This is a genomic window from Burkholderia sp. IDO3 (assembly GCF_003366075.1).
GTDB lineage: Bacteria > Pseudomonadota > Gammaproteobacteria > Burkholderiales > Burkholderiaceae > Burkholderia > Burkholderia anthina.
Map to the genome: position 1 here is coordinate 3,298,493 of NZ_CP028963.1, position 113,690 is coordinate 3,412,182.

Genomic DNA, 113,690 nt, shown 5'->3' on the forward strand with positions numbered 1-113,690 from the left:
TAGACGAGGTCGCGCGCTTCGCGCCACACGCGGGCGCGCACGTCGAAGTCGTTCGCCATCGCCTCGACGAGTGCGAGATCGCCGCCCGCCGAAAAGCCCTTGCCCTCGCCGCGGATCACCGCGACGCGCGTGTCGGGATCGCGATCGACGTCGCGCCAGATGTCGGCGAGCTCGCGATGCATGCGCGCGTTCGCGGTCGCGAGGCCGCTGCGGTTCGCGCCCTCCCCGCTCATCACGATGTCGAGCACGCCATGATCGCGGCGCGTCACTTTCAGTGCTTCGTAACCGCCGTATGCGGCGAGATCGGCCATGCGCAGCTCCCGGGTTCCTGAAATGCGTCGAACGTTTGAAACGCCTGAATCGAGTGTAGCCAAGCCCGCGCGGGCAAACATCGGGCGAAACCCGGCGCGCGGGCCGAAGCCGGGCTTCGCATGGGCATCAGGCCGCGCCGTCGGGCGGCGCGACCGACTGCTCGATCGCGCCGAAGATCGACTTGCCGGCCGCATCGAACATCTCGATGCGCACGGTGTCGCCATAGCGCATGAATTCGGTCTGCGGCGCGCCGTGCTCGATCGTCTCGAGGCAGCGCTTCTCGGCGATGCAGCAGTAGCCGCGCTTCGCATCCTTGTTCGACACCGTGCCCGAGCCGACGATCGAGCCGGCACGCAGGTTGCGCGTCTTCGCCGCGTGCGCGATCAGCTGGCCGAAGTGGAACACCATGTCGGTGCCCGCGTCGGGCTGGCCGACCTTCCTGCCGTTCCAGTGGACGATCATCGGCCGGTGCACGCGGCCGTCCTCCCATGCGTCGCCGAGCTCGTCCGGCGTCACGGCGACCGGCGCGAACGCGGTGGCGGGCTTGCTCTGGAAGAAACCGAATCCCTTCGCGAGTTCGGCCGGAATCAGGTTGCGCAACGACACGTCGTTCACGAGCGTGACGAGCCGCACGGCCTTCAGTGCGTCGTCGGGCGACGCGCTCATCCGCACGTCGCCGGTGATCACCGCGACCTCGGCCTCGAAATCGATGCCCCATTCCTCGGACGGGCACACGACGTCGTCGCGCGCGCCGAGGAAGTCGTCGCTGCCGCCCTGGTACATCAGCGGATCGGTCCAGAATTCCGGCGGCATCTCGGCGCCGCGCGCGCGCCGCACGAGCTCGACGTGGTTCACGTACGCGGAGCCGTCGGCCCACTGGAACGCGCGCGGCAACGGCGCCATGCAGTTCGCCGCGTCGAACGCGAACGCATTGCGCGCGCGGCCGTGGTTCAGCGCGTCGTACAGGTCGCGCAGTTGCGGCGCGTAGAACGCCCAGTCGTCGAGGACGCGCTGCAGCGTCGGCGCGATCGCATCGGCGATCGCCGCGGTGTGCAGGTCGCGCGACACGACGATCAGCTGGCCGTCGCGCGTGCCGTCCTTCAGCGATGCAAGTTTCATGGGGTATCTGCCGTTGTAGTGACGATGGAGGGAATCTATTTTACGATGGTGAATCCGTGCGGCGCGCCACGATCGCGCATGCCGTTTTCGCCCCGACCCTTGCCGCATTTTCGCGCCCCGTTGCCCATGCCCGCCAGCCCGCTTCCCGACGACGATCTCGCCGACTCCGATACCGACGATGCCGGCTCCGGCGACGGCGGCGAAGGCGGCGAAAAGGTTCGCTCCGGCATTCAGTCGATCGAGGTCGGCTTTCGCCTGCTCGACGTGCTGACGAGCGAGCCGCGCGCGATGATGCTGCGCGACCTCGCGCAGCGTGCAGGCATGAGCCCTGCGAAGGCGCACCGCTATCTGGTGAGCTTCTCGCGGCTCGGCGTCGTGTCGCAGGATCCCGTCTCGGGCCGCTACGAGCTCGGCGGCTTCGCGCTGCAGATGGGGCTTGCGCGGCTCGCGCGCGTCGACGGCGTGAAGCTCGCGCGGATCGCGCTGACCGAGTTGCGTGACCGCGTCGACCAGACGGTCGGCATCGCGGTGTGGGGCAACCAGGGGCCGACGATCGTGCACTGGATGGAATCGAGCCACCCTGCGAAGGCGTCGCTCAAGCTCGGCGACGTGATGCCGCTGCTCGGCTCCGCGACGGGCCTGCTGTTCGCCGCGTACCTGCCGCGCAGCAAGACCGCCGCGATGCTCGAGCGCGAACTCGCCGATACGCGCCGCTCGCCGCATCACGGCGGCCCGCGCACGCTCGACGAAGTCGATGCGGTGCTCGCCGACGTGCGCGCGCATCAGGCCGCGCGCGTCGAAGGGATGCTGCTGCCGACCGTCCATGCGTTCTGCATGCCCGTGTTCGACGCGGTCGGCGAACTCGCGCTCGCCGTCGTCGCGCTCGGCCAGGAAGGCTCGTTCGACATCGCCTGGGGCGGCGAGATGGATACGGCGCTGCGCGCATGCGCGCAAAAACTGTCGTACGAACTCGGCTATAGTCCGGACGCGCGCGACGCCTGACCCGCGACGCGCGCGACACCCGAGCGAAATCCGCGTGATGCGCCGCGAACGCGCGGGGCATCACGCGGTCCGATTCGTGTGCCGCGCAGCGCGCGGTGCGCCGCGACCGCCCCAACCCTGTTCCGATTCGCCGATGCCGCCTGCCGACACCCGTTCCCGTCACGCCCTGCCCCGCCACTGGCTGCGCGCGGGCGTCGCGCTCGTCGTCGTGCTGGTGCTGCACGCGCTCGCGGCGTTGTGGCTGACGCGCAATCGCGAATCGTTCACGCCGCCCGCGCCCGCCGAGGTGCCGGTGCAGATCGAACTGCTGAAGCCGCAGCCGATCGAGCGCCAGCCCGCGCCGAAGCCGGCAGCGCACCCGGCCGAACCTGCGCCGGCGAAACGCCCGCCCGCCGCGCCGAAGCCCGCACCGGCGCGGGAACCCGTCCTCACGTCGACCCAAACGGCCGAGCACGGCGAACCGCCGCCGGCCGCCGCCTCCGCCGCGAGCGGCACGGCAGGCGCGTCGGACGCGCAGGCGGCGTCGGCCGGCGCGGCGAGCGGCGCCGCGACGCCGGGGCCCGCCACGCACGGCGTGAAGTTCTCCGCGCCGCCATCGGGCGACCTGCAGTACGACACGTTCTACAACGGGATGCAGAACATGATCGGCACGATCCACTGGCGCACCGACGGACGAACCTACGACCTGTCGGTATCGATGCCGGTGCCGTTCGTCGGCCCGTTCACGTATCGCAGCGAAGGCCGGATCGACGCATTCGGCGTCGCGCCCGACCGTTACGTCGAAAAGCGCGGCCGGCGCCCCGAGGACATCGCGATCTTCAACCGGGAAATCCATCAGGTCGTCTTCACGCGCACGCCGAACAACGCGCCGCTGCCCGACGGCGTGCAGGATCGCTTCAGCATGCTGATGCAGCTGTCGGGGCTCTTGCGCGGCAATCCGTCCGCGTACAAGCCGGGCGTCACGCAGCAGTTCTTCGTGATCGACAACAACAGCGGCGAAACCTGGCCGATCACCGTGATCGGCGACGAGGACGTGCAGACCCAGACCGGTATCGTCAGGGCCCGACACTTCATGCGCCTGCCGCGCCGCGACGGCGACACGCGCCGCATCGACATGTGGCTCGCGCCGTCGCTCGGCTGGCTGCCCGCGCGGCTCGTGCAGACGGAGCCGAACGGCGCGCAAATCGAGCTGCTGTGGCACGGCACGCTGGCACCGCCGGGTGTACCCTCTGGAGGTGGAGTCGACAGCGATGCAACGAGCGGGTCCGCGAGTACGCTGGCACCGGCCACGCCGGCCGCACAACCGGCGCAACCCGGGGCACAACCCGCGCCGCCGGCCGCCGGGCAACCGCCCGCGCCACCGGCTGCAACGCCTGCGTCGTCGCCGGCCGGGCCGTGAATGCGACAAATCGGCAATTTCGACCGATTAAAGCGCTGACGAAAATGGCCGATGACACTCTTTAACAACTATTTCAGTACACCGGACGACAATAAGAAACGTTTGATAGACATCGGCTTCTAACCGATACACCCCACGCAAACGGGAGACCGGGGTGTGCAGCGCAAGCCCCTTGAAACCGGCAAGGCCTGCCCCATCTACGGGACAACAAGGCCAGATGCCACTGCGAAGAGGAGTGCCGCCATGCAAATGATCTACAACAGCCCCAACTACTGCGTCGTCGAATTTGCGCCGCAGGCCGGTCACCATCTGATGAATGCCGGCGGATACGAAATCGTCGACAAGAACGCGCAGCGCGAGATCTTCATCGACGGCGAACTTGCCGAGCGATTCCGCGCACACGTGAAACAGCTGATCGAAGACGAACCGTCGCTCGACGAAGTGGACGAATTCCTCGGACAGTTCGACAGCCTGATGATGATGCCGGTCGTCCTGCACTGAACCCTGAGCGGCCCGGCACGGCGCCGGGCCATTCGCCGCGCCGCTGGCGCGGTGCCGCGAGCACTCCGATCCAAGCCCCCGCCCGGTTCGCCGGCGGGGGTTTTCGTTTGGTGCGGCCGGCACGCGGCAAAGCCGCGGCCTCGTGGCAAGGACAACGCCCGTGCGTGCGTGCGCGCCGCGCCGCCGCAGCCGCGCAACCCGCGCGCCACGCCACGCCGCGCGAGGCCGGGCGGCGCCCCGGCGCACCGGCTACAATGACGGTTTTCCCGTCTTCGCCGGTTTCCCTCCATGTCTGCGACCCCTCTCGCCGCTTCCGCCCCGCTCGACGCGCCCTACACGCGCGGCGCCGAACTGCCTGCGCTGCTGAAATCGCGCATCCTGATCCTCGACGGCGCGATGGGCACGATGATCCAGCGCTACAAGCTCGACGAGGCCGCGTATCGCGGCGAGCGCTTCAAGGACTTCCCGCGCGACATCAAGGGCAACAACGAGCTGCTGTCGCTCACGCAGCCGCAGATCATCCGCGAGATCCACGACCAGTACTTCGCGGCCGGCGCCGACATCGTCGAAACCAACACGTTCGGCGCGACGACGGTGGCACAGGCCGACTACGAGATGGAAGACCTCGTCGTCGAGATGAACATCGAATCGGCGAAGCTCGCGCGCGAATCGGCCGCGAAATACACGACGCCGGACAAGCCGCGCTTCGTCGCGGGCGCGATCGGGCCGACGCCGAAGACGGCGAGCATCTCGCCGGACGTCAACGACCCGGGCGCGCGCAACGTCACGTTCGACGAGTTGCGCACGTCGTACTACCAGCAGGCGAAGGCGCTGCTCGACGGCGGCGTCGACCTGTTCCTGGTCGAGACGATCTTCGACACGCTGAACGCGAAGGCCGCGCTGTTCGCGCTCGACGAACTGTTCGAGGACACCGGCGAACGCCTGCCGATCATGATCTCGGGCACCGTCACCGACGCCTCGGGCCGCATCCTGTCGGGCCAGACGGTCGAGGCGTTCTGGAATTCGCTGCGCCACGCGAAGCCGCTCACGTTCGGCCTGAACTGCGCACTCGGCGCGGCGCTGATGCGCCCGTACATCGCCGAGCTCGCGAAGCTGTGCGACACCTACGTGTCGTGCTACCCGAACGCGGGCCTGCCGAACCCGATGGCCGAAACCGGCTTCGACGAAACGCCGGACATCACGTCGGGCCTGCTGAAGGAATTCGCGCAAGCCGGGCTCGTGAACCTCGCGGGCGGCTGCTGCGGCACGACGCCCGAGCACATCGCCGAGATCGCGAAGGCGCTCGCCGACGTGAAACCGCGCCGCTGGCCGAGCCAGTACAGCGACGCCGCCTGACCGACCGCCTCAACGCCCGCCCTACCTCATACGAATTCGCACCGCCATGACCGATCACATGATGCGCCTTGCCGGCCTCGAGCCGTTCAACGTCACATCCGGGACGCTTTTCATCAACGTCGGCGAACGCACCAACGTCACCGGCTCGAAGGCGTTCGCGCGGATGATCCTCAACGGCCAGTTCGACGAGGCGCTCGCCGTCGCGCGCCAGCAGGTCGAGAACGGCGCGCAGGTGATCGACATCAACATGGACGAGGCGATGCTCGATTCGAAGGCGGCGATGGTGCGCTTCCTGAATCTGATCGCGTCGGAGCCGGACATCGCGCGCGTGCCGATCATGATCGACTCGTCGAAGTGGGACGTGATCGAGGCCGGCCTCAAATGCGTGCAGGGCAAGGCGATCGTGAACTCGATCTCGCTGAAGGAAGGCGAGGAAGCGTTCCGCCACCACGCGAACCTGATCCGCCGCTACGGTGCGGCGGCGGTCGTGATGGCGTTCGACGAAACGGGCCAGGCCGATACCTACGAACGCAAGACCGAGATCTGCAAGCGCTCGTACGACTTCCTCGTGAACGAAGTCGGCTTCCCGCCGGAAGACATCATCTTCGACCCGAACATCTTCGCGGTCGCGACCGGCATCGAGGAGCACAACAACTACGCGGTCGACTTCATCGAGGCGACCCGCTGGATCAAGCAGCACCTGCCGTACGCGAAGGTGAGCGGCGGCGTGTCGAACGTGTCGTTCTCGTTCCGCGGCAACGACCCGGTGCGCGAGGCGATCCACACCGTGTTCCTGTACCACGCGATCCAGGCGGGGATGGACATGGGCATCGTCAACGCGGGCCAGCTCGGCGTGTACGCCGATCTCGACGCGGAGCTGCGCGAGCGCGTCGAGGACGTGATCCTGAACCGCCGCGACGACTCCACCGACCGGCTCCTCGAAATCGCCGACAAGTTCAAGGCGGGCGGCGCGAAGAAGGAAGAGAACCTCGAGTGGCGCAACCAGCCGGTCGAGAAGCGGCTCTCGCACGCGCTCGTGCACGGCATCACGACCTTCATCGTCGAGGATACCGAAGAGGTGCGCGCGAAGATCGCCGCGGCGGGCGGCCGCCCGATCAACGTGATCGAAGGCCCGCTGATGGACGGGATGAACATCGTCGGCGACCTGTTCGGCCAGGGCAAGATGTTCCTGCCGCAGGTCGTGAAGTCGGCGCGCGTGATGAAGCAGGCCGTCGCGCACCTGATCCCGTTCATCGAGGAAGAAAAGCGCCTGCTCGCGGAAGCGGGCGGCGACGTGCGCGCGAAGGGCAAGATCGTCATCGCGACCGTGAAGGGCGACGTGCACGACATCGGCAAGAACATCGTGTCGGTCGTGCTCCAGTGCAACAACTTCGAAGTGGTCAACATGGGCGTGATGGTCCCGTGCAACGAGATCCTCGCGAAGGCGAAGGTCGAAGGCGCGGACATCATCGGGCTGTCGGGCCTCATCACGCCGAGCCTCGAGGAAATGGCGTACGTCGCATCCGAAATGCAGCGCGACGACTACTTCCGCGTGAAGAAGATTCCGCTGCTGATCGGCGGCGCGACGACCTCGCGCGTGCACACGGCCGTGAAGATCGCGCCGCACTACGAAGGCCCGGTCGTCTACGTGCCCGATGCATCGCGCTCGGTATCGGTCGCATCGAACCTGCTGTCGGACGAAGGCGCGACGAAGTATCTCGACGAGCTGAAGTCCGACTACGCGCGCATCCGCGACCAGCACGCGAACCGCAAGCAGCAGCCGATGGTCACGCTCGCCGACGCGCGCGCGAACAAGACCAAGGTGGACTGGGCCGGCTACACGCCGGTCAAGCCGAAGTTCATCGGCCGCCGCGTGTTCAAGAACTACGACCTGAACGAGCTCGCGAACTACATCGACTGGGGCCCGTTCTTCCAGACCTGGGATCTCGCCGGCCCGTACCCGGCGATCCTGAACGACGAGATCGTCGGCGAATCGGCGCGGCGCGTGTTCTCCGACGCGAAGTCGATGCTCGCGCGCCTGATCCAGGGCCGCTGGCTGACCGCGAACGGCGTGATCTCGCTGCTGCCGGCCAACACGGTCAACGACGACGACATCGAGATCTATACCGACGAGACGCGCTCGGAAGTGCTGCTCACATGGCGCAACCTGCGCCAGCAGAGCGTGCGGCCGGTGGTCGACGGCGTGATGCGCCCGAACCGCTCGCTCGCCGACTTCATCGCGCCGAAGGCGTCGGGTGTGGCCGACTACATCGGGATGTTCGCGGTGACGGCCGGCCTCGGCGTCGACGTGAAGGAAAAGCAGTTCGAAGCCGATCACGACGACTACAGCGCGATCATGCTGAAAGCGCTCGCGGACCGCTTCGCGGAAGCGTTCGCCGAAGCGCTGCATGCGCGCGTGCGCCGCGAGCTGTGGGGCTACGCGAGCGGCGAGACGCTCGACAACGACGCGCTGATCGCGGAAAAGTACGCGGGCATCCGCCCGGCGCCGGGCTACCCGGCCTGCCCCGACCACCTCGTGAAGCGCGACATGTTCGCCGCGCTGCATGCGGAGGAGATCGGGATGAGCGTGACCGATTCGCTGGCGATGCTGCCGGCCGCGAGCGTGTCGGGCTTCTATCTGGCGCACCCGGACAGCCGGTATTTCTCGGTCGGGAAAATCGGGCAGGATCAGCTCGACGACTACGCGCAGCGCATGGCGCTGTCGCTGGACGACGCGCGCCGCGCACTCGCGCCGCAGCTCTGATCGCTCCCCGGGCAGCCGCCCGTTTGGTCAGACGAAAAGAAAAAGCCCGCTCGAAAGCGGGCTTTTTCTGCGGTGCGAACCTGCGTCCCGCGGGCAGCGGGGCTCAGAAGCCCCAGTGCACGTCGGCCTGGCCGGCCTTCGCTTCGCGCAGCATCATCAGGAACGGCGCGACCCGCTGCGCCAGGTTCGGCGGCAGTTCGTGGTGCGCGTGGTCGTCGTCGTCCTCGTGGAAATGGCCGGCGTGCTCGGCGCGTTCCTGCTTGGCCTGGGCAACCGCCCCTTCCAGCTTCGCGATCGCACCGTCCAGTTCGTCGTGCGTAATGACGCCGCGTTCGCCCAGCTGCTTGCCGACGAGGCTCAGCACGTACACGGCGAAATCCTTCAGCACATCGAGATCCTGTGCCGCCTTGCTCTTGAACGTAATCATGACAATTCCCTTTTCATCTTGTTGTGCCCGCGCGGCGCGGTTGGGGAACGCCGGCAGGCCGGCGTCCGGCCTTCGCGGACGCGGGGCGCCTGATCGGCATATTAGCACCTGTTAAAATTCTGCGATCCCTGAAACGCGCGCCCGAAAAGCGCGCCGGCAGGCCGGCGTTTCCGGCCGCCACCAACGAAGCCTTCTACCAGCATGCTGCCAGCACACAAACAGACCCTCGAAGCCCTGCTCGCGGATAGCGTCACGCAGGTCGCACACGCGCTGAAAGGCGCCGACACCGCCTTCGCGGCCCCCGTCATCACGCTGGAGCGCCCGAAGGCCGCCGCGCACGGCGACGTCGCGTGCAACGTCGCGATGCAGCTCGCCAAGCCGCTCGGCACGAACCCGCGCCAGCTCGCCGAACGGATCGTCGCCGCGCTCACGGCCCAGCCGGCCGCGCAAGGGCTCGTCGAGGCCGCCGAAATCGCCGGCCCCGGCTTCATCAACCTGCGCCTGACGGCCGCCTCGAAGCAGGCGGTGATCGCCGCCGTGTTCGACCAGGGCCGCGCGTTCGGCACGTCGGACCGCGAAAAAGGCAAACAAGTGTTGCTCGAATTCGTGTCGGCCAACCCGACCGGCCCGCTGCACGTCGGCCACGGCCGCCAGGCGGCGCTCGGCGACGTGCTCGCGAACGTGATCGCGAGCCAGGGCTACGCGGTGCACCGCGAGTTCTACTACAACGACGCGGGCGTGCAGATCGGCAACCTCGCGATCTCGACGCAGGCGCGCGCACGCGGCCTGAAACCGGGCGACGCGGGCTGGCCGGAAGCCGCGTACAACGGCGAATACATCGCCGACATCGCGCGCGACTACCTGAACCGCGAGACGGTCGCCGCGAAGGACGGCGAGCCGGTCACCGGCGCGGGCGACATCGAGGATCTCGACGCGATCCGCAAGTTCGCGGTCGCGTACCTGCGTCACGAGCAGGACATGGACCTGCAGGCATTCGGCGTGAAGTTCGACCAGTACTATCTCGAGTCGTCGCTGTACAGCGAAGGCCGCGTCGAGAAGACGGTCGACGCGCTGATCAAGGCCGGCATGACCTACGAGCAGGACGGCGCGCTGTGGCTGCGCACGACCGACGAAGGCGACGACAAGGATCGCGTGATGCGCAAGTCGGACGGCACGTACACGTACTTCGTGCCGGACGTCGCGTACCACGTGACGAAATGGGAGCGCGGCTTCACGAAGGTGATCAACATCCAGGGTTCGGACCACCACGGCACGATCGCGCGCGTGCGCGCCGGCCTGCAGGGGCTGCACGTCGGCATCCCGAAGGGCTATCCCGACTACGTGCTGCACAAGATGGTCACCGTGATGCGCGACGGCCAGGAAGTGAAGCTGTCGAAGCGGGCGGGCAGCTACGTGACGGTGCGCGACCTGATCGAATGGTCGGGCGGCGCGGCGCCGGGCCAGGAAACGGCGCCGGACCTGATCGACGAGGCGACCATCACGCGCGGCCGCGACGCAGTGCGCTTCTTCCTGATTTCGCGCAAGGCCGATACCGAGTTCGTCTTCGACATCGACCTCGCGCTGAAACAGAACGACGAAAACCCGGTCTATTACGTCCAGTACGCGCATGCGCGGATCTGCTCGGTGCTCAACGAACTGAAGTCGCGCTACAACGTCGACGCCTCGCAGCTGCCGGGCGCCGACCTGTCGCAGCTCACGAGCCCGCAGGCCGTGTCGCTGATGCAGAAGCTCGCCGAATATCCGGACATGCTCACGCACGCGGCAAACGAACTGGCACCGCACGCCGTCGCGTTCTATCTGCGCGATCTCGCTGGCGAATTCCACTCGTTCTACAATGCGGAGCGCGTGCTGGTCGACGACGAAGCGCCGCGCAATGCGCGCGCAGCGCTCCTCGCCGCGACCCGGCAGGTGCTCGAGAATGGTCTGGCGGTGCTCGGCGTGTCCGCGCCCGCCAAGATGTAAAGCCCGAAACGGGCAGCGAATGGCCGCAGCAGCGCCGCTGCGGCCTTTTCACGATTCTTTTTGCAGGTGACTCAAGCAATGGCACAACCACGCCGCACTTCGAAGCAATCGAAACAAGCCGGAGGGACATTTCTTGGAATCGTGCTGGGCCTGATCGTCGGCCTCGCAATCGCAGTGGTCGTGGCGCTCTATATCACGCGTTCGCCGTCGCCGTTCGTGTCGAAGGTCGCGCCGCCGCCGGCCGACAACGGCGCGAGCCAGCCGCAGCAGTTCGACCCGAACCGCGCACTGCAGGGCAAGACGCCCGGCCAGCCGGTGCCGCAGGCCGCGCAGCCCGCGCCGCCGAACACCGCGCCCGGCCAGGCCGCGAACCAGACCCAGGGCGGCCTGCTGCCCGAACCGCAAATCGTCGAAGTGCCGCCGTCGGGCAACACGAACGGCTCCAGCGGCTCGAACAGCACGAGCGGCACGAGCGCGTCGAACAATGCATCGTCGGGTAACGGCGTCGCCGTTGCGCCGAAGCCGGCCGACAACACGCCGCCGCCGAAGAAGACGCAGCAGGCGCAGCAGCAACAGCAGCAAGGCGGCGAGGACGATCTCGCACGCTTCGCGGCACAGAAGCAGGCGCAACAGGCCGCCGCGCAGAAACAGCAGCAAGCCGCCAACACGGCGAAGCCGACGTCGTCCACGACGGCCGCCGCCGCAGCGAAGCCGCCGACCGCGGCCGACGCGAACACCGGCTACTTCCTGCAGGTCGGCGCGTATAAAACGGAAGGCGACGCCGAGCAGCAACGCGCGCGCCTGGGCTTCCAGGGTTTCGAGTCGAAGGTGTCGAAGCGCGATGTCAGCGGCGTGACGTATTTCCGCGTGCGCGTCGGCCCGTTCTCGAAATTCGAGGATATGAACTCGGCCCGTCAGCGCCTGTCCGATGCAGGTGTCGACACGGCGGTGATCCGCTTCACGAAGCAGTAAGCCACCGGCCGCGCCCGCGCAGAACCCGTTACGTTCCGTAACCCGAGCAACTGATTCGACGTTCACAACATGAAAAAACTGCTTAGCACGCTTCTTCTGTCCCTGGGCCTGGCTGCCGCCGGCTTCGCCCAGGCTTCGCCCGCCGCCCCCGCCGCCGGCAAGGACTTCGAGGTGATGAAGTCGCCGCAGCCGGTGTCCGCGCCGGCCGGCAAGGTCGAGGTGATCGAGTTCTTCTGGTACGGCTGCCCGCACTGCTACGAATTCGAGCCGACGATCGAGGCCTGGGTGAAGAAGCAGGGCAACAACATCGACTTCAAGCGCGTGCCGGTGGCATTCCGCGACGATTTCATCCCGCACTCGAAGCTGTACTACGCGGTGTCGGCGCTCGGCATCTCGGAGAAGGTCACGCCGGCGATCTTCAACGCGATCCACAAGCAGAAGAACTACCTGCTGACGCCGCAGGCGCAGGCCGACTTCCTGGCGACGCAAGGCGTCGACAAGAAGCAGTTCATGGATGCCTACAACTCGTTCAGCGTGCAGGGCGAGGTGAAGCAATCGGCCGAGTTGCTGAAGAACTACGCGATCGACGGCGTGCCGACGGTTATCGTCCAGGGCAAGTACAAGACGGGCCCGGCTTACACGAACAGCATCCCGGGCACCGCACAAGTGCTCGACTATCTCGTGAAGCAGGTTCAGGACAAGAAGCTCTGATCCCCGCCCGCGCGCCGGCATGACTACTCCGCTGAAGGTCTTCATCACCGGCGCGTCGAGCGGCCTCGGCCTCGCGATGGCCGAGGAGTACGCCCGCCAGGGCGCCACACTCGCCCTCGTCGCGCGCCGCACCGATGCACTCGATGCATTCGCGCGGCGCTTCCCGAAGCTGTCCATCTCCGTCTATTGCGCCGACGTGCGCGACGCCGATGCGCTCGCCACGGCCGCCGCGTCGTTCAGCGCCGCGCACGGCTGCCCCGACGTCGTGATCGCGAACGCGGGCATCAGCCAGGGCGCCGTCACGGGCCAGGGCGATCTCGCCGCGTTCCGCGACGTGATGGACATCAACTACTACGGCATGGTCGCGACGTTCGAGCCGTTCGTCGGCCCGATGACGGCCGCGCGGCACGGCACGCTGGTCGGCGTCGCGAGCGTCGCCGGCGTGCGCGGCCTGCCCGGCTCCGGCGCGTACAGCGCGTCGAAATCGGCCGCGATCAAGTATCTCGAGGCGCTGCGCGTCGAGCTGCGCCCGGCCGGCGTCGGCGTCGTGACGATCGCGCCCGGCTACATCCGCACGCCGATGACTGCGCACAACCCGTACCGGATGCCGTTCCTGATGGACGCCGACCGCTTCGCCGCGCGCGCCGCGCGTGCGATCGCACGGCAGCACGCGTTTCGCGTGATTCCGTGGCAGATGGGCGTCGTCGCGAAGGTGCTGCACGTGCTGCCGCGCTGGCTCTACGACCGCCTGTTCGAGAAGGCACCGCGCAAGCCGAAGGCCGGCGCACACTGAGCGCAACGGGCGCGCCGAACACCCGGTGCGCCATTGTCGGCACCAGGCCGGATTCGTCCGCGCCGTCGTGCCGTGCCGAAGCGGCGCGCTGCCGCCTTCCAGCCGCACGCAATCGTCGCTCGATGATGTGGCGACCGTGGCGATTTCTCCGCTCCGCATCGATCCTGCTCGTCGCCACTGACGCCCGCCGCACTGGCCGATCCGCCGTCGCTCGGTGATGCGGCGACCCCGGCGATTTCACCGCCCCGCATCGCTCCCGCTCGTCGCCACTGACGCCCGCCGCACTGGCCGATCCGCCGTCGCTCGGTGATGCGGCGATCCCGACGATTTCGCCGCCCCCGCATTGATCCCGCTCGTCGCCGCTAACACCCACCGCGTTGGCCGATCAGCCGGCGCTCACCGCTCCGCCGCACCCGCATCCGCCTTCATCCCGCCGCCCCAGCACGCATTCCGCCGCGAACGCAGCCGTTTCTCGGTCAATTCGCCGCGTTCAGGCGCCTTTTTCCACGCGTCGCGCGCTTTGACGGTATGCTATTCGCCAGCCGCGCCGGCCCCGCCCGCTTCCTGGCCGCGCCCGCATCCCGTCACCCAGCAAAAAACACAAGCCACGTGGGAGATCCTATGCACGTCAAGCTGTTCGCCGCGGCCGCGGTCGCCGCCGCCCTCGCCACTCCCGGCCTCGCCGCCGCGAAGCCGCTCACCGTCTGCACGGAATCGAGCCCGGACGGCTTCGACGTCGTGCAGTACAACTCGCTCGTCACGACCAACGCATCGGCCGACGTGATCTTCAACACGCTCGTGTCGTACGACGAAGCCGCGAAGAAGGTCGTGCCCGCGCTCGCCGACAAATGGGACGCCAGCGCCGACGGCCTGACGTACACGTTCCACCTGCGCCCGAACGTCGCCTTCCAGACCACCGACTACTTCAAGCCGGGCCGCCCGCTGAACGCGGACGACGTCGTGTTCACGTTCACGCGGATGCTCGACGATTCGAACCCGTGGCACAAGGTCGCCGGCGCGAGCGGCTTCCCGCACGCGCAGTCGATGGGCCTCGTGAAGCTCGTGAAGTCGGTCACGAAGGTCGACGACAACACGGTGAAGTTCGTGCTGAACGAGCCGAACGCGACGTTCGTGCCGATCCTGACGATGGGCTTCGCGTCGATCTACTCGTCCGAATACGCGGACCAGTTGCTGAAGGCCGGCAAGCAGGCCGACCTGAACGCGAAACCGATCGGCACGGGCCCGTTCGTGCTGAAGAGCTACACGAAGGACGCGCTGATCCGTTACGACGTGAACCCGACCTACTGGGGCACGAAGCCGAAGGTCGACCGGCTGATCTACGCGATCACGCCCGACGCGTCGGTGCGCATGCAGAAGGTGAAGGCCGGCGAATGCCAGATCGCGCTGTCGCCGAAGCCGCAGGACGTGCTCGCCGCGAAGGGCGAAAGCGCGCTGAAGGTCGTGCAGACGCCCGCGTTCATGACCGCGTTCGTCGCGCTGAACACGCAGAAGAAGCCGCTCGACAACGAGAAGGTGCGCGAAGCGCTGAACCTCGCATTCGATCGCTCGACCTACCTGAAGGTCGTGTTCGACAACACGGCGACGCCCGCGAACAACCCGTATCCGCCGAACACGTGGAGCTACGCGAAGGACATCGCGCCGTATTCGTACGATCCCGCGAAGGCAAAGCAGCTGCTCGCGCAGGCCGGCTTCCCGAACGGCTTCTCGACGACGATCTGGACGCGCCCGACCGGCAGCGTGCTGAACCCGAACCCGAAGGCCGGCGCGGAACTGCTGCAGGCCGACCTCGCGAAGATCGGCGTGAAGGCCGAAGTAAAGGTGATCGAATGGGGCGAACTGATCAAGCAGGCGAAGCTCGGCCAGCATGACATGCTGTTCATGGGCTGGGCCGGCGACAACGGCGATCCGGACAACTATCTGTCGCCGCTGTTCAGCTGCAATGCGGTGAAATCGGGCATCAACTTCGCGCGCTTCTGCGACGCGCAGCTCGACAAGCTGATCACCGACGGCAAGTCGACCGCCGATCAGGCGAAGCGCGCGAAGCTGTACGAAACGGCGCAGAAGATCATCCACGACCAGGCCCTGTGGATTCCGCTCGGCTACCCGACCGCGGCGGCGCTCACGCGCCCGAACGTGAGCGGCTATCACGTCAGCCCGTTCGGCCGTCAGAACTTCACGACGGTCTCCGTGCAGTAACCGCGCGTGGCGCGCAAGCGACGGCGCGTTCGCCCGTCGCTTGCAGCCCGTGCGCCGCGTTGCATCACGTTTCGCAATGGCAGCGCGACGGGTGGCATGACGAACCCGTCGCGTGATTGGCGCTTACGATCGCGCCTCCGTTCACGCGCCGCCCGAATCGACGAATTGCCGCCTGAAGAGCCGCTCCGATTCCCGCAAGCCTTCATCCGTCAGGATGACGGATTTCGTCTTGTTGACCGGGTCGCCGATCAGACCGCGCTCGTGCAACCGATTCAGCGCATCCCAATCAAAGCTTTTCCACGCGCGATTGCCGTCATGTAGCGTCAGATGCAAGAGCGCGAGCACGGCGTCGTCGACTGCCTGCAGATCGACATTCATTTCCATGCCGTCCTCTCCTTGTCAGCCGGATCACGCGTCGAGCTTCTCGAGCAGCTTGATGAAATTGCGCTTCGCACGATAGGTCTTGCGAATGGCGTCGAGCTCCACGTCGAATGCCGCCTGCTGACGATGCGCAGCCCGCAGCGAGCGGATTTCACGCACGACGCCGAACGCCTCGTCGTATCGCGCACTGCGCGCGCCATGGTCGAGCGCGAACGGCAGATACCGGTGATACAGCGCGATCGCCTCCTCGGGATGCGTCCTCGCCCGCGCAGCGGCCACCGTCGGCCACACGAGGGTGTCGACCGGGCCGCCCTGAAACGCGTCCCACGCGGCGGCGGCGTCCTGCTCCGCGAGCAAGAGCTTCACCAGCTCGGTGCGCGGCGGCGGCTCCCAGCGCCGCGCACCGGTGCCGGGCCGCCCCGCCGCTTCGCGCTCGCGGGCAAGAGACTGCAGATGGGAGATCGCGCGCGCCTTCACGGTAGCGTCTCGCCCCGTCCGCTTCGCGACCTTCCTCAATACACGGAATGCGTCGGCCGTTGGATGGCCCGCGAAGCGCTCCCACGCGAGCGCGTCCGCCCGATCGAACGCGCGCCGCCGCAAATGCTCGTTGATGCAGAAGCCCATCAGCCGATCGTCGTGCCGGTCCTTCATCTCGCGCATTCCGCGTTCGGCCCATGCCAGCCCTTCGTCGAAACGCTTGTGCTCAGCGCACAGCTCCGCGATCTGCGCATACCGGTACGACGCCGACAGGTCCGTCGACCAGATGCGTATCAGCGCGTCGACGTCGCCGTCGTGTTTCGCGAGCGTCTCCATCGCATGCTCGAGATTGTGGCGCACCACGTCATGCGCGTACTCGTCGCGCTTGTTCAGCGGCCGCGCGGGCAGCACGGCCCAATTTTCCTCGACGCGTTCCCGATAGCGGCCCAATCCCGCGTCGCCCAGCACCTCCGTGTAGGCCGGCAGTACATCACGGAACGTATCCCACTGGCCGGCGGCCTGCAGGCGAAACAGTCGGTCCGCCAGCTTCATCGGATCCGGCCGTGTCTGAATGCATGCATCGAGGTGCAGAGCCGCCAGTTCGCCGATTCCGGGTGCAACGCTACCGTCCGAGTCGTCGATCTGTTCGAGGCTCGCTTCCGCATCGGCAATCGCGAGTTCGGCCAGTTCGACGACCTGCATCGCATGAGGACCGGCCAACTGTCGCCGCAGCATGTCTGCAAGCTCGAACAGCCGCTCTCCAAACACGTGCGCCTCGTCCCAGGCGAGCGGCCGCGACACGCGGGCCATTTGCCGGACGGCGGCGCGCAGGCTCGCGACGTCGCCGGCCTGCGCCGCACGTGCGTCGAACAGCAGCCTGTCGCGCAACGATCGGTCGCGCTCGGCCGCGTCGAGCAGCCAGCGGCGCAGCGCCTGCTCGTCGAGCGTCTCCAGATGGTCTCGAATCAATTCCGCGTGCGTCTTGCGCTTGCGCCGCGGCCGCACCGGCTCGCGTTCATCGTCGTGGAAAACCTCGTCGCCTCTGTTCTCCAGCCATGACAGCGCGACCGCCACCGCATGCTTGCAGAACGCGCCGTCGTCGCCGACCGGGCAATTGCAAGCGTAGTGCAGCGTATCGTCGTTGCCGACCGCGAATTCGACGCAATAGCGATACGTACCACGCACGGTCGCCGACAGCTCGCCATCGCGCTCGATCAATCGCGAAACCGCGCCGTCGCGATGGTAGGTTCGGCCGCGCTCGAAGGATTTCGCGTCGGCCAGTGTCCGGATCGCCGGGAGCGTGATGAGGTCGGAGAGACTGACATTGCGTGGCATGGATCGTATGGCAATCGGGGAGGAAACAACGGCGACCGGGGAAGTCAGGCCCGCGCGTAGCGAATCACGCCGTCTTCGCCGTGCTCGCGCACGAGTTCGCCCGCGAGCCACAGCAGGTTCAGGTGGGCGAGCGCCTCGCCGAGCGCGAACGTCATCTGGTGGATGTCGAGCTCGCGGCGGCGGAACATGATCGGCACGATGTCGGCCGCGCTCGCCGGCTTCTCCGCGCACGCGACACGCACTTCGTCGAGCCGCGCGTCGTGGTGGGCGCGCAGTTGCGCGATGCGCGTGCGCACGCCGCGGAACGGCTTGCCGTGCGACGGCAGCACGAGCGTGTCGGGCGCCATCGTCTCGTAGCGGCCGAGCGATTCCAGATACAGCGCGAGCGGGTTCGCTTCCGGTTCGAGATCGAACACGGACACGTTCGTCGAAATACGCGGCAGCACCATGTCGCCGGAGATCAGCACGCCGTCCGCTTCGCTGTGGAGCGCGCAGTGCTCAGGCGAATGGCCGTAGCCGGTGACGACGCGCCACGTGCGTGCGCCGATCTTCACCGTATCGCCTTCGCGCAGGCGCCGGTAGCGCGGCGGCACGGCCGGCACGAGATCCGCGTAGTAGCTGCGGCGGCTGCGCAGCTTGTCGAGCGCGACGGGATCGGTCAGCCCGTGACGCGCGAAGTGATCGGCCGCGGCCGCGCCGCCCGCGTTCGAGCCGTTGCCGGCCGCCATCAGGCAGCCGAACATGTATTCGCCGAGCGTCATCCACAGCCGCACGTTCCAGCGGCCCTTGTCGCCGCCCTCGCACAGCCAGTTCGCGAGACCGAAGTGATCGGGGTGGCAGTGCGTGACCAGCACGCGCAGCACCGGCAGCCCGTCGAGATGCCGGTCGAAGATCTGTTCCCAGTGCGTGCGGATCGCGTCCGACGAGATCCCGCAGTCGACGACCGTCCAGCCGGCCTGCCCGTCGATCTCGTCGCGCAGCAGCCAGAGATTGATGTGGTCGAGCGAGAACGGCAGCGGCATGCGCAGCCAGCGCACGCCGGGCGCGACCTCGAACGTGTCGCCCGCGGCGGGCAGCGTGTCGGCGAAGGGATAGTCGAGTTGGTGTTCCAGTGCGTTCATCGGTGGGGCGTCTCGTCGTTATCGTTGCGGTACGGTTGCCGATGCGGATGCGAAAGCGCCGCCGCGGGCATCGCGTCGATTCTATCGCCGTCGTGCGAAACGCGTGCCCGGCACGCGCTCGCCGGTCGAAAAAAGTTCGTGCCAGAATCGGTTCCGTACCCGTATCTTTACGCGAAGATGCACCGAACGGCACTCAACGGCGAATAACCTGCACATTGACGACGCTCGGTGCCGCACCGCGAAAGTCATTGAATCGCCGACTTGGGCGCTAAAATGGCGACTGCTTACAGCCCCTCTTGAACGAGCCTGCACGCAATGAATCACTTCCCCAAGCTGCTGTCGTCGCAGATCGGTTTCGACGTCGCCCAGACGATGCTCGAATACTTCGACCGCCACTACCGGATCTTCCGGGAGGCTGCCGTCGAAGCGAAGACGCTATACGAGCGCACCGACTGGCACGGGCTGCAGCGGCTGGCGCGCGAGCGGATCACGTCGTACGACGATCGCGTGAAGGAATGCGTCGAGGTGCTGCAGGATGAATACGACGCGGAAGACATCGACGACGAGGTCTGGCAGCAGATCAAGCTGCACTACATCGGCCTGCTCACGTCGCACCGGCAGCCCGAATGCGCGGAAACGTTCTTCAATTCGGTGTGCTGCAAGATCCTGCACCGCTCGTATTTCAGCAACGATTTCATCTTCGTTCGGCCCGCGATCTCGACCGAATATCTCGAGAACGACGAGCCGGCCGCGAAGCCGACCTACCGCGCGTACTACCCGGCCACCGACGGGCTCGCGGCCACGCTCGAGCGCATCGTCACGAACTTCCAGCTGGAGCCGCCGTTCGAGGATCTCGCGCGCGACATCGGCTGCGTGATGCAGGCGATCACCGACGAATTCGGCCAGTTCGAAGCAGCGCCGAATTTCCAGATCCACGTGCTGTCGTCGCTGTTCTTCCGCAACAAGAGCGCGTACATCGTCGGCCGCATCATCAACGCCGATCGCGTGCTGCCGTTCGCGGTGCCGATCCGGCACGTGCGGCCGGGCGTGCTCGCGCTCGACTCCGTGCTGCTGCGCCGCGACCAGCTGCAAATCGTCTTCAGCTTCTCGCACTCGTATTTCCTCGTCGACATGGGCGTGCCGTCCGCGTACGTGGATTTCCTCTGCACGATCATGCCGGGCAAGCCGAAGGCCGAGATCTACACGTCGGTCGGGCTGCAGAAGCAGGGCAAGAACCTGTTCTACCGCGACCTGCTGCACCATCTGTCGCACTCGAGCGACCGCTTCATCATCGCGCCCGGGATCAAGGGCCTCGTGATGCTCGTGTTCACGCTGCCGTCGTTCCCGTACGTGTTCAAGATCATCAAGGATCACTTCCCGCCGCCGAAGGAAACGACGCGCGCGCAGATCATGGAGAAGTACCAGCTCGTGAAGCGCCACGACCGCCTCGGACGGATGGCCGACACGCTCGAATATTCGAGCGTCGCGCTGCCGATCGCGCGGCTCGACCATGCGCTCGTGCGCGAACTGGAGAAGGAAGTGCCGTCGCTGCTCGAATACGAGGACGGCAACCTCGTGATCAGGCACCTGTACATCGAGCGCCGGATGACGCCGCTGAACCTGTTCCTGCAGAACGGCACCGACGAGGACATCGAGCACGGCGTGAAGGAGTACGGCAACGCGGTGAAGGAATTGATGAAGGCCAACATCTTCCCCGGCGACATGCTGTACAAGAATTTCGGCGTCACGCGCCACGGCCGCGTCGTGTTCTACGACTACGACGAAATCGAATACCTGACCGACTGCAACGTGCGGCGCGTGCCGCCGCCGCGCAACGAAGAAGACGAACTGTCCGGCGAACCGTGGTATACCGTCGGCCCGCACGACATCTTTCCGGAAACCTACGGACCGTTCCTGCTCGGCGACCCGCGCGTGCGCTCGGTGTTCATGAAGCATCACGCGGACTTTTTCGAACCCGCGCTGTGGCAGGCGAGCAAGGACAAGCTGCTGCAGGGCGAGTTGCCCGATTTTTACCCGTACGACGTATCGATACGCTTTCGTGTGCGCTATCCCGCGCGCTTCGACGCGACGGACGCCCGTGACGGCGAAGGCGACGCGCAGCGCGCCGCCTGACGCCCGAGCACCTCGAACCCGTTATCGCCCCGATTTCCGCCAACGGAATCCACACCGATGAATATCCAAGACAATCCGCTTTCTCACCTGTTCGACAACAACGACGCCTGGGTCAAGCGCCAGCTCGCCGACGATCCGGATTTCTTCGCGCGTCTGGCCGACCAGCAAGCGCCGGAATATCTGTGGATCGGCTGCTCGGATTCGCGCGTGCCCGCGAACCAGATCATCGGCCTGCCGCCGGGCGAAGTGTTCGTTCACCGTAACATCGCGAACGTCGTCGTGCACAGCGACCTGAACTGCCTGTCGGTGATCCAGTTCGCGGTCGACATCCTGCGCGTGAAGCACATCATGGTCGTCGGCCACTACGGCTGCTCGGGCGTGAACGCAGCGCTGCACAACCGGCGCGTCGGCCTCGCCGACAACTGGCTGCACCACGTGCAGGACGTGCGCGAGCGTCACGCGGCGCTGCTCGACGAATGGCCGGTCGGCGAAGCGCGCTATCGCCGCCTGATCGAACTGAATTCGATCGAGCAGGTGGTCAACGTGTGCCGCACGACGATCGTCAACGACGCGTGGGCGCGCGGCCAGTCGCTCACCGTGCACGGGCTCGTGTACGGCGTACACGACGGGCGCATGCGCAACCTCGGGATGGCCGTGTCGCGCTTCGACGCGCTCGACGCGACCTACCGGCGCTGCGTCGCGGCGCTCACCGCGCGCGGCCAGCATGCGCCCGACAACGACATGGTCGCCGCGGACGCGGCACGGCTCGACGGCGTCGCGCAGGCGGTCGCCGATACGCTGAAGCCGTGCGACGACGCGAAGTAACCGGCGCGGACGCCGGTGCGGCGCGATGCGCCGCCCGCTTCCGGCAGTCGACGCCGCATGCCCCGGCGTGGCGATCCCCGCGGGCACGAACTGATCTGACACCGGCACCGCCGCCTCGGCGGTGCAACGAAAAGGAGCGGCGAACATGAAAACCGTACTGATCGTCGGCGCGTCGCGCGGCCTGGGGCGCGAATTCGTCCGGCAATACCGGCGCGACGGCTGGAACGTGATCGCCACCGCGCGCGACGACGCGTCGCTCGCCGCGCTGCGCGAGCTCGGCGCGCACGCGCATGCGCTCGACATCGCGCAGCCCGAGCAGATCGCGGCGCTCGGCTGGAAGCTCGACGGCGAACGGCTCGACGCGGCGGTGGTCGTGTCCGGCGTCTACGGGCCGCGCACCGAAGGCGTCGAAACGATCGTCGCCGAGGATTTCGACGCGGTCATGCATACGAACGTGCGCGGGCCGATGCAGTTGCTGCCGATCCTGCTGCCGCTCGTCGAGGACGCGCGCGGCGTGCTGGCCGTCATGTCGAGCCGGATGGGCAGCATCGCCGAGGCGACCGGCACGACCGGCTGGCTGTATCGCGCGAGCAAGGCCGCGCTGAACGACGTGCTCCGCATCGCGTCGCTGCAGACGCGCCACGCCGCGTGCATCTCGCTGCATCCGGGCTGGGTGCGCACCGACATGGGCGGCTCGCAGGCCGCGATCGATCCGGAAACGAGCGTGACCGGCATGCGCCGCGTGATCGCCGAAGCCGGCGCGGACATCTCGCAGGCCAACGGCCGATTCTTCCAGTACGACGGCGTCGAGCTGAGCTGGTAAGCCGGATTCACAACCCGGCGTCGTTAATTCACGATTCGCATGACTTCGAACCGACCTGACGCGTGCCCGTGCGGCGGCGCGTCCCCCGCGCCCGCCGGCAAAGCGCCGGCCCCGCGCTATGCGGCCTGCTGCGGCCGCTTCATCGACGGCGGCGAAGCCGCACCCACCGCGCTCGAATTGATGCGCTCGCGGTACAGCGCGTACGTGCTCGGCGCGACCGGCTACCTGCGCGCGACCTGGGCCGCGCGCACCTGCCCGGCCGATCTCGATGCCGACCCCGATGCGCCCGACGCACCGCGCTGGCTCGGCCTCGCCGTCAAGCGTCATGCGCCGCTCGACGAACGGCACGCGGAGGTCGAATTCGTGGCCCGCTACAAGGTCGGCGGACGCGCATACCGGCTTCATGAAACCAGCCGTTTCGAGCGCGACGAGCAGGGTTTCTGGCGCTATGTCGACGGCGAAGTAAGTGAACGCTGACAAATAGTTGCTGTGTCAGACGCCGGGTAATTCCCGCATTGCACAACCCGAATTTGTCGGGCTACGATGGCCGTCAGATTGGTCATGTTGCATGGCAGGGCTTACGAATGGCGTTCAGCAAAGTATTGGTGGGATGGATGGCGGCCTGTGCGCTGTCGGCCGCTCAGGCCGGTACGCTGCCGAACGCAAATGCCGACGCATCCGCGGCAAACGGATCGCTCGCCCATGCCGAGCGTTTCGACTACGGCGATTCGGGTCTCCCGCAGGTCGCCGCGAACCTCAACGAACAGATCATCAGCATTCCGGCCGATGCGTCGGGCTCCGTCATGCTCGAGGCCACGCTGTTCAAGCCGAACGGCCCCGGCCCGTTCCCGCTCGTCGTCTTCAACCACGGCAAGAACACCGGCGATCTGCATCTGCAGCCGCGCAGCCGTCCGGTCGCGTTCGCGCGCGAATTCGTGCGCCGCGGCTACGCGGTCATCGCGCCGAACCGCCAGGGCTTCGCCGGTTCGGGCGGCACGTATCAGCAGGAAGGCTGCAACGTCGAGAAGAACGGCCTCGCCCAGGCCGCCGACGTCGCCACGACGATCCGCTACATGTCTCGCCAGTCGTACATCGACCCGTCGCGCATCGTCGTCGCGGGCACGTCGCACGGCGGCCTCGTGTCGGTCGCGTACGGCACCGAGGCGGCGCCCGGCGTGCGCGGCATCATCAATTTCTCCGGCGGGCTGCGCCAGGATCTCTGCGACGGCTGGCAGCGCAATCTGGTCGACGCGTTCGACCAGTACGGCGCGCATACGGCCGTGCGTTCGCTGTGGCTGTACGGCGACAACGATTCGGTGTGGACGCCGGCGCTCGTCGCGCAGATGCACGACGCGTACGTGTCGCACGGCACGCAGGCGCAATTCATCGATTACGGCCGCTACAAGGACGATGCGCACCGGCTGATCGTCGATCGCGACGGCGTGCCCGTGTGGTGGCCGGCCGTGCATGCGTTCCTTGCCGAACTGAACCTGCCGACGTCGGTGCGCTACGCGGTCGCCAACCCGCACGAACCGAATGCGACCGGCTACGCGTCGATCGATGCCGTCGACGCGGTGCCGTTCCTCGACGAAGCCGGCCGCGAAGGCTATCGCCACTTCCTGAGCCAGCATCCGAGCCGCGCGTTCGCGGTGTCGGCAGAAGGCGCCTGGTCGTGGGCCGAAGGCGGCGACGACCCGATGGCGCTCGCGCTCGACAACTGCACGAAACAGGGTGCGGGTGCATGCCGGCTGTATGCGGTCAACGAGCGTGTCGTGTGGAACGCGAACGCGACGCAGACGGCCGACAACGGCGACGGCAATCCGCAGCACGACGCCGATACGCGCGCGCTGGCTTCGCGCTGATACGGATACGGGACGCGCGACGGCCTCCAGGCGCGCGCCTTTTCCGCATCCCCCCTTCTCCGTTTCGCGAACGCCCGTTTTCAACTCGCGACGACGTTCGCGCGCGCCCGGTGTCAGGTGAACCGCCCGCGAGCCTCCTGCGGCGACTTGCACGGGCCAGCCTCAGCGCCTTTCCCGAACGGCTGCGGCGCCTGATTCAGCACGCCGCGCGTCCATCGCAACACGCAACCACCCTGCTTCGCTCCCCCTTTTCCCTTCCCGCCCCGATTTTTCACCGTCGGCCGCCCGCCTGCTCCACGATTTTTTTCTGTCGGGAGGTGTCACTCGAACGTCGTCATCTGCGGTCATTTCGGGACATCTGGCGCGTACCGTTCCGAGCGCCCCCGATCTGCGCCTAACTCCCGCCCGGCAAGGCTTTGCGGCGTTTGTAACCGGTAGTGCAACGGGCGGCGGAACACGCTAATCTCAGCGCGTTTTCGTCCGTCGCCGCGCGGTATCGCGTTCGATACCCGCCGCCGTTTTACCCCCCGGAGTAGCCTTGAGTACGCCAGCCACCGACGACTGGGTCGCGCGCAGCCTGCGCGCGGTCTGGCATCCCTGTACCCAGATGAAGCACCACGAGCGCCTGCCGCTCATTCCCGTCGCGCGCGGCGCGGGCGTATGGCTATACGACCGCGACGGGCGCCGCTACTTCGACGCGATCAGCTCGTGGTGGGTGAACCTGTTCGGCCATGCGAACCCGGACATCAACGCGGCGCTGAAGGACCAGCTCGACACGCTCGAGCACGCGATGCTCGCGGGCTGCACGCACGAGCCGGCGATCGAGCTCGCCGAGCGGCTGCACGCGCTCACCGCGCGCACGCTCGGGCATGCGTTCTTCGCGTCGGACGGCGCGTCGGCCGTCGAGATCGCGCTGAAGATGAGCTTCCACGCGTGGCGCAACCGCGGCCGCGCGGACAAGCGCGAATTCGTGTGCGTCGCGAACAGCTATCACGGCGAGACCATCGGCGCGCTCGGCGTGACCGACGTCGCGCTGTTCAAGGATGCGTACGACCCGCTGATCCGCCATGCGCACGTGGTCGCGTCGCCCGACGCGCGCGGCGCGCTGCCGGGCGAGACGGCCGCCGACGTCGCGGGCCGCGCGCTCGACGACGTGCGGCGCCTGTTCGCCGAACGCGCCGACCGGATCGCCGCGCTGATCGTCGAGCCGCTCGTGCAGTGCGCGGCCGGCATGGCGATGCACGATCCGTCGTACGTGCGCGGGCTGCGCGCGCTGTGCGACGAATTCGGCGTGCACCTGATCGCCGACGAGATCGCGGTCGGCTGCGGCCGCTCCGGCACCTTCTTCGCGTGCGAGCAGGCCGGCGTCTGGCCCGATTTCCTGTGCCTGTCGAAAGGCATCAGCGGCGGTTATCTGCCGCTGTCGCTCGTGCTCACGCGCGACGACGTGTTCGCGGCGTTCTACGACGACGACACCACGCGCGGCTTCCTGCACTCGCATTCGTACACCGGCAACCCGCTCGCGTGCCGCGCGGCGGTCGCAACGCTCAACCTGTTCGCCCGCGACGACGTGCTCGCGGCCAACACGCGCAAATCGGCGGCGCTGCGCGCCGCACTCGCGCCGCTCGACGCGCACCCGCAGGTGCGCCACCTGCGCGAACGCGGCACGCTGTTCGCGTTCGACGTCGCGCTCGACGGCGATGCGGCACGCGGCTTCTCGCGGCGCTTCTTCGAACGGGCGCTCGAACGCGAACTGCTGCTGCGCCCGATCGGCACGACCGTGTACCTGATGCCGCCGTACGTGATGAGCGACGACGACATCGCGTGGCTCGCGCAACGCACGCGCGATACGCTCGACGCGACGCTCGCGGAGGCGGGGCGATGAAACGATCGGCGCCTGAAACGACCACGCCGCTGCTCGACACGCTGCAGCGCGGCCTCGCCGAGCTCGACGCGCAAGGGCTGCGCCGCGTGCGCCGCACCGCCGACACCGCGTGCGACGCGCACATGCGCGTCGACGGCCGCGACATCGTCGGCTTCGCGAGCAACGACTACCTTGGCCTCGCCGCGCATCCGGCGCTCGTCGCCGCGTTCGCCGAAGGCGCGCAGCGCTACGGCTCCGGCAGCGGCGGCTCGCATCTGCTCGGCGGCCATTCGCGCGCGCACGCGACGCTCGAGGACGAGCTCGCCGGCTTCGCGGGCGGCTTCTCCGATGCGCCGCGCGCGCTGTACTTCAGCACCGGCTACATGGCGAACCTCGCCGCGATGACCGCGCTGACGGCCAAGCACGCGACGATCTTCTCCGACGCGCTGAACCACGCGTCGCTGATCGACGGGATCCGGCTGTCGCGTGCGAACGTGCAGGTCTACCCGCATGCGGACACGGCCGCGCTCGCCGCGCTGCTCGAAGCGTCCGATGCGGAAACGAAACTGATCGTCAGCGATACCGTGTTCAGCATGGACGGCGACATCGCGCCGCTCGCCGAACTCGTCGCGCTGGCGGAGCGCCACGGCGCATGGCTCGTCGTCGACGACGCGCACGGCTTCGGCGTGCTCGGCCCGCAGGGGCGCGGCGCGCTCGCAGCCGCCGCGCTGCGCTCGCCGAACCTCGTGTACGTCGGCACGCTCGGCAAAGCCGCCGGCGTCGCGGGCGCGTTCGTCATCGCGCACGAAACCGTGATCGAATGGATGATCCAGCGCGCGCGCAGCTATATCTTCACGACGGCCGCGCCGCCGGCCGTCGCGCATGCGGTATCGGCGAGCCTGAAGGTGATCGGCGGCGACGAAGGCGACGCACGGCGCACGCATCTGGCCGCGCTGATCGAGCGCACGCGCGCGCTGCTGCGCACGACGCGCTGGCAGCCGGTCGATTCGCACACCGCCGTGCAGCCGCTCGTGATCGGCAGCAACGACGCGACGCTCGCCGCGATGCGCTCGCTCGACGCGCACGGCCTGTGGGTGCCCGCGATCCGGCCGCCGACGGTGCCGGCCGGCACGTCGCGGCTGCGCATCTCGCTGTCGGCCGCGCATTCGTTCGACGATCTCGCGCGGCTCGCAACCGCGCTCACCGAAGCCAGCGGGCAGGCAGCATGAACGCCCCCCTGTCCCTGTTCGTCACCGGCACCGACACCGAGATCGGCAAGACCTTCGTATCGGCCGCGATGCTGCACGGCTTCGCGCGCCACGGGCTGCGCGCGGCCGCGCTGAAGCCCGTCGCGGCCGGCGCGTATGAACGCGACGGCGTGTGGCGCAACGAGGACGCGGACCAGCTCGATGCGGCCGCGAACGTCGTGCTGCCGCCCGAGCTGCGCACGCCGTTCCTGCTGAAGGCGCCCGCGGCCCCGCACATCGTCGCCGCGCAGGAAGGCGTGACGCTCGACATCGACACGATCGTCGCGAGCCACCGCGAAGCGCTGACGCGCGCGGACGTCGTCGTCGTCGAAGGCGTCGGCGGCTTCCGCGTGCCGCTCAACGATACGCAGGACACGGCCGATCTCGCGGTCGCGCTCGGCCTGCCCGTCGTGCTCGTCGTCGGCGTGCGGCTCGGCTGCATCAGCCACGCGCTGCTGACCGCCGACGCGATTCGCCAGCGCGGCCTCACGCTCGCGGGCTGGGTCGCGAACCACGTCGATCCGGCCATGTCGTACGCCGACGAGAACGTCGCGACGATCCGCGACTGGCTCGCGCGCGAGCACCGCGCGCCGCTGCTGGGCCGCATCGCGCACATGCGCCCGGCCGCCCCCGAATCCGCCGCGGCGATGCTCGACATCGCCGCGCTCGTCGATACGCTGCGCACCGCGCGGCATTGACGCCCCCCATCCCCGAATCCACGACAGGAAAACCACCATGACTCAAGCCCAGACCGCCGCCGTGCAACCCGACGCGATCCCCGTGGCCGCACCGGCGCCACAGCGCTGGCGCGTCGCCGACGTCGTCGCGCTGTTCGCGCTGCCGTTCAACGACCTGATGTTCCGCGCGCAGCAGGTGCACCGCGAGCACTTCGACGCGAACGCGGTGCAGCTGTCGACGCTGCTGTCGATCAAGACGGGCGGCTGCGAGGAAGACTGCGGCTACTGCTCGCAGTCGTCGCATCACGACACGGGCCTGAAGGCCGAGAAGCTGATGGACGTCGATACGGTGCTCGACGCCGCGCGTGCGGCCAAGGCGAACGGCGCGAGCCGCTTCTGCATGGGTGCGGCATGGCGTAACCCGAAGGAGCGTCACATGCCGGCGCTGACCGAGATGGTGCGCGGCGTGAAGGAGCTCGGGCTCGAGACCTGCATGACGCTCGGCATGCTCGAGGACGAGCAGGCGCAGCAGCTCGCGAACGCCGGCCTCGACTACTACAACCACAACCTCGACACGTCGCCGGAGTTCTACGGCCAGGTGATCTCGACGCGTACGTACCAGGATCGCCTCGACACGCTCGACCGCGTGCGTGACGCGGGCATCAACGTGTGCTGCGGCGGCATCATCGGCATGGGCGAATCGCGTCGCGAACGCGCGGGCCTGATCTCGCAGCTCGCAAACCTGAACCCGTACCCGGAATCGGTGCCGATCAACAACCTCGTCGCGATCGAAGGCACGCCGCTCGAAGGCACCGCGCCGCTCGACCCGTTCGAGTTCGTGCGCACGATCGCGGTTGCGCGCATCACGATGCCGAAGGCCGTCGTGCGCCTGTCGGCCGGCCGCGAGCAGCTCGACGACGCGATGCAGGCGATGTGCTTCCTCGCGGGCGCGAACTCGATGTTCTACGGCGACCAGCTGCTGACCACGAGCAACCCGCAGACGCAGCGCGACCGCGCGCTGTTCGAACGCCTCGGCATCCGCGCGAGCCAGGCGGACGCGCTGGCGGAGAACGCGTAAGCGCTTGTATTGCGTATTGTGTTTGGCGTGCAGACGAAAAAGCCGGGGCATGCCCCGGCTTTTTTTCGTCCGGCCGTCTGGACCGGGTTGCGCTGCGCGTCACACGTGCGCCGCCGCGCCGTCGAGTGCCGCCCGCACGCGCCCGACCAGCTGTTCGTCCACGGGCGCCAGCACCTCGCCGCGCGGCCGCACGCCCGAGCCGAAATGCACCGCGCGTACGCCGGTGGCCAGCACGAAATCGCCGACCGCGTCGACCGTGAGCCCCGAGCCGGCCAGTACCGTGCACGTCGAGCCGGCGGCCTGCCGTACCAGGCGCGTGATCGTCGCGGCCGCGTCGAGCACCGACGGATGGCCGCCGGAGGTCAGCACCGACGTGACGGCCGGCACGCGCAGCAGCGCGTCGAACGCGGCATTCAGATCTCGCGACACGTCGAACGCGCGATGGAACGTCAGGTCGCGCCCGTTCGCGGCGGCCGCGATGCGCGCAAGCGCGTCGAGATCGACGTCGCCGCGCGCATCGAGCGCACCGAACACGACACCGTTCGCGCCGGCCGCAACGGCCGCGCGCACGTCGCGCTCGATCACGCGCAGATCGTCGGCGTCGTAGACGAACGAGCGGCTGTGCGGGCGCACGATCACGTTGACGGGAATCGGCACGGCGGCCACGACGGCCTCGATCAGGCCGATGCTCGGCGTGAGCCCGCCTTCGCTGATCGCGGTGACGAGCTCGAGCCGGTCGGCGCCCGCGCGGGCGGCGGCCTTCGCATCGCCGACGGTCGTGGCGATCACTTCGAGGAGCACGGAGGAAGCGGCGGTTCGGTTCATGGTCGGCTCGCGAATCGTCAGGACAATTCGCGCATCCTAGCCGAGCGGCGTGAACGGCGCCAGCACGACGCCCGCGCTATGCGCCGTCGGCCTCCTCGTCGCCCCAGTCGATATCGCCGCACAGCACGTGCTGCGCATCGCCGATGCGCAAGGCCGCCGACAGCGTCACGCACGGCTGCGCCTCGTTGATCGACAGGTACGGGCGCGTCACCTGCACGCGCCCCGGCTCGGCGATCGCCGTGCGGAAATACGGCCGGCGCAGCCAGTTCGCACCCTGCGCATCCGCAAGCGGCGAGAAGCGCGCCTCGGCAAGCGCACGATCCGCGCGCAGCACGACGTTGCGGCCCGACTGGCGGCCCCGCGCGTCGAGCAGGAAGCAGCGGGCGGCATCGTCGAGCGCGAGGAAGTTCCAGCACACTTCGTCGAGCGGCTCGCCGGCCGCCAGCCGCTCGGCCGCGCGCTCGAATGCGCGCAGGTACGGTGCGAGCCGCTGCGCGTCGCGCCGCTCGCGCGCTTCGGTCTGCAGACGGAAGCGCTCGGTCAGCTCGCCGATGCAGCCGGTCGCTGCCGCGCTGTCGGGCAGCCCGGGCGCCGGGCGGCCGAAATAGTAGCCCTGCACGAAATCGGCCTCGCACGACAGCGCGATCTGCGCGTCGTGCTCGGTCTCGATCCCTTCGACGAGCACGAGCTTGCCGGCCTCGTGCAGCAGCGTGACGAGCCCGTGCAGGATCGCGGTGAGCCCGGTGCGGTGCGCCGCGTGGGACAGCATGATCCGGTCGAGCTTCACGATGTCCGGATTCAGTTGCCAGATCCGCTCGAGGTTCGAGTGACCGGCGCCGAAATCGTCGAGCGCGATCAGGAAGCCCTGCGCGCGGAATTCGCGCACGGCGTCGGCAAGCCGCTCGACGTCGTCCGCGCGCTGTTCGAGCACTTCGAGCACCACGCGGCGCGGCGGCATGCCGAGGCGCTTCAGGTTCGCGAGCAGCGCGGCGGCCTGGAACGGATCGGTCAGCACCTCCGGATGCACGTTGAGGAACAGCCACTCGCGCTCGGCGCCGAGCAGCCCGAAGTTCTCGAGATGCAGCGCCTGCGCGAGCCGGTCGAGCTGCAGCAGCTCGCCCCGGCGCGCGGCCTCGCCGAACACGTCGAGCGGCGACACCGCGCGGTCGAGCCCGTCATGGGCGCGCAACAGCGCCTCGTAGCCCACCGCGCGCTGGTGCGACAGGCTGAAGATCGGCTGGAACACGGTCGTGAGCGTCAGGTCGCGATACTGCGTCGCCAGACGCTCGAAGCCGGAGCTCATCTCCCGCTCGAAACGGTACGGCGACGCGGCGGCCGGACGCTCCTGTTGCTCGATCGTCATACCTTCCTCCTCGTGATGCAGTCGAATGCGGCAAGCGTTCGAAACGGCGCGCGCAATGTCATGGTGTAACCCTCGGTTGCCCGGCCCGTGCCGGACGGCAGACAAGCATCAAGCAAGCTCCGTGCAAGCCGTGAACGCGTGCGCCGCGCTCGCGCGCAGCCCCGTCGCACCATCGTGGCGTACGCGCGATGCACCATTTCCGTGCGTACGCACCGGCGCACTCGAGCGCATCCGTCACGCTGTCACGCTACACTCCGTACGATCGTTTCATTCTCCACACTTGCCGTATCGATGGAAATCGTCTTCACCGTCCTGATTTTGTTGCTCACCGTCGCGCTGTCCGGTGCAATCACGCGCCTGCTGCCGTTGCGGCTGCCGCTGCCGCTGATGCAGATCGCGTTCGGCGCGATGCTCGCGTGGCCGAAGCTCAACCTGCACGTCACGTTCGACCCCGAAATCTTCATGCTGCTGTTCATCCCGCCGCTGCTGTTCGCGGACGGCTGGCGGATTCCGAAGCGCGAGCTGTACCTGCAGCGCCGCGCGATCCTGATGCTCGCGTTCGGGCTCGTGTTCATGACGGTACTCGCAGTGGGGTACTTCGCGCACTGGCTGATACCCGAGTTGCCGCTGCCGATCGCGTTCGCGCTCGCGGCCGTGCTGTCGCCGACCGATGCGGTCGCGCTGTCGGGCATCGCCGGCAAGGGCCGCATCCCGCCGCAGCTGATGCACATCCTCGAAGGCGAGGCGCTGATGAACGACGCGTCCGGCCTCGTCGCGCTGAAGTTCGCGATCGCGGCCGCGCTCACCGGCATGTTCTCGCTGCGCGAAGCGTCGGTCACGTTCGTGATCGTCGCGGCCGGCGGGCTCGCGACGGGGGCGGTCGTGTCGTGGGTGTTCAGCGCGCTGTCGACGCGCTTCCTGAACGCCGAGCAGGAAGGCGATCCGGCCCCGGGCATCGTGATGACGCTGCTCGTGCCGTTCGCCGCCTATCTGTTCGCCGAGCACCTCGACCTGTCGGGCGTGCTCGCGGCCGTGTCGGCCGGGATGATGATGAACTACACGAGCTTCTCGCGTAAAAGCACGGTCGCGTCGCGCGTGCGTGCCGAAAGTACGTGGGCGATGATCGAGTTCGTGTTCAACGGCATGGTGTTCATCATGCTGGGGCTGCAGTTGCCGCACATCATCGGCCGCGCGCTGGTCGATGCGCACCACACGAGCGACGCGCTCGTCGGCCGGATGATCTTCAACGTGTGCGCGATGATGCTCGCGCTGTATGCGATCCGCTTCACGTGGGTGTGGCTGCTGCGCTGGATCGCGAGCCGCCGCGCGGCACGCCAGGGCCTCGCCGGCACGATGGCCGGCATCCGCACGATCGCGGTGATGACGGTCGGCGGCGTGCGCGGCGCGGTCACGCTCGCGGGCGTGCTGTCGATACCCGTCGCGCTGTCCGACGGCGCGCCGCTGCCCGGGCGCGACACCGCGATCTTCGTCGCGTCGGCCGTGATCCTCGGTTCGCTGATCGTCGCGGTGATCGGCCTGCCGCTGCTGCTGCGCGGCGTGCGCTCGACGCGCAACCCGCTCGCCGACGAAGAACGCACCGCCCGCGCGGCGTCCGCGCAGGCCGCGATCCGCGCGATCGATGCGTCGCACGACGCGATCTCGGCCGATCTCGACGAATCGGGTGCCGCCCGCTGCGCCGACATCTCCGCACGCGTGATGGACCAGTACCGCCGCCGCCTCGCCGCACTCGCCGAGGACGGCCCCACGCCGCGCGCGGAAGCGAAGCAGGCCGAAACGATGGAACTCCAGATGCGGATCGCGGCCGTGCGCGCGGAACGTTCGGTGCTGTACCGGCTGCGCAGCGAAAGCAAGATTTCGGACGAGACGCTGACGAAGCTGATCCGCGAGATCGACCTGTCGGAGACGGCGCTGTCGACGCGCAAGAAAGGCATCGTCTGAGCACGGCGCACGCGGGGCCGCTGCCCGGCCGGCCGTAAAAAAACGGCGACGCGCGAGCGTCGCCGTTTTCACATCCGCCGCGCGTTCGCGTTACTTCGCGACGACGACCGGAATCCCCTTCAGCATCCCCGCGCCCTTCATCTCGTCGACGGCGTGCTGCACGGCCGCGCTGGTCGCCGCGTCGATGCCGAGCTGCAGCGCGAGTTCGCGCTCCGCACGCTTCACGCCGGCGAGATTGCGCACCTTCACGTGACCGAAGCCGCGCACGCGGGCGTGCAGGTCGGCCAGTTGCGCGACCTGCGACGCATTGCCGGCATTCGTCACGGCGAGCGCGCGCGCGAGCGTCGTCTCGTAGTCGTCCGCGAGCGCACGCTCCATCCTGCGCTCGACCGTGCGGCCGAACGGATCGAGCCACGTGCCGCGCAGGCTGCGCACGCGCGCGAGCGTGCCGAGCACCGGCCACATCCACTGGCCGAACACGCGTTTCTTCGGCACGCTGCCGTCGCTGCCCGCCTTCGCGACGGTCGGCGGTGCGAGGTTGAACTTCACGCGATAGTCCTGCCCCGGCACGCCTTCGAACTGCGCTTCGAGCGCCATGCGGAACGCGTCGTCCGTGTACAGCCGCGCGACTTCATATTCGTCCTTCACCGCGAGCAGCCGGTAGAACGTCGTCGCGACCGCACGCGTCAGCGCATCGTCGCCTTTCACGCGCGCCGCGTTCACGAGCGCACGGTAGCGTTCGACGTAACGCGCGCCGCCGTAGGCATCGAGCCGCGCCTCGCGATCGGCGATCAGCTCGGCAAGCGTCTGCGGTGCGGCCTGCGCGGCCACCGCGTGACGCGCATTCCACAAGGCGTCGAGGCCTGCCGCGTCGCCGGCCGCCATCCGGCCGATCGAGAACGCGAGCTTGTTCATCGGCACCGCGACGTTGTTCAGCTCGATCGCGCGCATCATCGCGGCGAGCGACACCGGCACGAGGCCGAGCTGCCATGCGTAGCCGAGCATCAGGATGTTCGCGCCGATCGGGTCGCCGAGGAATTTCGCGGCGAGCGCCTGCGCATCGCAGCTCGACAGGTAGCCGTCGCCGGCCGCGTGATGCATCTTTTCGAGCAGGGCGTCCGCATGCAGGTTCGCGTCGGGGTTCTGCACGAACGATGCGTTCGGAATCCGGTGCGTATTGACGACGATCCGCGAACGCTGGTGGCGCACCGTCTGCAGCGCCTCGGCGCTCGCGCCGACGACCATGTCGCACGCGAGCAGCACGTCGGCCTGCTGCGTGTCGATTCGCACCTGGTTCAGCCACCGGTCGCTCGACGCGATCCGCACGAACGACAGCACCGAGCCGCCCTTCTGCGCGAAGCCCATGAAGTCGAGCACCGACGCGCTCTTGCCTTCGAGGTGCGCGGCCATGCTGATCAGCGCGCCGACCGTCACGACCCCCGTGCCGCCCACGCCCGTCACGAGCATGTCGTACGGCGCCGCGTCGAGATGCGTCGCAGGCACCGGCAGCGCGTCGACGCGCACGGCGAGCGCCGCCTCGTCGAATGCCGCGCCCGCGGCCTTCTTCAGCGCCGCGCCTTCGACCGTCACGAAGCTCGGGCAGAAGCCGTTCACGCACGAGTAGTCCTTGTTGCACGACGACTGGTCGATGCGGCGCTTGCGGCCGAGCGGCGTCTCGAGCGGCTCGACCGACAGGCAGTTCGACTGCACGCCGCAGTCGCCGCAGCCTTCGCACACGGCGTCGTTGATGAACAGGCGCTTGTCCGGGTCGGGGAATTCGCCTTTCTTGCGGCGGCGCCGCTTCTCGGCCGCACAAGTCTGGTCGTAGATCAGCACGGTGACGCCCGGCGTTTCGCGCAGCGCGCGCTGCACCGTGTCGAGCTCGCCGCGGTAATGGAACGTCGTGCCGGCGGGGAACAGCCCGTGATGGCCGTCGTACTTCTGCGGTTCGTCGGACACCACGACGAAGCGCGACACGCCTTCCGCCTCGACCTGCCGCGCGATCTGCGGCACCGAGATGCTGCCGTCGACCGGCTGGCCGCCCGTCATCGCGACCGCGTCGTTGTAGAGGATCTTGTACGTGATGTTCGCTTTCGCGGCGACCGCCTGGCGGATCGCGAGAATGCCCGAGTGGAAGTAGGTGCCGTCGCCGAGGTTCTGGAACACGTGCTTCGTGTGGGTGAACATCGCGTGCGCGGCCCAGTCGACGCCCTCGCCGCCCATCTGGATCAGGCCGGTCGTGTCGCGCTCCATCCACGACGCCATGAAGTGGCAGCCGATGCCGGCCTGCGCGATCGAGCCTTCCGGCACCTTCGTCGACGTGTTGTGCGGGCAGCCCGAGCAGAAGTACGGCGTGCGCTTCACCGCGTCGGCTTCGTTCGACAGGATCTGCGGCGCGACGAGATCGACCACGCGCTCGCGGCGATCGAGCGCCGGCTTGTGGCGCGCGAGCCAGTCGGCGAACACCGGCAGGATCCGCGACGGGCGCAGTTCGCCGAGTTCGGACAGCAGGCACGCGCCGGCCGCGTCGTGCTTGCCGAGCACGCGCGGGCGCGCGCCGTCCGCACGGTTGTACAGGTAGTCCTTGATCTGCTGCTCGATGACGGGGCCCTTCTCCTCGATCACCAGCACCTCGGCGAGCCCGTCGACGAAGGTCTCGATGCGCGTCATCTCGAGCGGATACGACAGGCCGACCTTGTAGATCCGCACGCCGGCCGCGTCGAGATCGGCGACCGTCAGATCCAGGCGGCGCAGCGCCTCCATCAGGTCGAGGTGCGCCTTGCCGCAGGTGACGATGCCGACGTTCGCCTGCGCGCCCGGCGCGATCCACTTGTCGATGCTGTGGGTGCGCGCGAAATGGCGCACCGCGTCGAGCTTCGCGGCGAGGCGCGCCTCGATCGTGAGGCTCGGCAGGTCCGGCCAGCGGTTGTGCAGGCCGCCCGGCGGCGGCGTGAAGCCCGCGGGTGCCGGCCAGTGCGTCTGCAGCGCGTCGAGATCGACGGTCGAGCCCGACTCGACGGTCTCCGAGATCGCCTTGAAGCCGACCCATGCGCCCGAGTAGCGCGACAGCGCCCAGCCGTACAGGCCGAATTCGAGCATGTCGGCGATGTTCGCCGGGTTCACGACCGGCATGTGCCACGCCATCATCGCGAAGTCGCTCTGGTGCGGCATCGACGACGACACGCAGCCGTGGTCGTCGCCCGCCACCACCAGCACGCCGCCGTGCGGCGACGAACCGTATGCGTTGCCGTGCTTGAGCGCATCGCCCGCGCGGTCGACGCCGGGGCCCTTGCCGTACCACATCGCATATACGCCATCGACGGTGCGCTCCGGATCGGCCTCGACACGCTGCGTGCCGAGTACGGCGGTGCCGCCGAGTTCCTCGTTGATCGCGGGCAGGAAGCGCACGCCGCTGCCGTCGAGCAGTTTCTTCGCCTTCCACAGCTGCTGGTCGACCATCCCGAGCGGCGAGCCGCGATAGCCGCTGACGAAGCCGGCCGTGTTCAGCCCTTGTGCGGTGTCGGACGCGCGCTGCATCAGCAGCAGGCGAACCAGCGCCTGCGTGCCGGTCAGGAAGATCCGGCCGCGCGTGGCGGTCAGGTTGTCGGTCAGACGGTAGTCGGATAGTGCGGGCGTGCCGTCGACGGGCAGGCGAGCGGTCATGGGGATGTCTCCGGATTGTGCTGTTCTGGGCTGCGCGGGGGCGTCGGGCGACGCCGGCCGGAGGCAGCTGGATGGCTCTATTTTTTCGCGGAGAGGCGAGAAAGTTTTTTCTCATCTTGCTCGGGTGTGGAGATAGCGAGAAAAACTGCGCAGGTTTCAGGCCGGATTTGAGAAAGTTTTCGCGCGGGGTATTGGCGGGCGGTTGATGACGTGCCGGGGCGCGCGGATGAATGGCCTTGAAACGGCGAGGATGCGCAGCGGGCGGGCGGCGCGCCGGGCGACTGGGTGGCCGGCGCTGGCGCCCCGTGCGGCAAGGGTTTGAGCGACGGACGGCAAGCGCGCTCACCGATGAAATGCACAGCGTTCCGACTGGCCGGAGATGCGGGATGTCCACATCCGCGGACTACCCGGGCAATCGGATGCGCACCCTCACCTTTCGGTTGCACAGGGTTTCGACTGGCGTCGGGCCGGGATTTCCACACCGCAATCGGTACCCGCGCTCGCTCGGGGGCCGAGGCTCACCACTGAAATTCACAGCGCGACGACTGAATGCCGGCGAGAGATATCCACACGGATTCATCCCCGTTTCGTCGATACGACGGTCGTTCTCGCCGTTCGGACTCGTACCGGCAGTGCTCCTTGTCCACCATGCGTATGCCGCCCGGACTCGACATCGCCTACCCGCTAACGTCGGGAATTTAGTGATGAGTTATCGGCACGCGCTTGCAGGATGGCATCGATCCGGTTGTGGATAGCTCGATCCCGAGCCACTCAAAACACTGTGAATTTCGATGGTGAGCGTCGGCGCACAATCTCGGGAGAATGCCGATCGAGTTGTGGATAGCCCGATCCACGACAACGCCAAATGCTGTGCATTTGAATGGTGAGCGTTGGCATTGGGTCGCACGCGCGCGCCAGTCAAGGGGGACGAATCGACCGACCCGCGGCAACTCGAAATGCTGTGCATCCCAATGGTGAGCATCAAGCATTCGATCGGACAAGGGCGCCGATTCGAGCGTGGCAGGCCCGAGCGACGAGCAACCCGGCACGTCGCGAATCTTGCCGTCAGCCGCGCCGGGACTGGCTCCCGGCCGAACGCGCGCTCACACTCACCCATGAAATGCACAGCGTGCCGAGTTGCCTGGGAAGCCGGGGATCCCCATCGGAACGGAACACGCATGCGCGAGTGCGGTTAGAATGCGCGGCGCTTCGGGTGGTGCCAACGGACAGGAAGCGGACGCGTGGTTCGATCAGGCACTTGTGCTCACCGCTGAAATACACAGCGCGTCGAGTCGCTTCCGGGACCGGATATCCGCACCGCGACCTCCACCCGAACCTATCGCGAATCCGCACGAGCCGTTAGAATGCGCGGCGCTCCGGATTCTCGCGGAGGGCGCGGAAATCCGCGCCGGACAAGCCCTGCGGGCCATCGGGCTTCGACACTCACCATTCGGAAGCACAGCATTTTTCGTCGTTGTGCACCCCGGTTGTCCACACCCCTTGCCTCGTATCCGGCTGCATTCGGTCACCCTCACCTGTCGAACGCACAGCGTGTCGAGTGGTTTCGATGCCGGGTTATCCACAACGGAAATTGCGTGAAGATTCGCCGCCGGTGAACCGGCCAAGTCGATTTCCGCGTCTGCCCGCGATACTCACCCAATGCCGGAAAGCCACGCCGATTCGGCCTCCGGTCGAGTGCTCACCGTTCGGCTGCACAGCATTTCGAGTGGGCGGAAAGGCCGGTTGTCCACATCCGTCCTGCAACGGCGATCGTTCGCGCCGGCCGCCGCGAACGATCTCACTCCGCAATCGACCGGATGATCTGCGCCGGGTTTCCGCCGACGAGCGTATCCGGCGGAACGTCGCGGGTCACGACAGAGCCTGCGGCGACCACCGAATTCTCGCCGACCGTCACGCCGCCGATGATCGTCGCGCCCGCGCCGACCCACACGTTTCTTCCGATCACGATCGGCCGGGCCACGACGCAGTCGCGCCGGCGCGAAGGTTCGACCGGATGTCCGGACGTAATGAGACTGACGTTCGGCCCGATCATCACGTCGTCGCCGATGTCGAGGCCGCCGAGATCGTAGAACGTGCAGTTCTGGTTGATGAAGACGTTGCGGCCGATCCGGGTATCGGCGCCGCCTGTCGCGTAGAACGGCGGGATCAAGAGAAACCCGTCGTCCATTGGCTTGCCGATCAGTTTACCGAACAATCGACGGACTTCGTCCGCATCGTCGAAGGTCAGGCGGTTGAGCCGCGCGGTGATGGTCATCGTCCGCTTGAGGTCGGCACGCATCGCCGCCGACTCCGGCGTTCTTCGGGGAATGATTCGCGTGCGATCGTCGTTCGCCATTCCTGGCCCTTCTCCGTATGCAATCGATCCGTATTCTGCGTATGATCGCGGCGCCTGATTCACCCGGCGCGAGCGCGTCGCTTCGAGTTCGCCTTCAATGATCGTGCAGCCGGGTATGCGGCGGTCCGGCCGCCTCGTTTTGCCGCATGTCGACGGGCGGCGTCGATTGCGCGTGCGACCGGTTGCGACACCACGGCAACGTCGGCGGGACAGTGTAGAGGTATCCCGTTTCGAGCAAACCCTGAGCGGCCAACTCATGACTAGTTAATTTATAACTAGTTACTTCATGACCTACCGCGCACACGGGCTTTGCGCGAGATTCATCGTCGATCCGCATGCCCCGCCGCGCGTCACTCTGCCGCCGGCCCCTGTCCGAACCGCTCCCGCTCGGGTACGCTTGAACATCCACCGAACCGACACGCACACCCGACGCGGAGGCGCGATGAAGCTCTACTACTGGCCGAAAACCCGGGCATTCCGGGCGCTGTGGATGCTGGAGGAAATCGGCGCCGTCTACGAGCTCGTGCCGATCGACCTGCGGTCGCACGAACAGGGCAGCGACGCGTTCGTCCAGGTCAATCCGATGGCCAAGCTGCCCGCGCTCGACGACGGCGGCGAACCGTTCGCCGAATCCGGCGCCGTGCTGCTCTATCTCGCCGATTGCTGTCCCGGCGCCCGGCTCGGCATCGCGCCCGACGACCCGCTGCGCGGCCGCTTCCTGCAGTGGATGTTCTTCACGCCCACCTGCCTCGAGCCCGCGATGGCCGAGAAATTCACCGGCGCGTCGGGCAACCCGGTCGCGTTCGGCTGGGGCAACATCACGCGCGTGCAGCGTGCGCTCTCGCAAGCGCTTGCCCATAGCCGCTGGCTCGTCGGCGACCGCTTCACCGCGGCCGACCTGCTGCTCGCCAGCACGCTGAAGATCGCATTCGACGCGCACCTGCTGCCGCATGAAGGCGTGCTCGGCGACTATGTCGCGCGCGCCGAGGACCGCGACGGCTATCGCCGCGCGGTCGCCGTCGAACAGCGCGAAGCGGCGCGCCTGCTGCATGCGTGACGCGTGAACGGCGCGGCATGCGGTGACGGCGGCCGCGCCCGGCTGCCAATGCCGGGGCGCGCCGACCGGCAGCGTCATGCAGCCCCCGGGCGCCTGCGCCGCCGCGCCGGCGTCGACCACCGCCCCCGGCGAGCCGCGTTCGTCGGTATCGGCCTCGACCGGCACGACTTCGTGAAAATGCGTGTAGTCGATGTGCGTGATGCCGCCTTCGTCGTGCATCAGGTCGACATAGCGGTGACGCCAGCGGATGTCCGCATGCGCCCATGCGTAGCGCGCCTGCATGACCTGCGCGGTCGTCTCGTCGGAGCCCTCGATCGTGATCAGCAGCGACGCGTCGCGCGTGGCGAGCGATTCGGGCGTCTCGCCGAACAGCGGGCTCGCTTCGTCGATCACGTGCATCAGGTTCCAGCCGAGCAGGAAGATCGGATGCTCGCTGCGCACGAGCGGCAGGTCGTGGATCTTGCGCAGCGTATAGCCCTCGTGCGTGCCTTCGACGCGCATCAGCCGCAGCTTCGCCTGCGCTTCGGCGATCACGTTCTGGCGCGCATTCGCGGCGCGCACCATCAGCGTCATGCGCCCGTTCAGCGGCCGCACGATCGCGTAGCGCGCGAACAGGATCTTCGCCTGCGGCCGCGAAAACCGCGCGAACACGAGGCCGGTCGCCAGCGCGATGCCCGACATCCCGACGAAGATCTCGAACGTCGCGACGAGGTGCGCATAGACGGTCTGCGGATGCATGTCGCCATAGCCGACGGTGGCGAGCGTTTCGACGCTGAAGAAGAACGCGCCGCCGAATCCGGCCGGCGACTGGTTCGCGATCGGCGCATGGCCGAGCAAGTAGAGCGTCGCGAAGCCGCCGTTGAGCAGCAGGAACAGCATCGCGAGCGACAGGAAGAACACGGGCCAGCTCACCGTCAGCGCCCGGTGATAGAGGTCGCGCCAGCCGAGCGGCGGCATCCCGTATGCGATCACGGGGCGCGTGCCCGACCAGATCTTGCGGCCACGGCCGCGGGAAGCCGGGGAGGACGGATCGACGTTCATCGCGCGATGCCTGAAGCAGGGAGGCGATGAGCGTAGCACGCGCGGCGGCGGCCGGGAATGCGCGCCGATGCGTAGCCGCCGTCCGCGCGCAACCCCGAAAAAAACCGGCTGCACGAGCGGCCGGTTTCGCAGTCTTCCTGCCGGCATGCGCGCGGCGCGCGCCGCGCCGGCTTACTTCCGGTCGACGATCACGCGGTCGAACGTGCCGCCGTCGGCGAAGTGGGTCTTCTGCGCGTTCGCCCAGCTTCCGAAAACCTGCTCGACGCTGAACGTCTTCAGCGGCTTGAACTCGGCCGCATGCTTCTTCAGGACGTTCGCGTCACGCGGGCGCAGATGGTGCTGCGCGATGATCTCCTGCGCCTGCGGCGTGTACAGGTAGTCGAGATACGCCTGCGCGACCTTGCGCGTGCCCTTCTTGTCGACGACCTTGTCGACCACGGCCACCGGCGGCTCCGCGAGGATGCTCGCCGACGGATACACGGCATCGAATTCCGCGCCCGACGCCCCCGTATCCATCAGCGCGACTTCGTTCTCGAACGTGACGAGCACGTCGCCGATGCCGCGCTGCGTGAACGTCGTCGTCGCGCCGCGGCCGCCGGAGTCGAGCACCGGCACGTTGCGGAAGACCGCCTTCTCGAAGTCGAGCGCCTGCTGGTCGGTCGCGCCCTTCTGCTTCTGGTAGCCCCACGCGGCGAGATACGCGTAGCGGCCGTTACCCGACGTCTTCGGGTTCGCGATGATCACCTGCACGCCCGGCTTCGCCAGATCGCTCCAGTCCTTGATCGCCTTCGGGTTGCCCTTGCGCACGAGGAACACCATCGTCGTCGAGTACGGCGAGCTGGCGTCGGGGAAGCGCGCGCGCCAGTCCTTCGGCAGCAGCTGGCCGCGCTCGGCGAGCAGGTCGATGTCGTTCGGCTGGTTCATCGTCACGACGTCGGCCTGCAACCCCTGCAGCACCGACAGCGCCTGCGCGCTCGACGCGCCGTGCGACTGCTTGATCGTCACCGTTTCGCCGGTCTGCTGCTTGTAGGCGGCGGCGAAGCTCGTGTTGATGTCCTTGTACAGCTCGCGCGTCACGTCGTACGACACATTCAGGATCGACGTGTCCGCGTGCGCGGCCGTCGCCGCCACGACCAGCGCCGCCGCCGTGCCCGTGTGCAGCCAGCGGCCGATCCCCTTGATGCTTGCCATCGTGATATGCCCCGTTCAGTGGTGGTGAATGTGCGTGACGGCACGCGTACGCGCTGTCATCGAAACGTAAGCGGGCATTCTAGCGGCCGGGCGCGGCACGCTTTCCAATCTGTCATGCAAAGCAAATCTCGAATCCTGCTAAACGGCGCGCACCGCTCGCGTATGCGCCGGATCCAGTGTTAAGATCGCCGCTCAGCCCTTTTCCCGGTTCATCCATGTCCGCTGCCCTGCGCTCGCCCTCGATCCTCGCCGCCGTCGCGGCAGGTGCGCGCGCGGCCGGGCTGAAACTCAAAAAACGACGCCTCGACTGACGGGGACGTCGCGTCCCGTCAGGCGAATGCCGGACGGGATGCCCGCAGGTCGTTTCTTTCTCCTTGCTCGCACGCCTCGCTCCGGCACTCCGCCGGCGGAACGGTTCCTTCCCACTCCGTTTCCACCATGAGGTTTTGCATGCACACACGTTTCGAAGGTATCTGGCTGCCGATCATCACGCCGTTCCACCACGGCGAAGTCGATCACGGCGCGCTCGCGCGACTCGCCCGTCACTATGCGGCCGCGGGCATCGCGGGCTTCGTCGCGGGCGCGACGACCGGTGAAGGCGTGCTGCTCGACGCACGCGAACAGGACGCCGTGTTCGCGACGCTGCGCGACGCGGCGCCCGGGCGCCCGATCGTCGTCGGGCTCACCGCGAGCGCAACGCACTTCGCGGCCGCCCGCGCGCGCGAACTCGCCGCGCTGCGGCCCGACGGGCTGCTCGTCACGCCGCCCGTCTACGTGCGGCCGACGCAGGACGGCATCCGCCGCCACGTCGAGGCGATCGTCGACGCGGCCGATCTGCCCGTGCTCGTCTACAACATCCCGTACCGCACGGGCGTGAACGTCGAACTCGAGACGCTGCAGGCGCTCGCGCGCGATCCGCGCGTCGCGGGCATCAAGGAGTGCGGCGGCACGCTCGACCGGATGAGCCGGCTCGTGCACGACACGCCGCTCGCGATTTTCTCCGGCGACGACAACCAGAACTTCGCGGCACTGTGTGCCGGTGCGCACGGCGCGATCGCGAGCAGCGCGCACGTGCTGCCCGAATGGCATGTGCGCATCCATGCGCTGCTGCGCGACGGCCGGCTCGCCGACGCGCGGCGGCTGTCGGTCGCACTGCAGCCGCTCGTCGCGGCGCTGTTCGCGGAGCCGAATCCGGCGCCGGTGAAGGCGGTGCTGGCGGCGCAGGGGTGGTGCGAGGATGGGTTGCGGCTGCCGTTCGTGCCGGCGAGCGACGCGTTGCGGGAAAGGCTGGCTGCCATTCTTGCCCCGCTCGGCGAAATCGCACCGGACGTCGCTGCAGCATAGGCAGCGACGTAACGCGCAGCTCGGGCAACAGACGAATCCTTGCCGCCAGATTGTTTCAAACAGTCAGAACGACAGACAGGCCGTAGCGCGCAAGCTGGGCATCGGCCGTCACGAGTTGCAGCGGTTCATGCCGGGCCTGCGCGACCAGCAAGCGATCGAACGGGTCGCGATGGTGGTGCGGCAAATCACGGACTGCCGCCCCATGCACGGCGCTGACCGGCAGTTCGCGAATCCCGCTCGGCCCCATCGAGCGGACCAACCTGCCCACGTCGATGTCGAGCTTCCCCAGGCCGGCCTTGATGGCAGCCTCCCAGATACTCGCGCTGCTGACGAAGCGCTCGTCGGCGCCCGAGATCAGCTTGCGCGCCCGCGCGCTGAGCTTCCGGTCGTTGGTTACGATCCACAAAAAGATGTGCGTATCGAGCAACAGTCGCATCAGCGCCCTTCGAAAGCGTCCAGCAGACAGTCCGGCAGCGGGGCGTCGAAGTCGTCTGCGATGCGGGCCTGCCCTTGCAGGACTCCGAACCGAACGGGTGACTTCGCAGGCCCGAGCCGATCGGGGAGCGCGCCGTCGGCGGAAATCGAGGCGTCGCCGCGATGCGATGGATCGATCGCGGCACCGTCAAACAGCTTGGCGTTTTGCATGATGACCTCCGTTTCAGTTCAGGTGACCATCACTGTAGTCGGGTTCGCGTGATCGCTCCATTCGGCCAATCGGGAGAGGGATGCCGGCGCAACCGGCTGCTACACCCGGCTGTCCCGTCACGCCGCGAGCGCCACCGCCTCCCCCGTCGCATCCCGCACCGCCTGCGTGACGATCCGCGCGAGCCGCTCGACGCTCGGCGTGACCGACGACGCGCGCCGCAGCAGCATCAACGGCAGGCTCGGCAGCGCCGGCAGCCCGAACGACGCCGCGTCGAGCACCCGCACCGACGCCGGCAATCCGTAGTGCGAGCGCACCGTCAGCCCGAGGCCGGCCGCCGCCGCGGCCCACAGCCCGGCCAGGCTCGGCGTCGTGAACGCGACGCGCCACGGCACGCCCGCGCGGTCGAGCGCGTCGGTGGCTGCACCGAAGAAGCGGCACGGCCGGTCGAACACGACGAGCGGCAGCGGCTCGCCCGACGCGCGCACGGCACGAATGCCCGTGTCGCGGTCGTCCGCCGCATCCGCGTGGTGGCCGCCGTCCGGCATGCCGAAGCCGCCCGCGCCCGCCGCCGCGATCCACTGCATCGGCACCTGCGCGATCACGTCGCTGTCGATGCCGGCCCGCGTCAACAGTGCCGCCGACGCCGGGTCGCCCCACACGAGCGCGAGGTCGAGCTGGTTCGCGTCGAGCCGGTCGAGCAGATCGGCATTGCGCGCGACGCGCGCCTCGATCCTCACCTTCGGATGCGCGCGCGCGAAACGCCCGAGCACGTCGGGCAGGATCGCCTCGCCGAAATCCTCCTGCAGGCCGACCCGCACCCAGCCGTCGAGATTCACGCCGCGCACGGCCGCGGCCGCCTCGTCGTTCAGCGCGATCATCCGCCGCGCATAGCGCAGCATCGCGTCGCCGGCGTCGGTCAGCGCGAGCCCGCGCCCGGCCTTCACGAACAGCGGCGTGCCGGCCTGTTCCTCGAGCTTGCGGATCTGCGCGCTCACCGCCGACGACGAGCGCGCAACGCGATCGGCCGCCTTCGCGAAGCTGCCGAGATCCACGCCCGCAACGAGGCTGCGCAGCGCCGCCACGTCGAAGTTCGGCCGGGCCAGTGCGGCGTCGGCCGCCGCGCCGCGGTCATTGTCATGTCCGGACATCTCGATCATCCTGTTTTGTCGAACGATTCATCAAAAACTTTCCGATTTTCAGGATGAATGTAGGTCGCCACACTGGCGATGTCAATTTCCACCGGACTCCGTCGCCATGGATACCTCCTGCCTCGCCTCTCCGTCTCCGGCCACGCATGACGCGCGCGGGCCGGCCCATCGCTGGCGCGTGCTCGCAGCCGGCGTCGCCGCGAACATGAGCTTTTCCGCCGCCGCGGCCGGCATCCCGACCACCGCCGTCTGGATGCGCTCGGCCTATCACCTCGACAACGGTGCGCTCGGCCTCGTGCTGGGCGCGCTCGGCTTCGGCGTCGCGCTGTCCGAGCTGCCGTGGGGCATGGCCGCCGACCGCTTCGGCGACCGCCGCGTGCTGCTCGCCGGCCTCGTCGCCACCGCCGCGATGCTGGCGCTGATGGTCGCCACGATCGTCCCGACCGCGCACGCGGTGCCGCCGCTCATGCGCGTCGTCGTCGCGATGTGCTGCGTCGGCCTGCTCGGCGGCAGCGTGAACGGTTCGAGCGGACGCGCGGTGATGCGCTGGTTCGGCGAGCGCGAACGCGGGCTCGCGATGAGCATCCGCCAGACGGCCGTGCCGCTCGGCGGCGGCGTCGGCGCGGCGCTGTTGCCGTCGCTCGCGTCGCACGCAGGCTTCGCCGCGGTATATGGCGCGCTGATGCTGCTGTGCGCCGGATCGGCCGTGCTGACGTGGCGCTGGCTGCACGAGCCGCCTGACGCGCCGGCCGCAGCGCAACCCGTGCGCGTCGCAACGAACCGCCCTGCCGCACCGCAACCGCCGGCACGGCACGCGCGCAATCCGCTGGCAAGCGGCGCCGTCTGGCGCATCGTGCTCGGCATCGGTGCGCTCTGCGCGCCGCAATTCGCGGTGCTCACGTTCGCGACCGTGTTCCTGCACGATTTCGGCCGGCTCGGCCTCGCGGGCATCAGCACGGCGATGGTCACGCTGCAACTCGGCGCGATGGCGATGCGCGTATGGAGCGGCCGCCATACCGACCGGCACGGCAACCGGCGCGCGTACCTGCGCGGGTCGGTATGCGTGGCGGCCGGCTCGTTCGCGCTGCTTGCGGCCGCCACGGCCGGCAGCCCGCACGTGCCGCTCGCCGCGATCGTCGCGATTCTCGTGTTCGCCGGCATCTGCGTGTCGGCATGGCACGGCGTCGCGTACACCGAACTCGCGACGCTCGCCGGCGCGAACCACGCGGGCACCGCGCTCGGGATGGCGAACACGATCGTGTATCTCGGACTGTTCGCGACGCCGCTCGCGATTCCGCCGCTGCTCGCCGTGAGTTCGTGGAGCGTGGTCTGGCTCGCGGCGGCGTTGATCGCGGGCGCGACCTATCCGATGTTCGCGCGATAGCGGCGCAGGCAGCCGCCGTGCGCGGCCCTGGTTCAGAACTTGTACACGGCCGACAGCATCGCCGACCGGCCGTCGCCGAGCTCGACGGCCGACGAGCGCGATTCGCTTCCCGACACCTGCCGCACGCGCTCGACATACGCACGATCGAACAGGTTGTCGACGTTCAGCTGGAAGCGCAGCCGGCGGCTCACGTCGTAGCCGGCCATCAGGTTGTGCACCCAGTACGCGCCGAGCTTGCCGTCGCCCTGCGACGTCACGTTGCGCCGGCCGACGAAGTGCGAACCGTAGCCCACCGTCCAGCCCGCCGGCAACCGGTAGGTCGTCCACAGGTTAAACGCGTGGCGCGGCGTGTTGCCGAGCGCCTGCCCGTCGCGGCGAGGCGTGGACGGCGAACTGAGCGTGACGCTCGCCAGGTACGTGTAGTTCGCGAACACGTCCCACCGCGGCGTGACCTTGCCGGCGGCACCGAGCTCGATGCCGCGCACGCGCTGCCGGCCCGCGAGCGCATAGCTGCCGTCGGCCATGCGTTCGCGCGCATTCTTCTTTTCGGTCTGGAACAGTGCGCCGTTCAGCGCGACGCCCGCCAGCCCCTCCCATTTGGCGCCGAGCTCGAAGCTCTCGTTCTTCTCGGGCGCGAGCGCGCCGGTCGCCGCGCTCACGCCCGAGCCGGTAGTGACGAGAAATTCGGCGGACGGATTGAACGACGTGCCGTACGCGAAATACGCGCGGCCGTTATCGGTCGGCTTGAACACGAGCGCCGCGCGCGTGCTCAGGTGACGGTCGGCGCTGTCCGCGCGCTCGACGGGCTGCCCGACCGACGCACCTTCCGCCCGGCCGTCGATCCAGTCGTGCCGCAGCCCGACGTCGACGTCCCAGTAGCGGCCGAACGAGATCGTGTCGAACGCGTACAGCGCCTTCACGACGAGCGCGGTGTCGTTGCGTGCGCTGTCCTGGCGCTGCGTCGGGCCTCGCCATATGCCGGGCGGCGCGGCGAGCGGGAAACCGTCGGCCGGGTAGAACCGGTTGATTCCATACGAATAGGTCGTGCGGCCGTACGTTTCGCGCGAGATCTCGAAGCCCGTGACGAGCGAGTGTCCGACGCCGAACGTATCGAACGCGCTCGTGACGTTCGTCTGGTTCGCCCACATCGCCGTCGACACATCGCGGCCGTAGCCCTGCGGGCCTGCCGGCTTGTAGCGCCCCGGCGGCAGCCCCTGCCGGTTCACGTGCGATGCGGAAATCACGGTGTCGCGATTCAGATGCGCATAGCGGCTCAGGTTCTGCACCTTCAGGCCGGGCGACACCTCGTGTTCGACCTTCACGGTGAAGGCGTCCGACGTGATGCGTTCGCGATCGAGATTGCGCCAGCCGAAATAGCTGTCGCGCGACACGCCTGCCAGCACCTGGCCGTCGCGCGCCGGCAGCCCGTAGTCGGGCAGGTTGTTGTCGTACTGGTGAAAATAGCCGAGCGTGACGCGCGTCGGCGTGCCGAGCCCGAACGCGAGCGACGGCGCGACACCCCAGCGCCGCCGGCGAATGTCGTCGCGGCCCGGCACGTCGTTGACGTGCGCCATCGCGTTCAGGCGGAACGCCGCGCGGCCGTCGGTGCCGGGCAGCGGCCGGTTCGCGTCGAGCGTCACGCGCCGGTAGTCGGACGTGCCGAGCGTCGTGCCGGCCTCCGTGAACGCGCCAGCCTTCGGCGTCTTGCTGACCAGGTTCACCGAGCCGCCCGTCGTACCGGCGCCGCCGAACACCGAGTTCGGGCCCTTCATCACCTCGACCGCCTCGACGTTGAACAGGTCGCTGCGATTGTTCTGCGCGCTGTCGCGCAGCCCGTCGAGCTGCAGGTTCGCGTTCGCGCCGAAGCCGCGGATATTGAACATGTCGCCCGATCCGCCGCCGCCCTCCCCCGCGTTGAACGTGATGCCCGCGACGTTCGACAATGCTTCGCGCAGGCTCAGCGCCTGCTGTTCGTCGAGCACCGCGCGCGGCACGACGGTGATCGTCTGCGGCACGTCGAGCAGCGGCGTCGCATATTTGGCGGAGCCCGACCGGTCGACGCGCGAACCGGCGTCGCGGTTTTCGTGAACGACGATCGGGCTCAGGTGCGGCGCGCGCCGCGGCTCGCCCTCTTCCGCGGACGCCGGTGCGGCGGCACAGGTCATCATCGCGAATGCGACGGACGCAGTCGCGCGACGCGGCGGCGTCACGCTCGACAGGATGCAACGGTTCATGTGATTCACTCCACTCCATTGATGAGAATGGTTCTCATTCAATAGAATTGAGTGCGACATGACAATTGGACATGTCCGAACTTCGTTATCCGAACGAACCGTTGAACGAAACGGGCCTGCCGCCGCACGGCCGCGGTTCGCGTCGTCAGCCTTGCTCCCGCGCCAGCGCCCGCCGCGCGGCCGGCCGTTCGGCCTCGCGCCGCGCATGCGCGCTCCACGCGGGATGCTTCGTCATGTCGAGCCCGATCGCGACGCCCCAGCGATACAGCACGAGCAGGAACGGATCGACGATCGAATGGCCGCCCGGCTCGGCCCATGTGCGGCCGTCGGCGAGCGCGGCTTCGATCGACGCGTTCGCCGCATCGATCAGCCCGCGCCCGTGTTCGCTGATCGCGCCGTGCAGCGCCGGATCGCCGATGAAGCGCCCCGGCCGCCACAGCGTGCCGTAGCCGACGCCGTGCACCCAGCCGACCAGCCATGCGAGCCATTCGTGGCAGCGCGCCTCGCGCAGCGGATCGTCGAGCGGCAGCAGCCGCGCGTCCGGATGACGACGCGCGAGATACGTGAGGATCGCGGGCGTTTCGGTCAGCACGCGCGGCTCGCCGGGAATCGCGAGCACGGGCACGCGCGCCTTCGGGTTGATCGCGAGATAGCGTGCGTCGAGATTCTGCTGCTCGCGCACGGACACGATCTCGACGTCGAACGGCGCGCCGGTTTCCTCGAGCGCGATGTGGGCGGCGAGCGAACATGCGCCCGGCGAAAGATAGAGACGATATGCGTTCATGATGGCGTTGCCCGGCGGACCTGTTGAAAGACGGAACCGAGTGTAGGAACGCAGGGCCCGCCGCCGCAAACGATGAATTGTCGTGCTCGGGCATGAGTGATACTAATGCGTGATGCGACGTATCCATCTCCCCCCGCTACAGACGCTGCGTGCGTTCGAAGCCGCCGTGCGGCTGCAGAGCTTCACGCGTGCCGCCGACGAACTCGCGCTCACGCAAGGCGCGATCAGCCAGCACATCCGCACGCTCGAAGCGCGGCTCGGCTATCCGCTCTTCACGCGCGAGCGCAACGGCGCGACGCCAACGCATGCCGCGCATGCGCTCGTGCTGCAGGTGCGCCAGGGCCTGAGCGTGCTCGAGCGCGCATTCGAGCCGGCGCTCGCCGGGCGCAATCGTCCGCGCACCTGCGACGTCACGCTGAACGTGAGCGTGCTGCCCAGCGTCGCCGAGCGCTGGCTCGCGCCGCGCCTGCCGCGTTTCACGGCCGTGCATCCGCACATCGCGATCGCGCTGCATCCGGACGCGGCACTCGCGCCGCTGCGCAAGCGCGACCGCATCGACGTCGCGCTGCGCTACGGGCCCGGCACGTGGCCGGGCGTCGTCGCCGAGAAGCTGATGAACGAGACGGTCTTTCCGGTCGCGAGCCCCGCATACCGCAATCGCGACGGCATCGCGCCACGCGTGCCGGCCGATCTGGTTCGCGCGACGCTGCTGCGCCATCCCGCGCAACCGTGGGAGCCGTGGCTCCAGGCCGCGCGGCTCGACCTCACCGAATCCTCGCGCGCGCCGCGCTTCACCGATGCGAACGCGCTGATCGATGCGACGCTGAAAGGACGCGGCGTCGCGCTCGCGCGCCGCTCGCTGATCGAGCCCGAACTCGCGGCCGGCACGCTCGTGCGCGTATCGACGGTGCGCGTGACCGACGTGTATGCGCACTACGTCGTGTGGCGCCCGGATCATCCGCACGAAGCGGCGATCCGCACGTGGCTCGACTGGCTGCGCAGCGAAGTGCGGCGCAGGACGCCGCGACGCTGACGCGCGCTCAGGCGCGCGCGCATCGCGACCTTGTCGAGCGTGATCGGCAGATCGCGCACGCCCCGTCGCCCGGTTTCGTCGCCGCCTGCGCTTCGATCGGCCGGCCGCGCGCGCGTGCACGATCGCCGCGGCGGCCGGATCGCGCCGCGACGGCTCGCTGCGCTGCACGCCCCAGCCGCGCTCGATGTCGATGCGTGCGGCATCCGCATTCGCCGGCAAATTCCGCTCGTGATGCACGCGGCCCGTACGAAAGCATTTGGTCAGGCTTGCGAAAGCATTTTGCGATCACACCGGGGTCGCAAACGATTCACCGAAACGTCGCACGGCATCGGCATACTCGAAAACGTTTCCCGTCAGCCCGCCTGGAGAGAAGTCATGCATCGCGTTGCCCTCGTCGTCGCCCTGTGTGCCGCTGTCGTCACCGCCGCCTGCAGCGATGACGCGTCGCACGACGCGCAGGCGGCCGACACCCCGCAACAGGCACATGCATCGTCCGGCTCCGCGAGCGCGTTCAACAACGACGCAGGCGCGAACGCCGCCGCGTCCGATGCCGCACCGCTCGCACCGCCCGTCATCCATTACCCGCCCGATGACGACGACGACGCGAAGTCCGCGACGACCGCGGCCGCGCCCGACGTCGCATCGTCGCCGCACTGATCCGTGTTTCCGTCCCCCCGATCGCAGAACCGAGGTGAAATAACATGACGTCATCCAGCCGCCGCCGTTTCCTGCACACCGTCGCACAGTCGGCGGGCGCCGCCGTCGCGCTCAACGCCTTCCCCGAATCGATCCGCCGCGCGCTCGCGATTCCCGCCGCGCGCGGCACCGGCACGATCCGCGATGTCCAGCACATCGTCGTGTTCATGCAGGAAAACCGCTCGTTCGATCATTACTTCGGACACCTGCGCGGCGTGCGCGGCTACAACGACCGCTTCCCGATTCCGCTGCCGAGCGGCCAGCCGGTGTGGTATCAGCCGTCGAAAGCGGATCCGGCCAAGCCGGTGCTGCCGTTCCGCCTGAACACGCTGACGACGAGCGCGCAGTGCGTGGGCGATCTCGATCACTCCTGGTACAAGACGCACGCGGCGATCGACGCCGGCCGCTACGATCAGTGGCCCGCGAACAAGACCGACATGACGATGGGCTATCACGTGCGCGAGGACATTCCGTTCCACTACGCGCTCGCCGATGCGTTCACCGTGTGCGACAACTACTTCTGCTCGCTGCCGGGGCCGACGCACCCGAACCGTTCGTACCTGATGACCGGCACGGTCGACCCGACCGGCAAGTTCGGCGGCCCGCTGCTCGACAACAGCGACTACGTCGACGGCGACGTGCCGCCCGCGTACCAGCTGCTGTCGTGGACGACCTTCCCGGAGCGCCTCGAGGCGCACGGCGTGTCGTGGCAGATCTACCAGCAGGGCACGACCGGCGACGATCCGTACAACGGCAACTACGGCACGAACATCCTGCAGAACTTCACGAACTTCATCAACGCGAAGCCGGGCTCGTCGCTGTACCAGCGCGCGCAGACGGTGCGCACGCTCGACAACCTGAAGGACGACGTGATCAACGACCGGCTGCCGCAGGTGTCGTGGCTGTGCCCGCCCGCCGCGTTCTCCGAGCATCCGAAATACACGCCCGCGTACGGCGCGAACTACACGTCGCAGATCCTCGACGCGCTCACGTCGAATCCGGACGTGTGGGCGAAGACGGTGCTGTTCATCATGTACGACGAAAACGACGGCTTCTTCGATCACGTCGTGCCGCCGCAGCCGCCGACGTCGGCCGCGCAGGGCGTGTCGACCGTGACGACCGACGGCGAGCTGCACACGGTCGTGAACCCCGGGCGCGGCGGCAGCTACACGGCCGACGGGCTGCCGTACGGCCTCGGGCCGCGCGTGCCGATGACGGTCGTGTCGCCGTGGTCGAAGGGCGGCTTCGTGTGCTCGCAGGTGTTCGACCACACGTCGGTGATCCGCTTCATCGGCGAGCGCTTCGGCATCGACGAGCCGAACATCACGCCGTGGCGCCGCACCGTCTGCGGCGACCTCACCGCCGCGTTCGACTTCCGCTCGTCCGACGCGACGTTCCCGACGCTGCCCGACACGAGCCAGTACCGCTCGATCGCGGACCAGCAGTGCACGTCGCAGCCCGCGCCGACCGTGCCCGCGACGCCGTCGCCGGTCGAGCCGCAGGAGCCCGGCGTGCGGCCCGCGCGTGCGCTGCCGTACGAACTGCACGTGAACGCGAGCCTCTCCGGCGGCAACACGCTGCGCATCGAGTTCGCGAACCGCGGCAACCAGGGCGCGCACTTCCACGTGTATTCGACGAACCGCACCGACGGCCCGTGGCGCTACACGGTCGGCGCGCGCCGCGTGCTGCATGCGGATTTCGACCTGACGGCAACAAACGGCGTGTATGCGTTCTCGGTGTATGGCCCGAACGGCTTCGTGCGGATGTTCGCGGGCAACGTGTCGGCCGCGACCGCGCGCCGCCGCAACCAGGCGCAGCCCGAAGCGAAGGCCGGCTACGACATCGCGAACGGCAACCTGTACCTGAAGGTGCGCAACCATGGCGCGGGCCACGTCACGCTGACGCTGACCGACAACGCGTACGGCGCACCGGCCCGCCAGGTGACGCTGCACGGCGGCAACGAGCACGTCGAGCAGTGGACGCTCACGTCGAGCCACCACTGGTATGACGTCACGGTGAGCGACGGTGCGAACGGCACGTTCTCGCGCCGCTTCGCGGGCCACATCGAGAACGGCCGGCCGAGCTACTCGGATCCGGCCGCGGTGCGGCCCGTGTCCGCGTCGTAAGCACGGCGGCGCGACGTTGCGCGGTGCGAGCCGCGCCGCGCGCGCCGATCGGCGTCAGATCGCGTACGCGAGTGCGCGATCGACGCGCGCGGCGTCGACGTTCTCGTCCGCTTCGCGAAAGCGCAGCGGCGCCGCGCAATGCACCAGCGTGTCGACGAAGTATTTCGCGCGCGGCCATGGCCCGAAGCCGGCCGCGGTATTGATGTGTCCCGCGTCGCCGAGGTTCACGAACGCGCTGCCGAGCCGCTGCGCGAGCGTGCGCGCATCGGCCAGCGGCATCCACGGATCGGTTTCGCTGCCGATCACGATCGACGGCACCGCGAGCCGGCGGGCGTCGAACGGCCCGGCAAACGTGAATTTCTTCGGGCTGGCAGGCGCGACGAGCAGCACGCCCGCGACGTCGGCCACGTGCGGCCATTGCGCGAGCGCATGCGCGGCCGCGAGGCAGCCGAAGCTGTGCGCGGCGAGCACGAACGGGCCGCGCTCGCGCTCGAGCAGTGCACGGACCGACTGCGCCCAGCCCGCGAGGTCGGGCGCATCCCAGTCGGCCTGCTCGACCCGCAGCGAGCGCGGGAACTGCCGCTCCAGCCAGGTCTGCCAGTGAGCGCCTTCGCTGCCGTGCAGGCCCGGAACGGTCACGAGCCGCGGCGGCCACGCCGATTTGCTGCATGCGCGCATGATTGCCCTCGCTTGCTTTGCTTGGAGACGGGCTTCGATTGTGGCGCGGCGGGCACGGCGGCCGAACCAATATTTTGTGCTTTGCTTTTGCACCGCCCGCCGCGCGCGCGGCCCATGCCGCACGGGCCGACGGCGTCATGACGGCGCAACGCGCCGCGAGACCGTAGAATGTGGGCTTCCCGCTTGCCATGCATCGGATCGGGCCGGGCGCTGCCGCGCCGGTTCCGGTCGACAGGAGACGCCCGATGTCCGCTACGCCCGCCGGCGCGCTGCGCCCGTTCCATCTCGCCTTTCCCGTGTCGAGCCTCGTCGACGCGCGCGCATTCTACGGCGGCCTGCTCGGATGCCCCGAAGGCCGCAGCTCGGAACACTGGGTCGACTTCGATTTCTTCGGCCACCAGCTCGTCGCGCACCTCGCGCCGGACGAAACCGGCGCCAGCGCGGTCAATCCGGTCGACGGCGACGACGTGCCCGTGCGCCATTTCGGCGTCGTGCTGTCGATGGACGAGTGGCATGCGCTCGCCGAAAAACTGCAGGCCGCGCACACGCGCTTCGTGATCGAGCCGCACATCCGCTTCAAGGGCGAGGTCGGCGAGCAGGCGACGATGTTCTTTCTCGACCCGTGCGGCAACGCGCTGGAGTTCAAGGCGTTCGCCGACATCGGCCAGTTGTTCGCGAAGTAAGCGCATGAAGATCCTGTTCCATTCGCCGCACCAGGAAGCCGCCGCGTGGCGCGACGCGATCGCGCACGCATTGCCCGAGGCCGAGTTGCGCGCGTGGCAGCCGGGCGACACGGCCCCCGCCGATTACGCGCTCGTGTGGCGGGCGCCGCGCGCGTTCTTCACGCCGCGCGACGGCTTGCGCGCGATCTTCAACCTCGGCGCGGGCGTCGACGCGCTGCTCGCGCTCGAGCGCGAACAGCCCGGCACGCTGCCGCGCGACGTGCCGCTGGTGCGCCTCGAGGATTCCGGCATGGCGCGGCAGATGATCGAATACGTGGCGCATGCCGTGCTGCGCTACCTGCGCCGCTTCGACGAATACGAAACGCTGCAGCGCGAGCGCCGCTGGCAGGTGCTCGCGCCGCATCCGCGCGCGGGCTTCACCGTCGCCGTGCTCGGCCTCGGCGTGCTCGGCGCGCAGGTCGCGCAGGCGCTCGCGGCGCTCGGCCTGCCGGTGCGCGGCTACAGCCGCAGCCCGAAGCAGCTCGACGGGATCGAAACCTTCGCGGGCGACGGCGCGCTCGACGCGTGCCTCGACGGCGCAAAGGTGCTCGTGAACCTGCTGCCGAGCACGCACGACACCGACGGAATCCTGTCGGCGCGCACCTTCTCGCGGCTCGCACCGGGCGCGTATGTGGTGAACGTCGCGCGCGGCGCGCACCTCGTCGAAGCCGACCTGCTCGACGCGCTCGCGAGCGGCCGGATCGCCGCCGCGACGCTCGACGTGTTCCAGCACGAGCCGCTGCCGGCCGATCATCCGTTCTGGCACGCGCCGCGCATCACGATCACCCCGCACAGCTCGGCCGAGACGCTGCGCGACGAAGCCGTCGACCAGATCGCCGGCAAGATCCGCGCACTGGCGCGCGGCGAGCGCATCGGCGGTGTCGTCGACTACGCGCGCGGCTACTGAATTCGTCCTACATGAAACCGGAGACAACCATGACGTTCCCCACCGCCGTCAAGATCGTCGAAGTCGGCCCGCGCGACGGGCTGCAGAACGAAAAGACCTTCGTGCCGACCGACGTGAAGATCGCGCTCGTCGACCGCCTGTCGCACGCCGGCTTCCGCAATATCGAGGCCGCGTCGTTCGTGTCGCCGAAATGGGTGCCGCAGATGGCCGACGGCGCCGACGTGATGGCCGGCATCGAGCGCCGCGCGGGCACCGTGTATTCGGTGCTCACGCCGAACCTGAAGGGCGTCGAGAATGCGCTCGCCGCACGCGCCGACGAAGTGGTGATCTTCGGTGCGGCAAGCGAGGCGTTCTCGCAACGGAACATCAACTGCAGCATCGCCGAGAGCATCGCGCGCTTCGAGCCCGTCGCGAAGGCCGCGAAGGATGCCGACGTGCGGCTGCGCGGCAGCGTGTCGTGCACGCTCGGCTGCCCGTACCAGGGCGAGGTGCCGGTCGCGTCGGTGGTCGACGTCGTCGAACGGTTCGCCGCGCTCGGCTGCGACGAGATCGACATCGCCGACACGATCGGCGTCGGCACGCCGAAGCGCACGCGCGAAGTGCTGTCCGCCGTCACGCGCGTGTTCCCGCGCGAACGCCTGTCGGGCCACTTCCACGATACCTACGGCCAGGCGCTCGCGAACATCTATGCGGCGCTGTTCGAAGGGATCGAAATCTTCCACGCATCGGTGGCCGGCCTCGGCGGCTGCCCGTATGCGAAGGGCGCGACCGGCAACGTCGCGACCGAGGACGTGCTGTACCTGATGCAGGGCCTCGGCATCGATACCGGCATCGATCTCGCGCAAGTCGTCGCCGCCGGCGACTTCATCTCGAACGCGATCGGCCGCGCGAACGTGTCGCGCGCCGGCCGCGCGCTGCTCGCCAAGGCCCGGAGCGCGGCCGACGCCGCGAGCTGCGTCTGACTTCGACTTTCACGGACTGCCCCATGACGACACCCGCTTCATTCGACTCCCTCCCCGATTCCGCGCGACGCGTCGCGCTGCTGCTGCGCGAGCGCGGCCACGCGAAAGGCATCGTGATGCTCGCCGAAACCGGCAAGACCTCGGCCGAGGCCGCGGCCGGGCTCGGCTGCTCGGTCGCGCAGATCGCGAAATCGATCCTGTTTCGCCGTGAGTCGGACGGCGCGCCGGTGCTCGTCGTCGCGAGCGGCGTGAACCGTGTCGACGAGAAGAAAGTCGCCGCCCAGGTCGGCGCGGTCGGCCGCGCGGATGCGAAGTTCGTGCGCGACAACACCGGCTATGCGATCGGCGGCGTGTGCCCGATCGGTCATCTGGTCGAACCGGTCGTGCTGATCGATGCCGACCTGCTCGAACTCGACAGCCTGTGGGCGGCCGCCGGCCATCCGCATGCGGTGTTCAACCTGTCGCCGGCCGAACTCGTGTCGCTGACGGGCGCGCCGGTCGCGGACGTCGCGCTGCGCAACGACGCATGAGCGACGCACCGGTAACGGCCGGCACGGTCGCATCGCCGTGCACGGACGTATGCAGGATCGACCCGCGTACCGACTGGTGCGCGGGCTGCCTGCGCACGCGCGACGAAATCAAGGGCTGGCGGGCGTCGGACGACGATGCGAGGCGCACGCTGCTCGCGCGTCTCGATGCGCGGCGGCGCCTGCTCGCGGGAAGCGGCGCATAAAAAAAAGCCGTTCAGCCTCACGGGCGAACGGCATCGAGATCGGAATCCTGTGAACGTGATCAACGTCACAGCCCGCATCATACGAGCGACGCTGCAGCGTCGCATCGGGTGTTTCCCTACAACTTCTTACGGCATTTTTCACGCATGCGCGCAGGCCCCCCACGCGCAATCGCCCTGCCCGGCCGCCGCCCCGACACACCGTGCCGGCGAGCCTTGGCGGCGACCCGTAGCGGCAAACCGAACCGCACGCGCGTTTCAGTTGCGGACCGCCGCGCGACGCGCGGGCACGATGCGCCAGCCGAGGTTCACGCCGGCCGCCGCGAGCAGGATCAGGAGCGCGCCGAACACCTGCGTCCACGCGAGCGTCTGCCCGAACGCGACGTGATCGACGATGATCGCGACGACCGGATAGACGAACGACAGTGCGCCCGTCATCGCGACCGGCAGCTTCTGGATCGCGCCGTACAGCAGCACGTACATCAGCCCCGTGTTCACGACGCCGAGCACGACGAGATCGAGCCACTGCGCGGGCGTCGCGGGCAACGTGCCGAAGTGCGCGAACGGCGCGAGCAGCACGATGCCGAGGCCGGCCTGCAGCAGCGCGAGCAGATGCGGCGGCGTGCCCTTCAGATGCTTCGTGACGATCGACGACACCGCGTACAGGAATGCGGCCCCGAGCGACAGCGCGACGCCTTCGAGATATTCGCCCGGCACCGCGAGCACGGCCGGCTCGACGCGCACCACGCACACGAGACCGACGAAGGCGAGCGCGAGCCACGCGATCGTCGACGCGCCGATCCGTTCGCGGAACACGATCGCGCCGAGCGCGACGAGCATGAATGGCTGCGTGTTGTAGACGGCGGTCGCCATCGAGATCGACGCGCGCGAATACGCGGCGAACAGCAGCAGCCAGTTCGCGACGATCGCGACGCTGCCGAGCGTCGCGAGCGCGAGCATGCGCGGCGAGAACAGCGAGCGGCGCAGGAAGCCGAGCGCCGCGCAGACGATCGCGAGCGTCGCCGCCCCGAACAGGCAGCGGAAGAACACGACATTGGTGAGCGGCTGCTGCGACGACATCACGAGCCAGCCGATCGTGCCGGACATCATCATCGCGACGACCATCTCGGCGGCGCCGCGGCGGGTTTCGTTCGAGGCCATCATGGACTCCGTTTGACGAGAGAGAATGACTTCGATTCTAGAAACTTGCCTTCCGCGCTTCCACGGCTAAACTAAAGTGAAATAGCCGATTCACCTTCGAAAGCAAAGCGATCATGCCAAAACGCCTTCCCCCGCCTGCCGTCGCGTCGCTCGACGCAACCGACCGCGCGATCCTCGCCGCACTCGCCGAGGACGCGCGCATCGCGACCAGCGAACTCGCGCGGCAGATCGGGCTGTCGGCGCCCGCCACCGCCGAGCGCGTACGGCGGCTCGAGGCGCAAGGCGTGATCGCCGGCTTCACCGTCGAGCTCGATCCGCGCGCGCTCGGCTACACGCTGCAGGCGATCGTCCGCGTGAAACCGCTGCCGGGGCAGCTGCATCTGGTCGAGGAAGTGTTGCGCCGGATTCCGGAATTCGTCGAATGCGACAAGGTGACCGGCGACGACTGTTTCATCTGCCGGCTCTACCTGCGCACGATCGAACACCTCGACGACATCCTCGCGAAGGTGACCGAGCGGGCGGAAACGAGCACGGCGATCGTGAAATCGACGCCCGTGCCGCGCCGCCTGCCGCCCCTCGCCGACGACGCCGCCGCGCACCGCTGAACGCTGCACGCACGGAACACGCCGCGCCGCCGGTGCGCCGCCGGTGCCGCTTACGCGGCCGCGTCGCGCGCCTCGAAGAACGCGAGCAGTTCGTCGATCAGCGCGACGGGCGCCTCTTCCGGAATGTAGTGCCCGCACTCGAGCGCGCGGCCGCTCACATCGCGCGCGACCCGCCGCCATTCGTCGAGCGGATCGAAGCACCGCCCGACGATCCCGTTCGCGCCCCACAGCACGCGCAGCGGACACGCGACCTTGTTGCCGCGCTCGAGATCCGCGCGGTCGTGTTCGAGATCGATCGTCGCCGACGCGCGGTAGTCCTCGCACATCGCATGCACGGCGCCCGGCTGCGCGAGCGCGGCGCGATAGGCGGCGAGCGCTTCCGGCGCGAACGGCGCGAGCCCGGCCGAACGGTTGCCCATCACGCGCTCGATGTACGTGTCGGTACGGCCTTCGATCAGCGATTCGGGCAGCGGCTCCGGCTGGATCAGGAAGAACCAGTGGAAATACGCGGTCGCGAACGCGCGGTCGGTTTGCTCGTACATCGCGAGCGTCGGCGCGATGTCGAGCAGCATCATCCGCTCGACGGCCGCCGGGTGATCGAGCGCGAGCCGGTGCGCCACGCGCGCGCCGCGATCGTGCGCGCACACGTGGAATTGCCCGAAGCCGAAATGCCGCATCACGGCGACCTGGTCGGCCGCCATCGCGCGTTTCGAATAAGGCGCATGCCGCGCGTCGCTCGGCGGCTTGCCCGACGCGCCGTAGCCGCGCAAGTCGGTCGCGATCACCGTGAAATGGTTGGCCAGCGTCGCGGCGACGCGATGCCAGATCATGTGGGTCTGCGGATGGCCGTGCAGCAGCAGAAGCGGCGGCCCCGCGCCTCCTTTGACACCGAAGATGTCGGTGTCCTGCACCGTCACGCGAAACGGTGCAAACGCCTCAAACGACATGGTTTGTTTCTCGTTGGTTTGTTATGGCGATTATTGTAGGAGCGCCCGACCCCGTTCAGCGCGCGGTAGATAGCCGAAAACCTAGAAAGAGAACACTCCCTCGATTGTCGCCACGCCGCGCATTTTGTTAAGCTCGCGTAGAATCGCACGACCGTTCGTATTAATATGGACGTACCGTCGCGCAGCTACACTCGATATACCGTTCGATCGCCAAGCATGAAGCCGGCGTCGGCGCGACCGCGCCGCTTCCGGCCGCCCCTCGAGACTGGAGACATCACATGGCATTGCCCGCCGTCCTGCAGAACCTGACGCTGCCCGTCATCGCGTCGCCGATGTTCATCGTCAGCTACCCCGAACTCGTGCTCGCGCAATGCAAGGCGGGCATCGTCGGTTCGTTCCCCGCGCTCAACGCCCGTCCGGCCGAACTGCTGGACGAGTGGCTCACGCAGATCCAGTCCGAGCTCGCCGGCCACAAGGCGAAGCACCCGGACGCGGTGATCGGCCCGATCGCGGTCAACCAGATCGTCCACCAGTCCAACGCACGACTCGAGCATGACGTGCGGGTGTGCGTCGAGCACAAGGTGCCGATCTTCATCACGAGCCTGCGCGCACCGGCGCGCGAGATCGTCGACGCGGTGCACAGCTACGGCGGCATCGTGCTGCACGACGTGATCAACCTGCGCCATGCGCAGAAGGCGCTCGAGGCCGGCGTCGACGGGCTGATCCTGGTGGCCGCCGGTGCCGGCGGCCACGCGGGCACGACCTCGCCGTTCGCGCTCGTCGGCGAAGTGCGCAAGATGTTCGACGGCCCGATCGTGCTGTCCGGCTCGATCGCGAACGGCGGCTCGATCCTCGCCGCGCAGGCGATGGGCGCCGACCTCGCGTACATGGGCACGCGCTTCATCGCAACGCAGGAAGCGCACGCGGTCGAGGACTACAAGCACGCGATCGTCAACGCGAAATCGTCCGACATCATCTATACGAACCTCTTCACCGGCGTGCACGGCAACTACATCCGCGAGAGCATCGAGAAAGCCGGTCTCGATCCGGACGCCCTGCCGGAATCCGACAAGTCGAAGATGAATTTCGGCGGCGACAAGACGAAGGCGTGGAAGGACATCTGGGGTGCCGGCCAGGGCGTCGGCCTGATGGACGACCTACCGAGCGTCGGCGCGCTCGTCGAGCGGCTGAAGCGCGAATACGACGACGCGAAGGCGCGGCTCGGAATCCCGCGCTGACGCAGAGATGGCGGCGGGTTGTTCCGCCGCCGCCGCGCATGCGGCCCGACAAAACAAAAAAGCGCGAACCGCAACGGCTCGCGCTTTTTTCATGCCCGCTCGCGGCGCGGCAGCCGTCGGTCAGCCCGCGCGCTTGATCCGCGTGATCGGCAGCACGCGCAGGCGCGATTCGATCGACGGGCACAGCGACTGCCCTTCGAAACGCGCGGCGAGGAAGTCGACGAACGAACGCACCTTCGCCGACACGTGACGGCGGCTCGCGTACACCGCGTAGATCGGCGCTTCGTGCGGCGGCACCGAATCGAGCAGCACCGGCACGAGCCGGCCCGACTCGATGTCGTCGCCGACCACCTCGGTGCCGAGCAGCGCGATGCCCGCGCCCGCGAGCACGGCCGCGCGCAGCCCTTCGAGATGGTTCACGATCAGGTTGCCGTTCAGGTTCACGCGCGACGCGGCGGCCGCATCGATCACGAGCGAATCGAGCATCGTCGAATTCGAATCGCGACGCAGGTAATTGTGGTGCGCGAGATCGGCGATCGTCTGGGGCGTGCCGTGCTTCTCGAGATACTCGGGCGACGCGACCAGCAGGATGTGCGCGGTCGCGATCTGCCGCGCGACCAGCGACGACGACTTCAAGCCGTTCGGCGCCGCGCGCACCGCGACGTCGTAGCCTTCCTCGATGAGGTCGACCACGCGATCGGACAGCGTCATGTCGACGGTCACGTCGGGGAAGCGGCCCGCGTAATCGGTGACCGCCTGCATCACGTGCCGCAAGCCGAACGCGGACAGCGACGTCACGCGCAATCGGCCCTGCGGCACGACGCTCGCGGCGCCGACCGCCTGCCCGGCTTCGTCGAGCTCCGACAGCGCCTGCACGAGGCGCTCATAGTATTCGCGTCCCGCCTCGGTCGGCGCGACACGTCGTGTCGTGCGATGCAGCAGCCGCGCGCCGAGCTGCTGCTCGAGATGCATCACGTGCTTGCTCGCCATCGCGGCCGACATCTGCATGCGCTCGGCCGCGCCGACGAAGCTGCCCACTTCGACGACGTAGCGAAACACATTCATGCTGACGAGGGTATCCATCGAACTAGCTCGCAATTCCTGGGAATCATGCAATTACGAGATAGGGTAACAAAGGCGAGGAAATAAAAAGGTCAACAAAGGCAAAACGGCGCCGCAGATGGCGGCGCCGTCTTGGAGGCGGAAAACCGTCAGGCCGGACGCGCGAAGCGCGCGTGCGGCGAACGAATCGTCAGAACTTCGCGCGGATGCCTGCGCCGAACGTGTTGCCGCTCGACAGGCCGCTGATGTGGTCGTTCATGTAGGCGGCGTAGACGTCCGTGCGCTTGGACAGCGGATAGTCGTAGCCGACGGCCCAGGTCTGGCGCGTCTGGTCGAGGCCGCCCGCGTCGCGCGAGTACGCGTACGACGCCATCGCGTTGCCGACGCCGAGCGGCACCGACACGCCGCCCTGCGCGGTGTTCACGTGCCAGCTGCCCGCCACCTGGTCGTTCTTCGTGTACATGTACTGGCCGAACAGCTTCACGACCTTCAGGTCGTAGGTCGCGCCGACCAGCGCGATGCCCTGGCTCTTCATGCCGGCCACCAGCGCGCTCAGATCCTGCGGGCCGTTGTTGAAGTTCACGTACTGGTAGACGGCCGTTGCCGCGAACGGACCGTTTGCGTAGTTGAACTGCGCGCTCCACTTCTTCGAACGGTTGTCGCCCGCCTGGTTGCCGAGCGCGTACATCGCGCCGAAATTCAGGCCGCCGAACGAAGGCGACGTGTACGACAGCGCGTTGTTCCAGCCCGAATCGCCGACCGCACCCTGGTCGCTCGGATAGGTCGGGTACGTCCCGAGGCCGAGGAACACGTGGTACACCATCGGCGAGAAGGTGTACGAATCGTAGAACGGGTTGAACAGGATCGTCGACAGGAACAGGTGCGTCGTCAGACGGCCTGCCGTCACCGTGCCGTACGGCGAGCTGATGCCGACATACGCGTTGCGCGCGAAGAACGTGTCGCCCTGGAAACGGCCGTACTGGCCGTTCTGTGCGCGGAAGAAGCTCTCCAGCGTGAAGATCGCCTTGTAGCCGCCGCCCAGATCCTCGGCGCCGTGCATGCCCCAGTACGACGTCGACATCCCGCCGCCGCCCACGTTCCATGCGCGATCGCCGCCCGGGAACTTGGTGGCGCCGACCCATTCGTCGACCTGACCGTAGAGCGACACGCTCGACTGCGCATGGACGGGTGCGGTGGCCGCCACGCAGGCGGCTGCGGCGATCAGCTTGACGGACGTGCGGGACGCACGGCGAGCGAATGCTTTCATGGGATCTCCAGGTTTTGTCGAATTGTCGATAAGTGGCGCGAGCGTTGTTTTTTGGAGCCGAGTGCTAGCGTCGTATGGGGCGCAGCCATCTTTACGGATCATTTGTCCGGTCAAAATTGCGCACACTTATTGCGGGTATAGCGGCAGCATTAACTTCGCGGAATTCCTGCATGGCCCGACGCGGCGCGGCGGCCCCGCGCGGTGCGGGCACGCGGCGGGATGGCCGCCTGGCGTGCGCGGGCCGGGCGCGAAAGATAGCGCAATGCGGCGGGAAAATCAGCGGAAATCTATGCGCGACTGTGGCGAATTCGCATCAGCCGGCGGGGGGACGAGCGCGCGGGGCGCTCAGTTTCGGTAGAACGGGGAGAAAAACGGCGAGTGCGCAGGCTCTTCCTGCGAGCGGGGCGGCGGCATCGGACGGCCGCCGCGCTCCTCGTTGTAGCGCGCGACGTCGGCGCGGATCGAGCCGGCGCGCAGCGGCACGTTGCCGCCGCCCGGCGGGCGCGGCATCTGGCGCGAATCGGCGCTGATCGGGCGATACGGGCTTTGTGCGGCGTAGTGGCCGTAGGACGGCGTCGGGCGCAGGCCCCAGCGCGAACCGTAGCCGCTCACGCCGCCGGCACGGGCGCCGCCCGGCGGCACCGCGCGGCGCCAGACCTGCGCGCCGCCGGCCGGCTGGCCGTACGCGTGCATGTCGCCGCCGCCGAAACCGTGGCCGCCGAACGCACGGCCGCCGCCATGCGGCGGCTGGGCGAGCGCGAGCGGCATCAGCAGCGCGCACAGCGCGCCTGCCACCCATCGTCCGACCTTCAGTTTCACCCGTTCCGTCATCACATTCAGTGCCTGTTGCGGTGCGCTGCCGACTGTTCCCGGCCAACGCAAGCCTTTCAGCAGTAATTTATGAGCGGCCCGAAACGGTGTCGAGCCAAAAAGTGTTATGTCGCGGGCACCGGTGTAACACCATGTTACTGCTAGGTTTTTTCACTTCCGGGGGCGATCGTGACAGAACATTCTTCTGCCGTTGCGCGCACCGGCGGCCTGTGCGAACAGGCGCCCCGATATGCATCTGATTCATCAATCGATTCACACAATGAATTTGTGTATTGAATGATCCGCCGGGACAATAGCGGCATTCGCGCGCGCGGTGCGCGCGCACCTGTTTCCGAATCGAGTTCCAGATGGCCCGTCCCCGTTTCCTTCCCGACAATTTCACGCTCGCGCTCGTCGGCACCGTCGTGCTCGCGAGCCTGCTGCCGTGCCGCGGCCCGGCCGCCCACGCGTTCAACTGGGCGACCAACATCGCCGTCGGCCTGCTGTTCTTCCTGCACGGCGCGAAGCTGTCGCGCGAAGCCGTCGTCGCGGGCGCGACGCACTGGCGGCTGCATGCGGTCGTGCTGCTCAGCACGTTCGCGCTGTTCCCGGTGCTCGGCCTCGTGCTGAAACCCGTGCTGCAGCCGCTCGTCACGCCGACGCTGTACGCGGGCGTGCTGTTCCTGTGCACGCTGCCGTCGACGGTCCAGTCGTCGATCGCGTTCACGTCGATCGCGAAGGGCAACGTGCCGGCCGCCGTGTGCGCCGCGTCCGCGTCGAGCCTGCTCGGCATCTTCGTGACGCCGGCGCTCGTCGGGCTGATGATCACGTCGCAGTCGGGCGCGGCCGCCTCGCCGTGGAGCACCGTCGGCAGCATCGTGATGCAGCTGCTCGTGCCGTTCATCGCCGGCCAGTTGCTGCGGCCCGTGATCGGCGGCTGGATCGAGCGCAATCGCGGCGTGCTGCGCTTCGTCGACCAGGGCTCGATCCTGCTCGTCGTCTATGTCGCGTTCAGCGAAGCCGTGAACCAGGGGTTGTGGCACCAGATTCCGGCGCGCGCGCTCGGCGGCCTGCTGGTCGTCAACGTCGTGCTGCTCGTGATCGCGCTGGTGCTGACCACGTTCGTCAGCAAGCGGCTCGGCTTCAACCGCGCCGACCAGATCACGATCATCTTCTGCGGGTCGAAGAAGAGCCTCGCGGCCGGCGTGCCGATGGCGAAGGTGATCTTCTCGGCGCAGGCGGTCGGCGCGATCGTGCTGCCGCTGATGCTGTTCCACCAGATCCAGCTGATGGCGTGCGCGGCGCTCGCGCAGCGCTGGGGCGCGCGCGACCTGAGCGGCGAGCAGGACGGCCGCGATGGGGCGGCCGGCGCCGCCCGCGGAAGCGGAGCGCTGAACGCGGGCAAGCGTTGATCTGACGAGGGCGTGGCGGCCGCGCCCTTGGTGCTTTTTGTCCTCCGTCCGCTTTCCGCCTCCCGCCTTTCAACGGCACACCCCAGCGCTCGCACCGGCCGATGTCACCCCGCCGTCACAAAATCTTCATTTAATTCTTCGCGCGCGCTGCCGTTAAAGTCGGGCGTCCCGTCGCTTCGGCAGCCCTGCCCATGCCCGCGCCCCATTCCGGCTCCACCGCCACCCCGACCGCACGCCTGATCGCCGAACGCGCGCTCGCCGCCGTCTTCCAGCCGATCGTCGATCTCGGTTCGGGCACGGTCGTCGGTTACGAAGGGTTGATCCGCGGCCCGCGCGGCACCGATCTCGAGCCGCCCGCCGCCCTGTTCGCGCAGGCCGCTCGCGACGGCACGACGGTCGCACTCGAGCAGGCGGCCGCGCTCGCCTGCCTCGACGCGTTCGCCGCGCTCGACTGCGACGGCAAGCTGTTCCTCAACTTCAGTGCCGACACGATCCTGCAGCTCGCGCAGGAACGCGACCGCGTACGGCTGCTGCTCGGCCGCGCGCGGATCGGCGCCGAGCGCATCGTGATCGAGCTGACCGAGCAGACCGCGATGCCGGACGTCGCGCGCATCGAGCCGGCCGTCGCGTCGCTGCGCGACACGGGCATCCAGTTCGCGCTCGACGACTACGGCACCGCGAACGCCAGCATGAGCCTGTGGCTGCGCCTGCGCCCCGACGTCGTGAAGATCGACCGCTTCTTCATCCACGACATCGCGCGCGATCCGCTGAAGTTCGAAGCGGTTCGCGCGATGCAGCACTTCGCGCAGGCCAGCGGCGCGCAGCTGATCGCGGAAGGGATCGAGAACGCGTGCGACCTGATCGTCGTGCGCGACATGGGGATCCGCTGCGTGCAGGGTTTCCTGCTCGGGCGGCCCGATGCGCAGCCGTCGCGGTTCGTCGCGCCGGCCGCGCGCGACGCGATCGGCACGCCGCACATCGCGGTGTTTCCCGGCGCGACCCGCACCGCGCGGCCGGCCGGCACGATCGCCGCGAAGATGCTGGTCCCCGCGCCGGCGCTGCCGCGCGACGCGACCAGCAACGACGCACTCGACCTGTTCAACCGGATGCCCGAGCTGCATGCGGTCGCGCTCGTCGAACGCGGGCGGCCCGTCGCACTCGTGAACCGGCGCGGCTTCATCGACCGCTTCGCGCTGCCGTATCACCGCGAGGTATTCGGCAAAAAGCCGTGCCTGCAGTTCGCGAACGACACGCCGCTGATGATCGACAACGCGACGACGGTCGAGCAGCTCGCGCTGCTGCTCGCGAGCCACGACCAGCGCTATCTCGCGGACGGCTTCGTGATCACCGAACACGGCCGCTACGTCGGGCTCGGCACCGGCGAGAGCCTCGTGCGCGCAGTGACCGAAATGCGCATCGAGGCCGCGCGTTACGCGAATCCGCTGACGTTCCTGCCCGGCAACATCCCGATCAGCGCGCATATCGACCGCCTGCTGGCACGCGACGCCGGCTTCCACGCGTGCTACGTCGACCTGAACCAGTTCAAGCCGTTCAACGACCAGTACGGCTACTGGCAGGGCGACGAAGTGCTGAAGTTCGCGGCGACGGTGCTGGCCGGCGTGTGCGATCCGCAGCGCGACTTTCTCGGGCACGTGGGCGGCGACGATTTCCTCGTGCTGTTCCAGCGCGACGACTGGCACGCGCGCGCGGCAGACGCGATCGCGCGCTTCAACGACGGCGCGCAGCGCTTCTACACGCAGGCCGACCGGCAGGCGGGCGGACTGAGCGGCGAGGACCGCCACGGCAATCCCGCATTCTTCGGCTTCGTGACGATGGCGATCGGCGCGGTCGGCGTGCCGGCCGGCGCGCACCGCGCGATGCGCTACGGCAGCGACGAGATCGCATCGGTCGCGGCGCTCGCCAAACGGCGCGCGAAACAGCAGCCGGGCGGGCTCGCGCTCGTCGATCTCGACGAGGGCCGCGCCGCGCTGCGCGATCGCGACGGATCGCCGCGCGCGGCGGCGGCCTGAACGACGGGCCGCGCCCGGCAACGCTTGAGCGCCGGCCCGCGCGGCCCGCCGGCCATCGGCCCACGGCGTTGCGGCCAGAGCCGGGCGTCGGCCCGTTTCCCGCCGGCGGCCAGACGGCGACCGGTGCGCCAATCCGTGTCGGCCGCCCCCGTTCTCCGTTCTCCGTTCTCCGTTCTCCGTTCCCTGTTCCCCGTTCCCCGAACACCGCCAACGCCCCGCCACGCCCCACCCGTCTCTTCGTCGCGATCACCTTGCCTTTTTCGCGTTTTGTTTAGTATTTTTAGTAACGGCGTTTTCGCAGATTAGCGCCTAAAACCCGGTTATTTTCGGGTATTCCCCGGTTATCCGGCCCGAATTACGCGATGTTTTTTACTATACAATCGCCTTCATCCTAAACAAACCGGATCCCGAACGATGGGCACCACCATTCGCGACGTAGCGCGGGCGGCAGAGGTCTCGATCGGCACCGTCTCCCGCGCGCTGAAAAACCAGCCGGGCCTGTCCGAGGCCACGCGGGCGCGCGTCGTCGAGATCGCGCAGCGGCTCGGCTACGACCCGGCCCAGCTGCGGCCCCGGATTCGCCGGCTCACCTTCCTGCTGCACCGCCAGCACAACCGCTTTCCCGCCAGCCCGTTCTTCTCGCACGTGCTGCACGGCGTCGAGGACGCGTGCCGCGAGCGCGGCATCGTGCCGACGCTGCTCACGGTCGGCCCGAACGACGACGTGCTGCGCCAGATGCGCCCGCACGCGCCCGACGCGATCGCGGTGGCCGGCTTCATCGAGCCCGAGACGATCGAGGCGCTCGCCGCGACCGGCCGCCCGCTCGTGCTGATCGACCTGTGGGCGCCCGGCCTGCGCTCGGTGAACATCGACAACGCGACGGGCGCGGCGCTCGCGATGCGCCACCTGCTCGCCACCGGCCGCTCGCGGATCGCGTTCATCGGCGGCCCGGGCGCGCACTACAGCCTCGCGCAGCGCGCGATCGGCTACCGGCGCGCGTTCTTCGAGGCCGGCCGGCTGTTCGACCCGGCCTACGAAGTGACGATCGACGCCGGGCTCGACCCCGACACGGGCGCCGCGCGTGCGATGCAGCAACTGCTCGACGCGCCGGGCCCGCTCCCGGACGCCGTATTCGCGTACAACGACGCCGCCGCGCTGGCCGCGCAGCGCGTGTGCATCGCGCGCGGCGTGCGGATTCCGGAAGACATCGCGATCGTCGGCTTCGACGACATTCCGGCCGCCGCGCATGCGAATCCGCCGCTCACGACGCTCGCCGTCGACAAGGAAGCGCTCGGCCGCCGCGGCGTCGAACTGCTGCTCGCCGAATCGCCCGAGCGCACCGAGATCTCCCTGCCCGTCGCGCTGATCGTGCGGGCCAGCAGTCAGCCCGCCGGCTCGCCGGCGCTCGATACCGCCACGGTCACCGAATCATGAACATGCCCCCGGTCCAATCCTGCTCGGCCACGCCGGCCACCCACGCGCAAGCCGCGCCGTTCGTCGGGAACTTCCGCGATCCGTCGTTCCTGCTGTCGCACGTCGAGGACACGCTGCGCTTCTACGCGCCGAACGCGTTCGACCCGACGGGCGGCTTCTACCACTACTTCCGCGACGACGGCAGCATCTACAACCGCACGTCGCGGCATCTGGTCAGCAGTTGCCGGTTCGTCTTCAACTACGCGATGGCGTACCGGCATTTCGGCGATCCGCGCCATCTCGACTACGCGCGCCACGGCCTGCGCTTCTTGCGCGACGCGCACTGGGACGACGCGCTGCAGGGCTACGACTGGGAGCTCGACTGGCGCGACGGCGCGAAGCGCGCGACGCTCGACGGCACGCGCCACTGCTACGGGCTCGCGTTCGTGCTGCTGGCCGCCGCGCACGCGACGATGGCCGGCATCGACGAAGCGCGCGCGCTGATCGCGTCGACCTACGAGCTCGCCGAACACCGCTTCTGGGATGCGGCCGCGGGCCTCTACGCGGACGACGCGACGCCGAACTGGATCGTGTCGTCGTACCGCGGCCAGAACGCGAACATGCACATGACGGAAGCGCTGCTCGCGGCCTACGAGGCGACCGGGCACGTCACCTACCTCGACCGCGCGGAAAAGCTCGCGACCCACATCACGCAGCGCCAGGCCGCGCTGTCCGGCGGCCTCGTGTGGGAGCACTACCACGCGGACTGGTCGGTCGACTGGGACTACAACAAGGAAGACAGCTCGAACATCTTCCGTCCATGGGGCTTCCAGCCCGGCCACCAGACCGAATGGGCGAAGCTGCTGCTGATCCTCGAGCGGCACCGCCCGCTCGACTGGCTCGTGCCGCGCGCGGCCGAGCTGTTCGACGCCGCGCTCACGCACGCGTGGGACGCCGATCACGGCGGCCTCTGCTACGGCTTCGGCCCCGATTTCACCGTCTGCGACCACAACAAGTATTTCTGGGTGCAGGCGGAAACCTTCGCCGCCGCCGCGATGCTCGGCGCGCGCACCGGCAGCGAACGCTTCTGGGACTGGTACGACGAGATCTGGCGCTACAGCTGGGCGCATTTCGTCGATCACCGCTACGGCGCGTGGTACCGGATCCTCACGTGCGACAACCGCAAGTACAGCGACGAGAAGAGCCCGGCCGGCAAGACCGACTATCACACGATGGGCGCGTGCTACGACGTGCTCGGGACCCTCGCGCGCATGGCGGCGCGCAGCGAGTCGACGCAATGAGCGGCGGCGCATTTCCGGCTTTCGTGTCGGCGGGCGACATCCTGACCGACATGGTGCGCGCGGGCGACGCGCAGTGGACGTCGGTGCCGGGCGGCGCCGGCTGGAACGTCGCGCGCGCGGTCGCGCGGCTCGGCATGCCGAGCGCGCTCGCGGGCTCGATCGGCGAGGACTGCTTCTCCGACGTGCTGTGGCGCACCAGCGAAGCGGCCGGGCTCGACCTGCGCTTCCTGCAGCGCGTGCCGCGCGCACCGCTGCTCGCGATCGTCCACGAGACGCGGCCGCCCGCGTACTTCTTCATCGGCGACGCGAGCGCGGACCTCGCGTTCGACCCGGCGCGGCTGCCGGCCGGCTGGACCGAGCACGTGAAATGGGCGCATTTCGGCTGCATCAGCCTCGTGCGCGAACCGCTCGCGGGCACGCTCGTCGCGCTCGCGGAGGACTTGCACGCGCGCGGCGTGAAGATCAGCTTCGATCCGAACTACCGGAACCTGATGACGGCCGCGTACCGGCCGACGCTCGAGAAGATGGCGGGCCTCGCCGATCTGGTCAAGGTATCCGACGAGGACCTGCGCCACCTGTTCGGCGGCGACGGCCCGGATGCGGTCGAAGCGGTGCGCGCGCTGAACCCGCGGGCGGCCGTGCTCGTCACGCGCGGCGCGCAGGCCGCGACGCTCCACGCGGACGGCGGCGTGCACGAGGCCAGCCCGCCGCGCGTCGAAGTGGTCGACACCGTCGGCGCCGGCGACGCGTCGATCGGCGGCATGCTGTTCAGCCTGATGGCCGCGCCGCAACGCACGTGGCCCGAACATCTCGCGTTCGCGCTCGCCGCGGGAGCCGCCGCGTGCCGGCACACGGGCGCGCACGCGCCGACGCTCGACGAAGTCGTCGCGCTGCTCGAACGGTGACGGAACGATGACGGCGCGCTGATCGGTCACCGATTAGCGGCGCTGTACATGCTGCGCCGCAGTGCTACGATGAAGTGTCCTTTTGCGGGAGAGGCACGATGGACACGAACACGTTCACCAAAGGCATCTACACGGCCAAGGCGCATACGCAGCACGCGGGCAACGGGCAGTTCCAGGGCTATGTGATCCTCGCCCGGGACGACGGCGACGAGACGGAGAACATGCGCTACGACGTCCACTCGACGAGCCCGAGCGAGGAAGAGGCGTTCGACGAGGCGAAGGCGCTCGCGCACCGGATCCTCGGCGAAATCGAACTGTAACGCGCAGCACCATCGCGCGCGCCGCGGCCTGCCTGCGCGCGCTGCCTGCTTCGACGCGGCTCAGAGCAGCCGCGCCACCATCGCCACCAGCATCGTCAGCACCAGCGTCGACATGAACGGGAACGGATAACGCCGCCCGCCGAGCGTCAGCGTGACGTCGCCCGGCATCCGCCCGATGCCGAGCTTGCCGAGCCACGGCCAGCAGCGCGTCAGGATCATCACCGCGACGAACGACGTCATCAGCCAGCGCAGCATGCGGCCCTCCGTCAGAGCGCGTGCGAGCGGTCGCCACGCGCGAACGCGTCGAGCGTGCCGTCGATGCCGCGCGAGAACGCGATCACCTTGAACAGCTCGCCCATCTCGGCCTCCGAGATCAGCTTCTGCACCGCGTTCGCGGCCGGCAGGAAGCCGTGGATGTCGGACGGGTCGATCGCGGCCAGCGCGTCGGTGATGCCCGCGTTCAGCAGGAAGCGCGCCTGCGACGTGTAGCCGAGCAGATCCGCGCCGGCGCCGACGCCCGCCTCGTAGATGCAGGTGAATTCGACGTGCGCGGTGATGTCCTGCAGGCCCGGGTAGAGGAACGGGTCGTCGTGCGCGTGGTGCCGGTAGTGGCACATGAGCGTGCCGCGGTCGCGCTGCGGGTGGTAGTACTCGTGCGCGGGAAAGCCGTAGTCGACGAGCAGCACCACGCCGCGCGCGAGCATCGTGCACACGGTGCGCGTGAACGCCTGCGCGGCTTCGTGCGTCTCGGTCACGTAGCCGTCGTCGACGTCGAGCGTCGCGAGCACCGGCGGCAGGCCGGCCGGCCCGGCGGGCCGGTCGTCGAACACGAACGCGTGCCGCGCGTCGAGCGCGACGCCGCGCTCGAGCCACGCATCGCCCGCCTTCGCGAACAGCCGCACCGGCATCGCGTCGAGCACCTCGTTGCCGATCACGACGCCGTCGAAACGCTCGGGCAGCGCGTCGAGCCAGCGCACCTTGTCCGCCAGCGCCGGGGCGGCGGCCGCGATCGTGTCGCGCTGCCGCTCGCGCAGTTCGCCCGACAGGTCGACGATCCGGTATTCGTCGAGCGCGACGCCGAGCGCGTCGAGCGCCGCGAGCAGGCCGGCCGCGAGCTTGCCGGTGCCCGCGCCGAATTCCATCACGCTGCGCGTGCCGCTCGCCGCGAGCGCCTGGGCGACGGAATTCGCGAGCGTCTGCGCGAACAGCGGCGACAGCTCGGGGGCCGTCACAAAGTCGCTGCCGTCGTCGGCGCGGCGCCCGAACTTGCGCGCGCCGCCGCTGTAATAGCCGAGACCGGGTGCGTACAGCGCGCGCTCCATGAAGCGGTCGAACGGCAGCCAGCCGCCCGCCGCCGCGATCTCGTCGCGCAATTGCGCGGCAAGGGTTTCGGACTGCGCAAGCGCGTCGGGGCCGGGAGCAGGTAAACTAGCGGGTTCGTGAGCTTTCGGGTTCATCCCGGCATTGTAAATGACCGTTTCAGCCGATACGTCGCCCCCGCGCATCGCGCTCGTCGCAGGCGCACTGGGCAGCGCGGCCGACGCCGCGTCGATCGGTCGGGCACTCGCGACGGCATTCGCCCGGCGCGGCTGGGACGTCGCACTGCAGCGCAGCCCCGGCACGCCGCGCGCGGCCGCCGACGCCCTCGTCGCCGACGTCGCCGCGCTGGGCCGCCGCGCGGCCGTGCTCGACGCCGATCTGGCCCTGGAAGCCGATGCGGCCGCGCTCGTCGCGGCCTGCCGCGCGGCGCTGGGCCGGCCCGCGTGCGCCGTTTTCGTGAGCGCGTGCGCCGGCGCCGACGACGCGCACACGGTGGACGGCGCGTCGCTCGCCGGCGCGCTCGCGCGCAACGTGACGGCGCCGCTCGCACTGGCCCGCGCGCTCGCCGATGCGACGCCCGACGCCGCGCGCGGCGACGAAGCGCTGCGTGCGTGCGCGATCCACGTACTGGATCAGGCCCTGTTTCACCCGGCACCGGCGCAGCTGTCGCACGCGCTGATGCAGGCCGCGCTGAACCGCGCGACCGCCGCGCTGGCGCTGGCGCTCGCGCCGAAGGTGCGCGTCGCGGCGCTCGTGCGCGGCCACGCGCCGCACGCGGACGACATCGCGGCGGCCGCCTGCTATCTCGCGAGCGCGCCCGGCGTGACGGGCGCGACGCTGACCGTCGACGGCGGCGAGCACCTGGTGCCGCCCGCCGCCGGCCCGAATGAATGAACCGCGCGGATCGCGCGGCCTGATCACCGCCGCCCGCGCCGCTTTGCGTGCGCGCACGCCAATTTGACTGGGACGCCCATGTTTTCCGCTCTCCTGCACCCCCGCCTCGCGGATTGCCGCAGGCTCTACTTGCGCGACTACGAGGTGCACATCAACATCGGTGCCTTCGAACACGAGAAGCGCGGCGAGCAGCGCGTCGTCATCAACATCGACCTGTTCGTGCCGCTCGCGCTGTCCACCCCCGTCGACGACCGGCTGCACGAAGTCGTCGACTACGATCTGATGAAGCAGAGCGTCACGCGGTGCGTGGCGCGCGGCCACATCCATCTGCAGGAAACGCTGTGCGACGCGATCGCCGCGCACCTGCTGGCGCACGACACCGTGCGCGCGGTACGCGTCCGTACCGAGAAACCGGACGCCTATCCGGACTGCGACGCCGTCGGCGTCGAAGTCTTTCGCATCAAGGACGAGGAGCGCGCATGAACGCCCCCCACATGAATGACCCGGCGGCCGAAGGCGCCGCCATCGAAGCCACCGTCGCCGAAACCGGCCGCCGCGCGCTGACGCGCCGCGAGCAGAAGGAAGCGTACGAGAACAACAAGCTGTTCAAGCGGATCGTGCGCCAGGTCGGCCAGGCGATCGGCGACTACAACATGATCGAGCAGGGCGACAAGGTGATGGTGTGCCTGTCGGGCGGCAAGGACAGCTATGCGATGCTCGACGTGCTGCTGCGCCTGCGCGAGCGCGCGCCGATCGACTTCGACATCGTCGCGGTCAACCTCGACCAGAAGCAGCCGGGCTTCCCCGAGCACGTGCTGCCCGAGTACCTGACGCAGGTCGGCGTGCCGTTCCACATCGAGAACCAGGACACCTACAGCATCGTCAAGCGGCTCGTGCCTGAGGGCAAGACCACCTGCTCGCTGTGCTCGCGGCTGCGCCGCGGCATTCTGTACCGCGTAGCCGGCGAGCTCGGCGCGACCAAGATCGCGCTCGGCCACCACCGCGACGACATCCTGCAGACGCTGCTGCTCAACATGTTCTACGGCGGCAAGCTGAAGGGGATGCCGCCGAAGCTGCAGTCGGACGACGGCAGGAACGTCGTGATCCGCCCGCTCGCGTATGTGAAGGAAACCGATCTCGAGAAATACGCGGAGTTGCGCGAATTTCCGATCATCCCGTGCAACCTGTGCGGCAGCCAGCCGAACCTGAAGCGCGCGGAAATGAAGGCGCTGATCCGCGAATGGGACAAGCGCTTCCCGGGCCGCGTCGACAACATGTTCAGCGCGCTCTCGAACGTCGTGCCGTCGCACCTGATGGATACGACCCAGTTCCCGTTCGCGTCGCTGCGCGCGACCGGTGAAGCCGATCCGCAGGGCGACATCGCGTTCGACGAGGAACCGTGCGCATCGGGCGACGCCACCGCCGCGCCGGGCGCCGCGAAACCGATCTCGATCGTCCAGTTCGACGACCTGTAAGCAGGGTCCGAACATCGCCGGAACGGGGCCGGGCGCGCCCCGTTCCGGCACTGTCGCCCCGCCGCGACAGGCCCGGTACGACAGGGGCCGCATGCTAAAATGGACGGCTTCGAACTCCCTGACCAAGCGCGCGCCATGAATATCGTGATTTTGGCGGCAGGCACCGGCAAGCGCATGCGTTCCGCGCTGCCGAAAGTGCTTCATCCCCTGGCCGGCAGGCCGCTCCTCTCCCATGTCATCGCCACCGCGCGCACGCTGCAGCCGTCGCGGCTCGTCGTCGTCGTCGGGCATGGCGCCGAGCAGGTCCAGGCCGCGGTCGCGGCGCCCGACGTCCAGTTCGCGGTGCAGGCCGACCAGCTCGGCACCGGCCACGCGGTGCGCCAGGCGCTGCCGCTGCTCGATCCCGCGCAACCGACGCTCGTGCTGTACGGCGACGTGCCGCTCACCCGCGCCTCCACGCTGCGGCGCCTCATCGACGCCGCGCGCGAGGGCCGCTACGGGATTCTGACCGTCACGCTCGACGATCCGACCGGTTACGGCCGCATCGTGCGCGACGCGTCCGGCTTCGTCACGCGCATCGTCGAGCAAAAGGACGCATCGCCCGAGCAGCTGAAGATCGCCGAGATCAACACCGGCATCATCGTCACGCCCACGGCGCAACTGTCGATGTGGCTCGGCGCGCTGAAGAACGAGAATGCGCAAGGCGAGTACTACCTGACCGACGTCGTCGAACTCGCGATCGAGGCCGGTTTCGAGGTCGTCACCGCGCAGCCCGACGAGGAATGGGAAACGCTCGGCGTGAACAGCAAGGCGCAGCTCGCGGAGCTCGAGCGCATCCATCAGCGCAACGTCGCCGATGCGCTGCTCGTCGACGGCGTCACGCTCGCCGATCCGGCCCGCATCGACGTGCGCGGCGCGCTGCGCTGCGGCCGCGACGTATCGATCGACGTGAACTGCGTGTTCGAAGGCAACGTGACGCTCGCCGACAACGTGACGATCGGCGCGAACTGCGTGATCCGCAACGCGTCGGTCGGCGCGGGCACGCGCATCGACGCGTTCACGCACATCGACGGCGCCGAGCTCGGCGCGCACACCGTGATCGGCCCGTACGCGCGGCTGCGCCCGGGCGCGCAGCTCGCGGACGAAGCGCACGTCGGCAACTTCGTCGAGGTGAAGAACGCGGTGATCGGCCACGGCTCGAAGGCGAACCACCTCACCTACATCGGCGACGCCGACATCGGCGCGCGCGTGAACATCGGCGCGGGCACGATCACCTGCAACTACGACGGCGCGAACAAGTTCCGCACCGTGATCGAGGACGACGTGTTCGTCGGCTCGGACACGCAGCTCGTCGCGCCGGTGCGCGTCGGCCGCGGCGTGACGATCGCGGCGGGCACGACGATCTGGAAGGACGTCGCCGACGGCATGCTCGCGTTGAACGAGAAGACGCAGCTCGCGAAGAGCGGCTACGTCCGCCCGGTCAAGAAGAAGAGCTGAACCTTTTGCGGACGCCCGGGCGGCGTCCGCGTCGACTTACAGGATTGACCATTCATGTGCGGCATTGTCGGCGCAGTTGCGCAACGTAATATCGTTCCGGTGCTGATCGAAGGATTGCGGCGCCTCGAATACCGTGGCTACGACTCGTGCGGCGTCGCCGTGCTCGAGCCCGGTGCACCGAAGCGCGCGCGCAGCGTCGCGCGCGTCGCCGATCTCGACGCGCAGGTGCGCGAATCGCACCTCGAAGGCACGACGGGCGTCGCGCACACGCGCTGGGCGACCCACGGCGCGCCGGTCACGCACAACGCGCACCCGATCTTCTCGTCGAATGCGCTTGCGCTCGTTCACAACGGCATCATCGAGAACTTCGAGCCGCTGCGCGACGCGCTGCGCGCGAAGGGCTACGAATTCGTGTCGCAGACCGACACCGAAGTGATCGCGCACCTCGTGCACAGCCTGTATCGCGGCGACCTGTTCGACGCCGTGCGCGAAGCCGTGCAGCAGCTGCACGGCGCGTACGCGATCGCCGTGATCCACAAGGACCAGCCGCACACCGTCGTCGGCGCGCGCCAGGGTTCGCCGCTCGTCGTCGGCCACGGCGACGGCGAGAACTTCCTCGCGTCCGACGCGCTCGCGCTGGCCGGCAGCACCGACCGCTTCACGTTCCTCGAGGAAGGCGACATGTGCGAGCTGTCGCTCGACGGCGTGAAGATCGTCGACCGCCACGGCGCGCTCGCACAGCGCGAGATCCGCGTCGTCAGCGCATACGGCGGCGCAGTCGAGCTGGGCCCGTATCGCCACTTCATGCAGAAGGAAATCTTCGAGCAGCCGCGCGCGATCGGCGACACGGTGCCGCAAACCGAAGCCTTCGATGCGACGCTGTTCGGCGCTGCCGCGCCCGCCGCGTTCGCGGACATCGACAGCCTGCTGATCCTCGCGTGCGGCACGAGCTACTACTCGGGCCTCACCGCGAAGTACTGGCTCGAATCGATCGCGAAGATCCCGACCCAGGTCGAGATCGCGAGCGAATACCGCTACCGCGAATCGGTGCCGAACCCTCGCCAGCTCGTGCTGGTGATCTCGCAGTCGGGCGAGACGGCCGACACGCTCGCCGCGCTCAAGCACGCGCAGTCGCTCGGCCACACGCATACGCTCGCGGTCTGCAACGTCGCGACGAGCGCGATGGTGCGCCTCACCGAGATGCAGTTCCTCACGCACGCGGGCACCGAGATCGGCGTCGCGTCGACGAAGGCGTTCACGACGCAGCTCGTCGCGCTGTTCGTGCTGGCCGCGACGCTCGGCAAGCTGCGCGGGCACGTCGATGCCGCGCAGGAAGCGGAGTTCCTGAAGCAGTTGCGCCACCTGCCGGCCGCGCTGAACAGCGTGCTCGCGCTCGAGCCGCAGATCATCGCGTGGTCGGAAGAATTCGCGCGCAAGGAAAACGCGCTGTTCCTCGGCCGCGGGCTGCACTACCCGATCGCGCTCGAAGGCGCGCTGAAGCTGAAGGAAATCTCGTACATCCACGCCGAAGCCTATCCGGCCGGCGAACTGAAGCACGGGCCGCTCGCGCTCGTCACGGAAGCGATGCCGGTCGTCACGGTCGCGCCGAACGACACGCTGCTCGAGAAGCTGAAATCGAACATGCAGGAAGTGCGCGCGCGCGGCGGCGAGCTGTACGTGTTCGCCGACGCCGACACGCAGATCGTCAACGACGACGGCCTGCACGTGATCCGGATGCCGGAACACTACGGGCCACTGTCGCCGATCCTGCACGTCGTGCCGCTGCAACTGCTCGCGTATCACACGGCGTGCGCGCGCGGCACCGACGTCGACAAGCCGCGCAACCTCGCGAAGTCGGTGACGGTGGAGTAACGGGCCGTGGCCGGCCCGTCCGAACGTCGTATCGGTGGGCAGCCGGCCGTTTGGCCAGGTCGAAATATATACCACTTAGTGGTATATAATCCTGTGCTAGCTCGACTGGCTCGACATGTCTGCTTCCGTACGACGCGTCTTCAAGACGAAGTGGTTTCACAAGGCAGCCGGAAAAGCGGGAATCGCCGATGGCGAACTCTGCCGCGCGGTGCGGGAGCTGGCCCGCGGCCAGGGCGTCGATCTCGGCGGCAACGTCTGGAAGAAGCGCCTCGACGGGAATCGCCAGCGCGCAATCGTGCTGGGCAGGATCGGGGACACGTGGGTGTTCGTGTTCCTGTTCGCGAAATGCGATCGCGACAACATCGACGCCCGTGAACTGCGTGCCTTCAGAAAGCTCGCCGCGGATGTCGGCCGACACACCGACAGCGACATCGCGACGCTGGTTACCCTGAAAGAGTGGGTGGAGATTTGCAATGGCTAAGAGTCGATTCAAGAGCGACGCGACGGAGGCGATCCACAGCGCCGCGTCGGGCCTTTATCGCGCGCAACTGATCGACAAGAAGACGATGCGCGAGTACGACGAGCTCTGCATCGAAGCCGCGCCGCAGTTCGATCCGGAAGCGATCGCCCGGATCCGCAAGTCGGTCAACGTCAGTCAGAGCGTGTTCGCGCTCTACCTGAACACCACGACTTCGACGATCCGCCAATGGGAACAGGGCGACAAGCGGCCGAGCGGCATCGCCGCGCGCATGCTGCAGATCATCGAGAAACACGGGCTCGAGGTGTTCTCCTGAGCCGGCATTCCCCGAATGCGCATGAGCGGCCGCGCCCCGCACCGGGCATCGCAACGCGTGCGAGCCGCAAGGAATATGACGGAGAGACAATGGTAAGACTGTTTGGATGCGGATTGCTGGCGCTGACGTTCGCGTCGACGGGCTGGGCCACCGAGCACTACGTCGAAGTCTGGAACCCGCCCGAGGCACGGCTGCCGGCCCCGCACGCGCCGGACGCCCGTACGCCGGCCTCGCATGCCGGCAGCAAAGCCGCGGAAAAGCACGCGAGCGTGCAGCCGAAAGCCGCCGCGAAGCCGCACAAGCGCCGCGTCGCGCAGGCCGTCAAAGTCGTGCCGCATCACCCGGGCGCCACCACGGTGGAAGCGCCGGGCACGCCGCGTCCGGTCGCGCAGCCCGCACCGGGCCGGCTCACGGTGATGCAGCCGGCCACGCCCGACACGCCGCACGCACTCAATTTCTCCAATATCCCGCGGCAATACACGCCGGACGGCAACGTGCTGCGTGTCGGCACGGGCAACCGTTCCGCGGAGGTGACTCGATAATGGAAGCGCAGACCTATCTCGGCTACCAGATCTGGGGCCACGCGATCCTGCAGCAGGACGAAATCCTGCAACCCGAACGCTTCGCGGCGAGCGGCACGATCACGCAGAACAACCGGCTCGTCGAAGCGTCGGGCGTGCTCGGCGTGTTCGACACCGAGGACGACGCACGCGAAGCGGGGCTCGAATGGGCCCGCGCATGGATCGACAACCACCGCTGAACCTCGCGCGGCGCGGCCCGGGCCGGCGTCGCCCTTCCCGCCTGTTCACGTTTTCGCGGCGGCGTTCCGCTGCCCGCCGCCTTGCATCACCCTTCATCGCCTTGCCCCTCCTTGCTTGCGTTTCATCACCCGGCAAGAGACTCGTTTTTCGGGAGCAAGCTCAGCGTGCTTCGTCCGATCTGGCTGGAATCCGGTTGAAGCGGCCTATCACCGTACCGGCCTACTGGAACGTTATCGACGCATGGGTGCAGCCCATCTGCTCTCTTTGACCATCCATGTTCAGGGCGCCCTTCTCTCGAAAGTTGGAGCCTCCACCAATCCGGTGGCCGTTCAGGAAAACCAATCATATCCGTCCCGCGCAAGCGAGCTCATCCCTAACGTCGGGATGAGCAATGTCGACCATTCGGCTGACGCGCTGTTTCAGACTCAGTCCGCGCAAGTCAGCCGCCCCGAACTCCGTCACAATCAGGCCGACGTCACTCCGTGACGTGCTGACCGGACCGTTCAGTTGCGCAACGATTCGGCTCCGCGCGTGACTCATGGACGGCAATGCGATAATCGGCACCCCGCCTCGCGAGCGGGCGGCGCCGCGCAAGAAATCACCCGCGCCGCCCACTGCGCCAAGGTAGGTGCCGTTCGCGACCTCGGCGTTCACCTGCCCCGTCAAGTCGACTTCAATCGCGGAATTGATCGCGACGAATCGATCGATGCGGGACAACACGTCCGGATGATGGACGTAGTCCGTCGAGCGCATCAGCAAATGGGGATTGCGATGAGCAAAGCGATGCAGGACATCGCTTCCTATCAGGACCCCCGCAACAGTCTTGCCTCTGTCAATCGACTTGCGCGCATTGGAAATCACACCGCAATTCATCAGTCTCGCCACGCCATCGCCAATGCTCCCGGAGTGCACGCCGAGGTCGCGATGCGCGGTCAGGCTGCCGAGCACGGCATCGGGAATCGAACCGATGCCCGTCTGCAGGGTCGCGCCGTCCTCGATGTATCGGGCCACGTGCCGGGCAATCCGTTCATCGCAGGATGTGGACGCAGTGCGTGCCTGCTCCAGCACCGGTCGATCGGACAGCAGGACCGCGTCGAACCGGTCGAGCGCCAGCGACCGCTCGCCGTAGACCCATGGCGCCTGCCGGTTAACTTCGGCGATCACGACTCGTGCACTGTCGAGAGCGGGCAGCAAATATTCATGCGCGAGACTGAGGCTGTAGCGCCCCGCCTCGTCAGGTCCCGCCACCTGCAGCAGCAACACGTCGACGCGCAACGCACCGTCCCGCAGCAATGCAGGCAGTTGCGAGTAATGACATGGCAGCACGTCGAGCACCCCGGCATTGGCCAACGCGCGATTCGCCCCTGATCCGCCATAGCTGACGAATTCGACATAATCGGCATGCTCCGCGCGGCACGCGTCGCTCGACGCGATCCCCAATACCACGCGGAATCGCCCGATCCGTTCTCGCTGCGCCATCAACGCACGCGTAAGCGGTAGTGGTTCCGCGTTGGCCTGCCCCCACAACACCGTGTCGCCTTCCCGCACCCATGTCGCGAGATCGAACGACTCCTGAACCAGATAATGTGTCATCGAACCTTCGGCCGAAAAGCGGCAGGCACACGGCAACGCCGTGCGCCCGTAACAGGCCCTAGATGGCCGACGGATGACGCGCCAGCGGCGTCACCTGAATCGTCATATACGGAAACAGCGGCAGCGAAGACAGCAACTGATGCAGCTCGTCGTTACCCTCGACATCAAAGACGCTGATATTCGAATACCGGCCGACGACACGCCACAGGTGCGGCCACTTGCCCGATTTCTGAATCTCGATTGCTTTCGCCTTCTCCGCCGCCTTGATCTCCTCCACGCGGTTCGCATCGAGCGTGGCCGGAATGTTGACCTGCATTTCTACGCAAAACAGCATTTTTCGTCTCCTGTTCGAATGAATCTGAAATTCGCCGGCATCGACATCAGCGCGAGTTCTTCCCCAGACTGGTCGCGACAAGCACGCCGCTACGCGAAAAGATGTTCGTTTCCACCGAATACCTTCGGGTCATCGAACGCGTGATCGCACTATCGAGCAACATCCAGTCGTTCACGTCGAACGAACCACGGTGAAACCGCATCGAGAATTCGCCCGAACCGGGCTCGAAGCTCGCGGCTTCGGCCGACGTCCGGCCTGCCTCGACGGCGACGGGTGTATGGCTGACCGCGATATACGTCAATGCAGCCGCACACCACGCGCCCCCTGCCGGCAACGGATGCCTGAGCCGACACCAGACACGCAGTCGGACATTGCCAGCTTCGCCGGGCTCCGGCAGGGTCGCGATCCATTCACGGATTTCCGCGAACGGCATGCGGCGTTCACCACGTCGCGTGGCGTCCATCGGCGCCGGCCCGGCAACCGCCGCATCGCTCGACGCGTCTTCCGCATGGGCCGTCCCGCATGCCGCCGCGCATGCTTCCGTCTCCGCGAAAATCACCTGCATGCGGCCCAGCATATCCAGCCCCTGCACGGCATAGACGTCCCGACACACGTTGCCGGCCTTCGCGCCGGCAGACTCGACCGCGTACTCCAGCCCCTCGCCCGAACGAGGCTCTCCCGAGATGCTCAGTTCCAGCGCGCGTACGCAACGACGCCCGATCGACTGGGCCGCGGCCCATACTCCCTGCCCCGCCATCAGGCCGGCGCCGAACATCGGGCGGGACTCGAAATGAACGAAGCAGCTTCGATAAGAACGCTCGCCTGTGCTGGACACGGGCAGCAGGATCGTCAGATCGTCATATCCCGACGAGGCAAACGGGTGATCGCATGATTCGTGCATGACGCTATGCCCGCGAATCATTCGTCCGGCTGCGGCAGGACCGGTTCGGTGCGAAACGGCTTGAGCTTGCCGATAAAGGTCTTCCCGTGCTCAAACCAGGCCCGGCGAATATCCGAATCGAGATATTGCCGGTAGGCGGCGTCGTTCTCGAACCAGCATTCGCCGATGGCGTCGACGTGACCGATGTCGAAGAACGGCACGTGCGTATCGGCAGGCTGTTCGGCCACGTACCGCACTTCGTATTTCAACAGGCCGGGTACGTCGCGGGACATTTCATCGTGCCGCGCACACTCGCGCCTGAATTGCTCGTTCGACATGCCTTCGGGTTTGACGAGCAGATAGAGCATCCGGATCATTTCTTTTCCCTCTTTGAAAACGGGTATGCCGCAAGCAAACCGCGTCGATGACATCAGTCACCGCCGTGGGCCATGGCGCCGGCCTGCGGTGCGACACCGGCGCCGCTCAGGCTCGTGTCCAGTTCGTCGAGCTTGACGCCGCGAGTCTCGGGCAACATCAGGATCGCGAGCACCGAGATCGCGTATGACCCGAGGCAGAACAGGCCGATAGCCGTGGCCAATCCGGTGCGCGCCGACAGGATGCCGACGCCCGCCACCGCGCTCGCGCCCACGGACTTGCCGACGTTGTATGCGAAGCCCATGCAAGTGGTTCGAACATTCGTCGGGAACAGTTCGCTCAAATACGGCCCGAGTGCGGCAAACATGCCGATGGACAGAAACCCGACCCAGAATCCCATGATGCTGGCGAGCGCCGGGCTGAGCGCCACGAACATGTAGCAGACCGTCACGATCCAGCTGCCAAGCGATAGCGCGATCAGCGTGGGACGCCGCCCTACCTTGTCCGCGAGATATGCCGACACCGCAAATCCGCAGAAGGAACCAAACGCCATGATCAGAATGGTCGTGATGAGCGACCCCGGCGCAACATGGCGCTCGATCAGCAACGAGGGCAGCCAGACCAGGATCGCGTAGCATCCGGCCTGCAGCCCGATCACCAGCAGACTGGCCAGAATGGTCGACCGCAGATACTGCGGATCGAACGCCGAAGACAGCGAAGCGCGCGGCGCCGCGGTATGCCTGGATTGCTCAAACAGCTCCGACTCCTTTACGTTGCGCCGGATAAACAGCACGACACTTGCAGGAATGACACCGCTCCAGAACGCGACGCGCCAGGCCATCTCTTTCGGCAGATGCGTCAGCAGGATCGTGGCGACCAGAACGGCAAGCGCCCAGCCGAGCGCAAACCCGGATTGCACGAAGCCCATCGCCTTGCTGCGGTACTGCGGGCTGGACGCTTCGGCCATCAACGCGGCCCCTACGGCCCACTCGCCGCCGAATCCAAGCCCCTGAAGCGTGCGAGCGACCAGCAATTGCTCGTATGACTGGGCGAAGCCGGCCAGCACGCCAAAGAACGTGAACCAGAGGATCGTGAAAATCAGTACACGGACCCGCCCGTAGCGATCGCTCATGATGCCGGCGACCCATCCGCCGATAGCCGTGACCACCAGCGCGACGGTGCCGATGAGTCCGACCTGGCCCTTGCTCAGCGCCCACGTCGCCATCAGTGCAGGCAACAGAAAGCTGAACATCTGCATGTCGAACGAGTCCAGCGCCCATCCTGAATAACATGCCCAGAATGTCTTCTTCTGCTGCGGCGTACCGCGTCTGTACCATTCAAACATTTTCCGTCTCCATTGCAGTCGTTATATTTTCTGTGCCGTCTCCGGCAGAGATCGTCCTGTCCTATGCAGGCTGCGACGCGTCCAATAACGAGAAATCGAGCGAGATTCCAGTCGCCGCCTGAAGGGTCGACGGCGTCTGGCCGTCGACGATTTCGATCACGAATACGCCGTCCTCGCGAATCTCGAGTGTGGCGAGATCGGTATAGACCCGGCTCACGCAACCCAGCCCCGTCAGCGGATACGTGCAGCGGGGCAGCAGTTTGCTTTTTCCGTCTTTGGTCAGGTGGTCCATCATCACGAAGACCCGCTTCGCGCCGATCGCCAGATCCATTGCGCCGCCAACGGCCGGAATGGAGTCCTCTTCGCCGGTGTGCCAATTCGCGAGATCGCCATTTGCCGACACCTGAAAAGCACCCAGCACGCAAAAATCCAGATGGCCGCCACGCATCATCCCGAACGAATCGGCGTGGTGAAAGAACGCCGCGCCACGTCCGAGCCTGATCGCTTCCTTGCCGGCATTGATCAGGTCCCAGTCTTCCTGCCCCGACTCCGCCGCGGCCCACTGACCTAGCACCCCGTTCTCGCTATGCAGGATCACCTCCTTGTCGCGCCCGAGATGATTGGCGACGAGCGTCGGAAGACCGATGCCGAGGTTCACGTAAGCGCCATCGGGAATGTCGCGCGCGACGCGAGCGGCCAGCAGATTCCGCGCTTCTCGATTCATTTCGTTCTCCGTCTTCGCTACGTTCAATGCGTGTGGCCGTCGCCGCGAACCACCACGCGGCTGACAAAGATGCCGGGCGTGACAATCGTTTCCGGATCCAGCTCGCCGAGTCCGCGCACCTGCTCCACCGCGGCGATCGTGGTCTTCGCCGCCATGGCCATCACGGGAGCGAAGTTGCGGGCCGTCTTGTTGTAGACCAGGTTGCCCCACCGGTCGGCGGCCTTCCCGTTGATCAGCGCGAAATCGACGTGAATCGGATATTCGAGAACGAAGTCGCGATCGTTGATTCGGCGCGTTTCCTTGTTCTCTGCCAGCATCGTTCCGAAACCGGTCGGCGTATAAAACGCACCGATTCCGCAACCAGCGGCCCGCAGGCGCTCCGCCAGATTGCCTTGCGGAACGACCTCCAGTTCGATACGTGCGGCGCGGTACAACGCCTCGAAAACGTAGGCGTCTTTCTGACGGGGAAACGAGCACAGCAACCTGCGGACGCGGCGCGCCTTCAGCAATGCCGCCAGCCCGGAATCGCCATTGCCCGCGTTGTTGCTGACCACCACGAGTTCCTTCGCGCCCTGCTCGATCAACGCATCGATCAGTTCGTCGGGCATGCCGGCCCCGCCGAAGCCACCGACCGCGATCGTCGCGCCGTCGGGTACATCATGAACGGCGTCCAATGCCGTGCTGCATATCTTGTTGATCATGTCCGTCGATTCTCTCGGCCTGTGGCAGGAGCGCTACGGTCATTCGCGACGCTCGACCCACGTAGCGTGCCACGCGCTGGATCCACTCACAATTTGGGGTTCCGCAAGCACCATTAAGCTGGGGTTAAGACCCTCCGCCGGATCAACCCGGGGGGGCGGGAAATGCGCTGTCCGCCGCTCGCGAACGCACGCGAGCGACGGATTCAGGCCATGTTTGGAATGCGTGGAAAACCGGACGTTTTCCGGATTGCTGCAGGCCCTTCCCGGCCTCGCTGCCGGAAAGATGGATACCCTGCACCGGTCCCGCGAGACGCGCGTCGACGACGACGCACGGCTCTCGCGTATGCCGTCAGACGGAGCCGTTCGCGGAGTAGCGTTCGATCAGGCGATGCGCGAACTCGCGCGCGAAAGCCGACAGGCCGTCGAGATCGCGTGCGCACACCTGAAACGTTCGCAGCGCCCATGGATCGCGCAACACACACGAGCCAATCGGCTGGTCTCCTTTCAGTCGCACAAAGGCGGCCTGCGGAACGATCGCGATTCCCGCTCCCGCGCCGACCATGCGACAGATTGCATCGTAGCTCGCGACATGGACGCGTATCGTCATCGGCTTGTGCGCCACCGACGCAGCCCGGTTCAGGAATATCTGGATTGCGCTTCCTTCCATCAGCGCGACGAACGAATAAGCGAGCGCTTCCTCGAACGATACGTCCGTGTTCTCCAGAAGCGGATGCCCCAACGGGGCAATCAGGACCAGCGTGCTGGACACGAACGGTACGGTCTGCAAACCGTCGGTCGTCACGTTGCCGGAAATGATGCCGAGATCGGCAGCGCCCTCGCGCACGATGCGCACGATCTCGTCGCTCAGACGCTCGCGTACGTCGATATGGATATCCGGATGAGCCTTCAGGTAATCGCCGATGACGGGCGGCAGATATTCGGTGACGGCCGTCGTATTCGCGACGAGCCGAAGATGGCCCGTCAGCCCCGGCGCGAACCGCTGCAGGTCGCCTGTCAGCTTCTCCAGCTCGGAGAGCACGACGCGCGCATGCTGCAGGTAAACCTGGCCGGCATCGGTGAGCGCGACGCCTTGCGGCGAGCGTTCGAGCAGGCGAATGCCGAGCGTGTCCTCGAGATTCTTGATCCGATTGCTGACCGCGGGCACCGACAAGAACGACCGCTCCGCGCCGCGTGTCAGGCTGCGGGTTTCCGCAACATTGACGAACAGGCGGAAATCGGTGATATCAAACGATACGGCCATCTTTGTGTCTCGGTTTCAGCTTCCGGAGCCGTCATCATAACGGGGCACCGAAGGAACCGCGCATTGCGCACGACGTTGCCACCGGCCGCGTGCGACGCCACGCACGCGCCGGAATCACCAGGCCGCCGGTTCGAACCGGAACCCCTGCCCCTCGCGGCGAATATAGCCGCAATGCGGTTCGCCGAAGTGGACGGGCAGCAGAAGCGCTTCCCGGTCGGCGGCACGGTTCAGACATGCGAGGCGAGTCTGGCGCGCAATGTCAGGCCAGATGCAATATCCGGAATTCACATCGGGACGCACGATCTGCAGCGGACTATGAAAAATGTCGCCGCAAAAAATGCCCTCTTCGCCGCGCGAGCGCACGCGGAACGCGACTTGTCCCGGGCTGTGCCCCGGTGCCGGCTCGACGATCAGGCAATCCGCAATCTCGCGAGCCGGATCGATCATTTCCGAGAGTCCTTCATTGACGATCGGCATCACGCTATCGAAGAACGACTCGCCAAATACATCGACGACACCCGGTTCCTTGTTGCGCCCTTCGTCGCAGAAGACGAAGTCGTCCTTCGGCAGGTAATAGCGTGCGTTCGGAAACGTAGGCACCCACCGGTTATCCTGCCACGTGGTGTTCCAGCCGACGTGGTCCGCATGCAGGTGCGTCATCACCACGTGAGTGACCTTTTCCGGCGGCGCACCCGCCGCGATCATCCACTCCTTGACCAGCGTATTGAGCATGTTCATTCGCGCGATTCCGGGCCGGGGCTTGAAATTGCCTACGCCCGTATCGATGACGATGATATTGCCGCCGGCATGAACGACCCAGAACTGAATGGTCACGATCAGCTTGTTCATGTGCGCGATCCAGTGATTGGGCGACATCAGCGCGGCGTGATCGTCCAGCACCGAACGGTCGATATCGGGAAACAGGAATGCCGGATCGTGAGTCGGGCCGGCGTATTCGAGAATACGCGTGACTTTCAGGTCGCCAATCATGCGGGACTGCATCATATTCCTGTCTCCTTGATTCGCTGCTGCGAATTGTCTGTCGTATGGGTCACGCGCCCGGCAGGCCGTGCACGCTCAAATCACTCGACGCGCTCGAACAGCGCCGCCACGCCCTGGCCGCCGCCCACGCACATCGTCTCCAGCCCGTAGCGGCTGCCGCGCCGCGACATTTCGTGCAGCAGCGTCGTCATGATACGCAGGCCGGTCGCGCCAATCGGGTGACCGAGAGAAATGCCCGAGCCGTTGACGTTGATATTCGAAAGGTCGTCGATGCGCCATTGACGCAGGACGGCGAGCACTTGCGCGGCGAAGGCCTCGTTCACCTCGATCAGGTCGACGTCGCCCAATGTGAGCCGCAATCTCCCGAGGAGCTTCCCGACGGCCGGCACGGGGCCGATCCCCATGCGTGCGGGATCGCAACCCGCGGCCGCCCAGCCCGCCAGCCGCGCAAGCGGCCGGAGGCCGTTACGTCTTGCATAGTCTTCGCTGACGACCAGACACCCGGCCGCCGCATCGTTCTGCTGACTGGCGTTGCCGGCGGTCGTGACGCCGCCCGGCAACAACGGCTTCAGCGCCTGCAGGCGCTCCATCGATACATCGGCACGCACGCCTTCGTCCTGCCGGACCCGCTCGACGCCCCCTTTCCTTTTCACGTCGACGGCGATCACCTCGGCATCGAAACGTCCATCGCGCCAGGCCGCGGCCGCACGCTGATGGCTGAGTACCGCGAGCTCGTCCGATTCTTCTCGGGTGATGCCGTAGTCAACGGCCAGATTTTCGGCGGTCTCCGGCATGCCCGAAATGCGCCCGAATCGGGACGCCGGTTGCGAGCGCTCCCGCCCGCGCTCGAGCCGGTCGTGCAGTGTCACCGACCCGCTGCGCGCGCCCCGGCGCATGTCGGTCGTGTAGTACTCGATGTTGCTCATGCTTTCCACCCCCGCCGCAAGCACGGCATCCGCGATACCGGTCTGCACGGCCGTGGCGGCATTGATCAGCGCCTGAAGGCCGGACCCGCAGCGGCGGTCAACGGTATACCCGGGCACCGTGACGGGCAATCCGGCCAGCAGCGCCGCATAGCGGCCCATGCACGGCGCTTCGCTGGACGCGTACGACTGCGACACGATCACCTCGTCCAGCGTGTCAGGGCTGATCCCGGTGCGGGCCAGCAGCGCCTTGATGACTTCTGCGGCCAGCACGTCCGCGGTAAGCGGCGCAAGCGCGCCGCCGAACTTGCCTATCGGCGTTCGAAGGGGGGAAACAATCAGGGCGTCACGCATCGGCAAATCCGGTCCGGTCGATTTCTTCGGGCCCCCAGCATGACCGGGATGATCCGCCAGGCCAATTTTGCTTTGCAAAAGCGCCCTTTCGGCGGCTTTAAGACGGCCGGCATCCGAACCTCGCCACGCGTCGACCTTGCCGCGCATCCGCTCGCCGGTCGGCGGACCGGTTGCCGCCCTGCCGGTCGACCCCGTCGCGTCTCGCGGACCTTTAGTTTTCGGCAAAGTCCCCTTTTGGAAACGTAGATTGTCAATCGCGCCGGCGCTGCCCAACATGCCGGCAGCGTGACAAGGCGCAAGCCGCCGCCGCGTCCGCGCGTTATCCGACTGACAAAACCTGGGAGACCGCTCTTGGACTGGCTCGAAGTCAACGGAACCGTTCTCAGATACGAACTTCGCGAAGGCGATTTCCGGCCCATCGTGTTGATTCACGAGATGGGCGGCGCACTGGAAAGCTGGGATCTCGTCTGGTCGCGCCTTCCCGCCGACCGGACGTTACTGCGCTACGACACGCGTGGCGCCGGCCTGTCGGAGAAACTGCTGGAAGCCCCCGACATCGATACGCATGTCGACGATCTGGCCGCCCTTCTCGACGCGACAGGCATCGCCGAGCCGGTGGTGCTGGCAGGCGTGGCCGTCGGCGCCGGCATCGCCATCCGCTTCGCGTCCCGCTATCCGCATCGGGTTCGCTCGCTGATCGCAATGGCACCTGCTTGCGGCGTCGCGCCCGACACGCGGGAACGCACCCTCGCTCGCGCCGGTGCGCTCCGGAAGGAAGGGCTGCGCGATCTGCTTCCCGCACTGCTCGAACTGACCTGGCCTGTTCAGCTACAGACCGACACAGCGCGATACCGGACGTTTCGGAATCGATGGCTGACCGGCGACCCCGCGAGTTTTGCCGGCATCTTCGCAATGCTGGCCAACATGAATCTCGACGACGACATCGCAAGGCTTCCGGCACCGAGCGTACTCGTCGCGGGCACATTCGACCGATTGCGCCCGCCGGCCGAAATCGATCGGCTCGCCCGCCTGGCACCCGGCGTCCAGTCCATTCACGTCGAGTCCGGCCACTTCATGCATCTACAGAGCCCGCAATGGGTCGCAACGCTCATCCGGCAGTTCGACTCGTCCGGCAGCGACGGCGCCGGGATGTATCGGGCGTTCATGGCCGACGACCGCAACAGGTGCGGGCTCGTTCAGCACTGCGCCTGACGTGCCGCCGGGCCGGGTACGGGAGACACGCATGTCGAAACATCGTGCGGCTGCGTGGTGAACCGGCACGAATGCGCTTGACCTTCCCACCATGGCAAGCTTCATGATGGGTCTGCTCGTCAATCGTCAACTCAGGAGAACACGATGGAATTCGACGTCCAGGACATGACCTGCGGCGGCTGCGCCAATGCGATCACGCGCGCCGTGACGGCCGCCGACCCCGCCGCGAAGCTCGACATCGACGTCGCCGCGAAGACCGTCAAGGTCGAGTCGGCACAAGGCGCCGAGCGCGTGCAGTCGATCATCGAGGCCGCGGGCTTCCACCCGGCGCTGCGCACCGCCTGACGCACGCGGGCGCATCGCCGGCCGGCGACGCGCCCGCGCGCTGCCTCAGCGCAGCCGGATCAGCGTCGACTTCAGCTCGGTGTATTTCTCGAGCGCGTGCAGCGACTTGTCGCGGCCGTTGCCCGACTGCTTGTAGCCGCCGAACGGGAAGTTCATGTCGCCGCCCTCGTCGTAGCAGTTCACCCATACCGTGCCCGCGCGCAGCCGGCGCGACACCTCGTGCGCGGTCGTCAGGTTCGACGTCCACACGGCCGCCGCAAGCCCGTACTCGGTATCGTTCGCGATCCGCACCGCTTCGTCGACGTCGTCGAACACGATCACCGACAGCACGGGCCCGAAGATCTCCTCGCGCGCGATCTTCGCGTCGGGCTTCACCTCGAACACCGTCGGCTCGACGTAGAAGCCGCCCGTCTCCTGCTTCACGCGCGTGCCGCCCGTGACCAGCCTGCCCTCGCTACGCCCCGCGTCGATATAGCCGAGCACGCGCTCGAGCTGGATCCCGTCGACGATCGCGCCCATCGACACCGACGGATCGAGCGGATTGCCGGGCACGTATGCGCGCGCGGCCGCGACCAGCTTCTCGATGAACGCATCCTTGATGTCGCGATGCACGAGCAGGCGCGAACCGGCCGTGCACATCTCGCCCATGTTGTAGAAGATCGCGCCGGCCGCGGTCTGCGCGGCGCGGTCGAGATCCGGGCAATCGGGCAGCACGATGTTGGGCGACTTGCCGCCGAGTTCGAGCCATGCGCGCTTCAGGTTCGACTGCGCGGCGTACTGCATGATCAGCTTGCCGACCGCGGTGGAACCGGTAAACGCGATGCAATCGACGTCGCGATGCAGCGCGAGCAGCTTGCCCGGCTCGCCCGCGCCGGGCACGACGTTGAACACGCCGGCCGGGATGCCGGCCTCGAACGCGAGCTGCGCGACGCGGATCGCGGTCAGCGGCGATTTCTCCGACGGCTTCAGCACGACGCTGTTGCCGGCCGCGAGCGCCGGGCCGAATTTCCATGCGGCCATCAGGATCGGGAAGTTCCACGGCACGACGGCCGCCACCACGCCGACCGGCTCGCGCGTAACGAGCCCCACGAGATGATGGTCGGCCGGCGCGACTTCGCCGCCGACCTTGTCGATCGCCTCGGCGAACCACTCGACGCAATACGCGGCGCCCGGCACGTCGACCGTCGTCGTGTCGCCGATCGGCTTGCCGGCGTCGAGCGTCTCGAGCAGCGACAGTTCGTCGAGATGCTCGCGCATCAGCGCGGCCCAGCGCAGCAGCACGGCCTTGCGCGCGCGCGGGTTGAGCCCGGCCCATACGCCCGCGTCGAATGCGCGGCGCGCGGCGGCAACGGCCGCGTTCACATCGGCTTCGCCGCAGTCGGCCACCTTCGCGAGCACGCGGCCGTCGATCGGGCTCACGCAGTCGAACGTCTTGCCGCCATGCGCGTCGCGCGACGCGCCGTCGATGAATGCACGCCCTTCGATCTCGAGCGACGCCGCCTTGTCCTGCCAGTCAGCCAAAGTCAACTTGTTCATTCAGGATGCCTCAATGGTGGTGGCATTCGCGCTACGGCATGCCGCACAACGGCGACACGGCCGGCGGCGAATGCGGGGATGCGCGGTCAGAAGGTCGCCGGCGAATTGGCCGACACGACCTCGCAGAGCTGTTCCGCGCTGGGATTGCGAAAACGGTGCGGCAAACGGCTTTCGAAGTAGTAGCCGTCTCCGGGGTCGAGCAGCCACGTCGCGCCGTCGACGGTCAGCTCGAGCCGGCCCGCGACGACGATGCCGCCCTCATGCCCCGCATGCACGAGCATCTCGGGGCCGGTATCGGCAAGCGGCTGATAGACCTCGCGCATGATGCACATGTTGCGGTCCTTCACGCCCGCGCCGACGAGATGGAAGGCGAGCGCATCGTTGCCGAGGTTCGGCATCTCGTCGCGGCGCGACACGACCGAGCGCGATTCGACCAGCTCGAACGTGAAGAACTCCGCGAGACTCATCGGGATGCATTCGAGCAGCTTCTTCAGCGAGCCGACCGACGGGCTCACGCGGCCCTGTTCGATCAGCGAGATCGTGCCGTTGGTCACGCCGGCCCGCTTCGCGAGTTCGCGCTGCGACAGGCCATGCTTGTTGCGCACGAAACGCAGGCGCTCGGCGACTTCGGTGGACATCGATTCGGTTTCGGACACGATAGGAGTGCGGTGAAAAAGTGAAACGACGCGTTAGGCAGCCGTTGAATATTCTAATCACTTTATCCCGCGCATCAGAAGGGAAAACCCTGCAAGGTGTTCGAAATAATGAACACCCCTCGCATCATTCCGTTTACGAATATTTTGTTCGCAGTGCTCGGGAAACCCCTGACACGCGAGTCTCAAAAAACATTTGACGCCGTTTTTGGCTCGTATATGCTGGCTCTCAGGTCAGCGTCATTGGCCATTCATCGGTAGCAAAAAACGTTATCGCAACGCACAAATTGATGCCGATCAATGTAAATGACGCAGATCCGGCACCTCGATTATTTTAAACGCCCAGCGCGCCGAAACGATCAGGTGTTCAATACTTTCAACAAACCAGTCGAGTGTAATCGTGAGAGTCCGTGGCCCTCTGGTGAGGTGGGATCGAGGCGATGTGCGAAGTTTGCGCAGCGCTGCTCCCGCTTCCGATGGCAGTTGCGGCTGGCATAGTCCTCGCCTGCTGCACCTGTCGATCTACACCATTCTGTCCCGTCGTTCCGTTCGGCGTCACAACGCTGTCTCCGCACGGGCATTCGTGGCCGTCGATACCGACGAAGTCGCGTCGCTGCTGCCATAGCGCCTCTCCCCCTTTTCTCGTCGTTCGTTTCTGCTGCCTGTTCGTCGATGCGCATCGTCGGTGCGTTGACGGAACGCGTTCGCGCATTCGCTGCCGCGGCGCGCGCAATGAAACGAACGACGGCCTGACCGTCGCGCGCAGCGCGGATCGCCACACCGTCCCGCTGCGCCCATTCATCAGCGGCCTTGCGCTTTTCGCCAGGCTGCGGGGCCGTGTCGCGCCTGCGTTTTGCCAGCTTCCGCACGATGCACGCGACAGCCCTACGGACAACTGATTGACGTCATGGAAAGGAAACCTCTCGTCGGCATCACTGCCGACCTCACGCAGATCGGTGCGCACGCGTCGCATACGGTTGGCGACAAGTACGTCGCCGCGATCGTCGACGGCGCGCATGCGCTCGCCATGGTGTTGCCCGCGCTCGGCGATCGCCAGTCGGTCGACGACGTGCTCGATACGGTCGACGGGCTGCTGTTTACCGGCAGCTACTCGAACGTCGAACCGCACCTGTACGGCGGCGAGCCGAGCGCGCCCGGCACGAAGCACGACCCCGCACGCGACGCGACCACGCTGCCGCTGCTGCGCGCGGCGATCGCCGCAGGCGTGCCCGTGCTGGCCGTGTGCCGCGGCTTCCAGGAGCTGAACGTCGTCCACGGCGGCACGCTGCATCAGCGCGTGCACGACGTGCCGGGCCTCGCCGATCACCGCGAGGACGACGACGCACCGATGGACACGCAATACGGCCCCGCGCACGCGGTGCGGCTGACGCCCGGCGGCGTGCTGCACACGCTCGCCGGCGGCCGCGACGACGTCCACGTGAACTCGCTGCACAAGCAGGGCATCGCACAGCTCGGCGCCGGCCTCGCCGTCGAGGCCGTCGCGCCGGACGGCCTGATCGAAGCCGTCAGCGTCGTCGATGCCCCGGCATTCGCCCTCGCCGTGCAATGGCATCCGGAATGGCGGCATGCACAGGACCCGCTGTCGAGCGCGATCTTCCGCGCATTCGGCGACGCCTGCCGCGAACGCCGCCATGCCCGCACGCGTGCCACGGCCGCCACCGCGCTCGCCTGAGCGCACCGACCCACATAACGAGAACAGACATGCAAGACATCGAAGACTTTCTGAAGCAGCACCGGATCACCGAGATCGAGGCGATCATTCCCGACATGGCCGGTATCGCGCGCGGCAAGATCACGCCGCGCAACAAGTTCACGTCCGGCGAATCGATGCGGCTGCCGCAGGCGGTGATGGTGCAGACCGTCACCGGCGACTATCCGGAAGACGGTTCGCTCACCGGCGTGACCGATCCCGACATGGTGTGCGTGCCCGACACGTCGACCATCCGCCTGATCCCGTGGGCCGTCGATCCGACCGCGCAGGTGATTCACGACTGCGTGCACTTCGACGGCTCGCCGGTCGAAATCTCGCCGCGCTACGTGCTGCGCCGCGTGCTCGATCTGTACAAGGCGAAGGGCTGGAAACCGGTCGTCGCACCGGAGCTCGAGTTCTACCTGGTCGACATGAACAAGGATCCGGATCTGCCGCTGCGTCCGCCGGTCGGCCGCACGGGCCGCCCCGAGACGGGCCGCCAGTCGTATTCGATCGAGGCCGTCAACGAATTCGATCCGTTGTTCGAGGACATCTACGAGTACTGCGAATCGCAGAACCTCGACATCGACACGCTGATCCACGAAGTCGGCGCCGCGCAGATGGAGATCAACTTCATGCACGGCGATGCGCTGTCGCTGGCCGACCAGGTGTTCCTGTTCAAGCGCACGGTGCGCGAGGCGGCGCTGCGTCACAACATGTACGCGACGTTCATGGCCAAGCCGATGGAAAACGAGCCGGGCTCCGCGATGCACGTGCACCAGAGCATCGTCGACGAGGAAACGGGCCGCAACCTGTTCACGTCGCCGGAAACGGGCGGCGCGACGTCGCTGTTCTACAACTACCTCGCCGGCCTGCAGAAATACACGCCCGCGCTGATGCCGATCTTCGCGCCGTACATCAACTCGTACCGCCGGCTGTCGCGCTTCATGGCCGCGCCGATCAACGTGCAGTGGGGCTACGACAACCGCACGGTCGGCTTCCGCATCCCGCACTCGGGCCCGGCCGCGCGCCGCATCGAGAACCGGATCCCAGGCGTCGACTGCAACCCGTATCTCGCGCTGGCGGCCACGCTCGCGGCCGGCTATCTCGGCATGACGCAGCGCCTGGAGCCGACCGAGCCGCTCGTCAGCGACGGCTACGACCTGCCCTACCAGCTGCCGCGCAACCTCGAGGAAGGCCTCACGCTGATGGCCGCGTGCGAGCCGCTCGGCGAGATTCTCGGCCACAAGTTCCTGAAGGCGTATTTCGCGCTGAAGGAAACCGAATACGAAGCGTTCTTCCGCGTGATCAGCTCGTGGGAACGCCGTCATCTGCTGCTGCACGTCTAAGCGCGCGCACAACGCACTACCGAAATACGGAGGAAACATGACTTACCGCAACGAATCCGCGTGGATCCAGCCCGCCGCACCCGCGGCCCGCACGACGCAGGCGCGCTCGACCGCCGAATACCGCGCGCTCGACGCCGCGCACCACATCCACCCGTTTTCCGACATGGGCGCGCTGAACCGCGCGGGCAGCCGCGTGATCGTGAAGGCCGACGGCGTCTATCTGTGGGATTCCGACGGCAACAAGGTGATCGACGGGATGGCCGGCCTCTGGTGCGTGAACGTCGGCTACGGCCGCAAGGAACTCGCCGACGCCGCGTATCGCCAGCTCCAGGAACTGCCGTTCTACAACACGTTCTTCAAGACGACGCACCCGCCGGTGATCGAGCTGTCGGCGATGCTCGCCGAAGTGACGCCCGCGGGCTTCAATCACTTCTTCTATTGCAACAGCGGCTCGGAAGGCAACGACACCGTGCTGCGCCTCGTGCACCAGTACTGGCGCGTGCAGGGCAAGCCGCAGAAGAAATACGTGATCTCGCGCAAGAACGGTTATCACGGCTCGACGATCGCCGGTGGCACGCTCGGCGGGATGGGCTACATGCACGAGCAGATGCCGTCGAAGGTCGAGCACATCGTGCACATCGACCAGCCGTACTTCTTCGGCGAAGCGCAGGCCGGCGAGACGCCCGAGGCATTCGGCCTCGCACGCGCGCAGCAGCTCGAAGCGAAGATCCTCGAACTGGGCGCGGAGAACGTCGCCGCGTTCATCGGCGAGCCGTTCCAGGGGGCGGGCGGCGTGATCTTCCCGCCGTCGACGTACTGGCCGGAAATCCAGCGGATCTGCCGCAAGTACGACATCCTGCTCGTCGCGGACGAAGTGATCGGCGGGTTCGGCCGCACCGGCGAATGGTTCGCGCACCAGCATTTCGGTTTCGAGCCGGACCTGATCACGATGGCCAAGGGCCTGACGTCGGGCTACGTGCCGATGGGCGCGGTAGGCATTCACGAGCGCATCGCGCGCCCGATCATCGACAACGGCGAATTCAATCACGGCCTCACGTACTCGGGCCACCCGGTCGCCGCGGCCGTTGCCGTCGCGAACCTGAAGCTGCTGCGCGACGAAGGCATCGTCGAGCGCGTGAAACGCGACACCGGCCCGTACTTCCAGGCGCTGATGCGCGAGACCTTCGCGCGCCATCCGATCGTCGGCGAAGTGCACGGCCACGGGATGGTCGCGAGCCTGCAGCTCGCCGAATCGCCGGCCGAACGCCGCCGCTTCAAGAACGGCGGCGACGTCGGCACGATCTGCCGCGACTTCTGCTTCAACGGCAACCTGATCATGCGTGCGACCGGCGACCGGATGCTGCTGTCGCCGCCGCTCGTGATCTCGCGTCAGGAAATCGATGAACTCGTATCGAAGGCGAAGAAGGCCGTCGATGCGACCGCCCAGCAACTGGGCATTTCGTAACGGCTTTGCCTACGGGCGTGCGGCGGGCGCCGCACGCCACCATAACCCAAGGGAATTCCACCATGCGTGCCTGCTTTCTTCGCCAAGCCTGTTCCGTTGCGGCCCTTGCCGCAGTGGCTGCGTTCACGTCGGTCGCCAGTCCGTCGGCGCACGCCGAGGATCTGAACGTCTACAACTGGTCCGATTACATCGCACCGGACACGATCCCGAACTTCCAGAAACAGACGGGCATCCACGTCAAGTACGACAACTACGACAGCGACGACACGCTGCAGGCGAAGCTGCTGGCAGGCAGCTCGGGCTACGACATCGTCGTGCCGACCTCGAACTACATGGCCAAGCAGATCCAGGCAGGCGTGTACCAGAAGCTCGACAAGTCGAAGATTCCGAACCTCGCGAATCTCGATCCGCTGCTGATGAAGATGATCGCCGACGCGGATCCGGGCAACCAGTACGGCGTGCCCTGGGCGTACGGCACGGACGGCATCGGCTACAACGTGCAGGCGGTGAAGAAGGCGCTCGGCGACAAGGCGCCGGTCGACAGCTGGTCGCTGGTGTTCGATCCGGCCAACATGGAAAAGCTCAAGGGCTGCGGCGTGTCGATTCTCGACCAGGCCGTCGACGTATTCGCGGCCACGCTGCAGTACATGGGCAAGAATCCGAACAGCACGAACCCGGCCGACTACCAGGCAGCGTTCGAAGTCCTGAAGAAAGTCCGCCCGTACATCACCCAGTTCAACTCGTCCGGCTACATCAACGATCTCGCGAACAACGACGTGTGCGTCGTGCTCGGCTGGTCGGGCGACGTCGGCATCGCGCATCGCCGCGCGGCGGAAGCGAAGCGTTCGTACGACATCAAGTTCTCGAACCCGAAGGAAGGCGGCCTGCTGTGGTTCGACGTGATGGTGATCCCGAAGGATGCGCCGCACCCCGAAGCCGCGCTGAAGTGGATCAACTACGTGTCCGATCCGAAGGTCAACGCGGCGATCACCAACACGGTGTTCTACCCGACCGCGAACAAGGCCGCGCACCCGTTCGTCACGCCGGCCGTCGCACAGGACCAGACGGTCTATCCGCCTGAAGACGTGCTGAAGAAGATGGTGCTGATGAAGCCGATGCCGGCCGACATCCTGCGCCTCCAGAACCGTCTGTGGGCACAGTTGAAGACCGGCCACTGATCGCAACCCGTCACGGCGGCGCAGGCATCGGCTGAACGCCTGCCCGCCCGGGATCCGCGGACGAACGTCCGCCCGCGCACGCCGCGCGCCCCTGTTACATCCGGCACGAGCCGTTGTCCGCGAGTCGCGTTGCGCGCCTCGTGCGGGGACGCTCACGCCTGCAATCCGTGAAGAACGAATGGTGATTCCCATGCAATCGATACCCTCTTCCGCTGCCGCACGCCATACCCAACCGGCCGCCGTGGCCCGTTCGACGAACGACGCCTTCGTGCGCATCGAAAACGTCGTGAAGAAATTCGGCGACAGCACGGCCGTCGACAACGTGAACCTGACGATCGCGAAGAACGAGTTGTTCGCGCTGCTCGGCAGCTCCGGCTGCGGCAAGTCGACGCTGCTGCGCATGCTCGCCGGGCTCGAGACGGCCACCTCCGGCAAGATCTTCGTCGACGGCGAGGACCTCGCGTCGCTGCCGCCGTACCGCCGCCCGGTGAACATGATGTTCCAGTCGTACGCGCTGTTCCCGCACATGTCGGTCGAGTCGAACGTCGCGTTCGGGCTGAAGCAGGAAGGCACGCCGAAGAACGAGATCAAGGAACGCGTGGCCGATGCGCTCGCGCTCGTGCAGATGAGCAAGTACGCGAAGCGCAAGCCGCATCAGCTGTCGGGCGGGCAGCAGCAGCGCGTCGCGCTCGCCCGCTCTCTGGTGAAGCGCCCGAAGCTGCTGCTGCTCGACGAGCCGATGTCCGCGCTCGACAAGAAGATCCGCCAGAAGACCCAGCTCGAACTCGTGAACATCATCGAGAAGGTCGACGTGACCTGCGTGATGGTCACGCACGACCAGGAAGAGGCGATGACGATGGCCAGCCGCCTCGCGGTGATGAGCGAAGGCAAGATCGTGCAGATCGGCACGCCCGGCGAAGTGTACGAGTACCCGAACAGCCGCTTCTCGGCCGAGTTCATCGGCTCGACGAACCTGTTCGAAGGGCGCGTGGTCGAGGACGAACCCGATCACATCTTCGTCGAGAGCGACGATCTCGAAGCACGCATGTACGTGAGCCACGGCGTGTCCGGCCCGCTCGGGATGCCGGTCGGCATCTCGGTGCGCCCGGAGCGCGTGCAGGTGTCGCGCGACAAGCCCGGCTCGCATCACAACTGGGCGCGCGGCGTCGTGACCGACATCGCGTACATGGGCAGCTACTCGCTGTATCACGTGCGTTTGCCGAGCGGCAAGACGGTGGTGTCGAACCTGTCGAGCTCGCACCTGATGCACGACAGCGCGCCTTCGTGGAACGACGACGTGTTCGTGTCGTGGTCGCCGGCCAGCGGCGTCGTGCTGACGCAATGAGGACGACATGATGAGAACTTCCACTTCTACGCCGTCCGCGCCGTCCGCGCCGGTTTCGACCGGCGCCGCAGGCACCGGCCCGGGCCGCGCCCGCGCGGGCCGCTTCGCGCTGCTGTCGCGTTTCCTGCCGTCGGGGCGCAGCGTCGCGATCGGCGTGCCGTTCCTGTGGCTCACGGTCTTCTTCGCGCTGCCGTTCGTGCTGGTGTTCAAGATCAGCTTCGCCGACCAGGTGATGGGGATCCCGCCGTACACGTCGCTCGTCGAGTTCAAGGACGGCGTCGTGCACTTCGCGCTGCAACTGGGGCACTACGCGTTCCTGCTGCAGGACGACCTGTACATCGCGACCTACCTCAGCTCGCTGAAGATGGCCGCCGTGTCGACGCTGCTCTGCCTGCTGATCGGTTATCCGATGGCGTACTACATCGCGCGCGCGGAACCGGCGCGCCGCAACGTGCTGATGATGGCCGTGATGCTGCCGTTCTGGACGTCGTTCCTGATCCGCGTGTACGCGTGGATCGGCATCCTGAAGGACGACGGCCTGCTGAACCACGCGCTGATCGCGCTGGGCATCATCCACACGCCGCTGCGCCTCTATCACAGCGACGCGGGCGTCTACATCGGGATGGTCTATTCGTACCTGCCGTTCATGGTGATGCCGCTGTACGCGCACCTCGTGAAGATGGACCTCACGCTGCTCGAAGCCGCGTACGACCTGGGCGCGAAGCCGTGGGTCGCGTTCACGCGCATCACGCTGCCGCTGTCGAAGAACGGGATCATCGCCGGCAGCCTGCTGGTGTTCATCCCGGCGGTGGGCGAGTACGTGATTCCGGAACTGCTCGGCGGCGCGGACACGCTGATGATCGGCCGCGTGATGTGGGACGAGTTCTTCAACAACATGGACTGGCCGATGGCGTCCGCGGTGACGGTCGCGATGGTGATGCTGCTGCTGGTGCCGATGGCGCTGTTCCAGTACTACCAGGTCAAGGAACTGGAGGAAGCGAAATGATCAAGCCGAGCAAACCGCTGTCGACGGGCGTTCTCGCCTTCGGCTTCCTGTTTCTGTACATCCCGATCATCAGCCTCGTCGTGTACTCGTTCAACGAGTCGAAGCTGGTGACGGTGTGGTCGGGCTTCTCGCTGAAGTGGTACGCGGCGCTTCTGGACGACGACGAGCTGCTGACCGCCGCGTGGCTGTCGCTGAAGATCGGCCTGCTGACGGCGACGGCGTCGGTGGTGATCGGCACGTGGGCGGGTTTCGTGCTCGCGCGCTTCGGCCGCTTCAAGGGCTTCACGCTGTACACGGGGATGATCAACGCGCCGCTGGTGATTCCGGAGGTGATCCAGGGGATCTCGCTGCTGCTGCTGTTCGTGGCGCTGGAGCAGATGTTCGGCTGGCCGAAGGGTCGGGGGATGGTGACGATCTGGATCGGTCACGTGATGCTCTGCGTGTCGTACGTGGCGATCATCGTGCAGTCGCGCGTGAAGGAGATGAACAAGTCGCTGGAGGAGGCGGCGCTGGATCTGGGCGCGACGCCGCTGAAGGTGTTCTTCGTGGTGACGCTGCCGCTGATCTCGCAGGCGCTGCTGTCGGGGTGGCTGCTGTCGTTCACGCTGTCGATCGACGATCTGGTGCTGTCGGCGTTTCTCTCCGGGCCGGGGTCGACGACGCTGCCGCTGGTGGTGTTCTCGCGCGTGCGGCTGGGGCTGAACCCGGAGATGAACGCGCTGGCGACGCTGTTCATCTCGGCCGTGACGATCGGCGTGATCGTCGTGAACCAGGCGATGATCGCGCGCGAGCGGCGCCGGGTGGCCGACATGAAGGCGGCGTTCGCGGCGGCCTGAATCCCCTCTTTCCTATCCATCGATAACAAGACCGGCGCGCCGCGCGATGCGGCGCGCCACCGAAAACGCACATTGACAGGCGCACGACAAGGAGAATCCGCAATGAAGAAGAAACTGATCTGCCTGCTGGTGGCCGGCGCGTTGCCGGGCATCGCGCTGGCCGGCTCGACATCCGCCGAGATCAAGGCGCTGCAGGCGCAGGTCGCGGCGCTGCAGAAGCAGATGAAGGCGATGCAGGCGCAGTTCGCCGCGAAGCCGGGCGGCGCCCCGCTCGCGCAGGCCGGCACGGGTGCCGCGGCGAAGCCGGCCGTCGTGGCCGCCGATCCGTCGTCGCCTGACTACGGCCGTGCGCAAGCCACGCTGACCAACGACGAAGTCAGCGACATGAAGCAGCAGATCGCGAACCAGCAGCTGAAGGTCGACTCGCTGACGGACGCGGCCAACACCGGGCCGCTCGCGGGCCTGTCGGTGACGGGCTACATCGACCCGACCTACATCTACAACCGCGCGGCCGGCACGTCGTCGTTCCTGTTCGCGAACCACGAGAACGCGTACAACTATTTCAACAGCACGTTCGGCGACCTCTACCTCGACATCAAGAAGACCTTCGGCGTCGGCCCGATGGCGCCGTCGGCCGAGATCACGCTGATGCCGAACCGCGGCAACGGCATCACGCTGCTGCAGAACTCGCGCGGCTCGATCACCGACAACCTGCTGAACACCGCCGTCGTCAACGTGCCGATCACCGCCGAGACGACGCTCGTCGCCGGCCTGATCCCGAGCTTCGGCGGCTACGAGGTGCAGCAGTCGAACCAGATGCTCACGCTCACGCACAACCTGCTGTACGACTTCTCGGATCCGGGCAGCTACATCGGCGCGGGCGCGAACTACACGAAGGGCAACTGGGCGTGGAAGTTCTTCGTCGGCAACGAGCAGTACCGCACGTACGGCTCGGTCACGCAGACGGGCACGAACGCGCTCGGCGATCCGATCACGACCAGCAACAAGGTGCCGACCTTCACCGGCCGCGTGGACTATACGTGGTCGAGCGCGCTCGACATCGGCGGGTCGTTCAACATCGGCCGCCAGACGCTGCCGAGCGCGATCGACCCGGCGACCGGCAACGTGTCGTACGGTGTGGGCGGCGCCGCGCCGAACGCATACGGCACGTTCTTCTTCGCGGAAGCCGACGCCACCTATACGCTCGCCGACATCCAGTACAACGCGGAGCTCGACTACGGCCAGCAGCAGCATGCGGCGTACAACGGCGGCCTGGCGCAGTGGTACGGCCTGTCGCTGCTCGCGCACCGCAAGTTCAACGCGCCGGTGGTCGGCCGCATGGGCGTGACGCTGCGCTACGATGCGCTGGTCAACAGCAAGAACGGCGGCGGCGGCGGCGGCATCGCGCTGAACGGCAACGGGATGGATCCGTACAACGGCTTCGGCGTCGACGCGGACTGTCTCGCGACGTCGAGGGCGAACGGCGGCCTGGGCTTCGACTGCAAGGGTGCGATCCGTCAGGACGTCGCGCTCGACCTGCTGTTCTATCCGACCCAGCAGATCACGGTGAAGGTCGAATACCGGCACGACTGGGCGAACAACAAGGTGTTCCTGCGCAACGACGGTTCGTACAGCAAGTCCAACGACCTGCTCGCGACGCAGTTCATCTACTCGTTCTGACGCTGGCCGCGCGGGACGCCGTGCCGCATGCACGGCGTCCCGCGCCGTTTCATCCGGCCGGAGGGCGGTGCATCGCGCACCGGCGCCGGCCGTCTTCGAGGGAGTCGGTTTGATGACGCAGTCTTTCACCCGCCGCGCCGATGCGCTCGCGCGCGACTCGTACTACGAAGCGACGGCCACGCGAGCACTGGCCGACGATCCTGTGCTCGACGAGACGATCGACGTCGACGTGTGCGTGATCGGCGCGGGCTTCGCGGGCCTGTCGACGGCGCTCGAGTGCCGGGCACGCGGGCTGTCGGTCGCCGTGATCGACGCGCACCGGCCCGGCTGGGGCGCATCCGGCCGCAACGGCGGCCAGGCGATCACGGGGTTCGCGAAGGACGAGGTGATCGAGCGGCAGCTCGGCGCGAACGGCGCGCGCGCCGCATGGTCGCTGTCGCTCGACGGCGTCGCGCTGATCGCCGAGCGCATCGCGCGCTACGGCATCGACTGCGACTTCACGCGCGGCTACCTGACGGTGGCGACCAAGCCGCGCCGCATCGACGATCTGCGCGCCTGGATGGACGCGGCGACGTCGCGCTGGGGCCATCCGTCGCTGTCGTGGCTCGACACCGCCGAAATCCGCGCGCGCATCGCGTCGACGCGCTATCTGGCGGGCGTCTACGATCCGCTGTCGGGCCACCTGCATCCGCTCAAGTATTGCCTCGGCCTCGCCGATGCCGCGCGCCGCGAAGGCGTCGCGCTCCATGCTCATACGCCCGCGCTCGACATCGTGCGCGGCACGCGCCCCGTCGTGCGCACGCCGTCCGGCGAAGTGCGCTGCCGTTTCGTCGTCTCGTGCTGCAACGCGGGCCCGGGCGGCGTGCTGCCCGCCGCGACCGCCGCACGCATCGCGCCGATCGCCTCGACCATCATCGCGACCGAACCGCTCGGCCGCGCACGCGCCGACGCGCTGATCGCGCAGCGCGAAGCGGTGTGCGACAACAACTTCTTTCTCGACTACTTCCGGCTGTCGGCCGACCACCGGATGCTGTTCGGCGGTCGCGCGAATTCCGCCGGCGCGTCGCCCGGCACGCTCGCCGAAACGATCCGGCAGCGCATGGTCGGCGTGTTCCCGCAACTCGCCGACGTACGTGTCGACCACGCATGGGGCGGCTTCGTCGACGTCACGCGCAATCGCGCGCCGGACTTCGGCGCGCTCGACGCCAACTTCTTCTACGTCCAGGGCTTCAGCGGACACGGCGTCGCGCTGACCGGCATCGCCGGCCGCGCGGTCGCCGCCGCGATCGCGGGCGACACCCGCGCGTTCGACCTGTTCGCCCGGCTGCGCCACCGGCGCTTTCCCGGCGGCGACGCGTGGCGACAGCCCGCGCTCGAACTCGGGATGCTGTATCACCGCGTGCGCGAGCTGTTCTAGGGTCTGTCTACGCGTTCCATATGCAGACAGACCCGAGCCCTCTTTCTCCGTTCTCCTCATCATGCAGACATTCGCCAACCAGCCGCACGTCGCGTCGTACTACGCGGCGACCGTCAACGATACGACCCGCCATGCGCCGCTCGCCGGCGCGACCGATGCCGACGTGTGCGTGATCGGCGCGGGCCTCACGGGCCTGTCGGCCGCGCTCAACCTCGCCGAGCGAGGCCATTCGGTCACCGTGCTCGAGGCGTCGCGGGTCGGATGGGCGGCGAGCGGGCGCAACGGCGGCCAGCTGATCGGCGGCTTCGCGTGCGACATCGACACGTTCGGGCATTTCATGCCGGAAAGCGACGTGAAGCGGATCTGGGACATGGGGCTCGAAACGCTGTCGCTGGTGAAGTCGCGCATCGCACGGCACGACATCGACTGCGCGCTCGTGCCCGGCTACCTGACCGCCGCGAACACCGAGCGCGACGCCGATTCGCTCAAGCGCTGGCGCGACGAGGCCGCGAAGCGCTTCGGTTACGACCGCTTCCATTTCGTCGACGCCGACGCGCTCGGCGACTACGTGCAGTCGGCGCGCTATCGCGGCGGCCTGTACGACCCCGACAGCGGCCACCTGCATCCGCTGAACTACACGCTCGGCCTCGCACGCGCGGCGGCCGGCGCCGGCGTGCGCATCCACGAGGAAAGCTGCGTGACGCGCGTGCGCGACGTCGCGGGCGGCCACGTCGTCGAGACCGATCGAGGGCACGTGCGCGCGCGCTTCGTCGTGCTCGCGTGCAACACCTATGTCGGCACGCTCGCGCCCGCGCTGTCGAGGAAGATCATGCCGGTCGGCACCTACGTGATCGCGACCGAGCCGCTCGGCGAAGCGCGCGCCGCCGCGCTGATGCCCGCGCGCGCGGCCGTCTGCGACAGCCGCTTCGTGCTCGACTATTTCCGGCCGGCGCCCGACACGCGGCTCGTGTGGGGCGGCAAGGTCAGCTATTCGACGCTGCCGCCGCGCAATCTCGCCGAAGCGATGCGGCAGGACATGCTGAAGACGTTCCCGCAACTCGCGGACGTGAAGGTCGACTACGCGTGGGGCGGCTTCGTCGACATCACGATGAACCGCGCGCCGCACTTCGGGCGCGTCGCCCCGACGATGTATTTCGCGCAGGGCTTCTCGGGGCACGGCGTGAACACGACCGCGCTCGCGGGCAAGCTGATCGCCGAGGCGATCGACGGGCAGGCGAGCCGCTTCGACCTGTTCGGCCGGATCCGGCATCGCGATTTTCCGGGCGGCGCGGCGCTGCGCACGCCGGCGCTGGTGCTCGCGATGAGCTGGTACCGGCTGCTCGACGCGTTCGGCGTGCATTGAGCGACACGCCGCGGCGTGTCGCCGCGAGACGACCGCGAGACGACCGCGAAACCGCCGCGATCGCCCGCGGCCGTGTTCCGTCGTTCGCCGGCGCGGCCGCGCTAGTCGGCCACCTTCTGCCGCATCGTCACGAACTCCTCGGCCGCGGTCGGGTGAATGCCGATCGTGTCGTCGAACTGCGCCTTCGTCGCGCCGGCGCGAATCGCGATCGCGATGCCCTGGATGATCTCGCCCGCATCGCGGCCGACCATGTGCGCGCCGATCACGCGCTGGCTGTCGCGCGCGACGACGAGCTTCATCAGCGTGCGCTCGTCGCGACCCGACAGCGTATGGCGCAGCGCCTTGAACGACGTGCGGTAGATGTCGAGCTCGCCGTGCACGCGACGCGCATCGGCCTCGGTCAGGCCGACCGTCGCGACCTCGGGCTGGCTGAACACGGCCGACGGCACATCGTCGTGATCGGCCGCGACACGCGCCCCGCCAAACAGCGTCCGCGCGAGCAGCGCGCCGTCGCGCGTCGCCACCGGCGTGAGCTGCGGCCGCGACGTCACGTCGCCGATCGCATGGATCGACGCAACCGACGTCGCCGAATACGCATCGACCGCGATCGCGCCGCGCGCATCGAGCAGCACGCCCGCGCGTTCGAGCCCCAGCCCGTCGACGTTCGGCACGCGGCCGGTCGCATAGAGCACCGCGTCGTACGGCCCGTGCTGCGCATCGCCGACGCGCACGGAAAGCGTGCCGTCGTCCGCGCGTGCGATCGATTCGACCACCGCGTGCGCATGGATCGCGACGCCCTGCTTCGTCATCTCGTCGGTCAGGAATTGCCGCACGTCGTCGTCGAAGCCGCGCAGGACTTTTTCACCGCGATAGAACAGATCGACATGGCTGCCGAAACCGTTGAAGATGCCCGCGAACTCGACCGCGATATAGCCGCCGCCGACCACCGCGATGCGCGCGGGCAGCTTCGCGAGCGACAGCGCCTCGCGCGACGTGATCACGTGCTCGATGCCGGGCCGCGGCGGCAGCGACGGGCGCGAACCGGTCGCGATCGCGATGTGGCGCGCGCGGATCGTGCGATCGCCGACGGCGACCGTATGCGCGTCGACGAGCGTCGCGCGTCCCGCGTGCATCTCGACGCCGGATTGCCGCAGCAGGTTGATGTAGATGTCGCTGAGCCGGTTGATCTCGCGATCCTTCGCGGCGATCAGCGCGGGCCAGTCGAGCGTGCCGGCGCCGAACGTCCAGCCGAAGCCCTTCGCGTCCTCGAGCTCGTGCGGATAATGCGATGCGTAGACGAGCAGCTTCTTCGGAATGCAGCCGCGCAGCACGCAGGTGCCGCCGATCTGCTCTTCTTCCGCTATGCCGACGCGCGCGCCGTATGACGCCGACATCCGGGCGAGCCTCACGCCGCCGGAGCCGGCCCCGATGACGAACAGGTCGTAGTCGAAATCCATCGCAAGCCCTCATCGTAGTTCAGCAGTTCGGATGACGGCACGATAGCAAGATTCCGGCATTCGTGCGGAACGTGGCGCGGCACGGCGCACGTTCCATAAAAAACGGCGAGAGACGTCGCCTCTCGCCGGTCAAACCAGCTGCCGGGTGTGCCATGCGTCACCGATCGACCACATGCCCGGCCTGCCGGCCGCGCGGCACCGGTCCGCCCGGGCGCGCGAATCGCGCACCCTCGGCGGGACCAGCCGCCATGCTCATGCCTGCGACGTGTCGCTGCCGTCCGTCGCCTGCGTATCGTCCGCAGCCTGTTCGGGCTGCTCATCCTTCTTTTCGACCAGGCCTTCGAGTGCTTCGGCACCCTTGAAGCCGGCCACCGCCGCCGCCGCCTTGGTCAGCAGGCCCGCATCCGGATCCAGCTTTTCCGCGCCTTCGACGGCCGCCACTGCGCCTGCGATTTCACCCACGGTGTTCAGGATACCCATCGTCATCCCCTTTCAAGAAAATCGTGAGCGCATCGTCCCACGAAAAAAACCGGCAGACCGTGTTTGTCATCACCGGATACACAAGTTACGCACCAGGCCGGCCGCACGCGACGCGCGCTCCGGAACGACGTCCGCGCGTGCGTTGCGGCACGCGGCGAACCCTGCACGCAGCGTAGCGGAAACACTTCGCGCGCACTGTCAAAGTATGTTCTGGAATCCCGACGGATGCCTTACGGGCCGGCCTTTCCCGATGGAGCGATCGCTGAATAGTCGCCCCCGCGCATGAAGCTCGCGTGACGAAAAAAAGAGGCTCCCGCAGGAGCCTCTTCGAGGTGCGCCGGGCCGATGCCCGCGCAGGAATGCCGACGTTCGTCAGAAGATATTGCGCAGACCGATCGCGATGCCCGTCTGGTTGCTGCGACCCGGCAGCTCGACGTTCGCCGCGCCGTTCGTCTTGTTGAAGTCGACGGTGCCGTAGACTTCCGTGCGCTTGCTCAGCGCGTATTCGGCGATACCGACGATCGCGTAGCGGTTGCCGCTCGCGAGCGTGCCGTTCGCGGTCATCGCATTGCGCATGTGGTCGTAGTAGAACGCGCCCGTCAGCGTCAGCGGCGTGCTGACCTGCCAGCTCACGCCCGCGAACGGACCGTCGTCGATCCGGCCCGTGCCCTTCGAGACCGGAATCGACTGCTGCGCGAGCAGGCTGTCGACGAAACCGGTGTCGTCCTTCGAGCGCAGGTAGCCCGCATAGACCTTCGCCTTGCTGAACGCGTACACGACGTTCGCGTGGTAGATCGTCTGCTTGCGCGCGGAGTTGTCGCTGTTTTGCTGCGCGCCGGCCGCGATGCTGAGCGGACCCGTCACGTACGACACCGACACGCCCCACGCATTGCCCTTGCCGAGCGAGCCCGGGATCTGGCCCGAGAAGCCGCCCGCGCCGGTCGATTCGTAGTTGGTGCCCGTCGAGTACATCACCTTCGCGGTCAGGCCCGCGAACTTGCCGGTGTACTTGATCTGGTTGTCCGCATACAGACCGCCGCCCAGCGCGACCGGCAGCCATGCGTTTTCGAGGTAGTTACCGACCGTCAGAGGATCGTAGGTGTCCGACAGCAGGTCGAACAGCGGCGTCTTCTGGCGGCCGAGGGTCACCGTGCCGTACGGGCTCTGCAGGCCGACGTACGCTGCGCGGTTGAACAGGCGGCCGCTGTCGGCGAATGCGCCGTTCTGCAGGTTCACGCCGCTTTCCAGGTTGAACAGGGCCTTCAGGCCGCCGCCGAGGTCTTCCGTGCCGTAGATGCCGAAGCGGCTGTTCGTGATCGCGCCGTTGGTCATCGACAGCAGGCCGTCGTTCTTGGCGTTTGCGTTGGTCAGGTAACGGATGCTGGCGTCGGCGACGCCCCACAGCGTGACCGAGCTTTGTGCTGCTGCGTACTGGCTGGCGAAGGCCAGGGCCGCGCCCCCTGCGATGGCTGCGAGTCGAGTGGTCTGCTTCATGAGCTTTCCTTTTTGTAGGTGTCTCCATTCATGGCCGGCCGCGTGCGCAGCCGGGTGGCGATCGCGGACGTTCATGGCGCACGCGATGTGGGCAGAATCATAAGACGAGTGCACGTGCTGAAAGAAATTGAAATGCCCGGTAATGCGCGACTGTCGCCCTGGAACAACGTTTCCCGCGCCGCACGTGCGTCTCGCGCCGATGAAACGGCGCGCGGCAGCGGCGAAATGAGGGCCTGCGATGTAAGGATCGGGCGGGGCCGGCGAGGAAAGCGGCGGGGTTGCGGGCGGAGGCGGAACGAACGGGAGACGACCCGCGCCGCGCCCGATCGGGCGGCATCGGGCACGGCGCGTCGCGGGAGCGACGCGTATGGACGAAGCGGCACAACGGCGGAGTGCGTCACCCGCGAATCCATCGCACGGCTCACCGGCGGCCGGCCCCGCCTGGCGGCCCGAGCGCACGTCGTCAGGCTGCTTGCGGCGTCCCGCCGCCGGCGTTGCCGTCACCGCCTTTATCGCTGCTGCTGCTGCTGCCGCCACCGTCATCGCCCGCGCGCCGACGCGCACGCCGCACGATTTCCGCGAACGCGCCGGCGAGCAGCAACACGGCGCCCCACAGCGCGACTTCCGGCACGAGCCGCGTCACGAAGCCGCCGGCCACCGCACCGGCCAGGAAGCAGAAGCTGATCGTCGCGAGCAGCGCCGAGTCGTGCAGCGCGCCCGCGTCGTAGCGCGGGATCAGTCCGACGAACAGTTTCTGCGCGGCGCGCCGGAGGTTGCCGGTCGTCATCACCGACGTGTACGACAGTTCTTCGAGATGGGTGAACGACAGCGTCTGCAGCGTCGCGACGAACGAGATGCCCGGAATCAGCCACGCGCTCGACGCGCCGACGAGCCCGCTCGCGGCGAAGCCGAGAAACGCGATCTCGACGATCAGGCTCGTGAACGCCGTGTGCCGCATCCAGCCGCGCCGCGCGGCAAGACCGAGCAGGTGCGCGACGAACACCGCGACCACGAAGCCGCCGAGCGGCGGCACATGATGGAGTGCGGCCGCCCATTCGCCGGCCGACAGGTTGATGCCGAGCAGCGCGACGTTGCCGGTCATCGTGTTCGCGAATACGTGGCCGTGGCCGACGTACGTATACGCATCGAGATAGCCGCCGGACAGCGTCAGCAGCGCGGCGACAGTGAGGTTGCGGCTCGCGCCGTCGAGATCCATCGATCCTCCCGTGTGGCGCACCGCGCGCGGCGGGCGGCGCGTAATTCACCGATTCCGTCATCGATCCCGGCCGGCGCCGGGCGTTGCCCGCCCGCGCGGCCACCGCGCAGGCCCGCGCGCCGCGCCAATATAATGCTCGGCGTCGGGCGCGCATCGGCCACACGCGCCGGCGCACGAGGCCGGCATCCGGCCGGCGTCGCCGGAGAAAGACCGGCCGAGTGTATACCGGCCGGCCGCGAGCAGGCTCCCCGCACCGTCTCAACCCGCCGTCGAATGACATGACACCCGCGAAGTTTTTCCTGCGCTTCACCGTGATCCCGTTCGTCGCGATCGTGCTGGTGGCCGTCTGGGCGTTCAACCGGGAATCGGGCGAGATCGATGCGCGCCAGTATGCGGCGCTGGCGGCGGCCTATCCGTCGTTCACGCCGAAACTCAAGCGCGAGGTGGCGCACGCATTGCGCGACAGCGACAGGCTGGGCAAGGCCGACTACAACGCGATCATGCGCGATGCGCTCGAAGCCGGTTACGTCGTGGACTGGCCGACGCCGACGGACGACGTCAGCGCCGAGCGCGGCCGGCTGCTCGGCCTCGTGAACAGCGACCAGCCGGCGTCGCCGTAGTGGCCGTAGTGGCCGTAGTGGCCGTAGTGGCCGTAGTGGCCGTAGCAGTCGTAGCAGCCGGCACCGGCCGCCCGCCGCTCACTGGCCGATGCCGGTGAGCCCGACCAGCGCGCCGGCCGCGAGCAGCCACAGCGGATGGATGCGCGTGCGCCACGCGAGCACCGCGCACGCGGCCGTGATGCCCCACTGGATCGCCGTGCGGTTCGACGCTTCCGAGATCAGCACCGCGCTGGCCGCGACGAGCCCGGCCGTGACCGGCATCATCCCCTGCTGCACGTAGCGGCGCCACGGCCGGTCGCGAAAGCGCTCCCACGCATGCAGCGCGAGCACGGTGACGAGCGACGACGGCCCGAACTTCGCGATCGACGCGACCAGCAGCCCGGCCCAGCCGGCCACATGCCAGCCGACCAGCGACACGATCATCATGTTCGGCCCCGGCGCCGCCTGCGCGAGCGCGAACAGCGCGGTGAATTCGTGCGCGCTCATCCAGTGATGCACGTCGACCACCTGCCGCTGCATCTCC

General features: G+C 67.7%; 103 protein-coding genes and 1 pseudogene (2 of these 104 running past the window's edge). 62 read left to right on the plus strand and 42 right to left on the minus strand.

Features of this window, described 5'->3' with window-relative positions; all coding sequences use genetic code 11:
* On the minus strand, positions 1-311 hold the beginning of the coding sequence (locus tag DCN14_RS30180) for an enoyl-CoA hydratase/isomerase family protein (protein WP_096509057.1). Its footprint begins 517 nt before the window's first position; only the first 311 of its 828 coding nucleotides appear in the window; the start codon lies at positions 309-311; its stop codon lies off the left edge, out of view.
* A gap of 127 nt (positions 312-438) precedes the next feature.
* Positions 439-1,431 (minus strand): fumarylacetoacetate hydrolase family protein, encoded by a 993-nt coding sequence (locus DCN14_RS30185; protein WP_096509056.1) that lies wholly within the window; start codon positions 1,429-1,431, stop codon positions 439-441.
* 126 nt (positions 1,432-1,557) lie between these two features.
* On the opposite strand from DCN14_RS30185, the gene DCN14_RS30190 reads away from it, so the two are divergent.
* The 5 genes from DCN14_RS30190 to metH all read left to right on the plus strand — a co-directional run bounded on the left by DCN14_RS30190 (position 1,558) and on the right by metH (position 8,453).
* Complete coding sequence (locus DCN14_RS30190; RefSeq protein WP_162826256.1) at positions 1,558-2,433, plus strand: IclR family transcriptional regulator; 876 nt, start codon at positions 1,558-1,560, stop codon at positions 2,431-2,433.
* Between the two features lie 133 nt (positions 2,434-2,566).
* Entirely contained in the window at positions 2,567-3,832 is a 1,266-nt protein-coding gene (locus tag DCN14_RS30195) for a DUF3108 domain-containing protein (protein WP_115531463.1), read from the plus strand.
* Positions 3,833-4,075: 243 nt separating this feature from the next.
* Positions 4,076-4,333 carry a DUF3567 domain-containing protein gene (locus tag DCN14_RS30205; protein ID WP_006477667.1) on the plus strand — a complete coding sequence of 86 codons (258 nt, stop codon included), beginning with the start codon at positions 4,076-4,078 and terminating at the stop codon, positions 4,331-4,333.
* 288 nt (positions 4,334-4,621) lie between these two features.
* A complete protein-coding gene (locus DCN14_RS30210) occupies positions 4,622-5,689 on the plus strand; it encodes a homocysteine S-methyltransferase family protein (protein WP_096508234.1) in 1,068 nt (355 codons plus the stop codon).
* A gap of 46 nt (positions 5,690-5,735) precedes the next feature.
* Positions 5,736-8,453: a methionine synthase gene (gene metH / locus DCN14_RS30215; protein ID WP_162826257.1), complete on the plus strand. Its 2,718-nt coding sequence runs from the start codon at positions 5,736-5,738 to the stop codon at positions 8,451-8,453.
* Positions 8,454-8,556: 103 nt separating this feature from the next.
* On the opposite strand, the gene DCN14_RS30220 is transcribed toward metH, so the two are convergent.
* The gene (locus DCN14_RS30220) at positions 8,557-8,880 is read right to left on the minus strand and encodes a DUF1840 domain-containing protein (protein ID WP_096508235.1); all 324 of its coding nucleotides are present in this window, start codon (positions 8,878-8,880) and stop codon (positions 8,557-8,559) included.
* A gap of 201 nt (positions 8,881-9,081) precedes the next feature.
* Here DCN14_RS30220 and argS point away from each other — a divergent pair, with 201 nt between their 5' ends.
* The 5 genes from argS (at position 9,082) to DCN14_RS30245 (ending at position 15,556) form a co-directional block, all read left to right on the plus strand.
* Positions 9,082-10,863, plus strand: coding sequence for an arginine--tRNA ligase (gene argS, locus DCN14_RS30225; RefSeq protein WP_096508236.1), 1,782 nt, complete (start codon positions 9,082-9,084; stop codon positions 10,861-10,863).
* Between the two features lie 78 nt (positions 10,864-10,941).
* On the plus strand, positions 10,942-11,835 hold the full coding sequence (locus DCN14_RS30230; protein WP_096508237.1) for an SPOR domain-containing protein: 894 nt from the start codon (positions 10,942-10,944) through the stop codon (positions 11,833-11,835).
* Positions 11,836-11,904: 69 nt separating this feature from the next.
* Positions 11,905-12,546 carry a thiol:disulfide interchange protein DsbA/DsbL gene (locus tag DCN14_RS30235; RefSeq protein ID WP_096508238.1) on the plus strand — a complete coding sequence of 214 codons (642 nt, stop codon included), beginning with the start codon at positions 11,905-11,907 and terminating at the stop codon, positions 12,544-12,546.
* A 19-nt stretch (positions 12,547-12,565) separates the two neighbouring features.
* On the plus strand, positions 12,566-13,339 hold the full coding sequence (locus DCN14_RS30240) for an SDR family oxidoreductase (RefSeq protein WP_096508239.1): 774 nt from the start codon (positions 12,566-12,568) through the stop codon (positions 13,337-13,339).
* A gap of 621 nt (positions 13,340-13,960) precedes the next feature.
* On the plus strand, positions 13,961-15,556 hold the full coding sequence (locus DCN14_RS30245; protein WP_096508240.1) for an ABC transporter substrate-binding protein: 1,596 nt from the start codon (positions 13,961-13,963) through the stop codon (positions 15,554-15,556).
* Between the two features lie 141 nt (positions 15,557-15,697).
* Here the strand turns inward: DCN14_RS30245 and DCN14_RS30250 are convergent, their stop codons facing one another.
* From DCN14_RS30250 to DCN14_RS30260, 3 genes are read right to left on the minus strand one after another with little or no spacing between them, the layout of a single operon-like run.
* On the minus strand, positions 15,698-15,934 hold the full coding sequence (locus tag DCN14_RS30250; protein WP_172441948.1) for a DUF6429 family protein: 237 nt from the start codon (positions 15,932-15,934) through the stop codon (positions 15,698-15,700).
* A gap of 30 nt (positions 15,935-15,964) precedes the next feature.
* Positions 15,965-17,749 (minus strand): DUF6880 family protein, encoded by a 1,785-nt coding sequence (locus DCN14_RS30255; protein ID WP_096508242.1) that lies wholly within the window; start codon positions 17,747-17,749, stop codon positions 15,965-15,967.
* Positions 17,750-17,793: 44 nt separating this feature from the next.
* Positions 17,794-18,870 (minus strand): MBL fold metallo-hydrolase, encoded by a 1,077-nt coding sequence (locus DCN14_RS30260; RefSeq protein ID WP_096508243.1) that lies wholly within the window; start codon positions 18,868-18,870, stop codon positions 17,794-17,796.
* A 315-nt stretch (positions 18,871-19,185) separates the two neighbouring features.
* On the opposite strand from DCN14_RS30260, the gene aceK reads away from it, so the two are divergent.
* The 9 genes from aceK to bioB all read left to right on the plus strand — a co-directional run bounded on the left by aceK (position 19,186) and on the right by bioB (position 29,379).
* Entirely contained in the window at positions 19,186-21,003 is a 1,818-nt protein-coding gene (gene aceK / locus DCN14_RS30270) for a bifunctional isocitrate dehydrogenase kinase/phosphatase (protein WP_096508244.1), read from the plus strand.
* 57 nt (positions 21,004-21,060) lie between these two features.
* Complete coding sequence (can, locus tag DCN14_RS30275) at positions 21,061-21,828, plus strand: carbonate dehydratase (RefSeq protein ID WP_096508245.1); 768 nt, start codon at positions 21,061-21,063, stop codon at positions 21,826-21,828.
* Between the two features lie 145 nt (positions 21,829-21,973).
* The gene (locus DCN14_RS30280; RefSeq protein WP_096508246.1) at positions 21,974-22,651 is read left to right on the plus strand and encodes an SDR family oxidoreductase; all 678 of its coding nucleotides are present in this window, start codon (positions 21,974-21,976) and stop codon (positions 22,649-22,651) included.
* Between the two features lie 39 nt (positions 22,652-22,690).
* Positions 22,691-23,128, plus strand: a complete 438-nt coding sequence (locus DCN14_RS30285; protein ID WP_096508247.1) for a YchJ family protein — start codon at positions 22,691-22,693, stop codon at positions 23,126-23,128.
* 107 nt (positions 23,129-23,235) lie between these two features.
* Positions 23,236-24,513, plus strand: coding sequence for a CocE/NonD family hydrolase (locus DCN14_RS30290; protein ID WP_096508248.1), 1,278 nt, complete (start codon positions 23,236-23,238; stop codon positions 24,511-24,513).
* Between the two features lie 538 nt (positions 24,514-25,051).
* Positions 25,052-26,398, plus strand: a complete 1,347-nt coding sequence (gene bioA, locus DCN14_RS30295; RefSeq protein ID WP_096508249.1) for an adenosylmethionine--8-amino-7-oxononanoate transaminase — start codon at positions 25,052-25,054, stop codon at positions 26,396-26,398.
* Positions 26,395-27,606, plus strand: coding sequence for an 8-amino-7-oxononanoate synthase (gene bioF, locus DCN14_RS30300; protein WP_096508250.1), 1,212 nt, complete (start codon positions 26,395-26,397; stop codon positions 27,604-27,606). The genes bioA and bioF overlap by 4 nt, the downstream gene beginning before the upstream one ends.
* Positions 27,603-28,322, plus strand: a complete 720-nt coding sequence (gene bioD / locus DCN14_RS30305; RefSeq protein WP_096508251.1) for a dethiobiotin synthase — start codon at positions 27,603-27,605, stop codon at positions 28,320-28,322. Before bioF ends, bioD begins: the two co-directional genes overlap by 4 nt.
* Positions 28,323-28,359: 37 nt before the next feature.
* Positions 28,360-29,379 (plus strand): biotin synthase BioB, encoded by a 1,020-nt coding sequence (gene bioB / locus DCN14_RS30310; RefSeq protein ID WP_096508252.1) that lies wholly within the window; start codon positions 28,360-28,362, stop codon positions 29,377-29,379.
* 99 nt (positions 29,380-29,478) lie between these two features.
* Here bioB and DCN14_RS30315 read toward each other — a convergent pair whose 3' ends face one another.
* Together DCN14_RS30315 and DCN14_RS30320 are read right to left on the minus strand one after the other, a co-directional pair.
* Entirely contained in the window at positions 29,479-30,204 is a 726-nt protein-coding gene (locus DCN14_RS30315; RefSeq protein WP_096508253.1) for a copper homeostasis protein CutC, read from the minus strand.
* A 76-nt stretch (positions 30,205-30,280) separates the two neighbouring features.
* Entirely contained in the window at positions 30,281-31,567 is a 1,287-nt protein-coding gene (locus DCN14_RS30320) for an EAL domain-containing protein (RefSeq protein WP_096508254.1), read from the minus strand.
* A gap of 291 nt (positions 31,568-31,858) precedes the next feature.
* Here DCN14_RS30320 and DCN14_RS30325 point away from each other — a divergent pair, with 291 nt between their 5' ends.
* Entirely contained in the window at positions 31,859-33,526 is a 1,668-nt protein-coding gene (locus tag DCN14_RS30325; RefSeq protein WP_096508255.1) for a Na+/H+ antiporter, read from the plus strand.
* A 90-nt stretch (positions 33,527-33,616) separates the two neighbouring features.
* On the opposite strand, the gene DCN14_RS30330 is transcribed toward DCN14_RS30325, so the two are convergent.
* Together DCN14_RS30330 and DCN14_RS30335 are read right to left on the minus strand one after the other, a co-directional pair.
* Positions 33,617-37,189, minus strand: a complete 3,573-nt coding sequence (locus DCN14_RS30330; RefSeq protein ID WP_096508256.1) for an indolepyruvate ferredoxin oxidoreductase family protein — start codon at positions 37,187-37,189, stop codon at positions 33,617-33,619.
* 1,798 nt (positions 37,190-38,987) lie between these two features.
* Positions 38,988-39,545 (minus strand): sugar O-acetyltransferase, encoded by a 558-nt coding sequence (locus DCN14_RS30335; RefSeq protein ID WP_096508257.1) that lies wholly within the window; start codon positions 39,543-39,545, stop codon positions 38,988-38,990.
* A gap of 442 nt (positions 39,546-39,987) precedes the next feature.
* Here DCN14_RS30335 and DCN14_RS30340 point away from each other — a divergent pair, with 442 nt between their 5' ends.
* Entirely contained in the window at positions 39,988-40,602 is a 615-nt protein-coding gene (locus tag DCN14_RS30340) for a glutathione S-transferase (protein WP_096508290.1), read from the plus strand.
* A 96-nt stretch (positions 40,603-40,698) separates the two neighbouring features.
* Here the strand turns inward: DCN14_RS30340 and DCN14_RS30345 are convergent.
* A pseudogene (locus DCN14_RS30345) lies at positions 40,699-41,643 on the minus strand (ion channel); the annotation flags it as partial.
* A gap of 171 nt (positions 41,644-41,814) precedes the next feature.
* Positions 41,815-42,834: a sulfate ABC transporter substrate-binding protein gene (locus DCN14_RS30350; RefSeq protein WP_096508258.1), complete on the minus strand. Its 1,020-nt coding sequence runs from the start codon at positions 42,832-42,834 to the stop codon at positions 41,815-41,817.
* Between the two features lie 450 nt (positions 42,835-43,284).
* Between DCN14_RS30350 and dapA the strand changes: the two genes are divergently transcribed.
* Positions 43,285-44,178 carry a 4-hydroxy-tetrahydrodipicolinate synthase gene (gene dapA / locus DCN14_RS30360; protein WP_096508259.1) on the plus strand — a complete coding sequence of 298 codons (894 nt, stop codon included), beginning with the start codon at positions 43,285-43,287 and terminating at the stop codon, positions 44,176-44,178.
* 55 nt (positions 44,179-44,233) lie between these two features.
* Here the strand turns inward: dapA and DCN14_RS30365 are convergent, their stop codons facing one another.
* The 3 genes from DCN14_RS30365 to DCN14_RS30375 all read right to left on the minus strand — a co-directional run bounded on the left by DCN14_RS30365 (position 44,234) and on the right by DCN14_RS30375 (position 45,972).
* Positions 44,234-44,614, minus strand: coding sequence for a type II toxin-antitoxin system VapC family toxin (locus DCN14_RS30365; RefSeq protein ID WP_096508260.1), 381 nt, complete (start codon positions 44,612-44,614; stop codon positions 44,234-44,236).
* Positions 44,614-44,823: a hypothetical protein gene (locus DCN14_RS30370; protein ID WP_096508261.1), complete on the minus strand. Its 210-nt coding sequence runs from the start codon at positions 44,821-44,823 to the stop codon at positions 44,614-44,616. Before DCN14_RS30370 ends, DCN14_RS30365 begins: the two co-directional genes overlap by 1 nt.
* Before the next feature lie 117 nt (positions 44,824-44,940).
* Entirely contained in the window at positions 44,941-45,972 is a 1,032-nt protein-coding gene (locus DCN14_RS30375) for a LysR substrate-binding domain-containing protein (RefSeq protein ID WP_096508291.1), read from the minus strand.
* Between the two features lie 106 nt (positions 45,973-46,078).
* Between DCN14_RS30375 and DCN14_RS30380 the strand changes: the two genes are divergently transcribed.
* Complete coding sequence (locus DCN14_RS30380) at positions 46,079-47,356, plus strand: MFS transporter (RefSeq protein ID WP_096508262.1); 1,278 nt, start codon at positions 46,079-46,081, stop codon at positions 47,354-47,356.
* A gap of 32 nt (positions 47,357-47,388) precedes the next feature.
* Here the strand turns inward: DCN14_RS30380 and DCN14_RS30385 are convergent, their stop codons facing one another.
* Both DCN14_RS30385 and DCN14_RS30390 read right to left on the minus strand, forming a co-directional pair.
* Positions 47,389-49,590 (minus strand): TonB-dependent siderophore receptor, encoded by a 2,202-nt coding sequence (locus tag DCN14_RS30385; protein ID WP_096508263.1) that lies wholly within the window; start codon positions 49,588-49,590, stop codon positions 47,389-47,391.
* Positions 49,591-49,735: 145 nt separating this feature from the next.
* Positions 49,736-50,374, minus strand: a complete 639-nt coding sequence (locus DCN14_RS30390; protein ID WP_096508264.1) for a glutathione S-transferase — start codon at positions 50,372-50,374, stop codon at positions 49,736-49,738.
* A gap of 112 nt (positions 50,375-50,486) precedes the next feature.
* On the opposite strand from DCN14_RS30390, the gene DCN14_RS30395 reads away from it, so the two are divergent.
* The 3 genes from DCN14_RS30395 to DCN14_RS30405 all read left to right on the plus strand — a co-directional run bounded on the left by DCN14_RS30395 (position 50,487) and on the right by DCN14_RS30405 (position 54,229).
* Positions 50,487-51,407, plus strand: a complete 921-nt coding sequence (locus DCN14_RS30395; RefSeq protein ID WP_096508265.1) for a LysR substrate-binding domain-containing protein — start codon at positions 50,487-50,489, stop codon at positions 51,405-51,407.
* A gap of 375 nt (positions 51,408-51,782) precedes the next feature.
* Positions 51,783-52,064, plus strand: coding sequence for a hypothetical protein (locus tag DCN14_RS30400; protein ID WP_096508266.1), 282 nt, complete (start codon positions 51,783-51,785; stop codon positions 52,062-52,064).
* A gap of 44 nt (positions 52,065-52,108) precedes the next feature.
* The gene (locus DCN14_RS30405; RefSeq protein WP_096508267.1) at positions 52,109-54,229 is read left to right on the plus strand and encodes a phospholipase C, phosphocholine-specific; all 2,121 of its coding nucleotides are present in this window, start codon (positions 52,109-52,111) and stop codon (positions 54,227-54,229) included.
* Positions 54,230-54,283: 54 nt separating this feature from the next.
* On the opposite strand, the gene DCN14_RS30410 is transcribed toward DCN14_RS30405, so the two are convergent.
* Positions 54,284-54,907 (minus strand): alpha/beta hydrolase, encoded by a 624-nt coding sequence (locus DCN14_RS30410; RefSeq protein WP_096508268.1) that lies wholly within the window; start codon positions 54,905-54,907, stop codon positions 54,284-54,286.
* A gap of 245 nt (positions 54,908-55,152) precedes the next feature.
* On the opposite strand from DCN14_RS30410, the gene DCN14_RS30415 reads away from it, so the two are divergent.
* The 5 genes from DCN14_RS30415 to DCN14_RS30435 are packed head-to-tail and all read left to right on the plus strand — an operon-like array spanning position 55,153 to position 58,231.
* On the plus strand, positions 55,153-55,590 hold the full coding sequence (locus DCN14_RS30415) for a VOC family protein (protein ID WP_162826258.1): 438 nt from the start codon (positions 55,153-55,155) through the stop codon (positions 55,588-55,590).
* A 4-nt stretch (positions 55,591-55,594) separates the two neighbouring features.
* Positions 55,595-56,536 (plus strand): glyoxylate/hydroxypyruvate reductase A, encoded by a 942-nt coding sequence (locus DCN14_RS30420; protein WP_096508269.1) that lies wholly within the window; start codon positions 55,595-55,597, stop codon positions 56,534-56,536.
* A gap of 29 nt (positions 56,537-56,565) precedes the next feature.
* Positions 56,566-57,498 (plus strand): hydroxymethylglutaryl-CoA lyase, encoded by a 933-nt coding sequence (locus DCN14_RS30425; protein WP_096508270.1) that lies wholly within the window; start codon positions 56,566-56,568, stop codon positions 57,496-57,498.
* 23 nt (positions 57,499-57,521) lie between these two features.
* Complete coding sequence (locus tag DCN14_RS30430) at positions 57,522-58,028, plus strand: YbaK/EbsC family protein (protein WP_096508271.1); 507 nt, start codon at positions 57,522-57,524, stop codon at positions 58,026-58,028.
* Positions 58,025-58,231 (plus strand): DUF1289 domain-containing protein, encoded by a 207-nt coding sequence (locus DCN14_RS30435; RefSeq protein WP_096508272.1) that lies wholly within the window; start codon positions 58,025-58,027, stop codon positions 58,229-58,231. The genes DCN14_RS30430 and DCN14_RS30435 overlap by 4 nt, the downstream gene beginning before the upstream one ends.
* Positions 58,232-58,486: 255 nt before the next feature.
* Here the strand turns inward: DCN14_RS30435 and DCN14_RS30440 are convergent, their stop codons facing one another.
* Positions 58,487-59,389, minus strand: coding sequence for a DMT family transporter (locus DCN14_RS30440; protein ID WP_096508273.1), 903 nt, complete (start codon positions 59,387-59,389; stop codon positions 58,487-58,489).
* A 113-nt stretch (positions 59,390-59,502) separates the two neighbouring features.
* Here DCN14_RS30440 and DCN14_RS30445 point away from each other — a divergent pair, with 113 nt between their 5' ends.
* Positions 59,503-59,994: an Lrp/AsnC family transcriptional regulator gene (locus DCN14_RS30445; protein WP_096508274.1), complete on the plus strand. Its 492-nt coding sequence runs from the start codon at positions 59,503-59,505 to the stop codon at positions 59,992-59,994.
* Between the two features lie 50 nt (positions 59,995-60,044).
* Here DCN14_RS30445 and DCN14_RS30450 read toward each other — a convergent pair whose 3' ends face one another.
* Positions 60,045-60,941 (minus strand): alpha/beta hydrolase, encoded by an 897-nt coding sequence (locus tag DCN14_RS30450; RefSeq protein ID WP_096508275.1) that lies wholly within the window; start codon positions 60,939-60,941, stop codon positions 60,045-60,047.
* Between the two features lie 278 nt (positions 60,942-61,219).
* Between DCN14_RS30450 and DCN14_RS30455 the strand changes: the two genes are divergently transcribed.
* Positions 61,220-62,179 (plus strand): nitronate monooxygenase family protein, encoded by a 960-nt coding sequence (locus DCN14_RS30455; protein ID WP_096508276.1) that lies wholly within the window; start codon positions 61,220-61,222, stop codon positions 62,177-62,179.
* A 120-nt stretch (positions 62,180-62,299) separates the two neighbouring features.
* Here the strand turns inward: DCN14_RS30455 and DCN14_RS30460 are convergent, their stop codons facing one another.
* The 3 genes from DCN14_RS30460 to DCN14_RS30470 all read right to left on the minus strand — a co-directional run bounded on the left by DCN14_RS30460 (position 62,300) and on the right by DCN14_RS30470 (position 65,339).
* On the minus strand, positions 62,300-63,262 hold the full coding sequence (locus DCN14_RS30460) for a LysR family transcriptional regulator (RefSeq protein WP_096508277.1): 963 nt from the start codon (positions 63,260-63,262) through the stop codon (positions 62,300-62,302).
* 169 nt (positions 63,263-63,431) lie between these two features.
* A complete protein-coding gene (locus DCN14_RS30465) occupies positions 63,432-64,508 on the minus strand; it encodes a porin (protein ID WP_096508278.1) in 1,077 nt (358 codons plus the stop codon).
* A gap of 345 nt (positions 64,509-64,853) precedes the next feature.
* A complete protein-coding gene (locus DCN14_RS30470; RefSeq protein WP_096508279.1) occupies positions 64,854-65,339 on the minus strand; it encodes a peptide-binding protein in 486 nt (161 codons plus the stop codon).
* Positions 65,340-65,686: 347 nt separating this feature from the next.
* Between DCN14_RS30470 and DCN14_RS30475 the strand changes: the two genes are divergently transcribed.
* The 6 genes from DCN14_RS30475 to DCN14_RS30500 all read left to right on the plus strand — a co-directional run bounded on the left by DCN14_RS30475 (position 65,687) and on the right by DCN14_RS30500 (position 72,699).
* Entirely contained in the window at positions 65,687-66,730 is a 1,044-nt protein-coding gene (locus DCN14_RS30475) for a bile acid:sodium symporter family protein (RefSeq protein ID WP_096508280.1), read from the plus strand.
* A gap of 191 nt (positions 66,731-66,921) precedes the next feature.
* On the plus strand, positions 66,922-68,760 hold the full coding sequence (locus tag DCN14_RS30480; protein ID WP_096508281.1) for an EAL domain-containing protein: 1,839 nt from the start codon (positions 66,922-66,924) through the stop codon (positions 68,758-68,760).
* A 414-nt stretch (positions 68,761-69,174) separates the two neighbouring features.
* Positions 69,175-70,194: a LacI family DNA-binding transcriptional regulator gene (locus DCN14_RS30485; protein WP_096508282.1), complete on the plus strand. Its 1,020-nt coding sequence runs from the start codon at positions 69,175-69,177 to the stop codon at positions 70,192-70,194.
* Positions 70,191-71,474: an AGE family epimerase/isomerase gene (locus tag DCN14_RS30490; protein WP_096508283.1), complete on the plus strand. Its 1,284-nt coding sequence runs from the start codon at positions 70,191-70,193 to the stop codon at positions 71,472-71,474. Before DCN14_RS30485 ends, DCN14_RS30490 begins: the two co-directional genes overlap by 4 nt.
* Positions 71,471-72,379: a carbohydrate kinase gene (locus DCN14_RS30495; protein WP_096508284.1), complete on the plus strand. Its 909-nt coding sequence runs from the start codon at positions 71,471-71,473 to the stop codon at positions 72,377-72,379. Before DCN14_RS30490 ends, DCN14_RS30495 begins: the two co-directional genes overlap by 4 nt.
* 98 nt (positions 72,380-72,477) lie before the next feature.
* Positions 72,478-72,699 (plus strand): hypothetical protein, encoded by a 222-nt coding sequence (locus tag DCN14_RS30500; protein ID WP_096508285.1) that lies wholly within the window; start codon positions 72,478-72,480, stop codon positions 72,697-72,699.
* A gap of 60 nt (positions 72,700-72,759) precedes the next feature.
* Here DCN14_RS30500 and DCN14_RS30505 read toward each other — a convergent pair whose 3' ends face one another.
* A complete protein-coding gene (locus DCN14_RS30505) occupies positions 72,760-72,954 on the minus strand; it encodes a DUF2905 domain-containing protein (protein WP_096508286.1) in 195 nt (64 codons plus the stop codon).
* Positions 72,955-72,965: 11 nt separating this feature from the next.
* On the minus strand, positions 72,966-74,156 hold the full coding sequence (locus tag DCN14_RS30510) for an SAM-dependent methyltransferase (protein WP_096508287.1): 1,191 nt from the start codon (positions 74,154-74,156) through the stop codon (positions 72,966-72,968).
* Positions 74,157-74,169: 13 nt separating this feature from the next.
* Between DCN14_RS30510 and DCN14_RS30515 the strand changes: the two genes are divergently transcribed.
* The 9 genes from DCN14_RS30515 (at position 74,170) to DCN14_RS30555 (ending at position 81,311) form a co-directional block, all read left to right on the plus strand.
* Entirely contained in the window at positions 74,170-74,913 is a 744-nt protein-coding gene (locus tag DCN14_RS30515) for an SDR family oxidoreductase (RefSeq protein ID WP_115531464.1), read from the plus strand.
* A 78-nt stretch (positions 74,914-74,991) separates the two neighbouring features.
* Entirely contained in the window at positions 74,992-75,396 is a 405-nt protein-coding gene (locus DCN14_RS30520) for a dihydroneopterin aldolase (protein WP_096508897.1), read from the plus strand.
* Positions 75,393-76,388: a tRNA 2-thiocytidine(32) synthetase TtcA gene (gene ttcA / locus DCN14_RS30525; protein WP_096508898.1), complete on the plus strand. Its 996-nt coding sequence runs from the start codon at positions 75,393-75,395 to the stop codon at positions 76,386-76,388. Before DCN14_RS30520 ends, ttcA begins: the two co-directional genes overlap by 4 nt.
* Positions 76,389-76,523: 135 nt before the next feature.
* Positions 76,524-77,885, plus strand: coding sequence for a bifunctional UDP-N-acetylglucosamine diphosphorylase/glucosamine-1-phosphate N-acetyltransferase GlmU (glmU, locus tag DCN14_RS30530; RefSeq protein ID WP_096508899.1), 1,362 nt, complete (start codon positions 76,524-76,526; stop codon positions 77,883-77,885).
* 54 nt (positions 77,886-77,939) lie between these two features.
* The gene (glmS, locus tag DCN14_RS30535) at positions 77,940-79,757 is read left to right on the plus strand and encodes a glutamine--fructose-6-phosphate transaminase (isomerizing) (RefSeq protein ID WP_096508900.1); all 1,818 of its coding nucleotides are present in this window, start codon (positions 77,940-77,942) and stop codon (positions 79,755-79,757) included.
* 115 nt (positions 79,758-79,872) lie between these two features.
* Positions 79,873-80,238 (plus strand): type II toxin-antitoxin system RelE/ParE family toxin, encoded by a 366-nt coding sequence (locus DCN14_RS30540; protein WP_096508901.1) that lies wholly within the window; start codon positions 79,873-79,875, stop codon positions 80,236-80,238.
* Positions 80,231-80,551 (plus strand): DNA-binding transcriptional regulator, encoded by a 321-nt coding sequence (locus tag DCN14_RS30545; RefSeq protein ID WP_096508902.1) that lies wholly within the window; start codon positions 80,231-80,233, stop codon positions 80,549-80,551. The genes DCN14_RS30540 and DCN14_RS30545 overlap by 8 nt, the downstream gene beginning before the upstream one ends.
* Positions 80,552-80,640: 89 nt before the next feature.
* The gene (locus tag DCN14_RS30550; protein WP_096508903.1) at positions 80,641-81,093 is read left to right on the plus strand and encodes a hypothetical protein; all 453 of its coding nucleotides are present in this window, start codon (positions 80,641-80,643) and stop codon (positions 81,091-81,093) included.
* Positions 81,093-81,311 (plus strand): hypothetical protein, encoded by a 219-nt coding sequence (locus DCN14_RS30555; protein ID WP_096508904.1) that lies wholly within the window; start codon positions 81,093-81,095, stop codon positions 81,309-81,311. The genes DCN14_RS30550 and DCN14_RS30555 overlap by 1 nt, the downstream gene beginning before the upstream one ends.
* Before the next feature lie 343 nt (positions 81,312-81,654).
* On the opposite strand, the gene DCN14_RS30560 is transcribed toward DCN14_RS30555, so the two are convergent.
* The 10 genes from DCN14_RS30560 to DCN14_RS30605 all read right to left on the minus strand — a co-directional run bounded on the left by DCN14_RS30560 (position 81,655) and on the right by DCN14_RS30605 (position 90,804).
* Positions 81,655-82,905: an acetyl-CoA hydrolase/transferase C-terminal domain-containing protein gene (locus tag DCN14_RS30560; protein WP_096508905.1), complete on the minus strand. Its 1,251-nt coding sequence runs from the start codon at positions 82,903-82,905 to the stop codon at positions 81,655-81,657.
* 58 nt (positions 82,906-82,963) lie between these two features.
* A complete protein-coding gene (catC, locus tag DCN14_RS30565) occupies positions 82,964-83,239 on the minus strand; it encodes a muconolactone Delta-isomerase (protein WP_096508906.1) in 276 nt (91 codons plus the stop codon).
* 46 nt (positions 83,240-83,285) lie between these two features.
* Entirely contained in the window at positions 83,286-84,140 is an 855-nt protein-coding gene (locus DCN14_RS30570) for an acyl-CoA thioesterase domain-containing protein (protein WP_162826259.1), read from the minus strand.
* A gap of 17 nt (positions 84,141-84,157) precedes the next feature.
* Positions 84,158-84,550, minus strand: coding sequence for a 4-methylmuconolactone methylisomerase (locus tag DCN14_RS30575; RefSeq protein ID WP_240327362.1), 393 nt, complete (start codon positions 84,548-84,550; stop codon positions 84,158-84,160).
* A complete protein-coding gene (locus DCN14_RS30580) occupies positions 84,550-85,839 on the minus strand; it encodes an MFS transporter (protein WP_096508909.1) in 1,290 nt (429 codons plus the stop codon). The genes DCN14_RS30575 and DCN14_RS30580 overlap by 1 nt, the downstream gene beginning before the upstream one ends.
* A 61-nt stretch (positions 85,840-85,900) precedes the next feature.
* Complete coding sequence (locus DCN14_RS30585; protein ID WP_096508910.1) at positions 85,901-86,563, minus strand: 3-oxoacid CoA-transferase subunit B; 663 nt, start codon at positions 86,561-86,563, stop codon at positions 85,901-85,903.
* Positions 86,564-86,586: 23 nt separating this feature from the next.
* Entirely contained in the window at positions 86,587-87,264 is a 678-nt protein-coding gene (locus DCN14_RS30590; RefSeq protein WP_096508911.1) for a 3-oxoacid CoA-transferase subunit A, read from the minus strand.
* Positions 87,265-87,613: 349 nt separating this feature from the next.
* Complete coding sequence (locus DCN14_RS30595; protein WP_096508912.1) at positions 87,614-88,525, minus strand: LysR substrate-binding domain-containing protein; 912 nt, start codon at positions 88,523-88,525, stop codon at positions 87,614-87,616.
* 114 nt (positions 88,526-88,639) lie between these two features.
* Complete coding sequence (locus tag DCN14_RS30600) at positions 88,640-89,530, minus strand: MBL fold metallo-hydrolase (RefSeq protein WP_096508913.1); 891 nt, start codon at positions 89,528-89,530, stop codon at positions 88,640-88,642.
* Positions 89,531-89,607: 77 nt separating this feature from the next.
* Positions 89,608-90,804, minus strand: coding sequence for an acetyl-CoA C-acetyltransferase (locus DCN14_RS30605; RefSeq protein ID WP_096508914.1), 1,197 nt, complete (start codon positions 90,802-90,804; stop codon positions 89,608-89,610).
* 351 nt (positions 90,805-91,155) lie between these two features.
* Between DCN14_RS30605 and DCN14_RS30610 the strand changes: the two genes are divergently transcribed.
* Complete coding sequence (locus tag DCN14_RS30610; protein WP_096508915.1) at positions 91,156-92,016, plus strand: alpha/beta fold hydrolase; 861 nt, start codon at positions 91,156-91,158, stop codon at positions 92,014-92,016.
* A gap of 144 nt (positions 92,017-92,160) precedes the next feature.
* Positions 92,161-92,361: a heavy-metal-associated domain-containing protein gene (locus DCN14_RS30615; protein WP_096508916.1), complete on the plus strand. Its 201-nt coding sequence runs from the start codon at positions 92,161-92,163 to the stop codon at positions 92,359-92,361.
* A 45-nt stretch (positions 92,362-92,406) separates the two neighbouring features.
* Here DCN14_RS30615 and DCN14_RS30620 read toward each other — a convergent pair whose 3' ends face one another.
* Both DCN14_RS30620 and DCN14_RS30625 read right to left on the minus strand, forming a co-directional pair.
* Entirely contained in the window at positions 92,407-93,897 is a 1,491-nt protein-coding gene (locus tag DCN14_RS30620) for an aldehyde dehydrogenase (RefSeq protein ID WP_096508917.1), read from the minus strand.
* Positions 93,898-93,983: 86 nt separating this feature from the next.
* Positions 93,984-94,535, minus strand: a complete 552-nt coding sequence (locus DCN14_RS30625; RefSeq protein WP_096508923.1) for a cupin domain-containing protein — start codon at positions 94,533-94,535, stop codon at positions 93,984-93,986.
* Between the two features lie 457 nt (positions 94,536-94,992).
* On the opposite strand from DCN14_RS30625, the gene DCN14_RS38830 reads away from it, so the two are divergent.
* From DCN14_RS38830 to DCN14_RS30680, 11 genes are all read left to right on the plus strand, one after another.
* Positions 94,993-95,175 carry a hypothetical protein gene (locus DCN14_RS38830; RefSeq protein ID WP_006402789.1) on the plus strand — a complete coding sequence of 61 codons (183 nt, stop codon included), beginning with the start codon at positions 94,993-94,995 and terminating at the stop codon, positions 95,173-95,175.
* Between the two features lie 282 nt (positions 95,176-95,457).
* Positions 95,458-96,243, plus strand: a complete 786-nt coding sequence (locus DCN14_RS30635) for a gamma-glutamyl-gamma-aminobutyrate hydrolase family protein (protein ID WP_096508918.1) — start codon at positions 95,458-95,460, stop codon at positions 96,241-96,243.
* Positions 96,244-96,272: 29 nt separating this feature from the next.
* Positions 96,273-97,610, plus strand: a complete 1,338-nt coding sequence (locus DCN14_RS30640; protein WP_096508919.1) for a glutamine synthetase family protein — start codon at positions 96,273-96,275, stop codon at positions 97,608-97,610.
* A gap of 37 nt (positions 97,611-97,647) precedes the next feature.
* Positions 97,648-99,075, plus strand: coding sequence for an aspartate aminotransferase family protein (locus tag DCN14_RS30645; protein ID WP_096508920.1), 1,428 nt, complete (start codon positions 97,648-97,650; stop codon positions 99,073-99,075).
* A gap of 62 nt (positions 99,076-99,137) precedes the next feature.
* Entirely contained in the window at positions 99,138-100,253 is a 1,116-nt protein-coding gene (locus DCN14_RS30650) for a polyamine ABC transporter substrate-binding protein (protein WP_096508921.1), read from the plus strand.
* 190 nt (positions 100,254-100,443) lie between these two features.
* A complete protein-coding gene (gene potA, locus DCN14_RS30655; RefSeq protein WP_096508922.1) occupies positions 100,444-101,598 on the plus strand; it encodes a polyamine ABC transporter ATP-binding protein in 1,155 nt (384 codons plus the stop codon).
* A 10-nt stretch (positions 101,599-101,608) separates the two neighbouring features.
* Complete coding sequence (locus tag DCN14_RS30660; RefSeq protein WP_115531475.1) at positions 101,609-102,604, plus strand: ABC transporter permease subunit; 996 nt, start codon at positions 101,609-101,611, stop codon at positions 102,602-102,604.
* Complete coding sequence (locus DCN14_RS30665; protein ID WP_115531343.1) at positions 102,601-103,440, plus strand: ABC transporter permease subunit; 840 nt, start codon at positions 102,601-102,603, stop codon at positions 103,438-103,440. Before DCN14_RS30660 ends, DCN14_RS30665 begins: the two co-directional genes overlap by 4 nt.
* Positions 103,441-103,542: 102 nt before the next feature.
* A complete protein-coding gene (locus DCN14_RS30670; RefSeq protein ID WP_096508522.1) occupies positions 103,543-105,120 on the plus strand; it encodes a DUF3138 family protein in 1,578 nt (525 codons plus the stop codon).
* Between the two features lie 112 nt (positions 105,121-105,232).
* On the plus strand, positions 105,233-106,537 hold the full coding sequence (locus tag DCN14_RS30675; protein ID WP_096508521.1) for an FAD-dependent oxidoreductase: 1,305 nt from the start codon (positions 105,233-105,235) through the stop codon (positions 106,535-106,537).
* A 61-nt stretch (positions 106,538-106,598) separates the two neighbouring features.
* Positions 106,599-107,900, plus strand: coding sequence for an FAD-binding oxidoreductase (locus tag DCN14_RS30680; protein ID WP_096508520.1), 1,302 nt, complete (start codon positions 106,599-106,601; stop codon positions 107,898-107,900).
* Positions 107,901-108,001: 101 nt separating this feature from the next.
* Here DCN14_RS30680 and gor read toward each other — a convergent pair whose 3' ends face one another.
* The 4 genes from gor to DCN14_RS30700 form a co-directional block, all read right to left on the minus strand.
* The gene (gene gor / locus DCN14_RS30685) at positions 108,002-109,357 is read right to left on the minus strand and encodes a glutathione-disulfide reductase (RefSeq protein WP_096508519.1); all 1,356 of its coding nucleotides are present in this window, start codon (positions 109,355-109,357) and stop codon (positions 108,002-108,004) included.
* Positions 109,358-109,609: 252 nt separating this feature from the next.
* A complete protein-coding gene (locus DCN14_RS30690; RefSeq protein WP_096508526.1) occupies positions 109,610-109,837 on the minus strand; it encodes a hypothetical protein in 228 nt (75 codons plus the stop codon).
* A 372-nt stretch (positions 109,838-110,209) separates the two neighbouring features.
* On the minus strand, positions 110,210-111,331 hold the full coding sequence (locus DCN14_RS30695; protein WP_096508518.1) for a porin: 1,122 nt from the start codon (positions 111,329-111,331) through the stop codon (positions 110,210-110,212).
* A gap of 463 nt (positions 111,332-111,794) precedes the next feature.
* Positions 111,795-112,547, minus strand: coding sequence for a YoaK family protein (locus DCN14_RS30700; protein ID WP_096508517.1), 753 nt, complete (start codon positions 112,545-112,547; stop codon positions 111,795-111,797).
* A gap of 278 nt (positions 112,548-112,825) precedes the next feature.
* Here DCN14_RS30700 and DCN14_RS30705 point away from each other — a divergent pair, with 278 nt between their 5' ends.
* Positions 112,826-113,167, plus strand: coding sequence for a hypothetical protein (locus DCN14_RS30705; RefSeq protein ID WP_096508516.1), 342 nt, complete (start codon positions 112,826-112,828; stop codon positions 113,165-113,167).
* A gap of 78 nt (positions 113,168-113,245) precedes the next feature.
* On the opposite strand, the gene DCN14_RS30710 is transcribed toward DCN14_RS30705, so the two are convergent.
* A protein-coding gene (locus DCN14_RS30710) for a chromate transporter (protein WP_096508515.1) crosses the window boundary here: on the minus strand, positions 113,246-113,690 show its 3' portion. It continues 83 nt past the right edge of the window; only the last 445 of its 528 coding nucleotides appear in the window; its start codon lies beyond the right edge, outside the window; it ends in the stop codon at positions 113,246-113,248.

Excerpts from the sequence above, each read along its gene's own strand:
- DCN14_RS30185 (WP_096509056.1), bottom strand. The coding sequence starts at position 1,431 with ATGAAACTTGCATCGCTGAAGGACGGCACGCGCGACGGCCAGCTGATC.
- DCN14_RS30190 (WP_162826256.1), top strand. The coding sequence starts at position 1,558 with ATGCCCGCCAGCCCGCTTCCCGACGACGATCTCGCCGACTCCGATACC.
- DCN14_RS30195 (WP_115531463.1), top strand. The coding sequence starts at position 2,567 with ATGCCGCCTGCCGACACCCGTTCCCGTCACGCCCTGCCCCGCCACTGG.
- DCN14_RS30205 (WP_006477667.1), top strand. The coding sequence starts at position 4,076 with ATGCAAATGATCTACAACAGCCCCAACTACTGCGTCGTCGAATTTGCG.
- DCN14_RS30210 (WP_096508234.1), top strand. The coding sequence starts at position 4,622 with ATGTCTGCGACCCCTCTCGCCGCTTCCGCCCCGCTCGACGCGCCCTAC.
- metH (WP_162826257.1), top strand. The coding sequence starts at position 5,736 with ATGACCGATCACATGATGCGCCTTGCCGGCCTCGAGCCGTTCAACGTC.
- DCN14_RS30220 (WP_096508235.1), bottom strand. The coding sequence starts at position 8,880 with ATGATTACGTTCAAGAGCAAGGCGGCACAGGATCTCGATGTGCTGAAG.
- argS (WP_096508236.1), top strand. The coding sequence starts at position 9,082 with ATGCTGCCAGCACACAAACAGACCCTCGAAGCCCTGCTCGCGGATAGC.
- DCN14_RS30230 (WP_096508237.1), top strand. The coding sequence starts at position 10,942 with ATGGCACAACCACGCCGCACTTCGAAGCAATCGAAACAAGCCGGAGGG.
- DCN14_RS30235 (WP_096508238.1), top strand. The coding sequence starts at position 11,905 with ATGAAAAAACTGCTTAGCACGCTTCTTCTGTCCCTGGGCCTGGCTGCC.
- DCN14_RS30240 (WP_096508239.1), top strand. The coding sequence starts at position 12,566 with ATGACTACTCCGCTGAAGGTCTTCATCACCGGCGCGTCGAGCGGCCTC.
- DCN14_RS30245 (WP_096508240.1), top strand. The coding sequence starts at position 13,961 with ATGCACGTCAAGCTGTTCGCCGCGGCCGCGGTCGCCGCCGCCCTCGCC.
- DCN14_RS30250 (WP_172441948.1), bottom strand. The coding sequence starts at position 15,934 with ATGAATGTCGATCTGCAGGCAGTCGACGACGCCGTGCTCGCGCTCTTG.
- DCN14_RS30255 (WP_096508242.1), bottom strand. The coding sequence starts at position 17,749 with ATGCCACGCAATGTCAGTCTCTCCGACCTCATCACGCTCCCGGCGATC.
- DCN14_RS30260 (WP_096508243.1), bottom strand. The coding sequence starts at position 18,870 with ATGAACGCACTGGAACACCAACTCGACTATCCCTTCGCCGACACGCTG.
- aceK (WP_096508244.1), top strand. The coding sequence starts at position 19,186 with ATGAATCACTTCCCCAAGCTGCTGTCGTCGCAGATCGGTTTCGACGTC.
- can (WP_096508245.1), top strand. The coding sequence starts at position 21,061 with ATGAATATCCAAGACAATCCGCTTTCTCACCTGTTCGACAACAACGAC.
- DCN14_RS30280 (WP_096508246.1), top strand. The coding sequence starts at position 21,974 with ATGAAAACCGTACTGATCGTCGGCGCGTCGCGCGGCCTGGGGCGCGAA.
- DCN14_RS30285 (WP_096508247.1), top strand. The coding sequence starts at position 22,691 with ATGACTTCGAACCGACCTGACGCGTGCCCGTGCGGCGGCGCGTCCCCC.
- DCN14_RS30290 (WP_096508248.1), top strand. The coding sequence starts at position 23,236 with ATGGCGTTCAGCAAAGTATTGGTGGGATGGATGGCGGCCTGTGCGCTG.
- bioF (WP_096508250.1), top strand. The coding sequence starts at position 26,395 with ATGAAACGATCGGCGCCTGAAACGACCACGCCGCTGCTCGACACGCTG.
- bioD (WP_096508251.1), top strand. The coding sequence starts at position 27,603 with ATGAACGCCCCCCTGTCCCTGTTCGTCACCGGCACCGACACCGAGATC.
- bioB (WP_096508252.1), top strand. The coding sequence starts at position 28,360 with ATGACTCAAGCCCAGACCGCCGCCGTGCAACCCGACGCGATCCCCGTG.
- DCN14_RS30315 (WP_096508253.1), bottom strand. The coding sequence starts at position 30,204 with ATGAACCGAACCGCCGCTTCCTCCGTGCTCCTCGAAGTGATCGCCACG.
- DCN14_RS30320 (WP_096508254.1), bottom strand. The coding sequence starts at position 31,567 with ATGACGATCGAGCAACAGGAGCGTCCGGCCGCCGCGTCGCCGTACCGT.
- DCN14_RS30325 (WP_096508255.1), top strand. The coding sequence starts at position 31,859 with ATGGAAATCGTCTTCACCGTCCTGATTTTGTTGCTCACCGTCGCGCTG.
- DCN14_RS30330 (WP_096508256.1), bottom strand. The coding sequence starts at position 37,189 with ATGACCGCTCGCCTGCCCGTCGACGGCACGCCCGCACTATCCGACTAC.
- DCN14_RS30335 (WP_096508257.1), bottom strand. The coding sequence starts at position 39,545 with ATGGCGAACGACGATCGCACGCGAATCATTCCCCGAAGAACGCCGGAG.
- DCN14_RS30340 (WP_096508290.1), top strand. The coding sequence starts at position 39,988 with ATGAAGCTCTACTACTGGCCGAAAACCCGGGCATTCCGGGCGCTGTGG.
- DCN14_RS30350 (WP_096508258.1), bottom strand. The coding sequence starts at position 42,834 with ATGGCAAGCATCAAGGGGATCGGCCGCTGGCTGCACACGGGCACGGCG.
- dapA (WP_096508259.1), top strand. The coding sequence starts at position 43,285 with ATGCACACACGTTTCGAAGGTATCTGGCTGCCGATCATCACGCCGTTC.
- DCN14_RS30365 (WP_096508260.1), bottom strand. The coding sequence starts at position 44,614 with ATGCGACTGTTGCTCGATACGCACATCTTTTTGTGGATCGTAACCAAC.
- DCN14_RS30370 (WP_096508261.1), bottom strand. The coding sequence starts at position 44,823 with ATGCAAAACGCCAAGCTGTTTGACGGTGCCGCGATCGATCCATCGCAT.
- DCN14_RS30375 (WP_096508291.1), bottom strand. The coding sequence starts at position 45,972 with ATGTCCGGACATGACAATGACCGCGGCGCGGCGGCCGACGCCGCACTG.
- DCN14_RS30380 (WP_096508262.1), top strand. The coding sequence starts at position 46,079 with ATGGATACCTCCTGCCTCGCCTCTCCGTCTCCGGCCACGCATGACGCG.
- DCN14_RS30385 (WP_096508263.1), bottom strand. The coding sequence starts at position 49,590 with ATGAACCGTTGCATCCTGTCGAGCGTGACGCCGCCGCGTCGCGCGACT.
- DCN14_RS30390 (WP_096508264.1), bottom strand. The coding sequence starts at position 50,374 with ATGAACGCATATCGTCTCTATCTTTCGCCGGGCGCATGTTCGCTCGCC.
- DCN14_RS30395 (WP_096508265.1), top strand. The coding sequence starts at position 50,487 with ATGCGACGTATCCATCTCCCCCCGCTACAGACGCTGCGTGCGTTCGAA.
- DCN14_RS30400 (WP_096508266.1), top strand. The coding sequence starts at position 51,783 with ATGCATCGCGTTGCCCTCGTCGTCGCCCTGTGTGCCGCTGTCGTCACC.
- DCN14_RS30405 (WP_096508267.1), top strand. The coding sequence starts at position 52,109 with ATGACGTCATCCAGCCGCCGCCGTTTCCTGCACACCGTCGCACAGTCG.
- DCN14_RS30410 (WP_096508268.1), bottom strand. The coding sequence starts at position 54,907 with ATGCGCGCATGCAGCAAATCGGCGTGGCCGCCGCGGCTCGTGACCGTT.
- DCN14_RS30415 (WP_162826258.1), top strand. The coding sequence starts at position 55,153 with ATGTCCGCTACGCCCGCCGGCGCGCTGCGCCCGTTCCATCTCGCCTTT.
- DCN14_RS30420 (WP_096508269.1), top strand. The coding sequence starts at position 55,595 with ATGAAGATCCTGTTCCATTCGCCGCACCAGGAAGCCGCCGCGTGGCGC.
- DCN14_RS30425 (WP_096508270.1), top strand. The coding sequence starts at position 56,566 with ATGACGTTCCCCACCGCCGTCAAGATCGTCGAAGTCGGCCCGCGCGAC.
- DCN14_RS30430 (WP_096508271.1), top strand. The coding sequence starts at position 57,522 with ATGACGACACCCGCTTCATTCGACTCCCTCCCCGATTCCGCGCGACGC.
- DCN14_RS30435 (WP_096508272.1), top strand. The coding sequence starts at position 58,025 with ATGAGCGACGCACCGGTAACGGCCGGCACGGTCGCATCGCCGTGCACG.
- DCN14_RS30440 (WP_096508273.1), bottom strand. The coding sequence starts at position 59,389 with ATGGCCTCGAACGAAACCCGCCGCGGCGCCGCCGAGATGGTCGTCGCG.
- DCN14_RS30445 (WP_096508274.1), top strand. The coding sequence starts at position 59,503 with ATGCCAAAACGCCTTCCCCCGCCTGCCGTCGCGTCGCTCGACGCAACC.
- DCN14_RS30450 (WP_096508275.1), bottom strand. The coding sequence starts at position 60,941 with ATGTCGTTTGAGGCGTTTGCACCGTTTCGCGTGACGGTGCAGGACACC.
- DCN14_RS30455 (WP_096508276.1), top strand. The coding sequence starts at position 61,220 with ATGGCATTGCCCGCCGTCCTGCAGAACCTGACGCTGCCCGTCATCGCG.
- DCN14_RS30460 (WP_096508277.1), bottom strand. The coding sequence starts at position 63,262 with ATGGATACCCTCGTCAGCATGAATGTGTTTCGCTACGTCGTCGAAGTG.
- DCN14_RS30465 (WP_096508278.1), bottom strand. The coding sequence starts at position 64,508 with ATGAAAGCATTCGCTCGCCGTGCGTCCCGCACGTCCGTCAAGCTGATC.
- DCN14_RS30470 (WP_096508279.1), bottom strand. The coding sequence starts at position 65,339 with ATGACGGAACGGGTGAAACTGAAGGTCGGACGATGGGTGGCAGGCGCG.
- DCN14_RS30475 (WP_096508280.1), top strand. The coding sequence starts at position 65,687 with ATGGCCCGTCCCCGTTTCCTTCCCGACAATTTCACGCTCGCGCTCGTC.
- DCN14_RS30480 (WP_096508281.1), top strand. The coding sequence starts at position 66,922 with ATGCCCGCGCCCCATTCCGGCTCCACCGCCACCCCGACCGCACGCCTG.
- DCN14_RS30485 (WP_096508282.1), top strand. The coding sequence starts at position 69,175 with ATGGGCACCACCATTCGCGACGTAGCGCGGGCGGCAGAGGTCTCGATC.
- DCN14_RS30490 (WP_096508283.1), top strand. The coding sequence starts at position 70,191 with ATGAACATGCCCCCGGTCCAATCCTGCTCGGCCACGCCGGCCACCCAC.
- DCN14_RS30495 (WP_096508284.1), top strand. The coding sequence starts at position 71,471 with ATGAGCGGCGGCGCATTTCCGGCTTTCGTGTCGGCGGGCGACATCCTG.
- DCN14_RS30500 (WP_096508285.1), top strand. The coding sequence starts at position 72,478 with ATGGACACGAACACGTTCACCAAAGGCATCTACACGGCCAAGGCGCAT.
- DCN14_RS30505 (WP_096508286.1), bottom strand. The coding sequence starts at position 72,954 with ATGCTGCGCTGGCTGATGACGTCGTTCGTCGCGGTGATGATCCTGACG.
- DCN14_RS30510 (WP_096508287.1), bottom strand. The coding sequence starts at position 74,156 with ATGAACCCGAAAGCTCACGAACCCGCTAGTTTACCTGCTCCCGGCCCC.
- DCN14_RS30515 (WP_115531464.1), top strand. The coding sequence starts at position 74,170 with ATGACCGTTTCAGCCGATACGTCGCCCCCGCGCATCGCGCTCGTCGCA.
- DCN14_RS30520 (WP_096508897.1), top strand. The coding sequence starts at position 74,992 with ATGTTTTCCGCTCTCCTGCACCCCCGCCTCGCGGATTGCCGCAGGCTC.
- ttcA (WP_096508898.1), top strand. The coding sequence starts at position 75,393 with ATGAACGCCCCCCACATGAATGACCCGGCGGCCGAAGGCGCCGCCATC.
- glmU (WP_096508899.1), top strand. The coding sequence starts at position 76,524 with ATGAATATCGTGATTTTGGCGGCAGGCACCGGCAAGCGCATGCGTTCC.
- glmS (WP_096508900.1), top strand. The coding sequence starts at position 77,940 with ATGTGCGGCATTGTCGGCGCAGTTGCGCAACGTAATATCGTTCCGGTG.
- DCN14_RS30540 (WP_096508901.1), top strand. The coding sequence starts at position 79,873 with ATGTCTGCTTCCGTACGACGCGTCTTCAAGACGAAGTGGTTTCACAAG.
- DCN14_RS30545 (WP_096508902.1), top strand. The coding sequence starts at position 80,231 with ATGGCTAAGAGTCGATTCAAGAGCGACGCGACGGAGGCGATCCACAGC.
- DCN14_RS30550 (WP_096508903.1), top strand. The coding sequence starts at position 80,641 with ATGGTAAGACTGTTTGGATGCGGATTGCTGGCGCTGACGTTCGCGTCG.
- DCN14_RS30555 (WP_096508904.1), top strand. The coding sequence starts at position 81,093 with ATGGAAGCGCAGACCTATCTCGGCTACCAGATCTGGGGCCACGCGATC.
- DCN14_RS30560 (WP_096508905.1), bottom strand. The coding sequence starts at position 82,905 with ATGACACATTATCTGGTTCAGGAGTCGTTCGATCTCGCGACATGGGTG.
- catC (WP_096508906.1), bottom strand. The coding sequence starts at position 83,239 with ATGCTGTTTTGCGTAGAAATGCAGGTCAACATTCCGGCCACGCTCGAT.
- DCN14_RS30570 (WP_162826259.1), bottom strand. The coding sequence starts at position 84,140 with ATGCACGAATCATGCGATCACCCGTTTGCCTCGTCGGGATATGACGAT.
- DCN14_RS30575 (WP_240327362.1), bottom strand. The coding sequence starts at position 84,550 with ATGTCATCGACGCGGTTTGCTTGCGGCATACCCGTTTTCAAAGAGGGA.
- DCN14_RS30580 (WP_096508909.1), bottom strand. The coding sequence starts at position 85,839 with ATGTTTGAATGGTACAGACGCGGTACGCCGCAGCAGAAGAAGACATTC.
- DCN14_RS30585 (WP_096508910.1), bottom strand. The coding sequence starts at position 86,563 with ATGAATCGAGAAGCGCGGAATCTGCTGGCCGCTCGCGTCGCGCGCGAC.
- DCN14_RS30590 (WP_096508911.1), bottom strand. The coding sequence starts at position 87,264 with ATGATCAACAAGATATGCAGCACGGCATTGGACGCCGTTCATGATGTA.
- DCN14_RS30595 (WP_096508912.1), bottom strand. The coding sequence starts at position 88,525 with ATGGCCGTATCGTTTGATATCACCGATTTCCGCCTGTTCGTCAATGTT.
- DCN14_RS30600 (WP_096508913.1), bottom strand. The coding sequence starts at position 89,530 with ATGATGCAGTCCCGCATGATTGGCGACCTGAAAGTCACGCGTATTCTC.
- DCN14_RS30605 (WP_096508914.1), bottom strand. The coding sequence starts at position 90,804 with ATGCGTGACGCCCTGATTGTTTCCCCCCTTCGAACGCCGATAGGCAAG.
- DCN14_RS30615 (WP_096508916.1), top strand. The coding sequence starts at position 92,161 with ATGGAATTCGACGTCCAGGACATGACCTGCGGCGGCTGCGCCAATGCG.
- DCN14_RS30620 (WP_096508917.1), bottom strand. The coding sequence starts at position 93,897 with ATGAACAAGTTGACTTTGGCTGACTGGCAGGACAAGGCGGCGTCGCTC.
- DCN14_RS30625 (WP_096508923.1), bottom strand. The coding sequence starts at position 94,535 with ATGTCCACCGAAGTCGCCGAGCGCCTGCGTTTCGTGCGCAACAAGCAT.
- DCN14_RS30635 (WP_096508918.1), top strand. The coding sequence starts at position 95,458 with ATGGAAAGGAAACCTCTCGTCGGCATCACTGCCGACCTCACGCAGATC.
- DCN14_RS30640 (WP_096508919.1), top strand. The coding sequence starts at position 96,273 with ATGCAAGACATCGAAGACTTTCTGAAGCAGCACCGGATCACCGAGATC.
- DCN14_RS30645 (WP_096508920.1), top strand. The coding sequence starts at position 97,648 with ATGACTTACCGCAACGAATCCGCGTGGATCCAGCCCGCCGCACCCGCG.
- DCN14_RS30650 (WP_096508921.1), top strand. The coding sequence starts at position 99,138 with ATGCGTGCCTGCTTTCTTCGCCAAGCCTGTTCCGTTGCGGCCCTTGCC.
- potA (WP_096508922.1), top strand. The coding sequence starts at position 100,444 with ATGCAATCGATACCCTCTTCCGCTGCCGCACGCCATACCCAACCGGCC.
- DCN14_RS30660 (WP_115531475.1), top strand. The coding sequence starts at position 101,609 with ATGAGAACTTCCACTTCTACGCCGTCCGCGCCGTCCGCGCCGGTTTCG.
- DCN14_RS30665 (WP_115531343.1), top strand. The coding sequence starts at position 102,601 with ATGATCAAGCCGAGCAAACCGCTGTCGACGGGCGTTCTCGCCTTCGGC.
- DCN14_RS30670 (WP_096508522.1), top strand. The coding sequence starts at position 103,543 with ATGAAGAAGAAACTGATCTGCCTGCTGGTGGCCGGCGCGTTGCCGGGC.
- DCN14_RS30675 (WP_096508521.1), top strand. The coding sequence starts at position 105,233 with ATGACGCAGTCTTTCACCCGCCGCGCCGATGCGCTCGCGCGCGACTCG.
- DCN14_RS30680 (WP_096508520.1), top strand. The coding sequence starts at position 106,599 with ATGCAGACATTCGCCAACCAGCCGCACGTCGCGTCGTACTACGCGGCG.
- gor (WP_096508519.1), bottom strand. The coding sequence starts at position 109,357 with ATGGATTTCGACTACGACCTGTTCGTCATCGGGGCCGGCTCCGGCGGC.
- DCN14_RS30690 (WP_096508526.1), bottom strand. The coding sequence starts at position 109,837 with ATGGGTATCCTGAACACCGTGGGTGAAATCGCAGGCGCAGTGGCGGCC.
- DCN14_RS30695 (WP_096508518.1), bottom strand. The coding sequence starts at position 111,331 with ATGAAGCAGACCACTCGACTCGCAGCCATCGCAGGGGGCGCGGCCCTG.
- DCN14_RS30700 (WP_096508517.1), bottom strand. The coding sequence starts at position 112,547 with ATGGATCTCGACGGCGCGAGCCGCAACCTCACTGTCGCCGCGCTGCTG.
- DCN14_RS30705 (WP_096508516.1), top strand. The coding sequence starts at position 112,826 with ATGACACCCGCGAAGTTTTTCCTGCGCTTCACCGTGATCCCGTTCGTC.